General features: G+C 71.6%; 102 protein-coding genes, 1 rRNA gene and 1 riboswitch (1 of these 104 running past the window's edge). Of the genes, 86 read left to right on the top strand and 17 right to left on the bottom strand.

Annotated features, from left to right (window positions below; translation table 11 throughout):
• The 5 genes from secD to ACAX67_RS14820 all read left to right on the top strand — a co-directional run.
• On the top strand, positions 1 to 200 hold the 3' portion of the coding sequence (gene secD / locus ACAX67_RS14840) for a protein translocase subunit SecD (RefSeq protein WP_370704647.1). It extends 1555 nt beyond the left edge of the window; only the last 200 of its 1755 coding nucleotides appear in the window; its start codon lies beyond the left edge, outside the window; the stop codon is at positions 198 to 200.
• Positions 200 to 1441 (top strand): protein translocase subunit SecF, encoded by a 1242-nt coding sequence (gene secF, locus ACAX67_RS14835; protein WP_370704646.1) that lies wholly within the window; start codon positions 200 to 202, stop codon positions 1439 to 1441. Before secD ends, secF begins: the two co-directional genes overlap by 1 nt.
• A gap of 7 nt (positions 1442 to 1448) precedes the next feature.
• Positions 1449 to 2012, top strand: coding sequence for an adenine phosphoribosyltransferase (locus tag ACAX67_RS14830; protein ID WP_370704645.1), 564 nt, complete (start codon positions 1449 to 1451; stop codon positions 2010 to 2012).
• A 29-nt stretch (positions 2013 to 2041) separates the two neighbouring features.
• Positions 2042 to 4387: a RelA/SpoT family protein gene (locus ACAX67_RS14825; protein ID WP_370704644.1), complete on the top strand. Its 2346-nt coding sequence runs from the start codon at positions 2042 to 2044 to the stop codon at positions 4385 to 4387.
• Between the two features lie 172 nt (positions 4388 to 4559).
• Positions 4560 to 5519 carry a type IV toxin-antitoxin system AbiEi family antitoxin domain-containing protein gene (locus ACAX67_RS14820; RefSeq protein ID WP_370704643.1) on the top strand — a complete coding sequence of 320 codons (960 nt, stop codon included), beginning with the start codon at positions 4560 to 4562 and terminating at the stop codon, positions 5517 to 5519.
• Positions 5520 to 5634: 115 nt separating this feature from the next.
• Here ACAX67_RS14820 and ACAX67_RS14815 read toward each other — a convergent pair whose 3' ends face one another.
• Positions 5635 to 6861 (bottom strand): DUF349 domain-containing protein, encoded by a 1227-nt coding sequence (locus tag ACAX67_RS14815; protein WP_370704642.1) that lies wholly within the window; start codon positions 6859 to 6861, stop codon positions 5635 to 5637.
• A 46-nt stretch (positions 6862 to 6907) separates the two neighbouring features.
• On the opposite strand from ACAX67_RS14815, the gene ACAX67_RS14810 reads away from it, so the two are divergent.
• From ACAX67_RS14810 to ACAX67_RS14695, 24 genes are all read left to right on the top strand, one after another.
• Positions 6908 to 7630 (top strand): MBL fold metallo-hydrolase, encoded by a 723-nt coding sequence (locus ACAX67_RS14810; RefSeq protein ID WP_370704641.1) that lies wholly within the window; start codon positions 6908 to 6910, stop codon positions 7628 to 7630.
• A gap of 1 nt (position 7631) precedes the next feature.
• Positions 7632 to 8957 carry a histidine--tRNA ligase gene (hisS, locus tag ACAX67_RS14805; RefSeq protein ID WP_370704640.1) on the top strand — a complete coding sequence of 442 codons (1326 nt, stop codon included), beginning with the start codon at positions 7632 to 7634 and terminating at the stop codon, positions 8955 to 8957.
• Complete coding sequence (gene aspS / locus ACAX67_RS14800) at positions 8954 to 10726, top strand: aspartate--tRNA ligase (protein WP_370704639.1); 1773 nt, start codon at positions 8954 to 8956, stop codon at positions 10724 to 10726. The genes hisS and aspS overlap by 4 nt, the downstream gene beginning before the upstream one ends.
• A 170-nt stretch (positions 10727 to 10896) precedes the next feature.
• Positions 10897 to 11904 (top strand): ABC transporter permease, encoded by a 1008-nt coding sequence (locus tag ACAX67_RS14795; protein ID WP_370704638.1) that lies wholly within the window; start codon positions 10897 to 10899, stop codon positions 11902 to 11904.
• Between the two features lie 64 nt (positions 11905 to 11968).
• Positions 11969 to 13753 (top strand): ABC transporter substrate-binding protein, encoded by a 1785-nt coding sequence (locus ACAX67_RS14790; RefSeq protein WP_370704637.1) that lies wholly within the window; start codon positions 11969 to 11971, stop codon positions 13751 to 13753.
• A 133-nt stretch (positions 13754 to 13886) separates the two neighbouring features.
• The gene (locus ACAX67_RS14785) at positions 13887 to 14894 is read left to right on the top strand and encodes an ABC transporter permease (RefSeq protein ID WP_370704636.1); all 1008 of its coding nucleotides are present in this window, start codon (positions 13887 to 13889) and stop codon (positions 14892 to 14894) included.
• Positions 14891 to 15967 (top strand): ABC transporter ATP-binding protein, encoded by a 1077-nt coding sequence (locus ACAX67_RS14780; RefSeq protein WP_370704635.1) that lies wholly within the window; start codon positions 14891 to 14893, stop codon positions 15965 to 15967. The genes ACAX67_RS14785 and ACAX67_RS14780 overlap by 4 nt, the downstream gene beginning before the upstream one ends.
• Positions 15964 to 17271, top strand: coding sequence for an ABC transporter ATP-binding protein (locus ACAX67_RS14775; protein ID WP_370704634.1), 1308 nt, complete (start codon positions 15964 to 15966; stop codon positions 17269 to 17271). The genes ACAX67_RS14780 and ACAX67_RS14775 overlap by 4 nt, the downstream gene beginning before the upstream one ends.
• Before the next feature lie 31 nt (positions 17272 to 17302).
• Entirely contained in the window at positions 17303 to 18670 is a 1368-nt protein-coding gene (locus ACAX67_RS14770) for a replication-associated recombination protein A (RefSeq protein WP_370704633.1), read from the top strand.
• 24 nt (positions 18671 to 18694) lie between these two features.
• Positions 18695 to 19264 (top strand): hypothetical protein, encoded by a 570-nt coding sequence (locus tag ACAX67_RS14765; protein WP_370704632.1) that lies wholly within the window; start codon positions 18695 to 18697, stop codon positions 19262 to 19264.
• A 10-nt stretch (positions 19265 to 19274) separates the two neighbouring features.
• On the top strand, positions 19275 to 19571 hold the full coding sequence (locus ACAX67_RS14760; protein ID WP_370704631.1) for a DUF6167 family protein: 297 nt from the start codon (positions 19275 to 19277) through the stop codon (positions 19569 to 19571).
• Between the two features lie 23 nt (positions 19572 to 19594).
• A complete protein-coding gene (alaS, locus tag ACAX67_RS14755; protein WP_370705088.1) occupies positions 19595 to 22291 on the top strand; it encodes an alanine--tRNA ligase in 2697 nt (898 codons plus the stop codon).
• Positions 22288 to 22782, top strand: coding sequence for a Holliday junction resolvase RuvX (ruvX, locus tag ACAX67_RS14750; RefSeq protein ID WP_370704630.1), 495 nt, complete (start codon positions 22288 to 22290; stop codon positions 22780 to 22782). The genes alaS and ruvX overlap by 4 nt, the downstream gene beginning before the upstream one ends.
• Complete coding sequence (mltG, locus tag ACAX67_RS14745; protein WP_370704629.1) at positions 22775 to 23941, top strand: endolytic transglycosylase MltG; 1167 nt, start codon at positions 22775 to 22777, stop codon at positions 23939 to 23941. Before ruvX ends, mltG begins: the two co-directional genes overlap by 8 nt.
• A gap of 16 nt (positions 23942 to 23957) precedes the next feature.
• On the top strand, positions 23958 to 24767 hold the full coding sequence (locus tag ACAX67_RS14740) for a shikimate dehydrogenase (protein WP_370704628.1): 810 nt from the start codon (positions 23958 to 23960) through the stop codon (positions 24765 to 24767).
• On the top strand, positions 24764 to 25495 hold the full coding sequence (locus tag ACAX67_RS14735) for a prepilin peptidase (RefSeq protein ID WP_370704627.1): 732 nt from the start codon (positions 24764 to 24766) through the stop codon (positions 25493 to 25495). The genes ACAX67_RS14740 and ACAX67_RS14735 overlap by 4 nt, the downstream gene beginning before the upstream one ends.
• Before the next feature lie 56 nt (positions 25496 to 25551).
• On the top strand, positions 25552 to 26730 hold the full coding sequence (gene aroC / locus ACAX67_RS14730) for a chorismate synthase (protein WP_370704626.1): 1179 nt from the start codon (positions 25552 to 25554) through the stop codon (positions 26728 to 26730).
• Positions 26727 to 27290, top strand: coding sequence for a shikimate kinase (locus ACAX67_RS14725; RefSeq protein ID WP_370704625.1), 564 nt, complete (start codon positions 26727 to 26729; stop codon positions 27288 to 27290). Before aroC ends, ACAX67_RS14725 begins: the two co-directional genes overlap by 4 nt.
• Entirely contained in the window at positions 27287 to 28396 is a 1110-nt protein-coding gene (gene aroB, locus ACAX67_RS14720; protein ID WP_370704624.1) for a 3-dehydroquinate synthase, read from the top strand. Before ACAX67_RS14725 ends, aroB begins: the two co-directional genes overlap by 4 nt.
• Positions 28393 to 28833 carry a type II 3-dehydroquinate dehydratase gene (locus tag ACAX67_RS14715; protein ID WP_370704623.1) on the top strand — a complete coding sequence of 147 codons (441 nt, stop codon included), beginning with the start codon at positions 28393 to 28395 and terminating at the stop codon, positions 28831 to 28833. The genes aroB and ACAX67_RS14715 overlap by 4 nt, the downstream gene beginning before the upstream one ends.
• Before the next feature lie 86 nt (positions 28834 to 28919).
• Positions 28920 to 29486, top strand: coding sequence for an elongation factor P (gene efp, locus ACAX67_RS14710; protein WP_370704622.1), 567 nt, complete (start codon positions 28920 to 28922; stop codon positions 29484 to 29486).
• Positions 29486 to 29899, top strand: a complete 414-nt coding sequence (gene nusB, locus ACAX67_RS14705; protein ID WP_370704621.1) for a transcription antitermination factor NusB — start codon at positions 29486 to 29488, stop codon at positions 29897 to 29899. Before efp ends, nusB begins: the two co-directional genes overlap by 1 nt.
• Positions 29900 to 29946: 47 nt before the next feature.
• Entirely contained in the window at positions 29947 to 31320 is a 1374-nt protein-coding gene (locus tag ACAX67_RS14700; RefSeq protein ID WP_370704620.1) for a dihydrolipoyl dehydrogenase family protein, read from the top strand.
• A gap of 270 nt (positions 31321 to 31590) precedes the next feature.
• A complete protein-coding gene (locus ACAX67_RS14695; RefSeq protein ID WP_370704619.1) occupies positions 31591 to 32436 on the top strand; it encodes a MinD/ParA family ATP-binding protein in 846 nt (281 codons plus the stop codon).
• 10 nt (positions 32437 to 32446) lie between these two features.
• Here the strand turns inward: ACAX67_RS14695 and ACAX67_RS14690 are convergent, their stop codons facing one another.
• A complete protein-coding gene (locus ACAX67_RS14690; protein ID WP_370704618.1) occupies positions 32447 to 33859 on the bottom strand; it encodes an FAD-binding oxidoreductase in 1413 nt (470 codons plus the stop codon).
• Positions 33859 to 34848 carry a cation diffusion facilitator family transporter gene (locus tag ACAX67_RS14685; protein ID WP_370704617.1) on the bottom strand — a complete coding sequence of 330 codons (990 nt, stop codon included), beginning with the start codon at positions 34846 to 34848 and terminating at the stop codon, positions 33859 to 33861. The genes ACAX67_RS14690 and ACAX67_RS14685 overlap by 1 nt, the downstream gene beginning before the upstream one ends.
• A 101-nt stretch (positions 34849 to 34949) precedes the next feature.
• Here ACAX67_RS14685 and ACAX67_RS14680 point away from each other — a divergent pair, with 101 nt between their 5' ends.
• From ACAX67_RS14680 to ACAX67_RS14670, 3 genes are read left to right on the top strand one after another with little or no spacing between them, the layout of a single operon-like run.
• Positions 34950 to 37226, top strand: a complete 2277-nt coding sequence (locus tag ACAX67_RS14680) for an FdhF/YdeP family oxidoreductase (RefSeq protein WP_370704616.1) — start codon at positions 34950 to 34952, stop codon at positions 37224 to 37226.
• The gene (fdhD, locus tag ACAX67_RS14675) at positions 37214 to 38050 is read left to right on the top strand and encodes a formate dehydrogenase accessory sulfurtransferase FdhD (RefSeq protein WP_370704615.1); all 837 of its coding nucleotides are present in this window, start codon (positions 37214 to 37216) and stop codon (positions 38048 to 38050) included. Before ACAX67_RS14680 ends, fdhD begins: the two co-directional genes overlap by 13 nt.
• Positions 38041 to 38676: a DUF1345 domain-containing protein gene (locus tag ACAX67_RS14670; RefSeq protein WP_370704614.1), complete on the top strand. Its 636-nt coding sequence runs from the start codon at positions 38041 to 38043 to the stop codon at positions 38674 to 38676. The genes fdhD and ACAX67_RS14670 overlap by 10 nt, the downstream gene beginning before the upstream one ends.
• Before the next feature lie 6 nt (positions 38677 to 38682).
• Here ACAX67_RS14670 and ACAX67_RS14665 read toward each other — a convergent pair whose 3' ends face one another.
• Genes ACAX67_RS14665 through ACAX67_RS14640 form a run of 6 tightly spaced genes read right to left on the bottom strand, consistent with a single transcriptional unit; the run spans position 38683 to position 50987 of the window.
• Complete coding sequence (locus ACAX67_RS14665) at positions 38683 to 40992, bottom strand: Calx-beta domain-containing protein (protein WP_370704613.1); 2310 nt, start codon at positions 40990 to 40992, stop codon at positions 38683 to 38685.
• 24 nt (positions 40993 to 41016) lie between these two features.
• Positions 41017 to 43314: a Calx-beta domain-containing protein gene (locus ACAX67_RS14660; protein ID WP_370704612.1), complete on the bottom strand. Its 2298-nt coding sequence runs from the start codon at positions 43312 to 43314 to the stop codon at positions 41017 to 41019.
• 5 nt (positions 43315 to 43319) lie between these two features.
• Positions 43320 to 45635 (bottom strand): Calx-beta domain-containing protein, encoded by a 2316-nt coding sequence (locus tag ACAX67_RS14655; RefSeq protein WP_370704611.1) that lies wholly within the window; start codon positions 45633 to 45635, stop codon positions 43320 to 43322.
• Between the two features lie 25 nt (positions 45636 to 45660).
• Positions 45661 to 47964, bottom strand: a complete 2304-nt coding sequence (locus ACAX67_RS14650; protein ID WP_370704610.1) for a Calx-beta domain-containing protein — start codon at positions 47962 to 47964, stop codon at positions 45661 to 45663.
• Between the two features lie 29 nt (positions 47965 to 47993).
• Positions 47994 to 48173: a hypothetical protein gene (locus ACAX67_RS14645; RefSeq protein ID WP_370704609.1), complete on the bottom strand. Its 180-nt coding sequence runs from the start codon at positions 48171 to 48173 to the stop codon at positions 47994 to 47996.
• 60 nt (positions 48174 to 48233) lie between these two features.
• On the bottom strand, positions 48234 to 50987 hold the full coding sequence (locus ACAX67_RS14640; protein ID WP_370704608.1) for a helix-turn-helix transcriptional regulator: 2754 nt from the start codon (positions 50985 to 50987) through the stop codon (positions 48234 to 48236).
• A 182-nt stretch (positions 50988 to 51169) separates the two neighbouring features.
• Between ACAX67_RS14640 and ACAX67_RS14635 the strand changes: the two genes are divergently transcribed.
• Complete coding sequence (locus tag ACAX67_RS14635; protein WP_370704607.1) at positions 51170 to 51340, top strand: CsbD family protein; 171 nt, start codon at positions 51170 to 51172, stop codon at positions 51338 to 51340.
• Between the two features lie 51 nt (positions 51341 to 51391).
• On the opposite strand, the gene ACAX67_RS14630 is transcribed toward ACAX67_RS14635, so the two are convergent.
• Positions 51392 to 52408: an AraC family transcriptional regulator gene (locus ACAX67_RS14630; RefSeq protein WP_370704606.1), complete on the bottom strand. Its 1017-nt coding sequence runs from the start codon at positions 52406 to 52408 to the stop codon at positions 51392 to 51394.
• A gap of 117 nt (positions 52409 to 52525) precedes the next feature.
• On the opposite strand from ACAX67_RS14630, the gene ACAX67_RS14625 reads away from it, so the two are divergent.
• The 29 genes from ACAX67_RS14625 (at position 52526) to ACAX67_RS14485 (ending at position 82023) form a co-directional block, all read left to right on the top strand.
• Positions 52526 to 53482, top strand: a complete 957-nt coding sequence (locus ACAX67_RS14625; RefSeq protein WP_370704605.1) for an alpha/beta hydrolase — start codon at positions 52526 to 52528, stop codon at positions 53480 to 53482.
• Between the two features lie 107 nt (positions 53483 to 53589).
• Positions 53590 to 54180, top strand: a complete 591-nt coding sequence (pyrR, locus tag ACAX67_RS14620) for a bifunctional pyr operon transcriptional regulator/uracil phosphoribosyltransferase PyrR (protein WP_370704604.1) — start codon at positions 53590 to 53592, stop codon at positions 54178 to 54180.
• Entirely contained in the window at positions 54177 to 55127 is a 951-nt protein-coding gene (locus tag ACAX67_RS14615) for an aspartate carbamoyltransferase catalytic subunit (protein WP_370704603.1), read from the top strand. The genes pyrR and ACAX67_RS14615 overlap by 4 nt, the downstream gene beginning before the upstream one ends.
• Positions 55124 to 56419: a dihydroorotase gene (locus tag ACAX67_RS14610; protein WP_370704602.1), complete on the top strand. Its 1296-nt coding sequence runs from the start codon at positions 55124 to 55126 to the stop codon at positions 56417 to 56419. Before ACAX67_RS14615 ends, ACAX67_RS14610 begins: the two co-directional genes overlap by 4 nt.
• Complete coding sequence (gene carA, locus ACAX67_RS14605; RefSeq protein WP_370704601.1) at positions 56419 to 57630, top strand: glutamine-hydrolyzing carbamoyl-phosphate synthase small subunit; 1212 nt, start codon at positions 56419 to 56421, stop codon at positions 57628 to 57630. Before ACAX67_RS14610 ends, carA begins: the two co-directional genes overlap by 1 nt.
• Positions 57631 to 57633: 3 nt before the next feature.
• Positions 57634 to 60954, top strand: a complete 3321-nt coding sequence (gene carB / locus ACAX67_RS14600) for a carbamoyl-phosphate synthase large subunit (protein ID WP_370704600.1) — start codon at positions 57634 to 57636, stop codon at positions 60952 to 60954.
• Positions 60951 to 61991 carry a quinone-dependent dihydroorotate dehydrogenase gene (locus ACAX67_RS14595; RefSeq protein ID WP_527891026.1) on the top strand — a complete coding sequence of 347 codons (1041 nt, stop codon included), beginning with the start codon at positions 60951 to 60953 and terminating at the stop codon, positions 61989 to 61991. The genes carB and ACAX67_RS14595 overlap by 4 nt, the downstream gene beginning before the upstream one ends.
• On the top strand, positions 61988 to 62842 hold the full coding sequence (pyrF, locus tag ACAX67_RS14590; protein WP_370704599.1) for an orotidine-5'-phosphate decarboxylase: 855 nt from the start codon (positions 61988 to 61990) through the stop codon (positions 62840 to 62842). The genes ACAX67_RS14595 and pyrF overlap by 4 nt, the downstream gene beginning before the upstream one ends.
• A complete protein-coding gene (locus ACAX67_RS14585; protein WP_370704598.1) occupies positions 62839 to 63327 on the top strand; it encodes a hypothetical protein in 489 nt (162 codons plus the stop codon). Before pyrF ends, ACAX67_RS14585 begins: the two co-directional genes overlap by 4 nt.
• Before the next feature lie 130 nt (positions 63328 to 63457).
• A complete protein-coding gene (mihF, locus tag ACAX67_RS14580; RefSeq protein ID WP_370704597.1) occupies positions 63458 to 63778 on the top strand; it encodes an integration host factor, actinobacterial type in 321 nt (106 codons plus the stop codon).
• On the top strand, positions 63771 to 64355 hold the full coding sequence (gmk, locus tag ACAX67_RS14575) for a guanylate kinase (RefSeq protein WP_370704596.1): 585 nt from the start codon (positions 63771 to 63773) through the stop codon (positions 64353 to 64355). The genes mihF and gmk overlap by 8 nt, the downstream gene beginning before the upstream one ends.
• A gap of 10 nt (positions 64356 to 64365) precedes the next feature.
• Positions 64366 to 64698: a DNA-directed RNA polymerase subunit omega gene (gene rpoZ / locus ACAX67_RS14570; RefSeq protein WP_370704595.1), complete on the top strand. Its 333-nt coding sequence runs from the start codon at positions 64366 to 64368 to the stop codon at positions 64696 to 64698.
• 48 nt (positions 64699 to 64746) lie between these two features.
• Positions 64747 to 65955 carry a bifunctional phosphopantothenoylcysteine decarboxylase/phosphopantothenate--cysteine ligase CoaBC gene (coaBC, locus tag ACAX67_RS14565; protein WP_370704594.1) on the top strand — a complete coding sequence of 403 codons (1209 nt, stop codon included), beginning with the start codon at positions 64747 to 64749 and terminating at the stop codon, positions 65953 to 65955.
• Between the two features lie 109 nt (positions 65956 to 66064).
• Complete coding sequence (gene metK, locus ACAX67_RS14560) at positions 66065 to 67264, top strand: methionine adenosyltransferase (RefSeq protein ID WP_370704593.1); 1200 nt, start codon at positions 66065 to 66067, stop codon at positions 67262 to 67264.
• A 79-nt stretch (positions 67265 to 67343) separates the two neighbouring features.
• Positions 67344 to 69368, top strand: a complete 2025-nt coding sequence (locus ACAX67_RS14555) for a primosomal protein N' (RefSeq protein ID WP_370704592.1) — start codon at positions 67344 to 67346, stop codon at positions 69366 to 69368.
• A gap of 92 nt (positions 69369 to 69460) precedes the next feature.
• On the top strand, positions 69461 to 70006 hold the full coding sequence (gene def / locus ACAX67_RS14550) for a peptide deformylase (RefSeq protein ID WP_370704591.1): 546 nt from the start codon (positions 69461 to 69463) through the stop codon (positions 70004 to 70006).
• Positions 70003 to 70929, top strand: coding sequence for a methionyl-tRNA formyltransferase (gene fmt, locus ACAX67_RS14545; protein ID WP_370704590.1), 927 nt, complete (start codon positions 70003 to 70005; stop codon positions 70927 to 70929). The genes def and fmt overlap by 4 nt, the downstream gene beginning before the upstream one ends.
• A 4-nt stretch (positions 70930 to 70933) precedes the next feature.
• The gene (locus tag ACAX67_RS14540; RefSeq protein WP_370704589.1) at positions 70934 to 72358 is read left to right on the top strand and encodes an RsmB/NOP family class I SAM-dependent RNA methyltransferase; all 1425 of its coding nucleotides are present in this window, start codon (positions 70934 to 70936) and stop codon (positions 72356 to 72358) included.
• A 23-nt stretch (positions 72359 to 72381) separates the two neighbouring features.
• Complete coding sequence (locus ACAX67_RS14535) at positions 72382 to 73401, top strand: LLM class flavin-dependent oxidoreductase (RefSeq protein WP_370704588.1); 1020 nt, start codon at positions 72382 to 72384, stop codon at positions 73399 to 73401.
• A 14-nt stretch (positions 73402 to 73415) separates the two neighbouring features.
• A complete protein-coding gene (gene ligD, locus ACAX67_RS14530) occupies positions 73416 to 74393 on the top strand; it encodes a non-homologous end-joining DNA ligase (protein ID WP_370704587.1) in 978 nt (325 codons plus the stop codon).
• 30 nt (positions 74394 to 74423) lie between these two features.
• Positions 74424 to 76013, top strand: coding sequence for a RecQ family ATP-dependent DNA helicase (locus tag ACAX67_RS14525; protein WP_370704586.1), 1590 nt, complete (start codon positions 74424 to 74426; stop codon positions 76011 to 76013).
• An 11-nt stretch (positions 76014 to 76024) separates the two neighbouring features.
• Complete coding sequence (gene rpe / locus ACAX67_RS14520; protein WP_370704585.1) at positions 76025 to 76687, top strand: ribulose-phosphate 3-epimerase; 663 nt, start codon at positions 76025 to 76027, stop codon at positions 76685 to 76687.
• Between the two features lie 160 nt (positions 76688 to 76847).
• Positions 76848 to 77020, top strand: a riboswitch (FMN riboswitch).
• 118 nt (positions 77021 to 77138) lie between these two features.
• The gene (gene ribD, locus ACAX67_RS14515) at positions 77139 to 78149 is read left to right on the top strand and encodes a bifunctional diaminohydroxyphosphoribosylaminopyrimidine deaminase/5-amino-6-(5-phosphoribosylamino)uracil reductase RibD (RefSeq protein ID WP_370705086.1); all 1011 of its coding nucleotides are present in this window, start codon (positions 77139 to 77141) and stop codon (positions 78147 to 78149) included.
• Positions 78149 to 78736 carry a riboflavin synthase gene (locus tag ACAX67_RS14510; RefSeq protein ID WP_370704584.1) on the top strand — a complete coding sequence of 196 codons (588 nt, stop codon included), beginning with the start codon at positions 78149 to 78151 and terminating at the stop codon, positions 78734 to 78736. The genes ribD and ACAX67_RS14510 overlap by 1 nt, the downstream gene beginning before the upstream one ends.
• Positions 78729 to 79964 (top strand): bifunctional 3,4-dihydroxy-2-butanone-4-phosphate synthase/GTP cyclohydrolase II, encoded by a 1236-nt coding sequence (locus ACAX67_RS14505; RefSeq protein WP_370704583.1) that lies wholly within the window; start codon positions 78729 to 78731, stop codon positions 79962 to 79964. Before ACAX67_RS14510 ends, ACAX67_RS14505 begins: the two co-directional genes overlap by 8 nt.
• Position 79965: 1 nt before the next feature.
• Entirely contained in the window at positions 79966 to 80451 is a 486-nt protein-coding gene (gene ribH / locus ACAX67_RS14500) for a 6,7-dimethyl-8-ribityllumazine synthase (RefSeq protein WP_370704582.1), read from the top strand.
• Positions 80452 to 80462: 11 nt separating this feature from the next.
• Positions 80463 to 80726 carry a phosphoribosyl-ATP diphosphatase gene (locus ACAX67_RS14495; RefSeq protein WP_370704581.1) on the top strand — a complete coding sequence of 88 codons (264 nt, stop codon included), beginning with the start codon at positions 80463 to 80465 and terminating at the stop codon, positions 80724 to 80726.
• A gap of 8 nt (positions 80727 to 80734) precedes the next feature.
• Positions 80735 to 81592, top strand: a complete 858-nt coding sequence (gene hisG, locus ACAX67_RS14490; RefSeq protein WP_370704580.1) for an ATP phosphoribosyltransferase — start codon at positions 80735 to 80737, stop codon at positions 81590 to 81592.
• Positions 81589 to 82023 carry a PH domain-containing protein gene (locus ACAX67_RS14485; protein WP_370704579.1) on the top strand — a complete coding sequence of 145 codons (435 nt, stop codon included), beginning with the start codon at positions 81589 to 81591 and terminating at the stop codon, positions 82021 to 82023. Before hisG ends, ACAX67_RS14485 begins: the two co-directional genes overlap by 4 nt.
• Here ACAX67_RS14485 and ACAX67_RS14480 read toward each other — a convergent pair.
• From ACAX67_RS14480 to ACAX67_RS14470, 3 genes are read right to left on the bottom strand one after another with little or no spacing between them, the layout of a single operon-like run.
• On the bottom strand, positions 81997 to 84612 hold the full coding sequence (locus ACAX67_RS14480) for an ATP-binding protein (RefSeq protein ID WP_370704578.1): 2616 nt from the start codon (positions 84610 to 84612) through the stop codon (positions 81997 to 81999). The two genes, ACAX67_RS14485 and ACAX67_RS14480, sit on opposite strands and share 27 nt — an antisense overlap.
• Positions 84613 to 84652: 40 nt before the next feature.
• On the bottom strand, positions 84653 to 85255 hold the full coding sequence (locus ACAX67_RS14475; protein WP_370704577.1) for a nucleoside/nucleotide kinase family protein: 603 nt from the start codon (positions 85253 to 85255) through the stop codon (positions 84653 to 84655).
• On the bottom strand, positions 85239 to 86456 hold the full coding sequence (locus ACAX67_RS14470) for an amino acid deaminase/aldolase (RefSeq protein WP_370704576.1): 1218 nt from the start codon (positions 86454 to 86456) through the stop codon (positions 85239 to 85241). The genes ACAX67_RS14475 and ACAX67_RS14470 overlap by 17 nt, the downstream gene beginning before the upstream one ends.
• Positions 86457 to 86523: 67 nt before the next feature.
• On the opposite strand from ACAX67_RS14470, the gene ACAX67_RS14465 reads away from it, so the two are divergent.
• From ACAX67_RS14465 to ACAX67_RS14415, 11 genes are all read left to right on the top strand, one after another.
• Positions 86524 to 87078 carry an SseB family protein gene (locus ACAX67_RS14465; protein ID WP_370704575.1) on the top strand — a complete coding sequence of 185 codons (555 nt, stop codon included), beginning with the start codon at positions 86524 to 86526 and terminating at the stop codon, positions 87076 to 87078.
• A 19-nt stretch (positions 87079 to 87097) separates the two neighbouring features.
• Positions 87098 to 88042, top strand: a complete 945-nt coding sequence (locus ACAX67_RS14460; protein ID WP_370704574.1) for an SHOCT domain-containing protein — start codon at positions 87098 to 87100, stop codon at positions 88040 to 88042.
• A 332-nt stretch (positions 88043 to 88374) separates the two neighbouring features.
• On the top strand, positions 88375 to 89001 hold the full coding sequence (gene infC / locus ACAX67_RS14455; protein ID WP_370704573.1) for a translation initiation factor IF-3: 627 nt from the start codon (positions 88375 to 88377) through the stop codon (positions 88999 to 89001).
• A gap of 31 nt (positions 89002 to 89032) precedes the next feature.
• Positions 89033 to 89227 (top strand): 50S ribosomal protein L35, encoded by a 195-nt coding sequence (gene rpmI, locus ACAX67_RS14450; RefSeq protein WP_118928002.1) that lies wholly within the window; start codon positions 89033 to 89035, stop codon positions 89225 to 89227.
• A gap of 41 nt (positions 89228 to 89268) precedes the next feature.
• Positions 89269 to 89652: a 50S ribosomal protein L20 gene (gene rplT, locus ACAX67_RS14445; protein ID WP_370704572.1), complete on the top strand. Its 384-nt coding sequence runs from the start codon at positions 89269 to 89271 to the stop codon at positions 89650 to 89652.
• A 10-nt stretch (positions 89653 to 89662) separates the two neighbouring features.
• Entirely contained in the window at positions 89663 to 90475 is an 813-nt protein-coding gene (locus tag ACAX67_RS14440) for a TrmH family RNA methyltransferase (protein ID WP_370704571.1), read from the top strand.
• 35 nt (positions 90476 to 90510) lie between these two features.
• Positions 90511 to 92019, top strand: a complete 1509-nt coding sequence (locus tag ACAX67_RS14435) for an MFS transporter (RefSeq protein ID WP_370704570.1) — start codon at positions 90511 to 90513, stop codon at positions 92017 to 92019.
• 9 nt (positions 92020 to 92028) lie between these two features.
• Positions 92029 to 93045 carry a sensor histidine kinase gene (locus tag ACAX67_RS14430; protein WP_370704569.1) on the top strand — a complete coding sequence of 339 codons (1017 nt, stop codon included), beginning with the start codon at positions 92029 to 92031 and terminating at the stop codon, positions 93043 to 93045.
• 42 nt (positions 93046 to 93087) lie between these two features.
• The gene (gene pheS, locus ACAX67_RS14425; protein ID WP_370704568.1) at positions 93088 to 94185 is read left to right on the top strand and encodes a phenylalanine--tRNA ligase subunit alpha; all 1098 of its coding nucleotides are present in this window, start codon (positions 93088 to 93090) and stop codon (positions 94183 to 94185) included.
• Positions 94186 to 96672 carry a phenylalanine--tRNA ligase subunit beta gene (pheT, locus tag ACAX67_RS14420; RefSeq protein WP_370704567.1) on the top strand — a complete coding sequence of 829 codons (2487 nt, stop codon included), beginning with the start codon at positions 94186 to 94188 and terminating at the stop codon, positions 96670 to 96672. It begins immediately after the preceding gene.
• A gap of 10 nt (positions 96673 to 96682) precedes the next feature.
• The gene (locus ACAX67_RS14415; RefSeq protein WP_370704566.1) at positions 96683 to 99622 is read left to right on the top strand and encodes an ATP-binding protein; all 2940 of its coding nucleotides are present in this window, start codon (positions 96683 to 96685) and stop codon (positions 99620 to 99622) included.
• On the opposite strand, the gene ACAX67_RS14410 is transcribed toward ACAX67_RS14415, so the two are convergent.
• Entirely contained in the window at positions 99619 to 100446 is an 828-nt protein-coding gene (locus ACAX67_RS14410; RefSeq protein ID WP_370704565.1) for an ABC transporter permease, read from the bottom strand. The genes ACAX67_RS14415 and ACAX67_RS14410 overlap by 4 nt on opposite strands.
• Entirely contained in the window at positions 100443 to 101441 is a 999-nt protein-coding gene (locus tag ACAX67_RS14405) for an efflux ABC transporter ATPase subunit, DrrA-related (protein WP_370704564.1), read from the bottom strand. The genes ACAX67_RS14410 and ACAX67_RS14405 overlap by 4 nt, the downstream gene beginning before the upstream one ends.
• Positions 101442 to 101578: 137 nt before the next feature.
• Here ACAX67_RS14405 and ACAX67_RS14400 point away from each other — a divergent pair, with 137 nt between their 5' ends.
• On the top strand, positions 101579 to 103219 hold the full coding sequence (locus ACAX67_RS14400; RefSeq protein ID WP_370704563.1) for a TolB-like translocation protein: 1641 nt from the start codon (positions 101579 to 101581) through the stop codon (positions 103217 to 103219).
• Here the strand turns inward: ACAX67_RS14400 and ACAX67_RS14395 are convergent.
• Positions 103216 to 103770, bottom strand: coding sequence for an LOG family protein (locus ACAX67_RS14395; protein ID WP_370704562.1), 555 nt, complete (start codon positions 103768 to 103770; stop codon positions 103216 to 103218). The two genes, ACAX67_RS14400 and ACAX67_RS14395, sit on opposite strands and share 4 nt — an antisense overlap.
• Before the next feature lie 28 nt (positions 103771 to 103798).
• Complete coding sequence (locus ACAX67_RS14390; protein WP_370704561.1) at positions 103799 to 104599, bottom strand: maleylpyruvate isomerase family mycothiol-dependent enzyme; 801 nt, start codon at positions 104597 to 104599, stop codon at positions 103799 to 103801.
• A gap of 83 nt (positions 104600 to 104682) precedes the next feature.
• Between ACAX67_RS14390 and argC the strand changes: the two genes are divergently transcribed.
• The 12 genes from argC to ACAX67_RS14330 form a co-directional block, all read left to right on the top strand.
• Positions 104683 to 105720, top strand: coding sequence for an N-acetyl-gamma-glutamyl-phosphate reductase (gene argC, locus ACAX67_RS14385; RefSeq protein ID WP_370704560.1), 1038 nt, complete (start codon positions 104683 to 104685; stop codon positions 105718 to 105720).
• On the top strand, positions 105717 to 106133 hold the full coding sequence (locus ACAX67_RS14380) for an ACT domain-containing protein (protein ID WP_370704559.1): 417 nt from the start codon (positions 105717 to 105719) through the stop codon (positions 106131 to 106133). Before argC ends, ACAX67_RS14380 begins: the two co-directional genes overlap by 4 nt.
• 26 nt (positions 106134 to 106159) lie before the next feature.
• Positions 106160 to 107311, top strand: coding sequence for a bifunctional glutamate N-acetyltransferase/amino-acid acetyltransferase ArgJ (argJ, locus tag ACAX67_RS14375; protein WP_370704558.1), 1152 nt, complete (start codon positions 106160 to 106162; stop codon positions 107309 to 107311).
• Positions 107308 to 108252, top strand: coding sequence for an acetylglutamate kinase (gene argB, locus ACAX67_RS14370; protein WP_370704557.1), 945 nt, complete (start codon positions 107308 to 107310; stop codon positions 108250 to 108252). The genes argJ and argB overlap by 4 nt, the downstream gene beginning before the upstream one ends.
• The gene (locus ACAX67_RS14365; RefSeq protein WP_370704556.1) at positions 108249 to 109445 is read left to right on the top strand and encodes an acetylornithine transaminase; all 1197 of its coding nucleotides are present in this window, start codon (positions 108249 to 108251) and stop codon (positions 109443 to 109445) included. The genes argB and ACAX67_RS14365 overlap by 4 nt, the downstream gene beginning before the upstream one ends.
• Complete coding sequence (argF, locus tag ACAX67_RS14360) at positions 109442 to 110335, top strand: ornithine carbamoyltransferase (RefSeq protein WP_370705085.1); 894 nt, start codon at positions 109442 to 109444, stop codon at positions 110333 to 110335. Before ACAX67_RS14365 ends, argF begins: the two co-directional genes overlap by 4 nt.
• A complete protein-coding gene (locus tag ACAX67_RS14355; RefSeq protein WP_370704555.1) occupies positions 110332 to 110850 on the top strand; it encodes an arginine repressor in 519 nt (172 codons plus the stop codon). Before argF ends, ACAX67_RS14355 begins: the two co-directional genes overlap by 4 nt.
• Positions 110847 to 112286, top strand: coding sequence for an argininosuccinate synthase (gene argG, locus ACAX67_RS14350; protein ID WP_370704554.1), 1440 nt, complete (start codon positions 110847 to 110849; stop codon positions 112284 to 112286). Before ACAX67_RS14355 ends, argG begins: the two co-directional genes overlap by 4 nt.
• The gene (locus ACAX67_RS14345; RefSeq protein WP_370704553.1) at positions 112286 to 112771 is read left to right on the top strand and encodes an NUDIX hydrolase; all 486 of its coding nucleotides are present in this window, start codon (positions 112286 to 112288) and stop codon (positions 112769 to 112771) included. Before argG ends, ACAX67_RS14345 begins: the two co-directional genes overlap by 1 nt.
• A complete protein-coding gene (gene argH / locus ACAX67_RS14340; protein ID WP_370704552.1) occupies positions 112768 to 114219 on the top strand; it encodes an argininosuccinate lyase in 1452 nt (483 codons plus the stop codon). The genes ACAX67_RS14345 and argH overlap by 4 nt, the downstream gene beginning before the upstream one ends.
• Positions 114203 to 114787 (top strand): DNA-3-methyladenine glycosylase, encoded by a 585-nt coding sequence (locus ACAX67_RS14335; protein ID WP_370704551.1) that lies wholly within the window; start codon positions 114203 to 114205, stop codon positions 114785 to 114787. Before argH ends, ACAX67_RS14335 begins: the two co-directional genes overlap by 17 nt.
• Positions 114788 to 115241: 454 nt before the next feature.
• Positions 115242 to 115343, top strand: a 16S ribosomal RNA gene (locus ACAX67_RS14330); the annotation flags it as partial.

The raw sequence follows: 115343 nt of genomic DNA, 5'->3' as shown, positions 1-115343 counted from the left end.
TGAAGGGCTTCGGTTTCGCCCTCGGTCTCTCGACGCTGGTCGACCTCGCCGTGCTGTTCTGGTTCACCAAGCCCCTGGTGTCGTGGACCGCGCAGTTCAAGGCATTCAACTCCGGTCACAAGCTGTCGGGCCTCAGCCCCGAGACGCTGGGCATGGACAAGCCGAAGCCGAAGGTCCGCACGGCTGGAGGGAACGCCTGATGGGCAAGATGTCGCGGCTCGGCAACGAGCTCTACAACGGTCACAAGTCGATCGACTTCGTCGGCAGGCGCTGGCTCTGGTACGGCGTGACCGCCGTCCTGGTCGGTCTCGCGATCACGTTCGTCATCGTCAAGCCGCTCAACTTCGGCGTGGAGTTCAAGGGCGGCACGGAGCTGAAGGTCGCGGTCCACGACACCGTGAGCCAGTCCGACGCCGACGACCTGCGGACCGCGATCGCCGATGCGAACATCAGCCACGCGGAGAACCCGTCGGTGACGACCGCGGGCAGCGACTCGCTCGTGGTCACGACCGAGTCCCTGTCGGGCGACGCCGAGGACCAGACCCGGGCGATCATCGGCGAGCAGTACCCCGACATCGACCTGGTCAAGGACGTCTCGGTGCAGGACGTCGGCCCGAGCTGGGGCCGCGAGGTGGCCAAGCGCGCGCTGATCGGCGTCGGGGTGTTCCTCGTGCTGGTCGTGCTCTTCATCTGGGCCTACTTCCGCGAGTGGAAGATGTCGGTGGCGGCGCTGGTGGCCCTGTTCCACGACGTGGCGCTGACGATCGGCATCTACGCCCTGTCGGGCTTCCAGGTGACGCCGGCGGCGGTGACCGGTCTGCTCGCGATCCTCGGCTTCTCGCTCTACGACACAGTGGTGGTCTTCGACAAGATCAAGGAGAACACCACCAAGCTGCGCAAGGCGTCCCAGTCCTACTCCGACGCCGCCAACCTGGCCGTCAACCAGACCCTGGTCCGGTCGATCAACACCAGCATCGTGGCGCTGATCCCGATCGGCGCGATCCTGTGGGTGAGCGCGAGCCAGCTGGGTGCCAGCTCGCTGCAGGACCTGGCGCTGGCGCAGTTCGTCGGCATGGGCGCGGGCGTCTACTCCTCGGTGATGCTCGCCCCGCGGGTCGTCGTCCACCTGAAGTCGCGCGAGTCCTCCGTGCTGGAGCAGGAGAAGCGGGCCAAGGCGCGGCAGCGGGCCATGGCGGACCGCTACGCGTCGGTGCCGGCCTTCACCGACAACATGCCGGTCACCGACGAGCCGCGCGACGACCGGCCGAGCCGACCCGAGCGAGGGACGGCCGAAGACGCCGGCAACGTGGCCCAGTCGTCGGACGACGCGATGGGCAAGGGGCGGATCGCACCGACCCAGACCCGGCCGATCTCCCAGAGCAGCAGCTCCGGCAGGCAGCAGCCGAGCCGGCAGGCGCGGTCCAAGCGCGGGAAGAAGTAGGCACCACGTGGCGGACGGGCTGACGGCGGCGCAGACCGCTGCGGCGCAGGCGCTCGCCGGCCTGGTCCGCGACGTGCCCGACTTCCCCTCGGCTGGGGTCCTCTTCAAGGACATCACGCCGGTGCTGGCCGACCCGGCCGCCTTCCGTGCCGTGGTCGCCGGTCTCGCCGAGGCCGGCCGGGGCGACGACGGGCGCCCCGTCGTCGACAAGGTGATCGGCATGGAGGCCCGCGGGTTCATCCTGGCCGCGCCCGTGGCCCTGGAGCTGGGCGTGGGGTTCGTCCCGGTGCGCAAGGCCGGCAAGCTGCCGGGGGAGACGCACGCCGTCGCCTACGCACTGGAGTACGGCGAGGCCGTGCTGGAGATCCACTGCGACGCGATCGCCCCCGGCGAGCGGGTGCTGGTGATCGACGACGTCCTGGCCACGGGCGGCACCGCCCGCGCGACCGCAGACCTGGTCGCGTCCTGCGGAGGATCGGTCTCCGCGATGGCGTTCCTGATGGAGCTGTCGTTCCTCCCGGGCCGCGCAACCGTCGGCGACGTGCCGATGATCGCCTTGTCGGTGGTCTGACGACCTCGACGGGTGAATAGACTTTCGTCATGAGTGAGGAACGGGCGGGCGAGAGGCCGGTTCCCTCGCGCGCGCCCGAGGTGCCGACCGCACCGAGCGACATCGGCGGTGGAGGTCGCGGCATGCGGGCCCGCCTCGCCCGGATGGGGAGTCGTACGCCGACCTCCAACCCGGTCCTCGAGTCGCTCTTCCGCGCCGTGCGTGCCAACCACCCGAAGGCCGACCTGGCCCTGCTCGAGCGCGCCTACGTCACCGCCGAGCGTCTGCACGGCACCCAGATGCGCAAGAGCGGCGACCCCTACATCACCCACCCGCTGGCCGTGACCACGATCCTCGCCGGCATCGGGATGACGGAGCCCACGCTCGTGGCCGCGCTCCTGCACGACACGGTCGAGGACACGCCGTACACGCTGGAGGAGTGCCGGCGCGACTTCGGCGACGAGGTCGCGCGACTGGTCGACGGCGTGACGAAGCTCGACAAGGTCGTCTACGGCGACTCGGCCCAGGCCGAGACGATCCGCAAGATGATCGTCGCGATGTCGCGCGACATCCGGGTGCTCGTCATCAAGCTCGCCGACCGGCTGCACAACATGCGCACGCTGCGCTACGTGCCGCAGAAGAGCCAGGAACGCACCGCGCGCGAGACGCTCGACATCTACGCGCCGCTTGCCCACCGGCTCGGCATGAACACCATCAAGTGGGAGCTGGAGGACCTCGCGTTCGCCACGCTCCACCCCAAGATCTACGACGAGATCGTGCGGATGGTGGCCGAGCGCGCACCGTCGCGCGACCAGTTCCTCGCCGAGGTGATCAGCCAGGTCGAGAAGGACCTGCGCGACGCCAAGATCAAGGCGACGGTGACCGGTCGGCCGAAGCACTACTACTCGATCTACCAGAAGATGATCGTCGGCGGCCGCGACTTCTCCGACATCTACGACCTGGTCGGCATCCGGATCCTCGTCGAGGAGGACCGCGACTGCTACGGAGTCCTCGGCGTGCTGCACTCCCGCTGGAACCCGGTGCTCGGGCGGTTCAAGGACTACGTCGCGATGCCCAAGTTCAACATGTACCAGTCGCTCCACACCACGGTCATCGGTCCCCAGGGCAAGCCGGTCGAGATGCAGATCCGCACGTTCGGGATGCACCGTCGCGCCGAGTACGGCGTCGCGGCGCACTGGAAGTACAAGGAGGACGGCCGCGCCGGCACCGACACCCCGTCGAAGGAGCGCGGCGGGCCCGGGATGTCGGGCGACGACATGAGCTGGGTGCGGCAGCTGCTCGACTGGCAGAGCGAGGTCGAGGACCCCGGCGAGTTCCTCGAGTCGCTCCGGTTCGAGATCAACCAGACGGAGACCTACGTCTTCACCCCCCGTGGCGACGTCATCGCGCTGCCATCGGGCTCGACGCCGGTCGACTTCGCCTACGCGGTCCACACCGAGGTCGGGCACCACACCATCGGCTCCCGGGTCAACGGCCGACTCGTGCCGTTGGAGTCCACCCTCGAGAACGGCGACGTGGTCGAGGTGTTCACCTCCAAGTCGCCGACCGCCGCCCCGTCGCGCGACTGGCTGAACTTCGTGAAGTCGCAGCGCGCCCGCTCCAAGATCAAGCAGTGGTTCACCAAGGAGCGCCGCGAGGAGGCGATCGAGCACGGCAAGGACGAGATCGCCAAGCTGATGCGCAAGGAGGGCCTGCCGCTCAAGCGGCTGCTCACCCACGAGTCGCTCAACCTCGTCGCCGAGCACTTCCGCCTCGCCGACGTCTCCGCGCTCTACGCAGCCGTCGGCGAGGGCAACCTGGGTGCCCAGGCCGTCGTACGCCGGGTCATCGAGATGCACGGCGGCGACGAGGGCGCCCAGGAGGACCTCGCCGAGGCCGTGACCATCACCGGCCGACGCAGCCGCCCGCGCAGGCTCGCGCCGGGCACCGACGCCGGCGTCGTCGTGAAGGGCGCGCCCGACGTCTGGGTCAAGCTCGCCAAGTGCTGCACCCCCGTGCCCCCCGACACGATCCTCGGCTTCGTCACCAAGGGCGGGGGAGTCTCCGTGCACCGCAAGGACTGCACCAACGCCGCCGACCTGCTCGGTCAGCCCGAGAAGGTCCTCGAGGTCGAATGGGCCCCGACCGGACAGACGACGTTCCTCGTCAACATCCAGGTCGAGGCCCTCGACCGCTCACGCCTGCTGTCCGACATCACCATGGTGCTCTCCGACGCCCACGTGAACATCCTGTCGGCCAACCTCACCACCACCCGCGACCGCGTCGCCAAGACGCGCTTCACGTTCGAGATGGCCGACGCCAAGCACCTCGACACCGTCCTCAAGAGTGTGCGCAGCATCCCCGGCGTCTTCGACGCCTACCGCGTCACCCAATAGGCGCTGCACCTGCTGGGGAATCCCCGGTCGACCGGGGGTTCCTGCACTTGTCGGGGTTTGCAAACCCCGTTCGGTGCCAGAAACCATCCCCAGGTTGATCTGAGCGGACCGCCGCCCACAGCTTGATGACGACACCGTTGGTACGACGGGTGTGCGCCGCGAAGGTCTTCGCATGTACCTCGACGCGGACGACCCCATGCTCGCCCCGATCAGCCTGAGGCGGGAGCTCGTCGCGGCCGGCGAGTCGGACCACAGCTTGGCGCGCGCACTGCGATCCGGGGCGTTGGAACGTCCACGGCGGGGCGCTTACACCGACGGCCCCGCCTGGAGGTCGATGACCGACGAGCAGCGGTACGCCGTACGGTGCCGAGCCGCCTATCGACAGGCGTCAGCGGAGGTCTGCCTCAGCCATGCGTCCGCCCTGCCGCTCCTCGGTGCGCCCGTGTGGGACGTCGATCTGACCGACGTTCACCTGACGCGCCTCGACGGCCGGACCGGCCGACGAGAGGCCGGCATCAACCAGCATCGAGGCGCCGTCGGGGAGGGCGACATTCTCTCCGAGCATGACTACCGGATCAGCTCGCCGCTGCGGGCGGCGCTCGAGATCACGACGATGGCCAGCGTCGAGAGCAGCCTCGTCGCCGTCAACTTCTTCCTGCACCGGCGCGATTTCACGCCGAGTCAGCTTCGCGACAGCTACGTGAAGTTCGAGCGCTGGCCAGGATCGCTGAAGTCAGACCTCGTTGTGCGCCTGGCTGATCCTCGGATCGAGTCGCCAGGCGAGAGCCGGACGGCCTACTTCTTGTGGCGGTTCAGCTTCCAGTCGTTCGAGCCGCAGTACGAGATCTCCGACAGGGGCGAGCTGATCGCGCTCCTCGACTTCGCCCTTCCCGACCACAAGATCTGGATCGAGTTCGACGGGCGGGTCAAGTACCAGAAGTACCTGAAGGCTGGCGAGGATGCGACGACCGTCGTACTCCGTGAAAAGCGCCGAGAGGAACGGGTCGCCGAGATCACGAGGTGGAGGTGCCTGCGGGTCACCTGGGCCGACCTGGCGCACCCGGAACGACTTGCGGCGCGGCTCAGGAAGCTCATCGACTCGATGAGTGCCCGCGTGATCTCCGTGCGCTAGATCCCATGGGCAACATCAGTCACTCAGCACCGGGAAATCTGCTACTTGTCGGCCTTTGCAAACCCCGACAAGTGCAGGAATCCCCGGTCGACCGGGGATTCCCCAGAGCCCCGCCTCAGCGGTAGTCAGCGCTGGCGCGCTTGGCCATCTCCAGGAACCCCCGGCGGCCCTCGAGGTTCTCCTCGAGCTCGCGGATCCTCTTGTCGTCGCCGGCCGCGCGGGCCTTCTCGAGCTTGGCCTCGAGGTCGGCGATGGCTGTCTCGAGCTTGCTGACCATGTCGTCGGCGCGGGCCGACTTCTCGGGGTCGGTGCGCTTCCACTGCTCGTCCTCGACCTTGCGGATCTCCTGCTCGACAGCGCGCATGCGGCCCTCGAGCTCCTTGATCCGGTCACGGGGGACCTTGCCGGCCTCGTCCCAGCGGTCGGCGAGGTCGCGGAAGGCGGCCTTGGCGGCGGTGAGGTCGGTGACGGGCAGCAGGGCCTCGGCCTCGACGATCAGCTGCTCCTTGACCACTGCATTGGCGGCGAACTCGGCGTCGAGTGCGGCGTTGGCCTCGTCACGAGCGGTGAAGAAGATGTCCTGCGCGCCGCGGAAGCGCTTCCAGAGCTCGTCGTCGACGCCCTTCGGGGCCGAGCCGGCGGCCTTCCACTGCCGCATCATGTCGCGGTAGCGGCCGGCGGTCGGGCCCCAGTCGGTCGAGGTCGCGAGCGCCTCGGCCTCCTTGGCGAGCCGTTCCTTGACGATCCGCGCGGCCTCGCCCTTCTCGTCCATCTCGGCGAAGTGCACCTTGCGGGCCTTGGTGTAGGTCGACCGCGCGGAGGAGAAGCGCTTCCACAGCGCGTCGTCGGCCGCCTTCTCGATGCGCGGCAGCTTCTTCCACTGCTCGAGGAGGTCGCGCAGCTTGTTGGCGCCGTGCTTCCAGTCGGTGCCGTGGGCGATCGCCTCGGCTGCCGCGGCCAGCTTCTCCTTCTCCTCGCGCGCCTCGGTGGACCGCTTGGCCTTCTCCGTACGGCGGGCCTCCCGCTGTGCGGCGAGGACGGGACCGAGCTCGTCGAGCCGAGCGCCCAGCTGTGCCAGGTCGCCGACGGCGTGGGCGTCGCTCACCTGCTCGCGGAGCGTCTTGATGGCGTGGGCCGCCTCGTCGGGGGAGAGGACCCCCGACAACACCCGCTTGTGGAGCAGGTCGACCGTCACCGCGAGCGCTTCGTAGCGCCGCGTGTAGAACTCCATCGCCTCCTCGGGAGTGGCATCCGGCATCTGTCCGACCGACCGTTCGCCGTCGGCGGTCTTCACGTAGACAGTGCCGTCATCGGCGACCCTGCCCCACTCGCTCGCAGTCACAATGGGCAATGCTAAAGGAGATGACCTCGGCCGATAGGGTGGGTCGGTGCTGATCGCCGGCTTCCCCGCAGGACCGTGGGGCACCAATTGCTACGTCGCAGCCACTTCCGCGGGCTCCGAGTGCGTGGTGATCGACCCCGGCAAGGACGCCGCTCCCGGCGTCGCCGAGGTGATCCGCGAGCACCGGTTGAAGCCGGTCGCCGTGCTGCTGACCCACGGTCACATCGACCACATGTGGAGCGTCGCGCCGGTCGCCGGCACCTACGACGCCACCGCCTGGATCCACCCGGACGACCGCCACCTCCTCGCCGACCCGCTCGCCGGCATCTCGCGCGAGTCGGCGGCGATGCTGCTCGGCATGCCGGAGGGCGAGTACGAGTTCGCCGAGCCCGACGACGTGCGCGAGCTGGCCGACGGTGCCGACCTCGAGCTGGCCGGCCTGCGGCTGGTCGTCGACCACACCCCGGGGCACACCGCCGGGTCGGTCACCTTCCGGACGCCGTACGACGACCACGCCGACGTCAGCGAGGTGATGTTCTCGGGCGACCTGCTCTTCGAGGGGTCGATCGGGCGCACCGACCTGCCCGGCGGCGACCACCCGACGATGCTGCGGAGCCTCGCCACCAAGGTGCTGACGCTGCCCGACGACGTCGCGGTGCTCCCCGGCCACGGCGGCCAGACGTCCATCGGCCGCGAACGCGCGACCAACCCCTTCCTGCTGGAGCTCCAAGACGAGGGCATCGCGGGACGAGTCACCCGAGGTCTGTGAAGTGTCGAAACCCGCACCGTTGAGCGGTTTCCCCGAGTTCCTGCCCGCCCAGAGGGTCGTCGAGCAGTACGTCGTGGCGATGCTTGCCGAGACGTTCGAGCTGCACGGCTTCGCCAACGTGGAGACCCGCTCGGTCGAGCCGATCGACCAGCTGCTGCGCAAGGGCGACACCTCCAAGGAGGTCTACCTCCTCAAGCGGCTCCACGACGAGACCGGCGATGCCGGGATGGGCCTGCACTTCGACCTCACGGTGCCGTTCGCGCGCTACGTCCTCGAGCACGCCGGCAAGCTGGACTTCCCGTTCCGGCGCTACCAGATCCAGAAGGTGTGGCGGGGCGAGCGGCCCCAGGAGGGCCGGTTCCGCGAGTTCCTCCAGGCCGACATCGACATCGTCGGGCGCGACGAGCTCGCGTTCCACCACGACGTCGAGGTGACCCGGGTGATGCTGCAGGCGCTCGCCCGCCTGACCTTCCTGCCGGGCTTCCGGCTCCAGGTCAACAACCGCAAGCTGATCCAGGGCTTCTACCTCGGTCTCGGCGCGAGCGACGTCGACGAGGTCATGCGACTGGTCGACAAGCTCGACAAGCTCTCGCCCGAGCGGGTCGCGAAGTCGCTCGTCGCGGACGCGGGGCTGAGCGAGGCACAGGCCGAGCAGTGCCTGGCGCTCGCGACGATCCGCACGCCCGACGACTCCTTCGTGGAGCAGGTGCGCGCCCTGGGCGTCGAGCACCCGCTGCTCGAGGAGGGCCTCGACGAGCTGGCCCGGGTCCTGCGCGGCACCGCCGGCCTCGCGACGGCGAAGGTGCGCATCGAGGCTGACCTGTCGATCGCGCGCGGTCTCGACTACTACACCGGCACGGTCTTCGAGACCCGCCTCGACGGCTACGAGTCGCTCGGCTCCATCTGCTCGGGAGGCCGTTACGACGCCCTCGCGACCGACGGACGTACGACGTACCCCGGCGTCGGCATCTCCCTCGGCGTCAGCCGTGTGCTGGTGCCGCTCGTGCAGCGGGGTCTCGTGACCGGCGACCGTTCGGTGCCGAGCGCGGTGCTGGTCGCCGTCACCGACGAGGAGTCCCGCGGACAGGCCGACGAGATCGCGACCGCGCTCCGGGCGCGGGGCATCGCGTGCGAGGTCGCGCCGTCCGCGGCGAAGTTCGGCAAGCAGATCCGCCACGCCGAGCGGCGCGGCATCCCGTACGTCTGGTTCGGCACCGAGGTGAAGGACATCCGCTCCGGAAACCAGGTCGCCGCAGATCCGGCGACCTGGGAGCCTCCTGTCGAGGACCTCCGACCCACCATCATCACCAAGGAGATTGAAAAGTGATCCGCACCCACGACGCCGGCGCTCTGCGTGCCGAGCACGTCGGCCAGACCGTGACCCTCGCCGGCTGGGTGGCCAGCCGGCGCGACCACGGCGGGGTCACCTTCATCGATCTCCGCGAGTCCAGCGGTGTGGTGCAGGTGGTGATCCGCGACGACGAGATCGCCCACCGGCTGCGCAGCGAGTATTGCCTCAAGGTCACCGGCGAGGTGGTGGCCCGTGAGGGGCACAACGTCAACCCCAACCTCCCGACAGGCGAGGTCGAGGTCGTCGCCGCCGACGTCGAGGTGCTGAGCGCCGCTGCCCCGCTGCCGTTCCCCATCGACGACCACGTCGACGTGGGGGAGGAGATCCGGCTCAAGCACCGCTACCTCGACCTTCGTCGCACGGCGCCGGGTGCCGCCCTGCGGCTGCGCAGCAAGGTGAACCGCGCTGCCCGCGAGGTGCTCGAGGCCCACGACTTCGTGGAGATCGAGACGCCGACGCTGACCCGCAGCACCCCCGAGGGCGCCCGTGACTTCGTCGTGCCGGCCCGCCTCCGGCCGGGCAGCTGGTACGCCCTTCCGCAGAGCCCGCAGCTGTTCAAGCAGCTGCTGATGGTCGCGGGTATGGAGCGCTACTTCCAGATCGCGCGCTGCTACCGCGACGAGGACTTCCGTGCCGACCGCCAGCCGGAGTTCACCCAGCTCGACGTCGAGATGAGCTTTGTCGAGCAGGACGACGTCATCGCGCTGTCGGAGGAGATCCTCGCGGCGCTGTGGAAGCTCATCGGCTACGACATCCCGCGGCCGATCCCGCGCATCACCTTCGCCGACGCGATGGCGCGCTACGGCTCGGACAAGCCCGACCTGCGGATGGGCCAGGAGCTGGTGGAGTGCACCGACTACTTCAAGGACACGCCGTTCCGCGTGTTCCAGGCGCCGTACGTCGGCGCGGTGGTCATGCCGGGTGGCGCGAGCCAGCCGCGCAAGCAGCTCGACGCCTGGCAGGAGTGGGCCAAGCAGCGCGGTGCGCGCGGACTCGCCTACGTGCTGGTCCAGGAGGACGGTGAGCTCGGCGGTCCGGTGGCCAAGAACCTCTCCGAGGAGGAGAAGGCCGGCCTGGCCGCCCACGTGGGCGCCCGGCCGGGGGACTGCGTGTTCTTCGCCGCGGGTGCGGTGAGGTCCAGCCGCGCCCTGCTCGGTGCCGCGCGCCTGGAGATCGGCCGCCGCGGCGGTCTCATCGACGAGAGCGCCTGGAGCTTCGTGTGGGTCGTGGACGCGCCGCTCCTGGAGGCCGCGTCGGAGGCGACGGCCGCCGGTGACGTAGCCGTGGGCTCGGGGGAGTGGACGGCCGTGCACCACGCCTTCACCAGCCCCCAGGAGCCCGAGACGTTCGACCAGGACCCCGGCAACGCGCTGGCGTGGGCCTACGACATCGTCTGCAACGGCAACGAGATCGGCGGCGGATCGATCCGTATCCATCGCGAGGACGTGCAGAAGCGGGTCTTCGCGCTGATGGGCATCCACGAGGCGGAGGCGGAGGAGAAGTTCGGATTCCTCCTCGAGGCCTTCAAGTACGGCGCACCCCCGCACGGCGGCATCGCGTTCGGCTGGGACCGCATCTGCGCGCTGCTCGCCGGCACGGACTCGATCCGCGAGGTCATCGCGTTCCCGAAGTCCGGCGGCGGGTTCGACCCCCTCACCGCCGCGCCTGCGCCGATCACCCCGGAGCAGCGCAAGGAGGCCGGGGTGGACGCCGTTCCGGAGAAGGATGTCCCGGCAGAGGCCTGACCTCCCGGCAAAGCAGCGCGCAGACCTGGCTTCGACCGGACGGGGCAACGAGACCAGATCGTTACCCCACGGTGATCCCCAACACGGTCGGGCTCGCCTAGAGTCTCCGACGGCGCCGCATCGGGCGGTGCTGCCGGGCGGACACCCGGCAGGCGCGTGCGGAGGGTTGGATGACACTGCCGGCGGCGGACTTCGCGGTCCAAGGCGAGAGCTCGGCACCCCCTGTCGAGGCGGCACGTAGGTCCATCGCCGGGCGGTCCCCGACCCGGATCGCCTTCGACCGGCTGCGCCGCGATCCGATCGCGGTCATCTGCTTCCTGGTCGTCGTGCTGTTCGCGTGCATCGCGGTCTTCGCACCGTGGATCAAGGACATGTTCGGCGTCTCGACCGACACCGTGCTGGCGAGCACCCGGATCGACCTCGCCACCGGTCTGCCGAAGATCGGCCCGCCCGACCACGGCTTCACCATGGACCACCCGTTCGGGGTGGCCCCGCGGTCCGGCACCGACAACCTCGCCGTGTGGATCGAGGGGTGTCAGACCTCGCTCTACCTGGCGACGGTCGCAACGGTCCTCTCCACGATCATCGGCGTCACGCTCGGTCTCGTCGCCGGTTTCGTCGGTGGCGTGGTCGACGCGATCATCTCGTTCTTCATCGACCTGTTCCTCTCCTTCCCCTTCCTGCTCGGTGCGCTGGCGGTGGCCCCGATCATCAGTGAGCGCTACGGGACCGACCTCGAGAAGCTGAGGACCGTCAGCTTCTACTCGCTCGTGGGGATCCTCGTCGTGTTCGGGTGGATGGGCGTCGCCCGCTTGGTGCGCGGCGAGGTGCTGTCCCTGCGGGAGCGCGAGTTCATCAAGGCGGCCCGCGTCATCGGCGTTCCCACCGGACGGATCCTGATCCGCGAGGTGCTGCCCAACCTGATGGCTCCCATCGTGGTCTCGATCTCCCTGAGCCTTCCCGCCTTCGTGGCAGCCGAGGCCGGCCTGTCCTACCTCGGCATCGGCGTGTTCGGACGTGAGTCGTGGGGGCAGACGATCAACGGTGCCACGAACTTCTGGGAGATCTACCCGCTGTTCCTGCTCGAGCCGGTGCTCGGCATCGCCATCCTCGTCGTCGCGCTCAACCTGCTCGGCGACGCCATCCGCGACGCGTTCGACCCCAAGACCCGACGCTGAGCGATCAAGAATGTCGGTCGTGCGGGAGCGCCGCGGCGACCACAACCAAGGAAAGGCTGGACACATGATTCGGAAGAAGGCCCTGGTTGCCGGCGTGAGCGCCGCAACCCTGGCGCTCACCCTCGCCGCATGCGGCGGAGGCGACGACGACAAGGGCGGCAAGGGGGGCTTCGAGGAGACCACCCAGTCCGCCGGAAAGAACCCCGATGCGCAGGGCCCTGCCCCCGACCCGGCCGGCTTCAAGACCGGAGGTGAGGTCACGGTGCTCGCGCCGGACCCCGACGACGGTCCGACCAGCCTCGACCCCGCGGGCCTCTGGTCCGTCACCGACAACGCGATCGCTCAGGACCTCCTGTTCCGTTCGCTGACGACGTGGCAGCAGAACCCGGAGACCGGCGAGTACACGCTGGTGCCCGACCTCGCGACCGACCTCGGCACGCCCAACGACGACTTCACCGAGTGGACCTTCACGCTGAAGGACGGCATCAAGTGGGAGAACGGCGAGCCCGTCACCGCTGAAGAGGTCAAGTTCGGCATGGAGCGCTCCTTCGACGCCGACACGTTCGCCACCGGCCCCGGCGCCGCCTACTCGAAGCCCTACTTCGAGGGCGGTGACAAGTACGACGGTCCCTACGCCAAGGGCGCGAAGGACTTCCCGGCGATCTCGGTCGACGGCAACAAGCTCACCCTGAAGATGAGCACGCCGTTCTCGGAGATGGACTACTACGGCATCTTCCCGGCCATGGGCCCGGTGCCGCTCGACGCCCCGGCCGCCGACTACGGCCTCAAGCCGCTGTCGACCGGTCCCTACAAGATCGAGAAGTACGTCCCCAACCAGGAGCTCATCCTGGTCCCGAACGACCAGTGGGACCCGTCGACCGACCCGGCCCGCCACCAGTACGTCGACAAGTACACCTTCGAGTTCGGTGGCGACAACGCCGTCGCCGACAAGACGGCGCTCAGCGACGCTGGTGCGACCACGATCTCGACCGCGATGCTGTCGAACGACTACACCAAGGCCATCCAGGACGGTCAGGATGACCAGGTCCTCGTCGGCCCGCAGCCCTGCACCTCGTTCGTGATGCCGAACTACGACAAGGTCAAGGAGCTCGAGGTCCGCCAGGCCCTCGCCTTCGCCTACCCGTACGAGGACGTCTGGTCCGCAGCCGGCTACCTGCCGGGTGTCACCCGCGCCAACGGCGTGACCGACCCCGACCTCGGCTTCGGTCTCCTGCCCCCGGGCATGGCTGGCCGCAAGGCGTGGAACCCGGAGATCGACGGCGAGACCATCCAGTACGACCCGGAGCACGCCAAGGAGCTGTTGGCCAAGGCGGGTTACAAGCCCGGCGAGTACGAGGTCTCCTTCGTCTACGACGCCACCTCGCAGGAGGGCAAGGACTCCGCGAAGCAGCGCGAGCTCGGCTACGAGAAGTCCGGCTTCAAGGTGAAGGCCTACCCCTACACCGCGGGCAGCCTCTACGACGTCTGGACCGACCCGGACAACGCCCTCTACAAGAAGATCAACCTCCTCGGTACCGCCTGGTGCCAGGACTGGCCCTCGCCGGCGACCTTCGTGCCGCCGATCCTCGAGACCGGTCAGCCCTACAACACCGGCAACTTCTCCGAGAAGTCGGTCGACGACGAGATGGACCGCATCCGGACGCTTCCCGTCGACGAGCAGGCCGACGCGTGGGGTGAGCTGGAGAACAAGGTGATGACCGACTACATGCCGGTGATCAACGCTGGGTTCTACCAGGGCACCTTCGCCTTCGGTTCCTCCATCGGTGGCTTCAACAACGACACCACCGTGGGCGGTGCCCCTGACTACCGCACCATCTTCGTCAAGTGACCTGTCCCTGACAGTCACCTGATGGAGGCGCGGTAGCGCAACGAATCACCCGGCCGGGCGGGGTCCTCGACCCCGCCCGGTCTGGTAAGTCGGCACAGCACAGTCGGCAGAGTCCTGGAGAGGCCTGAAAACCATGTTCGCCTTCCTCGTGAAGAGGATCCTCGCGGGGAGCATGATCATCATCCTGGTGTCGATGATGGTCTACACGCTCTTCTTCTACGGCCCCCAGCACCCGGGCCTCGAGCTCTGCCGCCGTGACAACCACGGCCGGTGCGGACCGACGTCGCCGAAGCTCTACGAGTACGAGGACAAGCTCGGCTACCACAACCCGATCTACTCCGAGTACGGCGTGTGGGCCAAGGGTCTCGTCGCCGGACGGACGATCCCGATCGGCAGCACCGACTACGACTGCCCGGCCCCGTGCCTGGGCCTGTCCTATCGCGACCGGACGCTGGTCACCGACCAGTTCAAGGAGAAGTTCCCGGTCACCCTGAGCCTGGCCGTGGGCGCCTCGGTCCTCTACCTCGTCATCGGCGTGGGCGTCGGCGTCCTCGCGGCACGAAAACGCGGGACGGTCGCCGACAAGATGTTGGTCTCGTCGACCCTCGTCTTCAGCTCGATCCCGTACTACCTCGTCGCGCTGATCAGCATGTTGGTGCTGACGATCAGTACGAACGCATTTCCAAAAGTGACGTACGAGTCACCGTTCGACAGTCCGATCGGCTGGGTCAAGGGCCTCTTGCTCGTGTGGCTCGTGCTCGGCCTCTTCGGGTCCACCTCCTACACCCGATACTCCCGCGGCTCGATGGTCGAGGCACTGGGCGAGGACTACGTGCGCACAGCGAAGGCGAAGGGACTGCCGGCGCGGACGATCGTGATCAAGCACGCCCTGCGCTCGGCCCTGGTGCCCGTCGTCACGATCTTCGGCATCGACGTCGCCTTCCTGCTCTCCGGCACCGTGTTCACCGAGAAGATCTTCCAGCTCGAGGGCATCGGCAAGTGGGGCGTCGAGGCCACCTACATCAAGGACCTGCCCGTCGTCCAGGCGACCTCGCTGATGCTCGCCGTCTGCGTCGTGGTGGGCAACATCCTGGTCGACATCGTCTACAGCTTCCTGGACCCGAGAGTGAGGCTTTCGTGAGTGACGAGCGCGCCGAGAGCGCTGAGCCGTTCCTGGTCGTCGACGACCTGACCGTCCGGTTCCCGACCGCCGACGGGCTCGTCCAGGCCGTCACCGGCCTGAGCTACACGGTCGAGCTGGGCAAGACGCTCGGCATCGTCGGTGAGTCCGGCTCGGGCAAGTCGGTGTCGAGCATGGCCGTGCTCGGCCTCCACGACGCCCGCTCGGCCCAGATCGAGGGCTCGATCCGCGTCGGCGGCACCGAGGTCGTCGGGCTGGGCGAGTCGAAGATGCGCGCCCTGCGGGGCAACCAGGTCGCGATGATCTTCCAGGACGCCCTCGCTGCGCTGCACCCCTTCTACAAGGTCGGCAAGCAGCTGGGTGAGGCCTACCTGGTCCACCACCCGCAGGCGACCAAGCGCGAGGCGCGGAGGCGCGCGATCGAGATGCTCGACCGGGTGGGCATCCCGCAGCCCGACCGGCGCGTGGACCAGTTCCCGCACCAGTACTCCGGAGGCATGCGGCAGCGAGCGATGATCGCCATGGGGCTGATCAACGACCCGTCGCTGCTCATCGCGGACGAGCCCACCACGGCGCTCGACGTGACGGTCCAGGCGCAGATCCTCGACCTGCTGCAGGACCTCCAGCGCGAGTTCAACTCCGCGATCATCATCATCACCCACGACCTCGGCGTCGTCGCCGAGATGGCCGACGACGTGCTGGTGATGTACGGCGGCCGCGCGGTCGAGTACGGCGCCTGCCGCGAGATCCTCGTGCACCCCGAGATGCCGTACACGTGGGGTCTGCTCTCGAGCGTGCCCGACGTGACGGCCGACACGGACGCGCGGATGATCCCGATCCCCGGCAACCCGCCGAGCCTGCTCGACCCGCCGACCGGGTGTCCCTTCCACCCGCGCTGCGTCCACCGGTCCAAGGTGCCCGGCGACCTGTGCAGCACCACCCTGCCCGAGCTGCTGCCGGGTGCGCACGGCGCTCACCACGTGAAGCGCTGCCACCTGGCCGACCCCGACGAGATCTACGCCACCGAGGTGCTGCCGGAGATCGCGCCCGACCTTGTTGAGGAGACCCGATGACCTCCGAGTCCGAGTCCGAGCAGGACGCAACGTCGGGCGTCTCCGACACGAGGCCCGACGTCTCCGGTGTCGGCACGGACACCGGCGCCGTGATGACGGAGGACGGCGTACCGGACCTCGCCCAGCTCGTGGGCACCGCGCACGCCGCCGCTGAGCTCGACGTCCACGCCGAGCCGATCCTGACCGTCGAGAACCTCCGGATGTACTTCCCGATCAAGACGCCGCTGATGCGTCGCACGGTCGGTCACGTCCAGGCTGTCGACGGGGTGTCGTTCGTCGTGCCCAGGGGCGGGTCCCTCGGGCTCGTGGGCGAGTCCGGTTGCGGCAAGTCCACCACCGGCCAGCTGATCACCCGGCTCTACAAGCCGACCGGCGGCACGATGATGTTCGAGGGGCACGACCTCGCCCAGATCAGCGACAGGGAGATGAAGCCCTACCGCCGCGAGGTCCAGATGATCTTCCAGGACCCCTACAGCTCGCTCAACCCGCGGCACACGGTCGGCTCGATCGTCGGCAGCCCCCTGCGCGTGCACAACGTGGTGCCGAAGAACAAGGTGCTGAGCCGGGTCCAGGAGCTGCTCGAGGTGGTCGGGCTCAACCCCGAGCACTACAACCGCTACCCCAACGAGTTCTCGGGCGGCCAGCGTCAGCGCATCGGCATCGCCCGGGCGCTCGCCCTGCAGCCGAAGCTGATGGTGGCCGACGAGCCGGTCTCCGCGCTCGACGTGTCGATCCAGGCGCAGGTGATCAACCTGCTCCAGGACATCCAGAAGGAATTCGACGTCGCGTTCCTCTTCATCGCCCACGACCTCGCGGTCGTCCGGCACTTCTGCCCCGAGGTCGCGGTGATGTACCTCGGCAAGATCGTCGAGGTCGGCGACCGGGAGAGCATCTACGCCAACGCCCACCACCCCTACACGCAGGCCCTGCTGTCCGCGGTGCCCGACGTCCGGCAGGCGGTGACGGGTGAGCGACGTGACCGGATCCGGCTGACCGGTGAGGTGCCCAGCCCGATCGACCCGCCGTCCGGATGCCGGTTCCGCACCCGCTGCCCGATCGCCCAGGAGATCTGCGCCAAGCACGAGCCGCCGCTCCTGCAGATCGGCAAGCGGCACAAGGTGGCGTGCCACTTCCCGGGTCGCCTCGGCGAGCACCCGCGCGAGCCGCTGACGGCTCGGCTGCTCGGCGTCGACTCCGTCGGTCAGCCGGACCCGGGTGCGAGCCCGGTCACCGACCTGGTAGAGCAGCCCGGCTACTCCGACACCTGGTTCGACCTCGACGCCAAGACGATCGGGCGGGCATAGGGGTTCGTTGCCCACCGGTGACAATGGGGGCGTGCCCGACGACGCCCTCTTCGACGCCCCCGGCGCCGGCCCGACCTCCGGGACCGGTGGGTCGCTGAGCGACGCCGCCCACGCGGCGGCGCCGCTCGCCGTACGCATGCGGCCGCGGGACCTGGACGAGCTCGTCGGCCAGCCGCAGCTGCGCGCGGCCGGATCGCCGTTGCGCCAGCTCGTCGAGGGCGACCAGTCGCTCTCCCTGCTGCTGTGGGGCCCGCCGGGGACCGGCAAGACCACCATCGCCTCGATCATCAGCCAGCAGACCGGCCGCAGGTTCGTCGAGGTGTCGGCGGTGTCGGCCGGCGTGAAGGAGGTGCGGGCGGCGATCGACGCCGCGCGGCGCGAGCTCGTCGCGACCGGGAAGGAGACCGTCCTCTTCGTCGACGAGGTGCACCGGTTCAGCAAGGCCCAGCAGGACGCCCTGCTGCCCGGCGTGGAGAACCGGTGGGTCACCCTGGTGGCGGCGACGACCGAGAACCCGTCGTTCAGCGTGATCTCACCGCTGCTCTCGCGCAGCCTGCTGCTCCGGCTCGAGTCGTTGACCGATGCCGACATCCAGGAGGTGCTCGAGCGTGCCGTGGAGGACGAGCGCGGCCTCGGCGGCCGCTACCGGCTCGATGACGAGGCGCGCGACCACATCGTGCGGCTCGCGGGCGGCGATGCCCGACGCTCGCTGACCTACCTGGAGGCCGCCGCCGGCGCGGCCGGGCTGCAGGGGGGTGACGCGATCACCGTCGAGCGCGCCGAGACGGCCGCCGACCAGGCCGCCGTCCGCTACGACCGTGACGGTGACCAGCACTACGACGTGGTGAGCGCGTTCATCAAGTCGGTCCGCGGCTCCGACGCGGACGCCGCGCTGCACTACCTGGCCCGGATGCTCGAGGCGGGGGAGGACCCGCGGTTCATCGCCCGACGCCTGATGATCCTGGCCAGCGAGGACATCGGGCTCGCCGACCCGATGGCGTTGCCGACGGCTGTGGCGGCTGCGCAGACCGTGCAGCTCATCGGCATGCCGGAGGCCCAGCTCACCCTGGCGCACGCCACGGTCGCCCTGGCGGTCGCGCCCAAGTCCAACGCCGTCACGACGGCGATCGGCGCCGCGATCGCCGACGTCCGCGCCGGGAAGATCGGTGCCGTACCGCCGCACCTGCGCGACGCGCACTACGCGGGAGCGAAGAAGCTGGGCCACGGCACCTCCTACGTCTACTCGCACGACCAGCCGTTCGGCGTGGCCGAGCAGCAGTACGCCCCCGACGTCGTCCTCGACGCCGAGTACTACCGACCGACCGAGCTCGGGGCCGAGGCCGCGGTCAAGCAGCGCTGGGAGCGGGTCCGGCGCATCATCCGCGGTCAGCGCGGCTGAGCGGGCCGGATAGGCTTTCGTCCCATGACGAGCGCGTTGGTGGTCCCCGGTTGGCTGGCGGTCCTCGCCGTCCTCGTCATCGTGGGCCTCGTCGCGGCGCTCGGCCGGCTCGCGGGCGAGCTGCGCCGCACTCGCGAACAGGGCGAGGAGGTGCTCTCCAACGCCGCGGCCGACGTCGACGCGCTCCGCGAGGAGCTCGACGCGCTGCAGGTCAGCCTGGCCGCGGAGGCCGCCGAGCTGGAGGAGGCGCGGCGCACGTTGCGGCTCTCCGACCTCACGATCGTCGACGACACGGACTACGTGATCACCGAGCTCGGCCAGCGCCGGGCGCCGGGACCGCTCGCGCTGGTGCCGACGGTGCCGGGCGCGCCGATCGTCGACGCGATGCTCCGCGAGAGCCTGATCAGGACCGCTTCGCTCGCGGCCGGGCTGCGGCGCGCGCTGGCTCCCGAGGTCCGCAACCGCATCCGCTTCGAGATGAAGCGCGATGTCAAGCGCTCGCGCAAGCAGCGCAAGATCGACCTGCGCCAGGCCCGCCGGGACTGGCAGGCCCGCCAGCGCACGGCCATCGGGTCCTCGGAAGCGAGCCGATGAGGGCGGCGCCGTGAGGCGCGGCTTCTGGTTCGCCGCCGGGGCCGCCGCCGGGGTCTACGGCATGGTGAAGGCGCGGCGCGTCGCCGAGGTGTTCACCGTCGACGGTCTCCGTGACCGCGCGCACGCGGCAGGGCTCGGGGCTCGGATGCTGCGCGCCGAGTTCGAGCACGGCAGGACCGTCACCGAGAACGACCTGCGCGAGCGTTATGCGCTCGCGGCGGAGCAGCAGCGCGAGCTAACCTCCGGCACCCGCCCCGCGATCGAGGGCAGCGACCCCAACACCGGCAACGAGAGAGGCGACGACTGATGGACGGCGGCACGAGCGGCGGTCTGAGCACAGCGGACATCCGCGCTCGCTTCCTGGCGCACTTCGAGGCCGCCGGGCACACCGCGGTCCCGTCGGCGTCGCTCCTCCTCGACGACCCCAACCTGCTCTTCGTCAACGCGGGGATGGTGCCGTTCAAGCCCTACTTCCTCGGGCAGGAGACGCCGCCGTACGACCGCGCGACCAGCGTGCAGAAGTGCATCCGCACCCCCGACATCGAGGACGTCGGCAAGACGACGCGGCACGGCACGTTCTTCGAGATGTGCGGCAACTTCTCCTTCGGCGACTACTTCAAGGAAGGCGCCATCGAGCTGGCCTGGGACCTGGTGACCAAGTCGGTCGCCGACGGCGGGTTCGGCCTCGAGGAGAGCCGCCTGTGGCCGTCGATCCTCCACGGCGACGACGAGGCGCTCGCGCTCTGGATGAAGGTCACCGGCCTCCCGTCCGAGCGCATCGTGAAGCTCGGCCGGCGCGAGAACTACTGGTCGATGGGCGTGCCCGGCCCCGGCGGACCGTGCTCGGAGATCCTCTACGACCGCGGCCCCGCCTATGGCCCGGACGGCGAGTTCGCGACGACCGAGCGGCTCGCGATGCCGACCGAGCTCGAGGACCGCTACCTCGAGATCTGGAACCTGGTCTTCATGCAGGACGAGCTCTCCGCCGTCCGGAGCAAGGAGGACTTCGACATCTCGGGTTCCCTGCCGAAGAAGAACATCGACACCGGCATGGGCCTGGAGCGCGTGGCCTTCCTGCTCCAGGGCAAGGAGAACATGTACGAGATCGACGTCATGTTCCCCGTCATCGAGAAGGCCGAGGCGCTGACGGGCAAGAAGTACGGCGCGGACGCCGGTGACGACGTCCGGTTCCGGGTGATCGCCGACCACATCCGTTCCTCGATGATGCTCATCAACGATGGCGTCACCCCGGGCAACGAGGGCCGCGGCTACGTGCTGCGGCGCCTCGCGCGCCGGGTGGTGCGGTCCATGCGCCTCCTCGGGTACGACGACCCGTGCCTGCCGGAGCTGTTGCCGGTCAGCCGCGACCGGATGGGGGAGACCTACACCGACCTGCACGCCAACTGGGAGCGCATCTCCACGGTGGCCTACGCCGAGGAGGACGCCTTCCGCGCGACCCTCAGGTCCGGCACGACCATCTTCGACGTGGCGGCCGGTGAGGTGCGCAGCGCGGGCGGCACCGTCTTCTCGGGCGACAAGGCGTTCCAGCTCCACGACACCTACGGCTTCCCGATCGACCTGACGCTCGAGATGGCGGCCGAGAAGGGCCTGCAGGTCGACGAGGAGGGCTTCCGCCGCCTCATGACCGAGCAGCGCGAGCGGGCCAAGGCCGACGCCAAGTCGAAGAAGGGCTCGCACCGCAACACCGACTCCTACCGTGCGATCGCCGACGGGCTGGGTCGGTCGGTGGAGTTCACCGGCTACGACACGGTCGTCGACGAGGGCACCGTGCGCGGCATGGTCTCCGACGGTGCGGTCGTGTCGTCCGCGCAGGAGGGCGACGAGGTCGAGCTGGTCCTCGACCGCACGCCGTTCTACGCCGAGGGCGGCGGCCAGCTGGCCGACCAGGGCGTGATCGAGCTGGCCAACGGCGCCGTGCTCGAGGTGCGCGACGTGCAGTCTCCGATCACGGGCCTCGTGGTGCACAAGGTCAAGGTGCTCTCCGGCGAGGTCGCCGCGGGTGTGGCGGGCCAGGCTCGGGTCGACACCGGCCGGCGGCTCGCCATCTCGCGCTCGCACACAGCGACGCACATGGTGCACAAGGCGTTCCGGGAGGCGCTCGGCGAGACCGCCACGCAGGCGGGCTCGGAGAACTCCCCGGGACGCTTCCGGTTCGACTTCTCCGCCACCGGCGCGGTGCCCACCTCGGTGATGGCCGACGTCGAGGCGCGGGTCAACGCGGTGGTGCTCGACGACCTGGCGGTGCAGGCCGAGGTGATGAGCCAGAAGGAGGCCGTCGCCTCCGGGGCGATGGCGCTCTTCGGCGAGAAGTACGGCGACAAGGTGCGCGTCGTGTCGGTCGGCGACTGGGCGCGCGAGCTGTGCGGCGGCACGCACGCGCAGAGCTCCGGCCGGCTCGGCGTGATCAAGCTGCTGGGGGAGTCGTCGATCGGGTCCGGCGTGCGCCGGGTCGAGGCGCTCGTCGGCACCGACGCCTACCAGTTCCTGGCGCGCGAGCACGTGCTCGTCGCGCAGCTGGCCGAGACGCTGAAGGCGAGGCCCGAGGACCTGCCCGAGCGGGTCAACGACCTGGTCGAGAAGCTGCGGTCGGCGGAGAAGGAGATCGAGCGGATCCGCCTCGGCCAGCTGCTGGCGGGCGGGGCCGCGCTCGCGGCCGGCGCGACCGACGTGGGCGGCGTGAAGGTCGTCGCCCACGCGGTGGAGGGCGCCGCGGGCGGTGACGTGCGCACCCTCGCGCTCGACGTGCGCGGACGTCTGCCGAGCGACGCTCCCGGCGTGGCCGTCGTCATCGGGACCGCGGACGGCAAGGTGTCGGTGGTCGCGGCGGTCAACCCGGCGGCCAACGAGCGAGGCATCTCGGCCAACGGGCTGGTGCGCGCGGTCGCCCCCTTCGTGGACGGCCGGGGCGGGGGCAAGGACGACGTCGCCCAGGGCGGTGGCACCGACGCGTCGCGCCTCGACGAAGCCCTCGCGGCGGTGACCGCGACCGTGGCCAGCGCCACGTGAGGCGGGGCGTCCGCCTCGGAGTGGATCCGGGCGACGCCCGGATCGGGGTTGCGCGCTGCGATCCCTCGGGCGTGCTCGCCACCCCCGTCGAGACCGTGCGCCGCGGCAAGGGCGACCTGCGGCGGCTACGGCAGCTGGTGGCCGCCGAGGAGGCCGTCGAGGTGGTGATGGGACTGCCCCGCTCGCTCTCGGGCGGGGAGGGGCCGGCGGCGGAGAAGACCCGCGCGTTCGCGCGGGCGCTCGCCGAGCGGATCGCTCCGGTGCCGGTGCGGCTGGTCGACGAGCGGCTGACCACCGTGACGGCGGAGGCTATGCTCCGCGATCAACGCAAGGGACAGCAGCGGCGCGCCGTGGTCGACCAGGTCGCGGCCGTCGTGATCCTGCAGCACGCTCTGGACTCGGAGCGGGCGACAGGCAACGCGCCGGGCGAGGTGGTGGCGCTCGGGAGCGCTGCTGAGGCCGGGACCGACGTCGAGGAGACCCATGAGTGACCCGTACGTCCAGGCCGACGAGCCCGAGGAGCACGACGCACCCCCGGCCCCGCCGCGTGACCGCAGGCGCAAGCGTCGGTTCTCCGGCTGCCTTCCCATGCTCGTGTTCGTCGCCGTCCTGGCGGCGCTGATCTTCGCGCTCTTCAAGGTGGTCGACCCGCTCGCCGAGGTCAAGGGCTGGTTCGCCGACCCCAAGGACTTCGACGGACCCGGCACGGGTCACGTCTGCTTCGAGGTGAAGGAGGGCGACAACATCGGCAGCGTCGGCGGCCGGCTGGTCGATGAGGGCGTCGTGGGCTCGGACGAGGCCTTCTCCGATGCCGCCGAGGCGGCCGACGCGGGGGTCTTCCCCGGCACGTTCCCCCTGCAGAGGGAGATGAAGGCGAGCGACGCGGTGGAGGTGCTCGCCGACCCGGGCAACTCGGGCTGCCTCAGCAAGCTGACGTTCCTCCCCGGCAAGACGGTCAAGGAGATCGTCGCGCTGCTCGCGAAGAACACCGACTTCAGCAGAGCCGCCTACGAGAAGGCGCTGCGCGACCCCGACGCGCTCGGTCTTCCCGCCGAGGCGGCCGGCAACGCCGAGGGCTACCTGGCGCCGGGCTCCTACGAGGTGGGGCGCAACGCGACTCCCCGCAGCATCCTCCGCGCGATGGTGACGCGGTGGAGCGAGGAGGCGAAGGACCTCGACCTCGAGGGACGTGCCTCGGACCTCGGCTACACCGTCCACGAGATGATGACGATCGCCAGCCTGGTCGAGGCCGAGGGCAGCACCTTGAGCGACGAGGACAAGGCGCGCATCGCGCGGGTGATCTACAACCGGCTCGAGAACCCGACGGCCGAGACCGCCGGATTCCTCCAGATCGACTCCACCATCGCCTACGCCCTCGGTCGCAACCCCGGCGTCGCGCTCACCGAGGATCAGCTGCAGATCGACTCGCCGTACAACACCCGGGAGCACAAGGGCCTGCCGCCGGGGCCGATCGACGCTCCCAGCTCGGCGTCGTTGAATGCCGCGTTGAACCCGGCCGAAGGGGATTGGCTCTACTGGGTCACGGTCAACCTGCGGACGGGCAAGACGAAGTTCGCCCTCGATCACGACGAGTTCCTGCAGTACAAGGCGGAGTACACCGCGTACTGCGACACCTCCGACGCCTGCTGAGCTAGGGAGGTCAGCCGTGAGATGCGCCGTCCTGGGCGACCCCATCGCCCACTCGCTGTCGCCGGTGCTGCACCGCGCGGGCTACGTGGCAGTGGGTCTCGACTGGTCGTACGACGCCGTCCAGGTGCGGTCGGGCGACCTGGCCGGCTTCGTGGACGGGCTCGGCGGGCCGGAGGGCGGGTGGCGCGGCCTCTCGGTGACGGCGCCGCTCAAGCGCGAGGCGCTGGCCAGGGCCGACGTCGTCAGCGCGCGGGCGGAGCTGGTCGGGTCCGCCAACACCCTCCTGCTGACCGGGCAGCAGGTGCACGCGGACAACACGGACCTGCCGGGTGCGGTCGCGGCCGTGCGCGAGCGCTACGACGGCACGATCCGGCACGCCACGATCCTCGGCGGCGGCGCGACCGCCGCTGCGACCGGCCTGGCGATGGTCGACCTCGGCGCAAGCACGGTGCTCGTCGCCGTACGACGCCCGGAGCGCGCCCGCGAGGCGGCGGAGCGGATCGCCGCGCACCCCTCGGGCCCCCGTGTCGACGTCGTCGGCCTCGACGACGCGAGTGACGACACCGACGCGATCGTCTCGACGATCCCCGTGTCGGCGCAGACCGAGCGTCTCGCGGCGGCCTGCGCCGGCGTCCCCCTGATGTTCGACGTGGTCTACGACCCGTGGCCGACGCCGCTGTCGGCGGTCGGCTCGGTCGTCGTCTCTGGCCTGGACCTGCTGGTCCACCAGGCGGCCCTCCAATTCACCGCCTTCACCGGCCTGGCCGCCCCGCTCGCCGAGATGCGGGCTGCCGGGGAAGCCGCGCTGCGGGAGCGGGTGTCGTGAACGAGCACCTCGCAGCGGCACTGGTCGGGTTGCTGGCCTGCGGCGCGGGCGGGGCCCTGACGCCGTACCTCATCCGGCTCCTGCCCGAGCCACCGCCGGACCCGGAGCCCGAGGAGGGCGCCGAGCTGACGGCCGCGCAGAAGGCCCGACGGGAGGAGGGCCCCAAGGACCTGTACGCCGACCTCGGTCGGCGCCCCCGCCTCACCCTGGTCGCCGCCGCCTCCTCGGCCGTCGCGGGTGCCGGCGCGGGAGCCGCGCTCGGCTGGAGCTGGCTCCTCCCGCTCGTGCTCGCGCTGGTGCCGATCGGCGCCCTGCTCGCGATCGTCGACCACCGCACCCGGCTGCTGCCGTCGATCGTGGTGCTGCCCGCCACGCTGGTGGCGCTGGCGTACGGCGGCGCGCACTGGGCGATCGAGGGGGACCGTGAGGACTTCGTCCGTGGCGTGCTCTGCCTCCTCGTCGTGCGCACGATCTTCTGGGTCCTGTGGTTCGTCCGGCAGGCCGGCATGGGGTTCGGCGACGTCCGGCTGTCGGCACTGCTCGGCTGCGTGCTCGGCTACCTCGGTGTGTCGTCGGTGCTCGTGGGCCTCTACGCCGCGTTCCTGCTCTTCGCGGTGCCCGGCGTCGTGGTCGCGATCGTCAAGCGAGACCGATCGATCCTGAAGCGCGCCTACCCGTTCGGGCCGTTCCTGCTGGTCGGCGCCTGGCTCGGTGTGCTCGTCGCCTGATCTCGCGGAACCGGTGGGAAGCCTGGGGTGAGGAGCCCGTCTGGGAGGATGGGGCCATGTTGCGCTGGCTGACCGCGGGGGAGTCCCACGGGCCCTCCCTGGTCGCGATCCTCGAGGGCCTGCCGGCCCACGTCGAGGTGACGACCGACGACATCTCCGACTCACTCGCCCGGCGGCGGCTCGGCTACGGACGGGGCGCCCGGATGAAGTTCGAGGCCGACGAGGTGCGCGTGGTCGGCGGCGTGCGTCACGGCCGCACGCAGGGTGGTCCGGTCGCGATCGAGGTCGGCAACACGGAGTGGCCCAAGTGGGAGACCGTGATGGCTGCCGACCCGGTCGACGCCGCCGTGCTGGAGAAGCAGGCGCGCAACGCGCCGCTGACCCGGCCGCGCCCGGGCCATGCCGACCTGGCCGGCATGCAGAAGTACGACTTCGAGGACGCGCGCCCGATTCTGGAGCGGGCCTCGGCGCGGGAGACCGCGGCGCGGGTCGCGCTCGGCCGGGTCGCCAGCAACTTCGTGGAGCAGGCCGTCGGCGCGCGCATCGTCTCGCACGTGATCGAGCTCGGTGGCGTCCGGGCCCCCGCGGGCCTGTGGCCGGCGCCCGACGACGTCACGCGGCTCGACGACGACCCGGTGCGCTGCCTCGACCCCGACACCTCGAAGCTGATGGTCGAGCGGATCGACCAGGCCCACAAGGACGGAGACACCCTCGGCGGCGTCGTCGAGGTCGTCGTCCACGGGCTGCCGCCGGGCCTCGGCTCGCACGTGCACTGGGACCGCCGCCTCGACTCGCGGCTCGCCGGCGCCCTGATGGGCATCCAGGCGATCAAGGGCGTCGAGGTCGGCGACGGCTTCGAGCTCGCCGCCACCCCGGGCTCCCTCGCGCACGACGAGATCGTGCCCACCGAGGACGGGCTGCGCCGCGTCTCCGGACGCTCCGGCGGTACCGAGGGCGGCATGAGCACCGGTGAGGTGCTGCGGGTCCGTGCCGCGATGAAGCCGATCGCGACCGTGCCGCGGGCGCTCCGCACCGTCGACGTCGCCACCGGCGAGGAGACCGTCGCCCACCACCAGCGCTCCGACGTCTGCGCGGTGCCCGCCGCGGGCATCGTCGCCGAGGCCATGGTGGCGCTGGTCATCGCCGACGCGGTCGTCGAGAAGTTCGGCGGCGACTCCGTGCAGGAGACGCGGCGCAACGCTCAGGGCTACCTGGACTCGCTGAGGTACCGGTGAGCCGACCGGTCGCCGTCCTCGTCGGCACCATGGGCGCGGGCAAGACCACGGCCGGTCGGCTGCTCGCCGAGGCGCTCGGGGTCGGCTTCCTCGACAGCGACCACGCGGTCGAGGCGCACGCCGGGAAGTCGGTGCAGGACATCTTCGTGGACGACGGGGAGGCCGCCTTCCGGACCCTCGAGCGCGAGGCGGTGGCCGCCGCGCTGGAGAGCCACGACGGCGTGCTCGCCCTCGGCGGTGGAGCGGTCCTTGACGCGTCGACCCGGGCGCTGCTCGCCGACCAGCAGGTCGTCTTCCTGCGCGTCGGTCTTGCCGACGCCGTCAAGCGGGTCGGTCTGGGCGCCGGCCGGCCGCTGCTCCTCGGCAACGTGCGCTCCCGGGTGAAGCAGCTCCTCGACGAGCGCACCCCGGTCTACGAGGGCCTGGCGCGGATCTCGGTCGACACCGACGGGCGGACTCCGCAGGATGTGGTGGCCGAGGTCGTGGGTGCGTTGGGGCGTCTCGACACGTCCTCGCCCAGGGGCTCGGACTACTCGACGAGCGGGGAGGAGGAGCGGTGAGCGGGGTGGGCGAGTCCGTGCTGCACGTCGGCGGCGCGTCGCCCTACGACGTCGTGGTGGGTCGCGGGATCGCCGACCGGCTCCCGGGCGTCCTCGGCGACGACGTGCAGCGGGTCGCCTTCCTGCACGCCGCCGAGCTCACCGAGCTGGCGGAGCCGGTGCTGACCGTGCTCCGTGAGCGCTACGACGTGCTCGCGCTCGGACTGCCGTCGGGCGAGGAGACCAAGGCCGCGGAGGTCGCCTTCCAGTGCTGGGAGGCGCTCGGCGACGCCGGCTTCACGCGCTCCGACGCCGTGGTGACCTTCGGCGGCGGTGCCACGACCGACCTGGGCGGCTTCGTGGCCGCCACCTGGCTGCGTGGGGTGCGCGTGGTGCACGTGCCCACGACGCTGCTCGCCATGGTCGATGCCGCCGTCGGCGGCAAGACCGGCATCAACACCGGGGCGGGCAAGAACCTGGTCGGCTCCTTCCACGAGCCGGCCGGCGTGCTGGTCGACCTCGACACCCTCCTGACGCTGCCACGCGAAGAGCTCGTGGCCGGGATGGGCGAGGTCGTCAAGTGCGGCTTCATCGCCGACCCGGTGATCCTCGACCTGGTCGAGAGCGACCCGGTCGCCGCGACCGACCCGCACGGCGCCGTGCTCCCCGAGCTGGTGGAACGCGCGATCCGAGTGAAGATCGACGTCGTCGTCGCCGACCTCAAGGAGACCGGGGGCGCGAGTGGGCACCCGGGGCGCGAGGTGCTCAACTACGGTCACACGATGGCGCACGCGATCGAGCGGGCCGAGCACTACCGGGTCCGGCACGGCGAGGCGGTCGCGATCGGGTGCTGCTACGTCGCCGAGCTCGCCCGCCTGACCGGGCACCTCGACGACGCGACCGCGGACCGGCACGCGGCGGCCTTCGGAGCCGTGGGGCTGCCGACGTCGTACTCCGGCGCCGGGTTCGACGACCTGCACGCCGCGATGCGGGTCGACAAGAAGGCGCGGGGCAACACCCTGCGCTTCATCGTGCTCGACCACATCGCGCGGCCCGTCGTGCTCGCGGGGCCGTCCGAGGAGCACCTGCGGGCGGCGTACGACGTGATGGCGGGTGGTGCGCGATGAGGCCCGTCCTCGTGCTCAACGGGCCCAACCTGGGCCGTCTCGGGCGGCGCCAGCCGGAGATCTACGGGCACACCACCCACGCCGACCTGGCCGACCTGTGCCGCGACTGGGGCCGGGAGCTGGGGCTCGACGTCGACGTGCGGCAGACCAACCACGAGGGCGAGCTCCTCGACTGGCTCAACCAGGCGGCCGACGACGCCACACCGGTCGTGCTCAACGCGGCGGCGTGGACGCACTACTCCTACGCGCTCTGGGACGCGTGCGCCCAGCTGAGCGCCGCGATGGTCGAGGTGCACATCTCCGACCCCGAGCAGCGTCCCGAGGTCTTCCGCCACCACTCGGTGGTCACCCCCCATGCCGCGAAGGTCATCTCGGGGCAGGGGATCGGGGGCTACCGGCTGGCTCTCGAATTCATTGCCGCGCACACCGCCGACTAGACTGCGACGCTGGCTCGCGGCACCCGCGCGCCCCGCCCCGCGAGTGGGCACGTACCCCTGACATCTGCATCGAAGAAGGCTGACGCATGGCAACGACGAACGACCTGAAGAACGGCATGGTGCTGAACCTCGAGGGCCAGCTCTGGCAGGTGGTCGAGTTCCAGCACGTGAAGCCCGGCAAGGGCCCCGCGTTCGTCCGCACGAAGCTCAAGCACGTCGAGTCGGGCAAGAACGTCGACAAGACGTTCAACGCCGGCACCAAGGTCGAGACCGCCACGGTCGACCGCCGCTCGTTCCAGTACCTCTACAACGACGGCACCAACTTCGTCTTCATGGACGTCCAGGACTACGACCAGGTCGAGGTCGCCCCGGAGATCGTCGGCACCGCCGCCGGCTTCCTCCTGGAGAACCAGGAGGTCGTCATCGCGACCAACGAGGGTCGCGTCCTCTTCATCGAGATGCCGGCCTCGGTCGAGCTGCTCGTCTCCTACACCGAGCCGGGCGTGGTCGGCGACTCCGCCACCGGTCGCACCAAGCCCGCCACGCTCGAGACCGGCGCCGAGATCCAGGTGCCGCTCTTCATCGAGCAGGGCGAGAAGATCAAGGTCGACACCCGCGAGGGCGGTTCCTACCTCAGCCGCGTGAAGTCCTGATGGCAGGAGGTGCACGGACCAAGGCCCGCAAGCGAGCCCTGGACCTGCTCTTCGCAGCGGACCTCCGCAGCGAGTCGGCGGTCGACACCCTCGAGCGCGCGGTCGAGGAGGGTGCCGGACCGACCAACGCCTACACCGACACGCTGGTGCGCGGTGTCGTCGAGCACCTGGCCCGCATCGACGAGGTGCTGAGCACCTACGCCCAGGGCTGGACGCTCGAGCGGATGCCCGCCGTCGACCGCAACGTGCTGCGCCTCGGCGCCTTCGAGCTGCTCTACGTCGACGACGTGCCCGACGCGGTCGCCGTGAGCGAGGCGATGGGCCTGGTCCGCGAGCTGTCGACCGACGAGTCGCCGGCCTTCGTCAACGGCGTCCTCGGCGCGATCCTCCGCAGCAAGCCGACCCTGGTCTGAGTCCGTCGCGCGGGACCGCGCACCCCAGGGCCGCCTAAGGTGTGTCCATGAGCGAGAGCATCGACGTCGCCGTCATCGGTCTCGGGCCCGGAGGGGAGAGCGTCGCCGCGCAGCTCGCGCAGGCCGGCCTGTCCGTGCTCGGCGTGGAGAAGCACCTGGTCGGCGGCGAGTGCCCCTACTACGGGTGCATCCCCTCGAAGATGATGATCCGCGCGGCCGACGCGCTGCAGGAGGCCCGTCGGGTGCCCGAGCTGGGCGGCTCGGCCGAGGTCGTGCCCGACTGGGGGCCGGTCGCGAAGCGGATCTCCGACGAGGCCACCGACGCCTGGGACGACAAGGTGGCCGTCGACCGCCTCGTCGACAACGGCGGGCGCTTCGTGCGGGGCCACGGCCGCCTGGCCGGCCCCGGCCGGATCACGGTCGAGACCGCCGACGGCACCCAGGACTTCGACGTACGGCGAGGCGTGGTGCTCAACGTCGGCACGGCCCCCGCGGTGCCGCCCATCGACGGCCTGGCCGAGACCCCCTACTGGACCAACCGCGACATCGTGCAGGTCACCGAGCTCCCCGCGTCGCTCGTGGTCATCGGCGGCGGTGCCATCGGGTGCGAGCTCGCCCAGGCGTTCTCCCGGTTCGGGGTCGGCGTGACGATCCTCGAGGGTGCGCCGCGCATCCTCGGGCCCGAGGAGCCCGAGGCGAGCAAGGTCGTCGCCGACGCCTTGGAGGCGGAGGGAGTCACCGTCCGGCAGGGCGTGAAGATCGAGCGGGTCGACCACGACGGCTCCGGCTTCACCGTCACCCTGGGCGGTGGGGAGCAAGTAACCGGCGCCGCGCTGCTGGTGGCGGCCGGCCGTCGTACGAACCTCTCCGACCTGGGGCTCGACACCGTGGGCCTGGACCCGTCCGCGCGGTTCGTCGACACCGACGAGCAGATGCGTGCGGCCGACGGGGTGTGGGCGATCGGTGACATCACCGGCAAGGGCCAGTTCACGCACGTCTCGATGTACCAGGCCGAGGTCGCCGTCCGATCCGTGCTCGGGAAGGACGGACCCTGGGCCGACTACACCGCGGTGAGCCGTGCGACGTTCACCGACCCCGAGGTCGGCTCGGTCGGGCTCACCGAGGCCCAGGCACGCGACGCCGGCCTGCGGGTGGCCACCGGCACCTACGATCTGCCCTCCTCGAGCCGCGGATGGATCCACAAGGTCGGCAACCACGGGCTGATCAAGGTGGTGGCCGACGCGGACCGCGGGGTCCTGGTCGGGGCGACCACGATCGGGCCGAGCGGTGGCGAGATGATCGGGCTGCTCGCGACGGCCGTGCACGCCGCGGTGCCGGTCGCGAAGCTGCGGACCATGCACTACGCCTACCCGACCTTCCACCGGGCGATCGAGAACGCGATCAACGAACTGGACCTGTGACGCGCCGTCCGCCTTGTTCGGGTTAGGGTCAGCGACGTCAGTGCTGCCCATTCTCGGGAGGTAGTAGTGAGTCATCCGTCCGTGCCACCACCGCTCGGCCCGCCGCCCACGGCGCCACCGCCGCAACACCGCGACGAGCCACCGCCGCAACACCGCGACGAGCCACCGGCTCCACCTCGCTTCCTGAGCGCCACCGACTTCCTCGACCGGCGCGTGGGGGAGCGCAAGCTGGGACCCGCGACCTGGGGTTGGCGAGGCGCGGTCTCGCGGATGAGCGGCGGCCTCGTGCGACCGCGGATGGGCGCCGCCGAGCTCTCCTTCCACCAGGACCGCCAGGCGGTCCAGAAGGACTTCCCGGGACCGCGGACGATCGCCTTCGTCAACCCGAAGGGCGGGGCCGCCAAGACGACCGGCGTGCTGGCCGCGGGCTACACCTTCGGCACCGTGCGCGGTGGCGGCGTGGTCGCCTGGGACAACAACGAGACGCGCGGCACGCTCGGGATCCGCGGGCAGCGCGGCGACCACCGCAACACCACGCGGGAGCTGCTCGAGGACCTCGGTCGGTTCAGCGACGTCTACCAGGCGCGGATCGGTGACCTGGGCGCCTTCGTGCGCGCCCAGGGCGACGCCCACTTCGACGTGCTGGCCAGCGACGAGCGCGCCGACGTGACCGGCATCATCCACGCCTCCGACTTCGGTGACGTGCACGCCCTGCTGCAGCGCTTCTACCGGGTCGTCCTCGTCGACACGGGCAACAACATGCGGGCCGAGAACTGGCTCGCGGCCGCCGAGGCCGCCGATCTCCTCGTGGTGACGAGCACCGTGCGCGAGGACACCGGCTACTCGGGGCTGTGGATGCTCGACGCGCTGCAGGACGCCGGCCACGCCGACCTGAAGCGCAGGACGATCACCGTCTTGTCGGACCCGAGCCCGAAGGTCGACCGCGGCCTCGCCGAGGACCTGGTGAGCGTCTACGAGCAGCGCACCCGGTCGGTGCACCGGGTGCCGTACGACGCCGCGCTCGTCTCGGGCTCGGTGGTGCCCTACGGGAAGCTGTCGGAGGCGACCCGGCGGTCGTGGCTCAGCGCGTGCGCGGCGATGGCGCAGGCGCTGTAGCCGGCGCCGGTCAGGGGCGACCGCCGGCGCGGGGTTGCAGCACCGCGCCGGGGTTGAGGATGCCGTCGGGGTCGAGGGCGTCCTTGACCCGCCAGGTCAGGGCGATCACGTCGTCGCCGAGCTGGGCGGGCAGGGCGCCCCGCTTGGCGCGTCCGACGCCGTGCTCGCCGGTGATCGTGCCGCCGAGCCGGATGGCGAGGGCCATCACCTCGTCGAAGGCCTTGCGGGCGCCTGCGACGGATGCCGCGTCGGCGGCGTCGTAGACGACGATCGGGTGGGTGTTGCCGTCGCCGGCGTGCGCCACGAGGGCGATCTCGACGCCGCAGCCGTCGGCGATCCCCGCGATGCCGTCGACGAGGTCGGGCAGGACGGGCACCGGCACCCCGACGTCCTCGAAGAGCACGCTCCCGCGCTGCTCGAGGGCGTGGAAGGCGTTGCGGCGACCGGCCACGAAGAGGGCGGCCTCCTCGGCATCGGTCGTCGTGAAGGACTCGGTGGCTCCCGCCGCCGTGCAGCACTCCTCGATCACCGCGATCTCGGCGCTGCACGCCTGGCCCGGGGCGTCGGACTGGGCGATGAGCAACGCGCCCGTCGACCGGTCCAGGCCGTGGGAGCGCCAGTCCTCCACGGCGTTGATCGTGGTGTTGTCCATCAGCTCGAGCATCGACGCGCGCACCCGGTTGCGGATCGCCACGACCGCCTCCGACGCGGCCGTCATCGTCGCGAAGCTGCTGACCAGGGTCGCGCCGGCCACCTGCCCGGGGATCAGCCGCAGCACGGCGCGGGTGATCACCCCGAGCGTGCCCTCGCTGCCGACGAACAGCTTCATCAGCGACAGGCCAGCGACATCCTTGATCTGCTTGCCGCCCAGGCGCACCAGGCTGCCGTCGGCCAGCACGACGTCCATGCCGAGCACGTAGTCGGTCGTGACGCCGTACTTCACGCAGCACAGGCCGCCGGCGTTGGTCGCCAGGTTGCCGCCGATGGAGCAGATCTCGAAGGACGACGGGTCGGGTGGGTACCACAGACCGTGCTCGGCCGCCGCGCGCTTCACGTCGACGTTGAGCGCGCCGGGCTCGACGATCGCCACCTGCGACGCCGGGTCGATCTCGATCGCGCGCATCGCGTCGAGCGAGATGGTGATGCCCCCGTCCACTGCCGAGGAACCGCCGGACAGTCCCGTGCCCGCACCACGGGGCACCACCGGGACGCGGTGGGCGGCCGCCCACCGCACGGCGGCCTGGACCTGGTCGGCGGTCTGGGCCCGCACGACCGCGACCGGAGTGCCGGCGGAGCCGTCGCGCGCGAAGTCCTCGCGATACTTCTCGACCTCCGTCGCGCCCGTCACCACCACGCCGTCGGGCAGTGCGCCGACCAGCTCAGCGACTGCGACGGCCCGGTCGGGGGCTGGTCCTGGCTCCATCAGCTCATCTTGTACCAGCGCGGCAGCTCTTGGGGGCGAAGCGACGTCGGGTCGTCGGGCCGCGTGAGCGTGAGCACCGCGCGCTCGATCTCGGGACGCTCGTTGAGAGCGTCCTCGAGCTGGTTGAGGCGGGCGGCCACGTCGGACTCGGCGTCGTCGCCGACGAGGTCGACCGCGGCGACCAGGAAGATCCGGTCCGCGCCGACCCACTCCATGTGCAGGCCGCTCACCCGTTCGATCTCGGGGTGCTCGAGGAGCGCGGTGAGCGCCCGGTTGCGGGCGAGCGGGGTGACGGACTCACCGGTGAGGAAGTCCATGTTGCGGCTGATCAGGAAGAGCGCGACGGCGCCGAGCAGCACGCCGACGGCGATCGAGCCCATCGCGTCCCAGGCGGGGTCGCCGGTGGCCTGGTGCAGGAAGATCCCGAGCGCGGCGATCACGATCCCGACCAGGGCGGCGAGGTCCTCCGCGAAGACCGCACGCAACAGCGGGTTGGAGGTCAGCTGGATGTAGCGCAGCGGGTGGATGCGCCGTGCGGACGCCCCGGCCCGGGTCTGGCGCAGGGCCTGCACGAAGGACACACCCTCGAGGACGAAGGCCACGCCGAGGACGACGTAGGCCCAGGTGTACGAGGTCTCCGCCTCGCCCTCGGAGAGCGCCTGGATCCCGTGCCAGACGGAGACGGCAGCGCCGACGCTGAAGAGGCCGAACGCCGCGAACATCGACCACACGTAGCCGGTCCGGCCGTAGCCGAGGGGCCGCTCGGCGTCCGGAGGTCTCGCCGACCGGCGCTCGCCGACGAGCAGGAACACCTCGTTGCCGGTGTCGGCCCAGGAGTGGGCGGCCTCCGCCGTCATCGACGCCGAACCGGTGACGACGGCGGCGACGGTCTTGGCCAGTGCGATCAGGAGGTTGGCGGCGAACGCGATCGCGACGGTGAGCAGGCTCTCGCCGCCGTTGGACCGGGTGCTGGGCTCCGAGGTGGCCACGTCCCGACCCTAGGTCATCGACACCAACCACCTCGTTGCGAGACTGTCGGGAGGGGTACTGCCCGCAGCACGACGAGGGCGAGAGCCGGAGGAGAGCGCACATGGCCGAGATCGAGGACCCGACGGACGACCTCTCCGTCTCGCCTCCGAAGAGCTGGGCCGCCGGCGTGCCGGCCGTCGCGCACGCGATGCAGTACTCCCTGTCGCAGACGAGCCCACGGCGTACGGCCCTCACGCTGCTCAACCTCAACCAGGTCGACGGCATCGACTGCCCTGGTTGCGCATGGCCCGAGCCGCACAAGCGGCACAAGAACGAGTACTGCGAGAACGGCGCCAAGCACGTCAACGACGAGGCGACGACGAGGCGGGTGACGCGCGAGTTCTTCGCGGAGCACCCGGTCGCCGAGCTCGACCGGCAGACCGACCACTGGCTCAACCAGCAGGGCCGGTTGACCGAGCCGATGGTCAAGCGGCCCGGCGGCACCCACTACGAGCCGATCGACTGGGACGACGCGATCGGGCTGATCGCCGACGAGCTCAACGGGCTGGACTCGCCGGACGAGGCGATGTTCTACACGTCGGGACGGCTCAACAACGAGGGCGCCTTCCTCCTGCAGCTGTTCGCCCGGCTCTACGGCACCAACAACCTCCCGGACTGCTCGAACATGTGCCACGAGTCCAGCGGATCGGCGCTCGGGACGACGCTCGGGATCGGCAAGGGATCGGTCTCGCTCGACGACATCCACGAGGCCGACCTGGTGCTGGTCGTCGGGCAGAACCCGGGCACCAACCACCCGCGGATGCTCACGGCGCTCGAGCAGACCAAGCACAACGGCGGCTCCGTCGTCGCGGTCAACCCGCTGCCGGAGGCCGGGCTGAAGCGGTTCAAGAACCCCCAGCGGCCGAGCGGCGTCGTCGGCCGCGGCACGACGATCGCGGACCAGTTCCTGCAGATCAGGCTCGGCGGCGACCTCGCGCTCTTCCAGGCGCTCAACCGGCTGTTGCTCGAGGCCGAGGACGAGTCGCCCGGCACAGTGCTCGACCAGGAGTTCATCGCGCGCGACACGACCGGGTTCGAGGAGTTCGCCGCGCACGTGCGGACGACGGAGTGGGACGACGTGCTCCGCGCGACCGGGCTGACCCGCGCCGAGATCGAGGAGCTGCACGAGCGGATCGTCGCCAGCGACAAGATCATCGTGTGCTGGGCGATGGGCCTGACCCAGCACCGTCACGGCGTGCCGACGATCCGCGAGATCGTCAACCTGCTGCTGCTCAAGGGCAGCATCGGGAAGCCGGGTGCCGGGGTGTGCCCCGTCCGCGGTCACAGCAACGTGCAGGGCGACCGCACGATGGGCATCTGGGAGCAGGTGCCGCCGTGGATCGATGCCCTCGGGGAGGAGTTCGGCTTCACGCCCCCGACCGAGGACGGCTACGACTCCGTGCGCGGGGTCCGCGCGATGCGTGACGGGAAGGCGAAGGTCTTCATGGGCGTCGCCGGCAACTTCGTCCGAGCCATGTCCGACAGTGCGGTGACCGAGGAGGCCCTGCGGAGGTGCCGGTTGACGGTCCAGGTCTCCACGAAGCTCAACCGGTCCCACACCGTGGTCGGCGAGACGGCGCTGATCCTCCCGACCCTGGGGCGCAGCGACCGGGACGTGCAGGAGACCGGGGAGCAGTTCGTCACCGTGGAGGACTCGATGAGCGAGGTGCACTCCTCGCGCGGCAAGCTGGCCCCTGCCTCGAAGCACCTGCTCAGCGAGGTCGCGATCATCTGCCGGCTCGCCCGGCGCACCCTGGGCGAGGGCGGGTCGGTCCCGTGGGAGGACTTCGAGCGCGACTACAACCTCATCCGCGACCGCATCGCGCGCGTCGTGCCGGACTTCGAGGACTTCAACGAGCGGGTGGCGCGACCTGGAGGCTTCCGGCTGCCCAGCCCGGTCAACAGCGGCGTCTACAAGACGCCCAGCGGCAAGGCGGTCTTCAGCTGCAACGACTTCGCGATGATCGAGGCGCCGCCCGGCCACCTGGTGCTGCAGTCGATCCGTTCGCACGACCAGTGGAACACCGTCCCCTATGCGCTGAACGACCGCTACCGCGGCATCCACGACTCCCGACAGGTCGTGTTCGTCAATCCCGAGGACCTTCTCGAGCTCGGCCTCGACGACCAGACGCTCGTCGATGTCGTCAGTGTGGGCGACGACGGCACCGAGCGTCGGCTCGAGAAGGTCCGCACGGTGTCCTACCCGACCGCCCGGGGCTCCGCGGCCGCCTACTACCCGGAGGCCAACGTGCTGGTCGCGCTGGACTCCGTCGCCGACGCGAGCAACACGCCGACGTACAAGGGGATCGTCGTACGGCTGGAGCCATGGGCAGAGTGACCGCACGCCGTCCCGTCGTACGGATCCGGGACGGCGAGGTCAGCAGGCGGCCCGACACGCTGGCGGCGGAGGAGCCGATGGAGATCCGGCTCGACGGCCGGCCGCTCACGGTGACGATGCGGACCCCGGGCGACGACTTCGACCTCGCGGTGGGCTTCCTGGTCAGCGAGGGGGTCGTGCACGCGGCCGGCGACGTGGTCACCGCCCGCTACTGCGCGGGTGCGACGGCCGAGGGGATCAACACCTACAACGTGGTCGACATCGGTCTCGCGCCCGAGGTGCCCCGTCCCGACGCCTCGCTCGAGCGGAGCTTCTACACGACCTCTTCCTGCGGCGTGTGCGGCAAGGCGAGCCTCGACGCCGTGCGTACGGCGTCGGCCTGGTCGGTCGCCGACGACCCCGTCCGCCTGTCACCCGCGGTGCTGGCGGCGCTGCCGGACCGGTTGCGCGCCGCGCAGGACGTCTTCGACCGCACCGGCGGCCTGCACGCCGCCGGGCTCTTCTCCGCCGACGGCGAGCTGCTCTGCCTGCGCGAGGACGTGGGTCGCCACAACGCCGTCGACAAGGTGCTCGGCCACGCCGCCCGTGAGGGCCAGCTGCCGTTGCGGGGCAAGGTGCTGATGGTCAGCGGGCGGGCCTCGTTCGAGCTCGTGCAGAAGGCGGTGATGGCCGGCATCCCCATGCTGGCCGCGGTGTCGGCGCCGTCGTCGCTGGCGGTCGAGCTGGCCGAGGAGAGCGGGCTGACCCTCGTCGGGTTCCTCCGGGGCGACACGATGAACGTCTACGCCGGCGTCGAGCGGCTGGACACCCGGCCGTGCCCGTGAGCATCAAGGCCCGGCTGCTGATCGCGCTCGCGGTCGGCGCGGCCGCCGGCGTTGCCGGCGGAGTGCTGTGGTGGGCGCAGCTCGGCGTGCTCGTCGGGATCGCGACCGCGGCGACGACGGCGGTGACGACCGGCTGGCTCGCGCTCTGGCCGCTCGACGCCGCACAGACCCGGGCCAACGTCGGACGGGAGGACTTCCGCCCGCTCGTCGACGAGCTCGTCGTCGTCACCGCCGCCCTGGGCGGGCTCGGCGGCACGGTCGCACTGCTCGTCAGCCACCGCGACGACGGCCGGGTCGCCTCGGCGGCGGTGGCGCTGCTCGCTGTCTTCATGAGCTGGGCCGAGCTGCACCTGATGTACGCCTCGCGCTACGCGCACGTCTACTACACCGCGCCCGTGGGCGGGATCGACTTCAACGCCGAGCCGGGGGAGCCGGCCGAGCCGGCGTTCCGCGACTTCTTCTACTTCAGCTACAACCTCGGCATGACCTACCAGGTCTCGGACACCGCGGTCACCGGTCCGAAGCTGCGGTCGATCGTCCTGCGCCACTGCCTGCTGTCCTACGCCTTCGGTGCCGCCATCCTCGCCACCACGATCAACCTGGTCGCGGGCGTGCTGACCGGTTGAGGTGCCTCAGTCGTTGCTGGTGATGGTGAGCCGGTACGTGCGCTGGCCACCGATGGTCGCGCCGACGGGAGCGGCGAAGGTGAGCACCGCGGTCTCGTTGGATTCGACGGTCAGGTCGTCGACGACCTCGACGGTGAACGTGACCGAGGTGCGGCCGGCCGGGATGGTCAGCTTGGTCGCCGAGAAGTAGTCGGCGCCCGCGGTCGCGGTGCCGGTGCGGGTGAGGTCGACGGTGACCTGCTGGCCTGACTCCTCGGACAGCTCGGCCGTGACGTGCACCAGTGCTCCGGGCTCGCCGGCCGTGCTACTGGTGGTCGTGAAGTTGATGCGCGGCGGCGGGTCGTTGTCGGCGATGCTCGCGTTGGCGAGCGTGCGGCGGCCGAGGACGGCGCCGGTCGGGTTGGAGAGCCGGAGCTTCAGCTGCTCGGTCTTCTCGTCGATCGAGTCGGGAAGGATCGGCACGGCGAAGCTGAGGTCGGTGTCCGCGTCGGTCCAGGTGAGCGTGTCCGCGACCCCGCTGTAGTCGCTGCCCTCGGTGGCGGTGCCGCCGACGGTCTCGTACTGCACGCTCGAGGTGCCGCAGCCCGAGCCGTGGCGGGTGACCAGGACCGACAGGGTGCCTGCCTCGAGGGTCGGGTAGGACGGGTTGGCGAGCTCGATCGAGCAGCGCACCGCAGTCCGCTCCGTCTCGGTGTCGTTGCTGGTGTCGGGGTCGAGCTGTTGCTCGTACACCCGGGCGCGATGCAGCATCGGTCCCGCTTGCTTGGGCGCGTCGTAGGTGAGCGACAGCGGTGGGGCGACTTCGCCGGCCATGAGTGGATCGCCGTACCGGCACCGCACCAGGGACTCGAACGCGGTGCAGTCCCAGCCTCTGCCGGTACCAGTGACGAAGTCGGCGCCGTCGGGGATCGTGCTCACCACGTAGGCTCCGGTCGCCAGGCCCACCGCCTGGTCGATCGCCGGCACACCGACGTCGAGGGACGGCTCCTCCTGGTTCGCGACGAGGATGCGATACGTCACCGGGGCTCCGACCGCGACCAGGTCGGCGTCGTCGGACTGGGTCACGGCGAGGTCGACACCGTTGGCACTGCGGAACCGGCGCGCGAAGACGCCGTACGAGTCTCCGTCCTGCGCGTCGCTCGTCCAGGCGATCACGTAGTCGCCGTCGGCGTCCATGGCGATGGTCGGTTGCCGCTGCATGAGCGATGTCGTGGTGTTGACCCGTGACTCGCCTCCCTGCGCGGAACCCGCCGGGTTGTAGCGGCGGGAGTAGATGCCGGTGTCATTCCCGTCCGGGCTGTGCCAGGTGATCACGTAGCCGCCGTCGGCCGCCATCGCGACCTCCGCCAAGGACTGGTCGTACATGGTCGTGGTGTTGACGTGGACCTCGGCACCGACGGGCACCCCGCTCGCGTTGAAACGCTGGGCCCAGATCCCTTGGGACGCTCCCGGGGTCTCGGTTCCGGTCCAGGCGACCACGTAGTCCCCGTCTGCCGCCATCGCGGCCCGAGCCCAGAACTGCGCTCCTGCGGTCGTGGTGTTGACCGGGGTCTCGAAGCCGTCGGTGGTTCCGTCTGCGAGGTATCGCTGGGAGTAGATGCCGGCGGCGTCGCCGTCCTGGCCGTCGCTGGTCCAGGTGATCACGTAGTCGCCTCCGGCTGAAGCTGCGACGCTCGGTTCGTCCTGGGAACCGGCCGTCGTGCTGTTGACCCTGGTCTCGACTCCCTGAGGAGTGCCGTCGGCGCGATAGCGCTGCGCGTAGACGCCACTCTGCGAGCCGTCCTGGGTGGAGCTCGCCCACGCGATGACGTAGTCACCGGATGCGTCCATCGCGACGCTCCCGGAGTCCTGGGAGCCGGTCGTGGTGGTGTTGACCCTCGTCTCGACCCCCTGAGGCGTGCCGCTGGCGCTGAACCGCTGGGCATAGACGCCCGAGAATTCGCCGTCCTGGCCGACGCTCCGCCAGACGACGACGAAGTCACCGTCGGCGTCCATCGCGACCCTGGCGCCGTACTGGGTGTCGTTGGAGAACGTGTTGACGTGGATCTCGCCCCCACGCGGGCTCCCGTCGGCGCCGTACCGCTGGGCGTAGATGCCGTTGATCCCGCCGGCTCCGTGGCCCGACCACGCCACGACGAAGTCACCGACCGCGTCCATGGCCACGGCGGGGCGCTCCTGCACGCCTGCGGTAGCGGTGTTGACCCGGATCTCCGGGCCTGCAGGAGGACCGGCGGTTGCCGGGGTCGCGCTCCCCAGCAAGGTCAGCAGGGGGAGGGCGAGGACCGTGGCGACAGCGGCGGCGAGCCGTGGCTTCATCGTGGTGCTCCTGTGCTTGGCGGGCTATTCGTCGCTGGTGATGTAGACCTGGAAGGTGGCGAGGGAGCCGGGAGTGACGGCGACCGGCTTGGCGAGGGTGAGGAAGGCTCGCTCGTCGCTCTCGACGACGTCGTCGTCGGCGACCTCGATGGTGAAGGTGACCTCGCGCTGGCCGGCGGGGATGCTGACCCGGGTCGGGGCGAAGTAGTCGTCCCCGACCGTGGCGGTGCCGGAGGGGTCGAGCGTGACGGTCACCAGCCGGCCGGAGACCTCCGAGAGGCGCAGGGTCGCGTCGATGAGGGCGCCGGGCTCGCCGCCCGAGCCGTCGGTCGTCGTGAAGTTGATCCGGGGCGGGTCGTCGTCGTCGGCGATGGTCGTGACCCCGACCCGTTGCTGGCCGAGCAGGGCGCCGTCGGGCTCGCTGAGGCGGACGCGGAAGGTCTCGTCCTTCTCGTCGAGGGTGTCGTCGGTGATCGGGACCTGGACCACCTTGGTGGTGTCGCCCGTCCCGAAGAGGACGACCCCGCCGGTGTCGTCGTAGTCGGTGCCCGGGACGGCCGTGCCGGCGACGGTGTCGATGGCGATGCTCGACGGCCCGCAGCCCGTGCCGGTCCGCTGGACCTGGACCATGGCCGTGTCGCCCTCGGCGACGGAGAGCCCGGCCTGGGCGAGCTGGACGACGCACTCGACGTCGGTCGCGACGGTCGTGGAGTTGTTGGACGCGACCGGGTCGAGCTGGTTCTCGTCGACCCGGGCGGTGTGGAAGACGGTGTCGGCGCCGGCCGGCATCATGTAGGTCACCGCGAGGCGCGAGGAGACCTCCCCGGCGGGGAGCGCGCCAACGAGGCGGCAGGTGACCTTCGCCGTTGCCGGCGTGCACGTCCAACCGTCACCCGACCCGGAGACGTACGTCGCGCCCCGCGGGATCGTGCTCACCACGGAGACGCCCGTCGCCGCCCCGATGCCCGCATCGATGGCCGTGACTCCCGTCTCGGTCGACGGGTCCTCGACGTTCGTCACTCGGGCGCGGAAGGTCACCTGGCCCAGCACGGGCGCCGGGTCGACATCGTCGACCTGATCGACGCCCAGGTCCACCGCGTTGAGCGTTCGGAAGCGTCGCGCGAAGACATCGGAGTCGCTCGAGTACTGCGCTGCGGTCTCCCATGCCACGACGGCGTCCCCGTCCGCGTCCAGAGCGACCGCCGGACGGTACTGGTTGTCCGTGGCGACCTGGTTGACGCGAAACTCTGCGCCCTGCGGCGTCCCCGTCGAGGTGAAGCGGCGACCGTACACGTCGTCCCCGTCTCCGGCTGCTTCGGTCGACCAGGTGACGAGGTAGTCGCCGGAGGCGTCCATCGCGAGACGGGCGTCCACCTGGTTGCCGGCAGTGGCACCACCGAGCGGGGTCCCACTGTCCTGGGCGATGCCGGACGCGTTGAAGCGCCGGACGTATACATCGACCAGCGTGTAGTCCGGTTGGTCGATCCACGCGATCGCGTATCGGCCGACCGCATCCATGGCGACGGCTCCCAGCCGGACCAGGTCGTCACCGGAGTTGACCAGGGTCTTGAGGCCCTGGGGCGCTCCGGCAGCGTTGTAGCGCTGGGCGAAGATCGCTGCCGTGTATTGCGTGTAGGACTCCCAGGCGACGACGAAGGAGCCGGCGGCACTCATCGAGACGTCGGAGTCCTTGTGCGTGCCGGACGACGGCGTCGCCGTACTGACGACGGTCGCCCCCGACCCCACCCCGGCCGCGGTGTACCGCCGGGCATAGATCGCGTCCCCATTGCCATCGTTCAGGTTGCTGGTCCAGCTGACGACGTAGTTGCCGGCAGCATCCATCGCCACCGTGGAGAAGTGCTGGTCGCCGGCGGTGCTCGGGTTCACCCGTACCTCTCCGCTCGCCCCCCGGCCTATCGGGAACCTGCGGGCGTAGACGCCGTCGCCGCTGCCGTCCTGTCCCGCGCTGGTCCAGGTCACGACGTAGTCGCCCGCAGGGTCCATCGCCACGTCGGGGAAGGACCTGTCCCCGATCGTCGTGTTGACGCGGAGCTCGGCTCCGCGCGGGGAGCCGTCCGCGTAGTACCGCTGGGCGTAGATCGCCGTGCCACCGTCCGGCCCCGCGCCCACCCAGACCACCACCGACTCCCCGACGGCGTTCGACGCGACCGCGGGGTCGTCCTGGCCCCCAGCCGTGGTGGTGTTGACCCGGAACTCCGAGGAGGCGGGCGGTCCCGCCTCCGACGGGGCGGTGGTCGCCACGAGCGTGAGGAGGGAGAGGGCGAGCGCCATCGTGACGGTGGCGGCGAGGCGTGGCTTCATGGCGGTCACTCGTTGCTGGTGATGGTGAGCTGGTAGGTCTTGAGCGAGCCGAGCACCACGTTGGTCGGAGCCGCCAGGGTGAGCTTGGCGATCTCCTCGACCTCGGGCACGGCATCGTCGGTCACCTCGATGGTGAAGTCGGCGCTGCGTTGGCCGGCGGGGATGTCGACCTTCGTCGGCGCGTAGTAGTCGGCGCCCGAGGTCGCCGTACCGCTCCTCGTCAGGCTGACCGTCACCGCCTGTCCCGAGACCGCCGACAGCCGCAGGGTGACGTCGACCAGCGCGCTCGGTTCGGCCCCGGTGCCGCTGGCGGTCGTGAAGTTGATCCGCGGGGCGGCGTCGTCGTCGGTGATCGTGACGACCTCGACCGACGGCCGGCCGAGCAGACCGCCTGTGGGGTCGCTGAGACGGACGCGGAGCTGCTCGTTCGACTCGTCGATCGCGTCAGCGCGGATCGGGACCTCGAACTGCCGGAAGACGTCCGTGGGGTCGAACAGCAGCTCTCCGCCGGTCTCGTCGAAGTCGGCGCCGGCGACCGCCGTGCCGTCCACGGTCTCGAGGGACACGCCGCCCGCGCCGCAGTCGGAACCGGTGCGGTCGACCTCGAGCGTGGCAGCGCCTGCCTCCGGCGTCAGGATGCCGGCCTGCGAGAGCTGGAAGGTGCACTGGACGTCGGTCGTCGCGGTCTCGCCGTTGTTGGCGGCGTCGGTGTCGAGCTGGTCCTCGTAGACCCGGGCCTGGTGCTGGATCGTGCCCGCCGCCTCGCCCAGGGTGTAGGTCAACGCCAGCCGCGGGGCGGTCCGGCCAGCGGCGAGGACACCCGCGAGGCGGCACGTCACCGTCGTGGCCGCAGGCGTGCACGTCCACCCCACGCCCGAGGAGGAGGCGTACGTCGCCCCGTCCGGGACCTGGCTGATCACGTGGACGCCCGTCGCTTCGCCGACGGCGGCGTCGATTGCCGCCACGCCGGTGTCGGTGGAGGCGTCCTCGAGGTTCGTCACCCGGATGCGGTAGGTGACCTGCCCGAGGACGGGCCTCGGGCCGGTGCCGTCGACCTGGTCGAGCTGCAGGTCGACCGGGTCGGGACCCCGGAAGCGGCGACCGTAGACGCCGCGGAGGCTGCCGTCCTGGCCGTCGCTCGCCCACGCCACGAAGGCGTCCCCGTCGGCGTCCAGCGCTGCGGCCGGGTTCGCCTGGTCACCGTGCGTGGTCGCGTTCGCCCGCGTCTCGCCGGCGATGGACGCGCCCGCAGCCGTGAAGCGGCGGAAGAAGATGCCGTCGCCGCTCCCGTCCTGCGGGACGCTCGTCCACCCGACGAGGTAGTCGCCGGAGGCGTCCATGGCGACGGTCGGCGCATATTGGCTGCCGGTGATCGTCGAGCTGATCCGGGTCTCCGAGCCGACGGGAGAGCCGCCTGCGTTGAACCGCTGGCCGTAGATCCCGTCGGAGTCGCCGTCCTGGCTGTAGCTGTCCCAGACGACGACGTGGTCGCCGCCCGGGGCCATCGCGACCGCGGGGTTGACCTGGTAGAGCCCGCCGCCGGAGCTCACCTTGGTCTCGTTCGCCTGGGCGACCCCCGTGGCGTCGTAACGTCGGGCCCAGACTCCGAGGCTGGCGTCGGATCCTTTTCCGGTCCAGGCGATCGCGTAGTTGCCGGCGGCGTCCATCGCGACGTCGGCGTCCTCCTGGTTCCCGGAGGTGGTCTGGTTGACCAGGGTGGCCGAGCCCAGCGCCGTGCCGGACGCGTTGTAGCGACGCGCGTAGACGCCTGTCAGGTTGCCGTCCTGTCCATCGCTCGTGAACGTCACCACGAAGTCGCCCGCTGCGTCCATCGCCACCTTCGGCGACGTCTGGGCGCCCGCGGTCGTGGAGTTCACCCGGAACTCGCCACCGATCGGGGTCCCGTCGGCGGCGAAGCGCCTCGCGTAGATGCCGGTGCCGCTCCCGTCCTGGCCGTCGCTGGTCCAGGTGACGACGTAGTCACCACTCGCATCCATCGCGACGTCGGGCTCGCTCTGGTCGCCCGCCGTCGTGACGTTGACCTGGGTCTCGCTGCCCAGGGCGGTGCCGTCAGCGCCGTAGCGCTGCGCGTAGACACCCGCGATGCTGCCGTCCTGGAGCTCGCTGCGCCACACGGCGACGGTGTTGCCGGCCGGATCGGACGCCACCGAGACCGCGGACTGGTCGAGCGACGTGGAGGTGCTGACGTGGACCTCGGACGACGCTGGCGGTCCGGCGTGCGCCGGAGGCGCGCTCGCCACGACCATCAGCAGGGGCGGGGCGAGGACCGTCGTGACGACGGCGGTGAGGCGTGACTTCATGGTGAGCTCCTGAGCCGGACGGTGGTCACTCGTCGCTGGTGATGGTCAGCTGGTAGGTCTTGAGAGAGCCGAGGACCACGTCGCTCGGCGCGGCGAGGGTGAGCACGGCGGTCTCGTCGACCTCCGCGGTGGCGTCGTCGGCGACCTCGATGGTGAGGTCGGCGCTGCGCTGGCCGGCGGGGATCGTCAGCTTCGTGGGCGCGAAGTAGTCGGCTCCTGAGGTCGCCGTGCCACCGCGGGTGAGGCTGACCGTGATCGGCACGCCCGACACCGCCGACAGTCGCACGCTGACGTCGACGAGCGCGCCGGGCTCCGCGCCCGCCCCGCTGGTGGTAACGAAGTTGATGCGTGGAGGCGCGTCGTCGTCCACGATCGTCGTGGTCGCGAGAGCCGGGTGGGTGAGCATCAGGTCGAGGGGGTCGTGCAGGCGGACCTGGAAGTCCTCGCTCAGGCGCTCGTCCAACGCGTCGGGGTAGATCGGGATCTCCAGCTGGCGCGTCGCGTCCCCGTCGCTGAACGCGAGCTCGCCCCCCTTGCCCTGGAAGTCGGTGCCGGGTGTCGCCGATCCGGCGACGGTGTCCCACTCGACGCTGGACGCACCGCAGCCCGATCCGGTCCGGTCCACCTGCAGGAGCACGGAGCCGGTCTCGTTGGTCGGGACGCTCGCCTGGGTGAAGTGGACGGTGCACATGGCCGTGGTCGCCTCGGTCTCGCCGTTGTTGACCGGTACGGCGTCGAGCTGGTCCTCGTAGACGCGTGCCTGGTGCACGAGCGGGCCTGCGGCGGACGGGACGTTGTAGGTGAGGGCGAGCCATGACGACTCGGCGTCGGCTGCCAGAGGTCCCCCGTAGCGGCACTTCACCGTGGTTGCACCGGGCGTGCAGGTCCAGCCCGCACCCGAGGCGGAGGCGAAGGTCGCGCCGTCGGGGATCGTGCTGACGACGTACACACCGGTCGCGGCGCCGATCGCGGCGTCGATCTCAGCGATGCCCGTGCCCGTGCTCGCGTCATTGAGGTTGGTGACTCGCGCGCGGTAGGTGACCGTGCCCAGCACCGGCACCGGGTCGGCCGTGTCGACCTGGTGGAGCTGGAGGTCCACGGAGTCGTGCCCGCGGAAGCGCCGGGCGATGATGCCGCGACCGTCGCCGTCCTGGCCGCTGCCGTCCCAAGCGATCAGCGCGTCGCCGTCCGCGTCCAGCCCCACCTGCGCCAGCCACTGGGAGCTCGTCGTCGTCAGGTTGGCTCGGGTCTCGCGCCCCACGCGGACGCCGTCCGCGGTGTAGCGCTGCGTGAACACACCCGAGAGATCTGCGTCGTCACTCGTCCAGGTCACGACGTAGTCGCCGTCGGCGTCCATGGCGACGCTCGATCCGGTCTGGTCGCCGCTGGTGGCAGTGTTGACCAGGACCTCAGGGCCCTGACGCGAGCTGATCCCGGTGAAGCGCTGCGCATAGACCCCGCTGGGGTCGTCCTCGCCGATATCCCCGTCGTATCCGGTCCACGTCACGACGAAGTCGCCACCTGCATCCATGGCCACGCTGGGTTCGTACTCGGAGCCGATGTTGGTCAGGTCGCCTACGAACTCGTTCGTCAGAGGTGCCCCGGTCCGCGTGTAACGACGCAGGTAGACCGAGTTGGCCCCGCCGCTGGCGTGGGTCCAGGCGATCACGTAGGCCCCGTTGGCGTCCATCGCGACTTCGGGCTCGTACTGGCTGCCTGCCGTGGTGATGTTGACGAGGGTCTCCCCGCCGAGCGCAGCGCCGGTGGCGGAATAGCGGCGCGCGTAGACGTCGGCGGTGTACAGGTCGGGGCCGCTGAGCCAGGTGACGACGAAATCCCCGGTGGCATCGATCGCGACGCTCGAGTCGCCTTGGTCGCCGGCCGTCGTCGCGTTGATCCGCACCTCGCTGCCCGGTGTCCTGCTCCCCGAGAAGAACCGTCGGGCGTAGACGCCCAGGCCGCTGCCGTCCTGGCCGATGCTGGTCCACGAGACGACGAAGTCTCCAGAGGCGTCGATCGCGACGTCAGGATCGAACTGGTCCCCGACGGTCGTCAGGTTGACGCGGAACTCCGCGCCGTCCGGGGCCCCGGTAGCGGTGAGCTTCTGGGCGTAGATGCCCCCGAGGTCGCCGTCCTGACCGCTGCTCGACCAGACCACCACCGCGTTGCCCTCGGGGTCAGTGGCGACGCTCGGGCCGATCTGATCGCCTGTGGTGAAGGTGTTCACCCGGAACTCCGCGGACGCCGGCGGTCCGGCCGAGGCGGGAGCGGTGGTCGCGCCGATCGCCAGGATCGGAGCGGCGACGAGGGCGGCGACGAGGGTGGTCATGGCGCGCATGAAAGAGGCTCCCGAGGGGTTCAGGCGGTGAGGGCGGTTTCGAGGGCCTTGAGGAGGTCGAGCGTCCCGGAGAACGCGATCTCCTCGGCCTGGTCGGTTCGGTGGAGCGTGCCTTCGAGACGACCGTCGGGGGTGCGGACGAGGCGGACGGCGAGGTCGACGGCCTCGGCGGACAGGGCCGGCGACGTGGCGTGCTCCATGACCGGCACGCTGGCACGCGGAAGGTCGCCGTGTCCCCGATGACGACCCTAGGATCGACCCTAGGTTTTGCTCGGGGCGCCGACTGTGGGCGCCGCCGTGGTGTGGCCCTCGAGCCGGGCCGCGATCTGCTGACGGGAGCTGATCCCGAGCTTCGCGAAGACCCCCCGGAGGTGGAACTCGACCGTCTTCACGGTGACGTAGAGCTCCTCTGCCGTCTCGCGATTGCTCCTGCCGGTGGCCACGAGCCGCGCCACCACGAGCTCGGTCGGCGTGAGCCCGTAGTCGCCTTCGTCCCGCCGGACGTCGCGGGCGACGCCGCAGAGCTCCAGCTCACGCTCGCAGGCCTCGACGTACGGCCTGGCCCGGAGCGGGGCGAACGTCTGACGGGCCCTCTGCAGCACCGGGACCGCACTGCCGACATCCCCCGCACGGCGCAGCCGGCGGCCGTCGGTGAGCGCGAGATGGCCCACGTCGAACGGCAGCTCGAGCCGGTCAGCAGCCTTCCAAGCGTCGGCGAAGTGCGCCGCTGCCGCGTCGTGGTCGCCGCGAGCACTCGCGAGGGCGCCGTGCAGCCGTGCGAGCGCCACGTCCGCCGACCGCAGACCGTCGGGGATGACGCCCGCGAACTCATCGAGCCTGCGCTCGGCCTCGTCGAGACGGCCGAGGCCGATGAGCGCCTCGACCTCCCACGGCCGCCAGTCGTAGATGCCCGGGCGGCCGGAGGCCTCGATCTGGCCGACCGATCGCACGAGCACGGTGGCGTCGACGACACCAGCCGGGTCGTTGCGCGCGGCGGCCAGGAGGACCCCGGCGAGGGTGGCCACGGCGGCGTGCCCGGCAACGCGGGTCTGCTCGGCGATGCCGCGCGAGATCGTCACGTGGTGCTGCGCCACCTCCCACTCACCACGGCTCGCCGGCACCAGGGCCGCGTAGCCGTGCACGAACGGGTAGTCGAGCTCCCTGTCGGCGGAGTGCGCCAGCGAGACCGCGAGCTCGGTGTGCACGACCGCGTCGTCCCACGCGCCGAAGCGGAACTCGGCCTCACCGAGGTAGCCGAGGCTCTGGCCCAGGAAGCGCAAGGGGACCCCGGCGAGGCGGCGCGCAGCGGCCAGGTTCAGGTCGGCCTGCGCCGCGCGCAGCTCCCCGCTCCACATGCGGACGACGCCGCGCATGACGAGGGCGTCGCTCGCCTGGTCCGGAAGGTCCTCGGCACTGTCGGGGATGATCGCCAGCCGGGTCTGGGCCTCGCTCGCGCGGCCCAGCAACGAGAGTGCGACCGCTCCCATCACGATGCCCACACCCGCGAAGTCGATGCTGAGGTCCTGCGCCGCAGCAACTGCGCGGTCCGCCCACACCAGCCCGTCGGACGCCCGGCACGCGATGAGGGTCAGGAGAGCAAGGTCAGCTGCCGCCGCGGCGCCGACCAGCGGCTCGATCGCCGGGTCGTGCGTGGCCCAAGCGTGCTGGAGGAGCTGCTCGGCGGCGGCGTCGCCCCGCAGCACTGCCAGGTGGCCGAGCAGGCCGGCGGCCCTCGCGCCGCGGTCCAGGGTCAGCACGACGGACTCGAACGGGGTCGCGGGCCCGACCTCCCCTGGGGCCAGCGACGCCTCGAAGGCGTCGAGGAGGCGGCGCTCCCGGTCGCGCACGTCGGCGCTCAACGCCGCCGCTTGGGCGAGCCACGTCGCCGACTGCGCCCAGCGTCCCTCCGTGGCCGCGGTCCCCGCAGATTCCTCGAGCTCCGCGGCCAGCCGGTCGTCGGTGCCCGCCGCGGCCGCGACCCGGTGGTCGAGGGCCGCCGTGCCGCCGAGGACGTCGGAGGCGCGCTGGTGAAGGTGCGAGCGGCGGGTGGGCGGGAGGTCGTCGTACACCGCGCGGCGCGTCAGCGGGTGGACGAACGCGACCTCGCGGCCGAGCGCGCTCATGCGTTCGCGCAGGAGGCCGGCGGCCTGGGCCTCCTCGACGGCGAGGGTCACGTCGGCCACTTCGGTGAGCGCGGCGACGGTGGTCAGGGACGACCGCAGGCCGAGCACCGACAGCGACTCGGCGAGCGCGCGCGCGTCGCTGGAGAGGACGCTGATCTTGGCGGCGATCACGCCCGCGAGCGCGCGCGGTGCGCGGACGCCCCGACGGTGGGCGCGCCGCAGGTCGTCGGGCGTGAGCTCCTCGAAGAGCGCGCGGCAGTAGAGCGGGTTGCCCGCGGTGTGCTCGAGCAGCGACTCGGCAGCCTCCCTCCCGAGCCCGGGAACACCCATCGAGACAGCGAGCTCCTCCAAGTCGCCGGGACCGAAGCCGCCCAGGCCGACCGTGGTGACGCGGTCGTCGCCCGCGACGAAGCGTGACCAACCGTCACCGAGCCTGGCCAGCCCACCCGGGCGGAGGGTGATCACGAAGAGCACGCGGTCCGCGCGCAGCCGGCGTAGGGCGAAGAGCACGGCGTCCGCCGATTCCTGGTCCGCCCAGTGGAGGTCCTCGACGAGTACGACGACGGGGCGACCCTCCGCGCCCTGGGCGGCGCCGAGGGTCCCGACGAGGGCGGCGCCGGCGGCGAGCGAGCCCGACGGGACCGCGCCCTCGGGCAGGAGGTCGCCTGCGAGCTGGGTGAGGAGACCGTAGGGGAGCAGCTGCTCGGCCTCGTCGGCTCCCGCGCGCAGGACGTGGGCTGGTTCGAGGTCCGCCGCGAAGCGACCGAGCAGCGTGGACTTGCCGATGCCCGCCTCGCCCTCAATGACCACGACCCGCGGCTCGCCCGCGCGGGCGCGGCGCAGCTCGTCGGCGAGCGACGCCAGCTCACTGACCCTGCCCACGAACGCCATCGAGTACCTCCGCGCGTGGTGTCTCCGGCCGGGAGTTCGCAGGCTAGTGGCGCGCGATGCGTGCTGACGACGGAAGCGGACGAATCTAGCCGATCGAATGAGCGTCAGATCGCCCCGGATCGACGTCGTGAAGGCGGGTATCGAGAGATCGTCAGCACATTGCCGAGCAACGAGGAGACGTCATGGGCAACGACGACAAGCTCAAGAACGCCGCCGACGACAAGGTCGGTAAGGCCAAGGAGACACTGGGCAAGGCGACTGGTGACGACGACCTCGAGGGTGAGGGCAAGGTCGACCAGACCAAGGCCAACCTGAAGCAGGCCGGCGAGAAGGTGAAGGACGCCTTCAAGTAACCGACCGTATGAGTGACGAGAGGCCCGGGCGGCGAATCCCCGGGTCTCTCGTCATTTGTCGGTCCGGAAGGCTCCTGGTGTGGTCGACGTCCACTTCTGGAAGGCCCGGGTGAAGCTGCTGGCGTCGGCGTAGCCCAGCCTCGCGGAGATCTGGGCCACCGAGAGCCTCGTGGTGTTGAGCAGCCGCATCGCCTCCGCGCGCCGGGTCGCCTCGACGAGCTCGCGGTAGGACGTGCCGTGCTCGTGCAGCTTGCGCTTGAAGGTGCGCCCGGACAGGTGCAGCCGCTCGGCGACGGTCTCGAGGTCGGGGACCTCGTCGCGCGACTCGCGGAGAGCGGCCCGGACCTGGGCGACCAGGTCGTGCCCCAGCCCGAGCTGCTCGAGCTCGAGGCGGCACTGCTCCTCGACCATGGTCGCCGTCACCCGGTTGGCGGTCGCGACCGGGAGGTCGAGGTCGCTGGCGGGGAAGCGCACCTGGTTGGCGCCCATGGCGAACCGGGCCACCGGCAGCCGGTCGGCGAAGCGCGCGTAGTAGTCGGGTTCGGTGCCGTCGAACCACAGCTCCAGCTCCTGGAGGCGGCGGCGCTCGTTGACCACCGGGGCCATCCGCGAGACCCCGACGAGGAACAGGTCGAGCAGGACCTGTCGCACGCGACCCACCGGCGCGGTGACCTCGACCTCGATCACGCCGCGGTCGTCGTCCACGGAGAGCGCCATGCTGACCATCGGCAGCCGGGCCGGCATGTACCGCTCGCCCAGCGCGATCGCCTGGCGCACGGTGGCCGAGCTGATGAGGCCGTAGCCCATGATCCCGTGGGAGGTCGGGCTGCTGTGGAGTCCGAGCTCGTAGCCGAAAGCCGGCTCCCCGGTCATCTCCACGGCGAGGTGGAGGAGTGCTCCGGCCTGCCAGGCGGTCAGCCGGGCGCCCGGGTCGTCGAGCAGCGCGACGGGGACGCCGGCGGCGTCGAGGAGGTCCTCGCCCGCGACGTCGTGGGTGGCCGCCACGTCGAGGATCAGCTGGGCGTACCCCACGGGGACGGCCGGCCTGTCGAACTCGGCCAGCTTCACCCGGGTAGGTGTACCACCTGGTGGCCCAAGGTGCGGGTCAGTTCGGCCCGTGAGGTCATGGACCGCCCCACCGCACCCGCCGAGGATGGGCACCACGCCTGCCCGGGAGGAGACCCGATGACCACCCACCCTGCCCCTAGCCGCCGCACGCTCCTCAAGCTCGCCGGGGGAGCAGCCGCCCTCTCGGCCGTCCCGCTCGGTCTCGGCGCCGCACCCGCGCGGGCGGTCGGCAACGGGTTCGGCCTGACGATCACCGACCACGCCACCTTCGGGCGGATGGAGTACTACCGCTTCGCGACCGGCAACATCTCCTGGCAGCCCGGCGTCAACGTGCTGCTCCCGAGCGACTACTACACCTCGGGCAAGCGCTACCCGGTGATGTACCTGCTGCACGGCGGCGCCCAGGACTTCCGCAAGTTCGACATGGAGGACGACATCCAGGGCCTCACCGCCGGCCGCAACCTCATCGTCGTCATGCCCGACGGCGGCACCGCCGGGTGGTACTGCAACCCGGTGTCGTCGTACGCCGGACCGCACAACTGGGAGTCCTTCCACATCAACCAGCTGATCCCGTGGGTCGACGCCAACTTCCGGACCTACGCCGAGTACGACGGGCGGGCGGTCTCCGGCTTCTCGATGGGCGGCTTCGGCGCGTTGAAGTACGCCGCGAAGTACTACGGCCACTTCGCCTCGGTCAGCGCCCACTCCGGTCCGGCCAGCCTGCGCCGCGACGGCGGTCTCGTCGTGCACTGGGCCAACACGAGCGCACAGTGGACCGACCTCGCGGGCGGCACCGTCTACGGCGAGCCGTTCTGGGACCAGGGCCGGGTCACCGCCGACAACCCCGTCGAGCGGCTCGAGAGCTACCGCAACAAACGGATCTTCCTGGTCTGCGGGCTCGACGAGGACGTCAACGAGACGCCGGTCCGCAACGGGCAGCGCGAATTCCGGGGCCTGCTGGCCCAGCGCGGGATCCCGCACGAGTGGCACGAGCTCCCGGGCGCCCACTTCGTGCGCCGCGAGATGCTGCAGGCCGACGTCGACGGGGTGATCGCCCGACTGAAGAAGGCCTGAACACGCCGACCCGGCTTCAGCTCGGAGCCGGGTCGGCGGTAGGGTGGCAACGTTCGACATCCTTTAACGAGCCGTCCCGTGAGGCGGAGAAGGAGGTTCGGTCAGCCTTGTCTGCCCAGCAGACCCCGAGGACGCACCAGGGGTCACCCGGCCGCACCGTTCTGGACGCCCGTGACATCGCCCGGGCTCTCACGCGGATCTCCCACGAGATCCTCGAGCGCAACAAGGGCGCGGGCGACCTCGTGCTCCTCGGCATCCCGCGGCGCGGCGTCCCGCTCGCGCGCCGGATCGCCGACCGCATGTCCCAGGTCGAGGAGTACGACGTCCCCGTCGGCTCGCTCGACATCACGATGTACCGCGACGACCTGCGCATGAAGCCGGCCCGCGCGCTGCTGCCGACCGAGATCCCGCCGGGCGGGATCGACGGCAAGGTCGTGGTGCTCGTCGACGACGTGCTCTACTCCGGCCGCACCATCCGTGCGGCGCTCGACGCGCTCAACGACGTCGGCCGCCCCCGTGCCGTGCAGCTCGCCGTGCTCGTGGACCGCGGCCACCGCGAGCTCCCGATCAGGGCCGACTTCGTGGGCAAGAACCTGCCGACCTCGCTCGCCGAGCGGGTGAGCGTGCGGCTCGCGGACCTGGAGGAGGACGGCATCGACGCCGTCTCCATCGAGCCGAAGGGGGAGGTGGCGGAGTGAAGCGGCACCTCCTGAGCGCGGCGGACCTGAGCCGCGACGACGCCGAGCTGGTCCTGGAGACCGCGGCGGAGCTGCGTTCGCTGGCCGACCGGCCGATCAAGAAGCTGCCCGCCCTGCGCGGACGCACGGTGGTGAACCTCTTCTTCGAGGACTCCACCCGCACCCGGATCTCCTTCGAGGCCGCGGCCAAGCGGCTCTCGGCCGACGTCATCAACTTCGCCGCCAAGGGATCGAGCCTCAGCAAGGGGGAGAGCCTCAAGGACACCGCGCTCACCCTCGAGGCGATGGGCGCCGACGCGGTGGTCATCCGTCACAGCGCGAGCGGCGCCCCGCACCGGCTGGCCAACTCCGGCTGGGTGCGCTCCAGCGTCGTCAACGCCGGGGACGGCACCCACGAGCACCCCACGCAGGCGTTGCTCGACGCGTTCACCCTGTGGCGCCACCTCGGCGAGGAGCGGAAGGGTGGCCTGGAGGGCCGCCGGGTCGCGATCGTCGGCGACGTGCTGCACAGCCGGGTCGCCCGCTCCAACGCGCTCCTGCTGAAGACCCTGGGCGCCGACGTGACCCTCGTCGGCCCGCCCACCCTGCTGCCGGTGGGCGTGGAGTCGTGGGGGGTCGAGACGTCGTACGACCTCGATGCGGTGATCCCGAAGGTCGACGCGGTGATGATGCTGCGGGTCCAGCGCGAGCGGATGCTGGGCGGCTTCTTCCCGACGCCGCGGGAGTACTCGCGGCGCTACGGCCTCGACGGCCGCCGGATGGCGACCCTCCAGGACCACACGATCGTCATGCACCCCGGTCCGATGGTGCGCGGCATGGAGATCACCGCCGACGTCGCCGACTCCGCCCGGTCGGTGATCGTCGAGCAGGTGACCAACGGTGTCGCCGTCCGCATGGCCGTCCTCTACCTCCTGCTCGGGGGATCCGAAAGCGAGAACAACGAGTGAGCTACCTGATCAAGAACGCGCGGATCCTCGGTGGCGAGCCCACCGACCTCCTGATCGAGGACGGCAAGGTGGCGGCCATCGGCGCCGGCCTCGCTGGGGAGGGCGCAGAGGTGGTCGAGGCCGACGGGCTGATCGCGCTGCCGGGCCTGGTGGACCTGCACACCCACCTGCGGGAGCCGGGCCGCGAGGACGCCGAGACGGTCGACACCGGCACCCGCGCCGCCGCGCTCGGCGGCTTCACCGCGGTGCACGCGATGGCCAACACCAACCCCGTGGCCGACACCGCGGGCGTGGTCGAGCAGGTCTGGCGGCTCGGGCGCGAGGCCGGCCACTGCGACGTCTACCCCATCGGTGCTGTCACCGTGGGCCTGCAGGGCGAGCAGCTCGCCGAGCTGGGCGCGATGGCCGACTCGGCCGCCCGGGTGCGGGTCTTCTCCGACGACGGCCACTGCGTGAGCGACCCGCTGCTGATGCGACGGGCCCTGGAGTACGTCAAGGCCTTCGACGGCGTCGTCGCGCAGCACGCGCAGGACCCGCGGCTGACCGAGGACGCCCAGATGAACGAGAGCGAGCTGTCCGGCCGGCTCGGCCTGGCCGGCTGGCCCGCGGTCGCCGAGGAGGCGATCATCGCCCGCGACTGCCTGCTGACCGCCCATGTCGGCTCGCGGTTGCACGTCTGCCACGTCTCCACGGCCGGTTCGGTCGAGATCGTGCGCGACGCCAAGCGCAAGGGCTGGAACGTCACGGCGGAGGCCTGCCCGCACCACCTGATCCTCACCGACGAGCTCGCGGCCACCTACGACCCGATCTACAAGGTCAACCCGCCGCTGCGCTCGGCGAGCGACGTCGAGGCGCTGCGCGCCGGGCTGGCCGACGGGACGATCGACATCGTCGCCACCGACCACGCCCCGCACCCGCACGAGGACAAGGACTGCGAGTGGGCCGCCGCGGCGTTCGGCATGCTCGGCCTGGAGACCGCGCTGTCGATCGTGCAGCACACGATGGTCGACCCCGGCCTGATCGACTGGGCCGACGTCGCCGAGCGGATGTCCTACGCCCCGGCGCGGATCGGCCGGGTGGCCGACCACGGGCAGCCGATCGAGGTCGGCGGACCGGCCAACATCGTGCTCTACGACCCGGCCGCTACCAGAACGATCGTGGCCTCGGAGTCCGCGTCTCTCTCCCGGAACACCCCGTACGCCGGGATGGACCTGCCTGGGAGGATCGAGGCGACGTTCCTGCGCGGACGTCCGACGGTTCTCGACGGGAAGCTCTGGGAAGGCGACGCCTGATGGCCATTCTTGTTCTCGAGGACGGGCGCACGTTCCGTGGCGAGACCTACGGCGCCGAGGGCGAGACGTTCGGCGAGGCGGTCTTCAACACCGGGATGACCGGCTACCAGGAGACCCTCACGGACCCCTCCTACCACCGCCAGGTCGTCGTGATGACGGCCCCGCACATCGGCAACACCGGCATCAACGACGAGGACCCGGAGTCGAGCCGCATCTGGGTGGCCGGCTACGTCGTCCGCGACCCCGCCCGCCGGGCGAGCAGCTGGCGCTCCCGTCGCTCGCTCGACGACGAGCTGCGCACGCAGGGCGTGGTGGGCATCAGCGGCATCGACACCCGCGCCCTGACGCGGCACCTGCGCGACCGCGGCGCCATGCGCTGCGGCATATCCACGCACGAGACCGACCCCGAGGCGCTGCTGGCCCGGGTGCTCGAGCAGCCCCTGATGGTGGGCGCCGACCTGGCCGGCGAGGTCAGCGTCGAGAAGAGGTACGTCGTCCCGGCCCGCAACGTGCCGACCGGCGAGAAGCCCTTGGTGGTCGCCGCGCTCGACCTCGGCATCAAGGGCATGACGCCCGCCCTGATGGCCGAGCGCGGGATCGAGGTCCACGTGCTGCCCGCCTCGGCGAGCATCGAGGAGGTGCGCGCGGTGGAGCCCGACGGCGTGTTCTTCTCCAACGGTCCCGGTGACCCCGCGACCGCCGACGTCTCGACATTGCAGGACGTGCTCGCCGACGGCACGCCCTACTTCGGGATCTGCTTCGGCAACCAGCTCTTCGGGCGCGCGCTCGGCTTCGGCACCTACAAGCTCACCTACGGGCACCGTGGGATCAATCAGCCGGTGATGGACCGCACGACCGGCAAGGTCGAGGTCACCGCCCACAACCACGGGTTCGCGGTGGACGCGCCGCTGGACGAGGCGACCGAGACGCCGTACGGCAGCGCCACGGTCAGCCACGTCTGCCTCAACGACGACGTCGTCGAGGGCCTCGAGCTGCGCGACGCGGAGGGCAGGTTGAAGGCGTTCTCGGTGCAGTACCACCCCGAGGCCGCCGCCGGGCCGCACGATGCCGCCTACCTGTTCGACCGCTTCGTCGACCTCATGGGGTCTCGTGACGCTCGCGGAGCGAGCTCCTCGACCGACGGGCACACGGAGGTCGAGGAGGTCGCGCAGCGACCGTCTCGAGACCCCGCGAGCCGAAAGGACTCCTGAAACATGCCGAAGCGCGACGACATCAAGTCGGTCCTGGTCATCGGCTCCGGGCCGATCATCATCGGCCAGGCCTGCGAGTTCGACTACTCCGGCACCCAGGCGTGCCGGGTGCTTAAGGCCGAGGGGCTGCGGGTGGTGCTGGTCAACAGCAACCCGGCCACGATCATGACCGACCCCGAGTTCGCCGACGCGACCTACGTCGAGCCGATCACCCCGGAGTTCGTCGAGAAGGTGATCGCGCGCGAGCGCCCCGACGCCGTGCTGCCGACCCTCGGGGGCCAGACCGCCCTCAACGCAGCGATCGCGCTGCACGAGAACGGCGTGCTGGAGAAGTACGGCGTCGAGATGATCGGCGCGAGCTTCGACGCGATCCACCGCGGTGAGAACCGCGAGCTGTTCAACGCGATCGTCGAGAAGGTCGGCGGGGAGGTGGCCAAGAGCTTCGTGTGCCACTCGCTCGACGACTGCGAGAAGGCCGCGTCCGAGCTGGGCTTCCCGGTCGTCGTACGCCCCTCGTTCACCATGGGCGGCACCGGCTCCGGCATCGCCTACGACGCCGACGACCTGACCCGGATCGCGGGCGCCGGCCTCGACGCGTCGCCGACCACCGAGGTGCTGATCGAGGAGTCGATCATCGGGTGGAAGGAGTACGAGCTGGAGGTGATGCGCGACAAGGCCGACAACGTCGTCATCATCTGCTCGATCGAGAACTTCGACCCGATGGGTGTGCACACCGGTGACTCGATCACCGTGGCGCCGGCGATGACGCTGACCGACCGCGAGTACCAGCACCTCCGCGACCTGGCGATCGACATCATCCGCGAGGTCGGCGTCGACACCGGCGGCTGCAACATCCAGTACGCCGTCAACCCGCGCGACGGCCGCGTGATCGTCATCGAGATGAACCCGCGGGTGTCGCGGTCGAGCGCGCTGGCGTCCAAGGCGACCGGCTTCCCGATCGCGAAGATCGCGGCCAAGGTGGCGATCGGCTACACGCTCGACGAGATCCCCAACGACATCACGGCCCGGCCCGACGGGCAGAGCACACCCGCGAGCTTCGAGCCCAGCCTCGACTACGTCGTGGTGAAGGTGCCGCGCTTCGCCTTCGAGAAGTTCCCCGGCGCCGACCCGAGGCTGACCACGCACATGAAGTCGGTCGGCGAGGCGATGGCGATCGGCCGCAACTTCACCGAGGCGCTGCAGAAGGCGCTGCGCTCGCTGGAGGACAAGAAGGCCCCGTTCGACTGGCACAAGGAGCTCGTCGACCTGGACAAGGCCGCGCTCCTCCAGGAGATCGAGATGCCCCACGACGGGCGTCTGAAGAAGGTGATGGACGCGATCCGCGCCGGAGCCACGCCCGAGGAGGTCTTCGAGGCGACCGGCATCGACCCGTGGTTCGTCGACCAGCTGATGCTGATCAACGAGACCGCCCAGGAGCTCATCGAGGCCGACGAGCTGACGCCGGCGCTGCTGCGCAACGCCAAGCGCCACGGCTTCTCCGACCTGCAGATCGGCAAGATCCGCGGCATGACGCCCGACGTCGTCCGCGGCGTGCGCCATGCGCTCGGCATCCGGCCGGTCTACAAGACCGTCGACACCTGTGCGGCCGAGTTCGCGGCCAGGACGCCCTACCACTACTCCTCCTACGACGAGGAGACCGAGGTCGCGCCGCGGGAGAGGCCCGCGGTCATCATCCTCGGGAGCGGGCCCAACCGGATCGGCCAGGGCATCGAGTTCGACTACTCGTGCGTGCACGCCAGCCTCGCGCTGAGCGAGGCCGGCTACGAGACCGTGATGGTCAACTGCAACCCGGAGACGGTCTCGACCGACTACGACACCTCCGACCGCCTGTACTTCGAGCCGCTGACGCTCGAGGACGTGCTCGAGATCGTGCACGCCGAGGAGACGGCCGGGCCCGTCGCGGGCGTGATCTGTCAGCTCGGCGGCCAGACGCCGCTCGGCCTCGCGCAAGGCCTCAAGGACAACGGCGTCACGATTGTCGGCACCAGCCCCGAGGCGATCCACCTCGCCGAGGAGCGGGGCGCGTTCGGACGGGTGCTCGCGGAGGCGAAGCTGATCGCCCCCCAGCACGGCCTGGCGACCTCGTTCGAGGAGGCGCGCGAGGTCGCGGAGCGGATCGGCTACCCGGTGCTCGTGCGACCGTCGTACGTCCTCGGCGGCCGGGGCATGGAGATCGTCTACGACGAGGCCTCGCTGGCCAGCTACATCTCCCGCGCCACCGAGGTCACGCCCGAGCACCCGGTGCTGGTCGACCGGTTCATCGACGACGCCGTCGAGATCGACGTCGACGCGCTCTTCGACGGCGAGGACCTCTTCCTCGGCGGCGTGATGGAGCACATCGAGGAGGCCGGCATCCACTCCGGCGACTCCTCCTGCGCGCTGCCGCCGATCACCCTCGGCGACGCGGAGATCCAGCGGATCCGCGAGGCGACCCTGGCGATCGCGAAGGGCGTCGGCGTCCGGGGCCTGATCAACATCCAGTTCGCGCTCGGCTCCGACGTGCTCTACGTGCTCGAGGCCAACCCGCGCGCCAGCCGCACCGTGCCGTTCGTCTCGAAGGCGACCGGCACGCCACTGGCCAAGGCGTGCGCCCGCGTGATGATGGGCGCCACGATCGGCGAGCTGCGGGCCGACGGCGTGCTGCCGGCCGAGGGTGACGGAGGCACGTTGCCGCCCGACCAGCCGATCGCGGTGAAGGAGGCGGTGATGCCGTTCAACCGGTTCCGCACGCCCGACGGCCGCCAGGTCGACACGGTGCTCGGACCGGAGATGAAGTCGACCGGCGAGGTGATGGGCCTCGACGCCGACTTCGGCACCGCCTTCGCCAAGGCGCAGGCCGGGGCGTTCGGCTCGCTCCCGACGAGCGGCAAGGTCTTCGTGAGCATGGCCAACCGCGACAAGCGGCACATGATCTTCCCGATCAAGGTGCTGGCCGACCACGGCTTCGAGATCCTCGCCACCAAGGGCACCGCCGAGGTGCTGCGCCGCAACGGCGTGGAGACCACCGTGGTGCGCAAGCACTTCGAGGGAGAGGGCCCGGCGGGGGAGAAGACGACGGTCCAGCTCATCCTCGACGGCGAGATCGACCTGGTCATCAATACGCCCCACGGCGCCACCAGCGGCGGATCGGCGCGGCTCGACGGCTACGAGATCCGTACGGCGGCGGTGCGGGCCAACATCCCGTGCATCACGACCGTGCAGGGGCTCGGGGCAGCGGTGCACGGCATCGAGGCGATGCACCGCGGCGACATCGGCGTGAAGCCCCTGCAGGAGTGGACGGCGCAGCAGAGGCCCGCTCGGTGACCTTGTACGACGCCGTCTACAAGCACGGCCTGTCGCGGATCGACGCCGAGGTCGCCCACCACCGGACCTTCGACGCGCTGCGCGCGGCCGGTCCGGCGCTGCGGCACGGTCCTCGGCCCAAGGGCCGAGCGGTGCACGCGATGGGCCTGACCTTCCCCAACCCGCTGGGGCTCGCTGCCGGCTTCGACAAGACGGCGCAGGCCTTCGAGGAGCTGGGCGCCTTCGGCTTCGGGCACGTCGAGGTCGGCACGGTCACCGCGCTGGCGCAGCCGGGCAACCCCAGGCCGCGGCTGGTCCGGCTGCCCGACGACCGCGCGGTGGTCAACCGGATGGGCTTCAACAACGACGGAGCGGCCGCCGTCGCCCAGCGGCTCGCCAAGCGGGAGCGCCGGCGCCGGGGTCCGCTGCTCGGCATCAACATCGGCAAGTCGAAGGTGGTCCCCGACGACGACCAGGCCGCGGTCGAGGCGGACTACGAGACCTCGACCCGCCTGCTGGCGCCGTACGCCGACTACCTGGTCGTCAACGTCAGCTCGCCCAACACGCCCGGGCTGCGCAACCTGCAGGCGGTCGAGAAGCTCGCGCCGTTGCTCGCCCACGTGCGCGACGTCGCGGACCGGGCGGCCGCCGACGCGGGCCGCGACCGGGTGCCCCTGCTGGTGAAGATCGCGCCCGACCTCGCCGACGACGACGTGCTGGAGGTGGCCGACCTCGCCGTCGCGCAGGACCTCTCCGGGATCATCGCGACCAACACCACGATCAGCCGGACGGGCCTGCGCTCGGATGCGTCGGTCGTCGAGGCGGCCGGTGCCGGGGGCCTGTCCGGCGCTCCGCTGCGCCGACGCTCCACCGAGGTGGTCCGCCTGCTGCGCGGGCGCGTGGGGGACCGGCTCACGTTGATCGGGGTGGGCGGCATCTCGACCGCCGAGGACGCGCAGGAGCGGCTCGATGCGGGAGCCGACCTGGTCCAGGCCTACACGGGCCTCATCTACGGTGGCCCGATGTGGCCGCGCCGGATCCTGAAAGGCCTGGAATGACCCTTCCCTTCGGTGAGCGCTTCGCTGCCGCGATCGCTGAGCGCGGCCAGTTCTGCGTCGGCATCGACCCTCATGCCGGCCTGCTGCACGAGTGGGGCCTCGACGACTCGGTCGAGGGACTGGAGAGGTTCGCGCTCACCGCGGTGGAGGCCGTGGCGCCGTACTGCTCGGTGGTCAAGCCGCAGTCGGCCTTCTACGAGCGGTTCGGCAGTCGCGGCATCGCGGTGCTCGAGCGGGTGATCGCGGAGTCGCGCGCCGCCGGCGCGCTGGTGCTGCTCGACGTCAAGCGCGGCGACATCGGGTCGACCTCGCAGGCGTACGCCGAGGCCTACCTCGACCCGCTGTCGCCGCTCGCGTCGGACGCGATCACGATCAGCCCCTACCTGGGCTTCGGCTCGCTGCTGCCATTCGTGGAGGTGGCCCGGGCCAACGGCGCCGGGCTCTTCGTGCTCGCCGCGACCTCCAACAAGGAGGGGCCCGAGGTGCAGGAGGCGGTGACCAGCGACGAGTTCGGTGGCCGCACGGTCGGCTCGGCGATGCTCGACCACCTGCGCGAGCTCAACCACGGCGCGAAGCCGGTGGGTTCGTTCGGTGCGGTCGTCGGTGCGACCATCGACACTCCGCCGACTTCTGGGGAGGGCTACGACTTCGCCATCAACGGGCCGATCCTGGCGCCCGGCTACGGCGAGCAGGGCGGGACCGCGGCCGACATCGTCCGCATCTTCGGCGCCTCGGCGCACCACGTGGTCGCCAGCTCCTCGCGGGGTGTGCTCCGGCTCGGCCCTGACGGACCGGCCATGCGCGACGCGATCCAGCGGGCCAACGACGAGCTGCGGAGCCTGCTCGGGTGAGGGGCCGTGCTGCGCTGAGGTGCGCCGTCGCCGCCCTGACGGCGTCGACGGTGCTCTCGCTCGCGGCGTGCGGCAGCGACGACGACGACCCCTACGCGATCCCGGACCGGTTCCAGGACTACTGCGACACGGTGAAGTCCCTGCAGGCACCGATCGGCGACGCGCTGTCGGCGGGCGGGGACACGACCGGCCTCATCAAGGCCCTGCCCAGCTTCCGCTCGCTCGCCGACAAGGCCCCGGGCGACATCGCCGACGACTGGAAGATCGTGGTCGCGCGGATCGAGGACCTGGTCGACGCGCTCGAGGCCGCGGGTCTCGACCCGCAGACCTACCAGCGTCGGCACCCTCCGAAGGGGTTGGCGAAGGAGCAGCGCGACGCGATCGACGCTGCCGCGGTGGCACTCGTCTCGGCGACGACCACCGAGGCGATGAGCAGCGTGCAGCAACAGGCGCGCGATGTGTGCAAGACGCCACTGGCCCTGTGAGTCCCGACGTACGGCCCCGCATTGCCGCACCGCGCGCGACCTGACTAGGGTGGCGGCTTGGCGGCCGCCCCCGCCGCCCAGCTCGACGATTCCGGCTGCGCTCGACCGTTCGACCGAAGGATCCGTGTACGTGGCACTGCCTCCTCTCACCCCCGAACAGCGCAAGGCAGCGCTGGCCAAGGCTGCCGCCGCCCGCCGCGAGCGGGCCGAGGTCAAGAACCGGCTGAAGAACTCCGGCGCCTCGATCGCCGACGTCCTGGCAGAGGGGCAGACCAACGAGGTCGTCGGCAAGATGAAGGTCATCGACCTGCTCCAGGCCGTCCCCGGCCTCGGGAAGGTCCGTGCCACCCAGCTGATGGAGCGGCTCGGGATCGCGGAGTCCCGCCGCGTCCGCGGCCTCGGCGCCAAGCAGGTCGCCGCCCTCGAGCGCGAGTTCGCGCCGGGTGACTGACGCCGCAGCCCGGCCCAGCCGCCTCGTGGTCCTCGCCGGGCCGACGGCGGTCGGGAAGGGGACGGTGGCGGCCGCGGTCCGTGAGGACCACCCCGACGTGTGGATCTCGGTGTCGGCCACGACCCGGGCGCCGCGACCGGGCGAGACCGACGGCGTCCACTACCTCTTCGTCGACGACGCGGAGTTCGACCGGCTCGTCGAGGACGACCAGCTCCTGGAGTGGGCGGTCGTGCACGGCCGGCACCGCTACGGCACGCCCCGCGGACCGGTGGAGGAGGCGCTGGCGGCCGGACGACCCGCGATGCTCGAGATCGACCTGCAGGGTGCGCGCCAGGTGCGTCGGACGATGCCCGAGGCTCTCTTCGTCTTCCTCAAGCCGCCCTCCTGGGAGGAGCTCGTACGCCGACTGGTCGGTCGCGGCACCGAGAGCGACGAGGAGCGGGAGCGCCGGCTGGCGACAGCAGTGGAGGAGCTCGCGGCGGAGACGGAGTTCGACGTCACCATCGTCAACCACGAAGTTCACGATGCAGCGGCGGAGTTGGTAGGCTTACTTGGTTGCCCATCCACTGGATCGTGAGGCCTTTTACGTGTCTGCCCCGAACATCGACGCCGTTGGCGTGACCAACCCGCCGATCGACGACCTGCTCAGCAAGACCGACAGCAAGTACAAGCTGGTCCTCTACAGCGCCAAGCGCGCCCGGCAGATCAACGCCTACTACTCCCAGCTCGGCGAGGGCCTGCTCGAGTACGTCGGCCCGCTCGTCGACACCCACGTCCAGGAGAAGCCGCTGTCGATCGCGCTCCGCGAGATCAACGAGGACCTGCTGACCTGCGAGGACATCGACCCGGCCGAGCTCGCCGCCGAGGAGGCTGCCGCGTCGGCCGCCACCGACGCCGCGATCGCCGACGCCACCGAGTGATCTGAGCCTGTCGTGACCCCGGGCAGCCGGCCGCGCGTGGTGCTCGGAGTGTCCGGCGGTATCGCTGCCTACAAGGCCTGCGAGCTGCTCCGCCGGTTCACCGAGTCCGGCCACGACGTGACCGTCGTGCCGACCGCCGCCGCGCTGGAGTTCGTCGGCGCCCCCACCTGGGCCGCGCTCTCCGGCAAGCCGGTCGCGACGGACGTGTGGGCCGGCGTCCACGAGGTGCCCCACGTCCGGATCGGCCAGTCCGCCGACCTCGTCGTGGTGGCACCGGCGACCGCCGACCTGCTCGCCAAGGCGGCCCACGGGCTCGCCGACGACCTGCTCACCAACACGCTCCTGACCGCGCGGTGCCCGGTCGTGATGGCGCCGGCCATGCACACCGAGATGTGGGAGCACCCGGCGACGTCGGCCAACGTCGCGACCCTGCGCTCCCGCGGCGTCCTCGTCGTCGAGCCCGCGGAGGGCCGGCTCACGGGCGCCGACACCGGCAAGGGCCGGCTCCCCGACCCCGAGGAGATCTTCGAGCTCTGCCGCGACGTGCTCGAGCGGGCCGCGACCGGCTCCACGACCGGCGCGCTCGACCTCGCCGGCCGCCACGTGGTCGTCTCGGCCGGCGGCACCCGGGAGCGGCTCGACCCGGTGCGCTTCCTGGGCAACCGGTCCTCGGGCCGCCAGGGCTACGCCCTCGCCCGGGCGGCCGCTGCTCGTGGCGCGGAGGTCACCCTCGTCGCCGCCAACGTCACCCTCCCCGACCCCGCCGGCGTCAAGGTCGTGCGGGTCGAGTCGACGGCCGAGCTGCGCGACGCCGTACTCACTGCTGCCGCAGGTGCCGACGCGGTCGTGATGGCCGCGGCGCCGGCCGACTTCCGGCCGGTGCACCGTTCGGACACCAAGATCAAGAAGTCCGACGACGGCTCCGCGCCGGTGATCTCGCTGGAGCAGAACCCCGACATCCTCAAGGAGCTCTCCTCGCACCGGCCCTCCCCGGGCACCGTCGTGGTGGGTTTCGCGGCCGAGACGGGCGACGCCAGCGGGTCCGTGCTCGAGCTCGCTCGCGCCAAGCTCGCCCGCAAGGGCTGCGACCTGCTCGTGGTCAACGACGTGAGCGGTGGCGCGGTTTTCGGTGCTGAGGACAACGAGGCGGTTATCCTGGCCGCCGATGGCACCGCGGTCGACTGTCCGCGGGGGAGCAAAGGCGCTCTCGCCCACGTGATCTGGGACCAGGTGGCCACCCGCCTGGCCCCTGCGTGAGACTGCCGCGCATCACCTGCCGGTCCTCGTATCGTTGGACCGGCGATCGGCTCTGATAGCCCCCTGCAAGACGCCCGATGCGATCGACAGCTTTGAATGGAGAAACAACGTGGCTGGACGCCTCTTCACCTCTGAGTCCGTGACTGAGGGGCACCCCGACAAGATCGCTGACCAGATCAGCGACACCGTGCTCGACTACCTGCTCGAGCACGACCCGAAGAGCCGGGTCGCGGTCGAGACGCTTCTGACCACGGGTCTCGTCGTGGTCGCCGGTGAGGTGACCACGTCGGCCTACGCCCCCGTGGCGCAGCTGGTGCGGCAGAAGGTCCTCGAGATCGGCTACGACTCCTCGGAGAAGGGCTTCGACGGCAACTCCTGCGGCGTGCAGGTGGCCATCGGTGCGCAGTCGGCCGACATCGCGCAGGGCGTCGACGACGCCTTCGAGGAGCGCGTGGGCGGCTCGGGCGACGAGCTCGACCGCCAGGGCGCCGGCGACCAGGGCCTGATGTTCGGCTACGCCTGCGACGACACCCCGGAGCTCTTCCCGCTGCCGATCAAGATCGCGCAGACGCTGGCCGAGAGGCTCACCGAGGTGCGCAAGAACGGCACGCTGGCCTACCTCCGCCCCGACGGCAAGACCCAGGTCACCATCGAGTACGACGAGGACGACCGTCCCGTCCGCATCGACGCGGTCGTCGTGTCCTCGCAGCACGCCGAGGACGTCAGCCAGGACCAGCTGCAGAAGGACATCGAGGTCAACGTCATCGAGCCGGTGCTCGAGCAGTTCAAGGCGCAGGTCCCCTCCGACGGCTACAAGCTCTACATCAACCCGACCGGGCGCTTCGTCGTCGGCGGGCCGATGGGCGACGCCGGCCTGACCGGTCGCAAGATCATCGTCGACACTTACGGCGGCATGGCCCGCCACGGTGGTGGCGCCTTCTCGGGCAAGGACCCGTCGAAGGTCGACCGCTCCGCCGCCTACGCGATGCGCTGGGTCGCCAAGAACGTCGTCGCCGCGGGTCTGGCCCGTCGCTGCGAGGCGCAGGTCGCCTACGCGATCGGCAAGGCCGCTCCGGTGGGTGTCTTCATCGAGACCTTCGGCACCGGTGTGATCCCGGACGAGAAGATCCAGGAGGCCGTGCTCGAGGTCTTCGACCTCCGCCCGGCCGCGATCCTCCGCGACCTCGACCTGCTCCGGCCGATCTACGCCAAGACGGCCGCCTACGGCCACTTCGGTCGGGAGCTGCCGGAGTTCACCTGGGAGAAGACCGACCGCGCCGACGCCCTCAAGGCTGCCGCCGGCATCTGACCGACCACCAGCGCCGCGGTCGTCCACGACGGACGGCCGCGGCGCTGTTTGCGTCCGGCGTGACTGGTAGACAACGGCTGTGACCGTCGAGGAGCAGGACGCCGCCCTTCCGGGGCTGGCGCGCGCCGCGGCGCGTTCGTCCGGCGCGGCGGCCCGGGCGCGGCGGGCGAAGCAGGCGGCACCGGTGGAGGCGGCGGCGGAGCTGCCGGTCGCGCGGGTCGTGGTCGACCTGCCCCTGGCCCACCTCGACCGCATGTTCGACTACCTCGTGCCGGCGACGATGGCGGAGCAGGCGCTGCCGGGCGTGCGGGTGAAGGTGCGCTTCGCGGGCCAGGACGTCGACGGGTTCGTCGTCGAGCGGGTCGCGGACAGCGGGCACGACGGCAGGCTGGCGCCGCTGCGCCGCGTCGTGAGCGCGGAGCGCGTCCTCTCGCCCGCTGTCGCCGAGCTGTGCCGGCGGGTCGCGGAGCGTTACGCGGGCGTCAGCTCCGACGTACGCCGCCTGGCCGTCCCGCCGCGGCACGCGACCGTCGAGAAGCAGCCCTCGGCGCCGGCGACGGCGATGGCCCCGGTGGCTGGGGGAGAGGAGGCGTGGGCGGCCTATCCGACGGCGCCCGCCTTCCTGGGCCACCTCCGCTCGGGCGGTGCGCCACGAGCCGTCTGGAGCGTCGCGCCGGGCGAGGACTGGCCGCTCCTGCTCGCCCACCTCGCCGGTGCCGCGGCCGGCGCCGGCCGGGGCACCCTGATCTGCGTGCCCGACCACCGTGACGTCGCGCGGGTCGATGCGGCGCTCACCGCCCTGCTCGGCGAGGACCAGCACGTCACGCTCCAGGCAGATGCCGGTCCGGGACCGCGCTACCGGGCGTTCCTGGAGGTCAGCCGGGGCACCCGCCGCATCGTCGTCGGCACGCGGTCGGCGGCGTTCGCGCCGGTGCACGACCTCGGCCTCGTGGTGATCTGGGACGACGGCGACGACCTGCACGCGGAGCCGCGGGCGCCGTACCCCCACACCCGTGAGGTGCTCCTCGAACGAGCGGAGGTGGAGGGGTGCGCCGCGATGGTGGCGGGCTTCTCCCGCAGCGTCGAGGTCGACCAGCTGCTCCGCACGGGGTGGGCCCGTGAGATCGCGGCCCCGCGGACGACCGTGCGTCAGCGTGCCCTCGTCGCCGTGGCCGGTGTGGAGAGCCACCGCGACCCCTTCGCGGCCGCAGCGCGGGTGCCGAAGGAGGCGCACGACGCGGTCCGGTGGGGCCTCGAGCGCGGACCCGTGCTCGTGCAGACGCCCCGGGCCGGCTACGTGCTGCGGCTGGCCTGCGACCGGTGCCGCACCCCGGCTCGCTGCGAGCGGTGCGCCGGACCGCTGCAGCTGACCGGGCCGACGTCGCCGCCCCGCTGCCGCTGGTGCGCGACCGAGGCGCCGGCGTGGGCCTGCGTCGAGTGCGGTGGGCGGGGACTGCGGGCGCCGGTGGTCGGCGACGCGCGCACCGCCGACGAGCTGGGCAGGGCGTTCGCGCCCGTCCCGGTGGTGACGTCGAGCGGCGACCGCATCCGCGCGGAGGTCGATGGCGAGCGGCGCATCGTGGTGGCCACGCCGGGTGCCGAGCCCGTGGCGCAGGATGGCTATGCGGTCGTCGTGCTGCTCGACGCGTGGCTGCTGCTCGCGCGCGACAGCATGCGTGCGGCGGAGGAGGCGCTGCGGCGCTGGTCCAACGCCGTCGGTCTGCTCCGCGCAGGCGGCCGAGCCCTGGTGATCGGCGACCCCGGCACCCCGGCGCTGCAGGCGCTGGTGCGGTGGGACCAGCCCGGCTTCGCCGCACGCGAGGCCGACGAGCGCCGTGACGCCCACCTCCCGCCGGCGACGCGGGTGGCCACCCTCGTTGGCGATCCCGGCGCCCTCGACGACGCCCTCACGCTGCTCGCGCTCCCCGAGCACGCCCAGGTGCTGGGGCCGCTCTCGGTCGACGCGGAGACCGAGCGTGCCGTCGTGCGGGTGCCGCGAGCGGAGGGCGCCGCGATGACCGCGGCCCTGGGCGAGCTGCAACGCATCCGGTCCGCGCGCAAGCTCGACCCCGTGCGCCTCCAGGTCGACCCCTTGGAGATCTGACCGACCGCGCGAGCGCGTCGCAGTCCTCGCAGGCATCCTGAGAGCCCCGCGGCGGCGTTCGGGTCCGCGGCCGGCACCACTAGACTCCCGTGGTGGCCATCCGACCCATCCGACTCTTCGGCGATCCCGTGCTCCGGAGCAAGGCGATCGAGGTCGTCGACTTCGACGTCGAGCTCCGCCAGCTCGTCACCGACCTCACCGACACCATGCTCGACGCGCCCGGCGCGGGACTGGCGGCACCGCAGATCGGGGTGGGGCTGCGCGTCTTCACCTGGTACGTCGACGGCGAGGTCGGACACCTGGTCAACCCGTCGCTCGACCTCTCCGCGGACACGCAGGACGGTCCCGAGGGGTGCCTCTCGCTGCCCGAGCTGACCTATGACTGCCTCCGGGCGTTGTCGGTGGTGGCGACCGGCTTCAACATGCACGGCGACCCGGTGCGGATCGAGGGCTCGGACCTGCTGGCCCGGGCCATCCAGCACGAGACCGACCACCTCGACGGCGTGCTCTTCATCGACCGGCTCGACGAGGCGGCACGCAAGGCGGCGATGAGGGAGATCCGCGAGTCGGAGTGGTTCGGCCTCGAGCAGCCGACGGTCAAGGTCTCCCCCCACGCCACGGGCGGCTTCGGACGATGAGGGTCGTCTTCGCGGGCACCCCCGACGTCGCGGTGCCCGCGCTCGACGCCATCGCGGCGTCGCCGCACGAGCTCGTCGGGGTGGTGACGCGTCCCGACGCGCCGTCGGGCCGCGGCCGCAGGCTCACCGAGAGCCCGGTGGCGGTGCGGGCCGCCGAGCTGGGGGTGCCGGTGCTCAAGCCCGACCACCCCCGTGACCCCGGCTTCCAGTCGGCGCTGCGCGACCTCGCGCCCGACTGCTGCCCGGTCGTCGCCTACGGTGCGCTGATCCCGCAGAGCGCCCTCGACATCCCGACCCACGGCTGGGTCAACCTGCACTTCTCGCTGCTGCCCGCATGGCGCGGCGCCGCGCCGGTGCAGCACTCGATCTGGGCAGGTGACGAGATCACGGGCGCGACGACCTTTCGCATCGTGCAGGCGCTCGACGCCGGCCCGACGTTCGGCGTGATGACCGAGGCCGTCCGCCCCACCGACACCGCGGGGGACCTCCTCGGCCGTCTGGCCGAGGGCGGCGCAGGACTGCTGGTCGCCACGCTCGACGGCATCGCCGACGGGTCCCTGGAGGCGCGCGAGCAGCCGGCCGAGGGCGTCAGCCTGGCACCGAAGATCACCGTCGACGACGCGCGCATCGACTGGTCGCAGACCGCGGTCGCGATCGACCGCAGGATCCGCGCCTGCACCCCTGGCCCGGGCGCGTGGTCGACCTACGAGGGGGAGCGGGTCAAGCTCGGCCCGGTCACGCCCATCGGCAACGGCCCTGACCTGGCGCCCGGCGTCCTCGGCGTCGGGAAGAACGAGGTGCTGGTGGGCACCGGCTCGGTGCCGGTGCGCCTCGGCGAGGTGAAGGCCTTCGGCAAGAAGCAGATGCCGGCCGCGGACTGGGCCCGTGGGGCACGGCTGGCCGACGGCGCGACGCTCGTCTGATCGCATGCCGGCACCCCGCAGTCCTCGCAGCTCCCGCCGACCGCAGGGTGGTCGGCCGTCGGGTCGTCCCGCCGACCCGGCCCGCGCCGCCGCGCTCGAGGTGCTCCGCGTGGTCCGCACGGAGGACGCCTACACCAACCTGGTCCTCCCTGCGGTCATCGCGCGTGCCCGGCTCGACCCGCGCGACGCCGGTCTCGCGACCGAGCTCGCAGCAGGCACCATCCGCCGCCAAGGCACCTACGACGCGATCCTGGCGGGCTGCATCGACCGGCCGCTGCGCAAGGTCGAGCTGGCGGTCCGCGACGTGCTCCGGCTGGGCTGCCACCAGCTGCTCGCGATGCGCGTGCCCGCGCACGCGGCGATCTCCAGCTCCGTCGACCTGGCTCGCGCCGAGGTCGGCCAGGGCGCTGCCGGCTTCGTCAACGCGGTGCTGCGCAAGGTCTCGCAGCGCGACCTCGACGCGTGGGTCACCGAGGTCGCCCCGGATCCCGCCGGCTCGCGCGACGACCGGATGGACCACCTCGCGATCAAGCACAGCCACCCGCGGTGGGTGGTCGACCTGCTCGACCTCGCCGCCCCGGGGGACGACCTGGACGCGCTGCTCGCGGCCGACAACGTCGCGCCCCGGGTGACCCTGGTGGCACGCCCCGGTCGGGCTGCCGTCGCGGAGCTGCCTGGGTCCCCGACGCCGTACTCGCCCTTCGGGGTGGTCCTCGACGGCGGCGACCCGGCGCGGGTCCCGGCGGTCGCCGAGGGACGCGCGGGTGTCCAGGACGAGGGGTCACAGCTGGTCGCGATCGCGCTGGCCGCTGCACCGCTCGAGGGGCGCGACGAACGCTGGGTGGACCTCTGCGCCGGGCCCGGGGGGAAGGCCGCGCTGCTGGCCGCGTTGGCGGCGGAGCGGGGCGCCGGCGTACTGGCTGTGGAGCAGCACCTCCACCGCGCCGCTCTGGTGCGACGCGCGGTGACCGGTCCGGACGGGACAACCCCCGGCGTGACAGGTGTCGTCACCGCCGACGGCACCCGTCCCCCGATAGCAGCAGGTACGGCGGACCGGGTGCTCGTCGACGCACCGTGCACCGGGCTCGGCGCGTTGCGCCGGCGTCCGGAGGCGCGCTGGCGGCGCAGCCCCGACGACCTGCTGACGTTGGTGCTGCTCCAGCGGCGGCTGCTCTCGAGTGCGCTCGACCTGGTGCGTCCCGGGGGAGTGGTGCTCTACGCGACCTGCTCGCCGGTGCGGGCCGAGACGGCCGAGGTGGTCGGGGCTACGGTCACCTCCCGCGACGACGTCGTGCTGCAGGACGTCCGGCCGTTGCTGCCCGGAGTGAGCGGGGCCGACGGCCCGCTGGAGGGGACCGCCCAGCTGTGGCCGCACCGGCACGGGACGGATGCGATGTTCCTGGCGCTGCTCCGCCGCGGGAATGCCTGAACTGGTTGAACGTTGCACCAGTCGTGAAGAAGATCGGTTTCCTGTCCTTCGGCCACTGGTCGCCCGCTCCCTCGTCGCAGGCGAGGACGGCGGCCGACGTGCTGCAGCAGTCGATCGAGCTCGCCGTCGCCGCCGAGGAGCTCGGTGCCGACGGCGCCTACTTCCGGGTGCACCACTTCGCCCGCCAGCTGGCAAGTCCGTTCCCGTTGCTCGCGGCCGTCGGTGCGCGCACGAACCGCATCGAGATCGGCACCGGGGTGATCGACATGCGCTACGAGAACCCGCTCTACATGGCCGAGGACGCAGGGGCGGCCGACCTGATCTCGGGCGGCCGGCTGCAGCTCGGCATCAGCCGCGGCTCACCGGAGCAGGTCGTCGACGGCTGGCGCTACTTCGGCTTCGCGCCCGGTGACGGCGAGACCGAGGCCGACATGGCGCGGCGGCACACCGAGGTGTTGCTGGAGGTGCTCAAGGGCGAGGGCTTCGCCGAGCCCAGCCCGCAGCCGATGTTCGCCAACCCTCCCGGTCTGCTGCGCATCGAACCGCACTCCGAGGGTCTGCGGGACCGGATCTGGTGGGGCGCCGCGTCCGACGCGACAGCCCGGTGGACCGGTGAGATGGGCATGAACCTGATGAGCTCCACCCTCAAGGCCGACGAGTCGGGCGAGCCCTTCCACGTGCAGCAGCGCAAGCAGATCGAGGCGTTCCGCGAGGCGTGGCGCGCGGCCGGCCACGACCGCGAGCCGCGGGTGTCGGTGAGCCGCAGCATCTTCGCGCTGACCAACGACCTGGACCGTGCCTACTTCGGTGCGGAGCGGCAGTCGTCGGACCAGGTCGGCCACATCGACAACATGCGCGCGGTCTTCGGACGCTCGTACGCCGCGGAGCCCGACGTGCTGATCGAGCAGCTGCGGGAGGACGAGGCGATCCAGGCGGCCGACACGCTGCTCCTCACCGTGCCCAACCAGCTCGGCGTCGACTACAACGCGCACGTGCTCGAGTCGATCCTCACCCACGTCGCGCCCGAGCTGGGGTGGCGCTGATCTAGGCTCGCGGCATGACGAGCCCGGCGGTGGAGATCGAGGTCGACGACCGGGTCGTCCGGGTCAGCAACCCGGATCGCGTCTACTTCCCCGACGTCGGCGCGACCAAGCTCGACGTCGTTGAGTACTACCTCGCCGTCGGTCCCGGCATCGTCAACGCGCTGTGGGAGCGGCCGTGCATGCTGCACCGGTTCCCCAAGGGGCTGGCCGGCGACAAGGTGCACCAGAAGCGCCTTCCCGCGGGCGCCCCGCCGTGGGTCGAGACGGTGCAGCTGTTCTTCCCGCGCTGGAAGCGCACCGCCGACGAGCTCTGCGTGACCGAGCTGGGCTCGGTGATCTGGGCCGTGCAGATGTCGACCGTCGAGTTCCACCCGTGGAACAGTCGCCGCGGCCAGACCGAGCAGCCCGACGAGTGGCGGATCGACCTCGACCCGGGGCCGGCCTCCACCTACGACGACGTCCGCAAGGTCGCGCACGTCGCCCACGAGGTGCTCGACGAGCTCGGTGCGGTCGGCTACCCCAAGACGAGCGGCAGCAAGGGTCTGCACGTCTACGTCAGGGTCCGGCCCGACGGCGACCACAAGGTCGTACGGCGGGGCGCGCTGGCCTTCGCCCGTGAGGTCGAGCGACGCGCCCCCGACCTGGTCACCACGACGTGGTGGAAGAAGGACCGCGACCCCGCGCACGTCTTCGTCGACTACAACCAGAACGCGCGCGACCACACGATCGCCGCGGCCTACTCCCTGCGCGGCCTGCCCGATGCGCGGGTGTCGACGCCGATCCGGTGGGACGAGGTCGACGACGCCGATCCGCGCGACTTCACCATCCGCACCGTGCCCGCCCGGTTCGCCGAGATCGGCGACCTGCACGCCGACATCGACGACCACGTCTTCGACATCGCTCCGCTGCTGGAGTGGGCGGACCGGGACGACGCCCGAGGCCTCGATGACCAGGGCAGGGGTGACGAAGGCGACCCGGACACCGCTGACTGACGGAGCAGCCCTGCGGGTAATGGGTCGCGGGTGACCACCTCCCGCAAGATCCGCGACGTCGCCCGCCGCAGCTTCGGCCACGACTCGCTCCTGCCGGGCCAGGCCGAGGCGACGGGAGCGCTCGTCGACGGCCAGGACGTGCTCCTCGTCTCCCCGACGGGCGCGGGGAAGTCGCTCGTCTACCAGGTCGCCGGCGTGCTCCGCGAGGGCTGCACGGTGGTCGTCTCGCCGCTCCTCGCGCTGCAGCAGGACCAGGCGGAGAGCATCGAGGCCGCCCCGGGAGGGTTGCGCGCTGCCCGGCTCAGCTCCGCGGAGTCCGAGCAGCAGCGCCGGGACGTGCTGGCCGCCGCGGCTGCGGGCGACCTCGACTTCTTGTTCCTGGCACCCGAGCAGCTGGCCAACGACGAGGTCCGCGGTGCGCTGGCGGCGATGGGGCCGGGCCTGGTGGCGGTCGACGAGGCACACTGCGTCTCCGTGTGGGGGCACGACTTCCGTCCCGACTACTTCCGGCTCGGTGACCTGATCGCCGACCTCGGTGCTCCGCGCGTCGTCGCGATGACCGCCACGGCCGCCCCGCCGGTCCGGGAGTCGATCGTGGAGCGGTTGGCGATGCGGTCGCCGCGGACGGTCGTGACGGGCTTCGCGCGCCCGAACCTGCGCCTCGACGTGCTCCGGGTCGTCACCGAGGACGACCAGCGTGCCGTCGTACGGGAGGTGGCGGGGGAGGCGGACGGCGCAGGGATCGTCTACTGCCGCACCCGGCGGGCCGCGGAGGAGTACGCCGCCCTGCTCGAGGAGGCCGGGCGTCGTACGGCCGTCTACCACGCGGGCCTGGGCCACCGTCGCCGCGACGAGACCTTCGAGGCGTTCATGGCGGACCGGGTCGACACGGTCGTGGCGACCTCGGCCTTCGGCATGGGCATCGACAAGCCCGACATCCGGTTCGTCGTGCACGCACAGGTGCCCGAGTCGCCGGACACCTACTACCAGGAGGTCGGCCGAGCGGGCCGCGACGGCGAGCCTGCGGTGGGCACGCTGGTCTACCGGCCGGAGGACCTGTCCCTCGGCCGGTTCTTCTCCCCGGCGGTGCCGAAGGAGACCGACGTACGGCGGGTGCTCGCCGCCGCCCGGCGCGGCGATCGCGATCCGCGCGCTGTCGCGGAGCGGGCGGGCGTGGGCCGGCAGAAGGCCGGCCGCATCCTCAACCTGCTCGACCTGGTCGAGGGCGCCGGTGCAGCGACGTCGGCGAAGCGGCAGGTCGCCGGCGTGCTGAAGGTCGCCGAGGCGCACAAGCAGCTCGAGCGCTCGCGCGTGGACATGATGCGGGCCTACGCCGAGACCGACCGGTGCCGCGCGGAGTACCTCGTCGGCTACTTCGGCGAGCAGGTCGAGCGCTGCGGCGCCTGTGACAACTGCCGGGCCGGGGTGGCTCCCGAGCCGCACGACGGCGAGGCGGCCTACCCGGTGCAGGCCGCCGTCGAGCACGAGGAGTTCGGCCGCGGTGTCGTGACCGACGTCGAGGAGGACCGGCTCACCGTGCTCTTCGACGAGGTCGGCTACCGCACGCTCTCCCTCGAGGTGCTGGACGCCGAGGGGCTGCTGCGGCTCGCCGACCACTAGGCTGGTCGCCCGTGGGGCACATCCAGATCACACCGTCGATCCTCAACGCGGACTTCGCCCGGCTCGGCGAGGAGGTCGCCCGGATCCCCGGCGCGGACTGGATCCACGTCGACGTGATGGACAACCACTTCGTGCCCAACCTGACCTTCGGGCCGGCGATGGTCGAGGCGCTGGCACGGTCGACCGACACCCCGCTCGACGCCCACCTGATGATCGACGACGCCGACCGCAACGCGCCGGCGTACGTCGAGGCCGGCTGCGGGTCGGTGACCTTCCACGTCGAGGCGGCCAAGGCCCCGGTCCGGCTGGCGCGCGAGATCCGCGCCGCCGGCGCCCGTGCGTCGATGGCCCTCAAGCCGGCCACCCCGATCGAGCCCTACGAGGACCTGCTGCCCGAGCTCGACATGCTGTTGATCATGACCGTCGAGCCGGGCTTCGGAGGCCAGAAGTTCCTCGACCTCTGCCTGCCGAAGATCCGTCGCGCCCGCGCCCTGATGGACAAGCACGGCGTCGAGACCTGGCTCCAGGTCGACGGAGGTGTCTCGCTGGACACCATCGAGCGCTGCGCCGAGGCCGGCGCCGACGTCTTCGTCGCCGGCAGCGCCGTGTTCTCCGCCGACGACCCCGATGCCATGGTCGCCGCCCTCCGTGCCCGGGCCGCCGACGCCGGCTGACCCCACAGCCGGGAGATCCGCAGTCATGACGCGACTGCGGGTTTCCCCGCTCGTGGCTGTCGGCGAGGGCGATCGCACCCTCGGCGGATCCTGGGGTCCGTGGTGAGGGACACGTTGCGGGAATACCCGGACGCTGTGCGACCATTGGTGTCACAAGAGCTCGCGTGCTCTGGGGTCGGTGAAACTCCGAGCCGGCGGTGATGGGTCGATGCTTGATCGCTTCGTTCCTCAGTCCGCGACCCGATCGCAGCCAGCGATCGGTTGACCAGGTGCCCAAATCCGATTTGGTAGTCCTGGACCGACGGTCAAAGTCCGGATGGGAAGTGCACGCACGAGTGATGGACGTCGGTGGCGCTGCCACGGCGCCCTTCGCCCCTGAACCCCGGAGTCCGAGCAGAGGACGACCGAGAGGACAGGCGTGGCGGAGACCTTCGCCCAGGAGTACGACGCGATGCTGCGCGCGCTGCAGCTCGCGGCGACGCCCGGCGTGCCGCTGCGGCCCAACCCACGGGTGGGCTGCGTGCTGCTGGCACCGGACGGGACGGTCGTGGGGGAGGGCTACCACCACGGCGCGGGCACACCCCACGCGGAGATCGAGGCGCTGACGGCGGCCGGCGAGGCGGCCCGTGGCGCGACCGCCGTCGTCACTCTCGAGCCCTGCAACCACACGGGCCGCACGGGACCGTGCGCCGTGGCGCTGATCGAGGCCGGCGTGGCCAAGGTCGTCGTCGCGCAGCGCGACCCGAACCCCGTCGCCGGGGGTGGCCTCGAGGCGCTCGCCGCAGCCGGCATCGAGGTCGAGGACGGCCTGCTCCTGGCGGACGCCCGCGCCCTCAACCCGGTGTGGACCTTCGCGCACGAGCACGGCCGGCCGTTCGTCACCTGGAAGTACGCCGCCACGCTCGACGGGCGCATCGCGGCCGCGGACGGGACCTCGCGCTGGGTGTCCTCGCCACCCGCCCGCCGCGACACCCACGCGCTCCGGGCGGAGTGCGACACGGTGCTGGTCGGCACCAACACCGTGGCGGTCGACGATCCGCAGCTCACCGTGCGCGACGCGGACGACCAGCCGCTGCCCGACCAACCGCTGCGTGCGGTCATGGGGCAGCGCGACCTCGGCGAGGACCGCCGTGTGTTCGACGAGGCTGCCGAAACGGTGCAGCTCCGCACCCACGACCCGCTCGAGGCGCTGAAGACGCTCTACGCCGACCACGACCGCCACCACGTGTTCTTCGAGGGCGGACCGACCCTGGCCGCGGCCTTCCTGCGGGCCGGGGTGGTCGACGAGGTGGTCACCTACGTCGCACCGATGCTGCTCGGTGCGGGCAAGCCGGCGATCGGCCCGCTCCGGATCCGCACGATCAGCAAGGCCCTCCACCTCGAGATCACCGACGTCACGGTGGTCGGCGAGGGCGCGGAGGCCAACGTCCGCATCCGGATGCAACCCCCGAAGGGAGCCTGATGTTCACCGGGATCGTCGAGGAGCTCGGCACCGTCGCCGGGATCGAGGAGCAGAGCGACGCCGTACGCCTCACCGTCGAGGGGGCCGTCACCACCGACGCGGCGCTGGGCGACTCGATCGCCGTCAACGGCTGCTGCCTGACCGTCGCCACGCTCGGCGCGGACTCCTTCACCGCCGACGTCATGCAGATGACGCTCGACAAGACCTCGCTCGGAGCGCTGCGGGTCGGCCACCGGGTCAACCTCGAGCGCGCCTGCACCCCGCAGACCCGCCTCGGCGGGCACATCGTGCAGGGCCACGTCGACACGACCGGCACGATCGTGCGCCGCGAGCCCGGCGAGCACTGGGAGCTCGTCGAGATCGAGCTGCCCGAGCACATCCGGCGCTACGTCGTGCTGCACGGCTCGATCACCGTCGACGGGATCTCACTCACGGTGGCCGAGCTCCACGACGAGACCTTCGTCGTCTCCCTCATCCCCGAGACCCTCGCCCGCACCACGCTCGGCTTCAAGCAGCCCGGCGACCCGGTGAACCTCGAGGCGGACATCATCGCCAAGCACGTCGAAAGGCTGATTCGGAATGACTGACAAGGTGAGGCTGGACCCCGTCGAGCGCGCGATCGCCGACATCGCGGCCGGCAAGGCCGTCATCGTCGTGGACGACGAGGAGCGGGAGAACGAGGGCGACATCATCTTCGCCGCGTCGAAGGCCACCCCGGAGCTGATGGCGTTCACGATCCGCCACAGCAGCGGCGTGATCTGCGTGCCGATGCCGGGCGCGATGCTCGACCGACTCGAGATCCCCCTCATGACGCCGCACAACAAGGACAAGATGCGCACGGCGTACACGATCTCGGTCGACGCCCGGGACGGCGTCTCCACCGGTATCTCGGCGGCCGACCGCGCGCACACCGCGCGGGTGCTGGCCGACTCCGCGACCGAGCCGTGGGAGATCACCCGCCCCGGCCACGTCTTCCCCCTGCGCTACCGCGAGGGTGGGGTGCTCGTCCGCCGCGGCCACACCGAGGCCGCCGTCGACCTCGCCACCCTGGCCGGGCTCACGCCGGCGGGCGTCCTCGTCGAGGTCGTCAACGACGACGGGACCATGAAGCGGGCGCCCGAGCTGCGCGCGTTCGCCGACGAGCACGGGCTCGCGATGATCTCGATCGAGGAGCTGGTGAAGTACCGCCGGCGCACCGAGGTCCACGTCATCCGCGAGGCCGAGACCCGGCTGCCCACGAGCCACGGTGACTTCACCGCCTACGGCTACACGATCACCGTCGACGGCAGCGAGCACGTCGCCCTGGTCTACGGGGACGTGGCCGACCTCTCCGACGGCGAGCCCGTGCTGACGCGCGTGCACTCGGAGTGCCTCACCGGCGACGTCTTCGGCAGCAGCCGTTGCGACTGCGGTCCGCAGCTCAACGAGGCGATGGACCGCATCGTCGCGGAGGGACGCGGCGTCGTGGTCTACCTGCGCGGCCACGAGGGCCGCGGCATCGGCCTGGTCGCCAAGCTGCAGGCCTACCAGCTCCAGGACGGCGGCCGCGACACGGTCGACGCCAACCTCGACCTCGGCCTGCCGGCCGACGCGCGCCACTACGGCGCCGCCACCCAGATCCTGAAGGACCTCGGCGTCGGTGAGGTGCGCCTGCTCACCAACAACCCCGACAAGGTCAACAACCTCGAGGACTACGGCATCAAGGTCGCCGAGCGGGTCCCCCTCACGCCGCACCCCAACGACCACAACCTGGCCTACCTGCTGACCAAGCGCGACCGGATGGGCCACCACCTTCCCGACCTGGAGGTCAGCTGACATGGCAGGACACGGAGCACCGACCGCAGAGCCCACCGACTGCCACGACCTCCGGGTCGCCGTGGTCGCCGCGAGCTGGCACACCCAGGTGATGGACGGCCTCATCGCGGGCGCCGAGAAGGCGTTCGCCGACCACCGGGTCGAGGCGCCCGTCGTCGTCCGTGTGCCGGGCGCCTTCGAGCTGCCGGTGGTGGCGGCGGCGCTCGCCGCGCAGGGGTACGACGCCGTGGTCGCCCTCGGCGTCGTGATCCGAGGCGGCACGCCCCACTTCGACTACGTCTGCAACGCCGCGACCGACGGTCTGACCCGGGTGGCGCTCGACCACTCGGCCGCGATCGGCTTCGGGCTGCTGACGACCGACGACGAGCAGCAGGCACTCGACCGGGCCGGGTTGGAGGGCTCGCGGGAGGACAAGGGCTACGAGGCGGCCGCCGCGGCGCTGCTCACCGCGCAGACCCTGCGCAAGGTCAAGCGCCACACTCCCTAGACTGGTTGCCCGTGAAGACGTTCGACGAGCTCTGGGCCGAGCTGAGCCACAAGGCACAGACCCGTCCCGCCGGTTCCGGCACGGTCGCGGCGCTGGACGCCGGGGTGCACCAGATCGGCAAGAAGCTGGTCGAGGAGGCCGCCGAGTCGTGGATGGCGGCGGAGCACGAGGGCAAGGACCGGGCGGCCGAGGAGATCAGCCAGCTGATCTACCACACCCAGGTCCTGATGCTCGCCCTCGGCCTCGAGCCCTCCGACGTCTACGCCCACCTCTGAGAGTCACCATGACCCGCCTCAAGATCGCGATCCCCAACAAGGGCGCGCTGTCCGCCGCAGCGACCGACATCCTCAAGGAGTCGGGCTACAAGCAGCGCTCGGACTCCAAGGAGCTGCGCCTCCTCGACACCGAGAACGACGTCGAGTTCTTCTACCTCCGGCCGCGCGACATCGCCCTCTACGTCGGCGAGGGCACCCTCGACGTCGGCATCACCGGTCGCGACCTGCTGCTCGACTCGGGCGCCAAGGCCGAGGAGGTGATGACGCTGGGCTTCGGCCGGAGCACCTTCCGCTTCGCCGGGCCGCAGGGCGCCATCGACCCCGCCGCTGACCTGTCCGTGCTGGCGGGCAAGCGGATCGCCACCTCCTACACCGGGATCGTGCAGGGCTTCCTCGACCGGCGCGGGATCGAGGCACACGTGGTGCGGCTCGACGGTGCCGTGGAGACGAGCATCCAGCTCGGCGTGGCCGACGTGATCGCCGACGTCGTCGAGACAGGGAGCACCCTGCGCCAGGCCGGGCTGGCCGTGTTCGGCGAGGCGATCCTGGAGTCCGAGGCGGTGCTGATCACGCGTGCGGGCAACGGGTCGCCGGCGTTCGAGGTCTTCAAGCGTCGTGTCGACGGCGTCCTCGTGGCGCGCAGCTACGTGATGATGGACTACGACATCGAGGCGTCGAAGGTGACCGACGCCGTCGCGCTGACCCCCGGTCTCGAGGGGCCGACCGTTTCCCCGCTCCACCGCGAGGGCTGGGTCGCCGTGCGGGCGATGGTGCCGCGAGCCGGTGCGCAGCGGCTGATGGACGAGCTCTACGACCTCGGCGCCCGGGCCATCCTGCTGACCGACATCCACGCCTGCCGCCTGTGAGCCTGCCCGACCTGCCGAAGACCTACCGCCCGCTCGGGCCGCGGGTGGTGGCCCCGATCTTCGCGGTGGTCCTCGCCGGCGCGTTCGGGATGCTGTGGTTCACGTTCCCGCAGGAGACCAAGGACGCGGTCAGCCCGCTCCAGCGGGCCACGGTCGTGTTCTTCATCGGCGTCGGGGTCGTGCTCCTCAACGGGCTCGCACGGTCGCGGATCACCGCGTCCGCCGACGGTCTGACCGTCGTCAACGGCTACCGCAAGCACGAGCTCGCCTGGGCCCAGGTGGTGCGGATCCAGATGTCGCCGGGCGCACCGTGGCCGACGCTCGACCTCGACGACGGCAGCACCCTGTCGGCGATGGGGATCCACGGCTCCGACGGCGCTCGCGCCCGGGCCGACGTCGTCGAGCTACGCGCGATCCTCGACGCCCACTGACGCGCGGGCGGTCATCTCGAGCGCGCGATCGACCAGGTCGTCGTACGCCAGGGTCGCGCCGTGGGCCCGTGCCTCCGCGAGCGCGTCCGGGCTCAGTCGCTGCTCGGAGGCGGTGAAGGCGAGCGTGTACTCCGGCAGGACGTCGCCGTGCTCCGCGCCCGTCCGAGCCTGGTAGACGGCGTCGATCGCGGCACGCAGCTGGACCGACGCGACGTCGTCGTGCAGCTCGGCGAGCAGCCACGCGACGGCCTTCACGTGGTCGAGGGTGAGGTAGAGCTGCTGGCGCGGGACGTCGCGCAGCGCCTCCGCGCAGCGCACCAGTGCCAGCTCGGTCTCGCCGCCGAGCCCGGCCAGGATGGCCTCGTTGTAGCCGTGCCCGACCGCGTAGGTCCCGGTGCCGACGCCCCACCGCTCGAGGACGCGCTGCCGGCGCGCGAGGCTCGCGGGCTCGAGCTCGAAGATCGCCGCCGCGCGACGCTCCCACTCCTCGCGCCAGCGCCGGTCGGCGATCGCCTCGACGAGCGGCGCGAGCGCGTCCATCCGTTCGAGCGCCGCACCGATCCGGTCGTCGGCCTCCATCGCACCCGCCGCCCGGCTCCCCGCGATGACCGCCTCGCGCACGTCGCCGTGCGCCGCGTAGCCGCGGGCCGCGCGCTCGAAGGTCGCGACCTCGGCCTCGGTGTCGGAGGACCAGCGCATCCCGTGGCAGAGGCCGTCCGCGAACGCGAGCGCGGCGTCGTCGTAGTCCTGCGGGTCGCCCTCGTGCACCAGCCGAGGTACGTCGTCGGCGACCACCGCGAGCTGCCCCAGCTTGGCGAGGCCGGGAGCCGTCAGCCCCACGACGTGGCGATAGGCGTCCGGGGCGTGCGCCTTCGTCCACGCGAGCGCCTGGAGCACCTCCGGCAGGAGGTCGGCGACGTTGGCGAGCATCCGGCGGTAGTCGACGTGCACCTGGAGGGCCACCTCGCGCATCTCCTGGCCCACGACCTCGGCGTGGCGTCGGCGGCGCCGGGCCTGGTCGGGTGAGGCCGCCAGCAGCTCGGCCGCGTGCCGTCGTACGCGCTCGGGCATCGCGAACCGGCCGTCGCCCTGCACCAGGACCAACGAGGCGTCGATGAGGCGGCTGAGCACGCCCCACACGGCGATCTCGTCGAGCTCACCGGCGAAGAGCCCCTCGGCCTGCTCGATCGACCATGCCTCGGCGAAGGAGGCGAGCGCGGCGAAGGCGTCCTGCTCCTGCGGTGTCAGCAGCGACAGCGTCCAGTCGAGGGCGGCGCGCAGCGACCTCTGCCGGCTCGGCAGGTCGCGGTCGTCGCTCGCGAGCGCGTCCACGTTGCGCTCGAGCGCGTCGACCAGGCGGCGGATGCCGAACACCCGGATCCGCGCCGATGCCAGCTCGAGGGCGAGCGGGACCCCGTCGAGGAGCACGCAGAGGCGCTCGACGAGCTCCTCGTCCGCGGTCCCGAGGGAGTACGACGCGTCGCGCGCCCGGGCCCGTTCGACCAGCATCTCGGTGGCGGGGGAGCGTCCGGACCGGTCGCTCGCGGGCGCGTCGGTCGCGAGCGGCTCCAGCCGCCACACCGTCTCCTCGACCAGCCCGAGCGGCACCTGGGAGGTCGCCAGCACGACGATGCCCGGGCAGCGCCGGAGCATCTCGGCCACCATGGCGGCCGCGCGGTCGACCAGGTGCTCGCAGTTGTCGAGGACGACCACCATCCGGCGTTGGCGCAGGTGCTCCAGCACGGCGATGTCGGCCTCGCCGCCACGCGCGGCGCCGACCGCGTCGGCGATCGCACCGGCCGCGTGCTCCGCGTCGGTCGCGGCAAGGGCGACGAACGCGACGCCGTCCGGGAAGCGCTCGACGAGGCGCTCACCGAGGGCCACCGCGACGCGGGTCTTCCCGATGCCGCCCGGGCCGATGAGCGTGACCAGCCGCCGGCCGTCCCGCAGCAGTCGGTCGAGGTCGTCGAGCACGCCGTCGCGGCCGTAGAGCGGCAGGGTGATCGAGGGCAGGTTGTCGTGGTAGGTCGACAGGGTCCGCGGCGGCGGGAACCGTGCGGGGCCGCCGTCCGGGACGAGCACCTGGAAGAGCTCTCGCGGGGTCGGGAAGTCCTTGAGGCCGTGGTGGCCCAGGCTGGTCGCCTCGCCGGGCGCGAGCGTCGCCCGCATGGCGGCGCTCACGATGACCTGCCCGCCGTGGGCGGCCGAGCACACGCGCGCCGCGAAGTGGACGTCCTCGCCCCAGTAGTCGTGACCACGGACCTTGGGCTCCCCGAGGTGCACCCCGATCCGCACCCGCGGCTGCTCATCACCCGGCCACGGGTGGCCGCACAGCCGTCGCTGGATCTCGCGCGCGGCGCGCACGGCCCCGCCAGGATCCGGGAAGGCGGCCCCGAAGGCGTCGCCCTCGTTGGAGAACTCGTGCCCGCCGCACTCCGCGAACACCTCGCGCACGATCCGGTCGTGGTCGTCCAGCACGTCGCCGTACACGTCACCGAGGCGGTTGAGGAGCGCGGTCGAACCCTCGATGTCGGTGAAGAGAAGAGCCACCCGCCCGGTCGGGAGCGCTACGGAGGGAGCCGCGCTCACGAACGCAGGTTAGTGGCGGCGAACCGGCGGCGACAGGAGGTCAGCCACGGTTCATCCGTTCGGCTGATCGGCCGCCCGTGCCGTCCACGACGAGATCGGCGCGCTCGGCGGTGCGCTGACCCGCGAAGTGGGCGTCCTCCTGGCGCATCCAGCCGTCCCACTGCGGCGCGATCGTGTCGCCGTCGCGACGGAGCCCGCGCTCCCTGCGCAGCGCCCGGGGAGCGGTGACCCAGACCAGCACGGTGATCATGGTGGACAGCTCGGCGACGCCGGACCCGACGCCCTCGAGCACGAGCAGCGGCGGCGGCTCGACGTCGACGGTCTCGGCGAACCGGCCCTGCAGCCAGTCGTAGCGCCGGTAGAAGCCGGGCCGGCCCATGGCGAGCGGCCGCACCAGGGTGCTGAGCTGGCGCGAGACCGACCCGAGCCCGGTCCAGCCGTCGTAGAGGTCGTCCATGTGCACGACGTGCGCCGTGGGCTCCCGCGCGACGATCATCTCGGCGAGGGTGGTCTTGCCCGACCCGGCCGGCCCGTCGATCGAGATCAGGCGGGTCTCGCCGAGGGTCGGCGGCCGGGACGCCGCGAGCTCGAGGACCAGCCGGGCCGTCTCCGCGGGAGAGCCCGGCTCAGAAGACGAGGCCATGCCCGCGGTAGGTCGGCACGCTGTCGACGAAGCGCTCGCCGCTCAGCAGGTGCACGCGGGCGGTGTGCTCGAACGGCTCGCCCGCCTTGGCATGGCGGAACCAGACCAGGTCGCCGACGCGCAGCAGCGCCGCCGGGTGGCCGGTCAGCGGGGTCTGCACCTCGCCGGCGCCCTCGAGGCCGGTCAGGTGCAGGCCCGCCGGGGCCCACGGGGTGGGTAGCCGGTCGGCACCGGCGGCCCCGCTGGCGACCAGGCCGCCGCCGTGCACGGTCGCGACGTCGGGGGAGGGGCGCCGAGTCACCTGGAGGCCGAAGAAGGCCGCGGGGCGCGGGTCGAAGGACTGGTAGTGGTCGAAGAGGGTCGGCGCCAGGAGGCCCGAGCCCGCCGTCACCTCGGTCACGACCGGATCGGCCGCCGACGACTCGAGCGACCCGGACCCACCCGCGTTCCAGAGCTCGAGGTCGGTGACGTCGCGCAACGCGTCGGCGATCTCGGAGCGACGCGCACGGAGCTGGGCCACCGAGGCGTCCTTGAGCCGCCGTACGACCAACGAGCGCGCGCGCTGCCGGGGGACCGCGTCGGGGACGCCGGCCACCTGGCCCTCGTAGGTCATCACGCCGGCCAGGTGGAAGCCGGGCCGCTCGACCACGGCACGCGCGAGCCGTACGACGTCGGCGGTGTCGTAGAGCGGGGAGCGCTTCGGGCCGACGTGGCGACCGCCCACCAGCAGCCCGGCGTCGACGTCGATCGCGACCCGGACAGGGACGGCGGTCGACGCGCGCAGGGCGTCGACCGCGTCGAGGTGGACGGTGTCGTCGATCATCAGGGTGATCCGCGACGCCGCGCGCGGCGACGCGACGAGGGCCGCGAGGGCGACGGCGTCGACGGTCGGGTAGGCCACCAGGATGTCGTCGCTGACGTCCTGACCCTCCAGCCACAGTGCCTCGGCCAGCGTGTAGGCGTGGATGCCCCGGAAGCCTTCGTGCGACAGCGCACGTCGCACCAGCGCGGGGACCCGGACCGACTTCGACGCGACCCGCACCGGCTTGCCCGCGGCGCGCTTCACCAGGTCGGCGGCGTTGGCGTCGAAGGCGTCGACGTCGACCACGAAGACCGGTGCCTGCACCGGCTCTCCCATCGCCCGGACGGCCGCGTCGAGGCGCGCCGCGAGGCGGTTCCGAGAGATCGAGTCGGGCGACACCGCGACATCGTGTCACGCAACCCCTGCCGATGCGGGTGCGCGACGCGCCCGGTGGGACGATGGGTCCGTGGCCGAGGAGCACCCCCAGCAGCGCCTGATCCAGGGGTCGCCGTACGTCGACGACGACGGTGCGGCCGACCCGGTCCTCGTCACCGCCCTCCGTCAGTACGGCGCCGGCGCGTGCAGCTACCCGGAGGTGCTGGCCGCCCTGGCCGGCGCCCGGCTTCTGGTGCCGGTGGTCGCGCTCCTCGGCGAGGTCGAGGTCGACGACGCCGGGCTCGCGCACGACAAGACCAGCGACATGGCGACGGTCCTGCTCACGGCCCCCGACGGGCGGCGTGCACTGCTCGCCTTCTCGGGGACCGACACCCTGCGCGCCTGGGACCCCGAGGCGCGGCCCGTCCCCGTGGCGGCCCACCTCGCGGCCGCGACCGCCGTCCAGGAGGGCGCCGACGCCCTCGTGGTCGACGTCTCCAGCGGGCACCGGCTCACGGTGGGCGGCGCCGACCTCCCGCGGCTCGCGGCCGGCTGGCGTCCGGTGCGGGTCGCCGACGGCGGCTGGGCATGGCTCGGCAGCGACGACGCGGCCGGCTCCCCGGAGGGGACTGGCACCGGCGGGTGAAGCGCGGGACCATCCGGGGGTGGACCTCACCCGGATGCGGCTGCTGCTGGTGGCCTGGTGGTGCGCTGCCGTCCTCCCCGGTCTGTCGCTGTCGGTGTTCTTCACCGACGCGGTCGAGTCCGGGGACGGCTTCGTCGTCCCCGTCTGGATCCTCGGGTTCATCGCCCAGCTGCTCCTCTTCATGGTCGTCTCGCGCGAGCTCAAGGGCGTGGGGACGACGGTCGTGCTCTGGTTCGTCGTGTCCTTGCTGCCCTTCGCGATCGACTGGGGTCTCGGCATCGGCTGGGCGGCGGAGATCGCCTTCGTCCTCCTCGCCGTCGTCGTGGCGCTCTTCGTCGCCTACCGGCTGACCACGAGCTCGTTGCTGCAGCGCGACGGCATCCGTGCGACCGCCGTCGTCCTGGAGGTCAAGAAGCCGCTGATGAACGTGGTCGTCAACGACGTCTACATCAAGCGGAGGCTGCGGGTGCGGGTCAAGCGCGACGACCAGGCGCCCTCCTACGAGGCGACCTACTCCTCGCTGTGGGAGATGGGGACGGTGCCCGAGCCGGGCGACACCTTCCGCGTGGTCGTCGACGCCCGGAGGCCACAGCACCTGGACGCGCTCGACGAACGGACCGCACCGGACCCCCGACCGGACGGGAGCCGGTCGACGCACCGGTCCGCCGAGCCCGGACCTGCGCCGAGCGGCTCACGGCGCACCAGCTGGCGCTTCACCTCGTGGGGCTCGCCCGGCGCGAGCCCGGCGCGCCGTGCCGCACGGGTGCCGGCCGCTCCGACGTCGTACCCGCCCTACGACCCCCCGCCGGTCGCGCCCGACGTGGCGGCCTCCGCACGCCCCGGCGTCGTCGCCGCGCTGCAGCAGCTCGCCGACCTGCACGAGAAGGGACAGCTCACCGACGACGAGTTCGCCCAGGCCAAGCGCGAGCTCCTCGGCGGCGGCGATTCTGCGCCGGCGGAATGATTCCGGTAACATCTGACGTTGACCGATCCGCCACCTGCAGCGCTGGGGTGGCAGATCCACAAGCGGAGATCAGGCAACACATCTTCTCCCACCCGCACCGACCGCACCAGAAGCACCCCAGGTCGTCGGGTCCGGTCCCTGAGACCAGGTCGTGCGCGTGAGCGTGCGGTGATGGTGTCGCGACTGGCTTCCGCTTGCTAGCGGGAGCCGTTCTTGCTTTTCAGGACTGATCCCGAAGAGCGACGACAGCGACTGACACCAACGACACTGGAGGACACATCAGCACCGAGCTTCGTATCAACGAGCGGATCCGGGTACCCGAGGTCCGACTCGTGGGACCCAACGGCGAGACCGTCGGGATCGTCCCGACCGACCAGGCACTGAAGCTGGCCCAGGAGGCCGACCTGGATCTCGTCGAGATCGCTCCGATGGGCAAGCCGCCCGTCTGCAAGCTCATGGACTACGGGAAGTTCAAGTACGAGAACGCCCAGAAGGCCCGTGAGGCGCGACGGAACCAGACCAACGTCATCATCAAGGAGATGAAGCTCCGGCCGAAGATCGACCAGCACGACTACGAGACCAAGAAGGGTCACGTCGTGCGGTTCCTCAAGGCAGGCGACAAGGTCAAGATCACGATCATGTTCCGCGGTCGCGAGCAGCACCGCCCCGAGCTGGGCTTCCGGCTCCTGCAGAAGCTGGCCGAGGACGTCGCGGAGCTGGGCTTCGTGGAGTCGTCGCCGAAGCAGGACGGTCGCAACATGATCATGGTGCTGGGTCCGAACAAGAAGAAGGCCGAGGCGAAGGCGGAGGTCAAGGCCGCCAAGGACGAGCTCGCCGCCGAGCGCGCCGCCGACAAGGCCGCCGAGCACGCCGAGCGCGTCGCCCACCAGCCGGCCACGCCGGACCAGAAGAAGCCCAAGCGCGCCAACGAGGCCCTCGATCCCGACATCGACCTGTAGAGCCCGTAGAGAAACGAACGAGAGCGAAGAGATGCCGAAGAACAAGACGCACTCCGGTGCCAGCAAGCGGTTCAAGGTGACCGGCAGCGGCAAGATCCTGCGGGAGAAGGCCGGCAAGCGCCACAACCTGGAGAAGAAGCCGTCCAAGGTGACCCGCCGCATGACCGGCACCGTCGAGGTCGCCAAGAACGACGTCCCGCGCGCGAAGAAGATGCTCGGTCTCTGACCGGCGCCTCGCACCCGAGCATTCGAAACAAGGAGTAGAAGATGGCACGCGTCAAGCGCGCAGTGAACGCGCAGAAGAAGCGCCGGACCACCCTCGAGCGCGCCAGCGGTTACCGCGGCCAGCGCTCGCGCCTGTACCGCAAGGCGAAGGAGCAGGTCACCCACTCGCTGGTCTACAGCTACAACGACCGGAAGAAGAACAAGGGCAACTTCCGTCGCCTGTGGATCCAGCGGATCAACGCCGCGGCTCGCGCCGAGGGCATGACCTACAACCGCTTCATCCAGGGCCTCAACCTGGCCGGCATCGAGGTCGACCGCAAGATCCTCGCCGACCTGGCCGTCAACGACCCGGCCGCGTTCAAGGCAATCGTCGAGCAGGCGCGCGCCGCGCTGCCCGAGGACGTCAACGCCCCGGTCTCGGCCTGATCCACCACCCGTGACCCCCCTCACCGCGGGCAACGCCCGCGTGAAGGACGCACGGAAGTTGAGCCGCCGCTCGGTCCGCACCGAGCGGCGGCTCTTCCTTGCTGACGGCCCGAAGGCCGTCGAGGGGGCCCTCGAGGTCCCCGGCCGCGTGGTCGAGGTCTTCGCGACGTCCCACGCTGCCGAGCAGTACGCCGACCTGCTGGCCGGCGCCGAGGTGACCCTCGTCGAGCACCGCGCGCTGGCGTCGCTGTCCGATGCGGTCACCCCCGCCGGCATCGTCGCGGTCTGCGAGATGTTCGACGAGCCGCTCGGTGCGATCGTCCCGAGCCTCGTCGGCGGCGCTCCTCGCACCTCGACCAGCGGCAGGGTCGTCGCGGTCTGCGCGGACGTCCGCGACCCCGGCAACGCCGGCACGATCATCCGCACCGCCGACGCCGTAGGGGCCGACGCCGTGGTGCTCGCGGGCGACTCGGTCGACCCCTACAACCCGAAGACGGTCCGCGCCAGCGTGGGCAGCCTCTTCCACGTCCCCTTCGCGATCGAGCGCGATCCGGCGGCCGCCGTACACGCTGCACGCGGAGCGGGCCTGACCGTCCTGGCCGCCGACGGCGGGGGAGACGTCGACCTGTTCGACGCCGACGAGCTCCTCGCCGGTCCGACCGCGTGGCTGTTCGGCAACGAGGCGTGGGGCCTGCCTCCCGAGCTCTCCGCGCTGGCCGACCACCGGGTGCGGATCCCGATCCACGGGCGGGCCGAGAGCCTCAACCTGGCGACCGCCGCTGCCCTGTGCCTCTATGCCAGTGCGAGGGTCCACCGGAGGTAGGACCGGGTGTCGGTGGCAACTGGTTGGCTCGTCCCATGACCGGCCAAGAAGCGGCTCCCGCCTCCGACCCGCGCCGCTGGAAGGCGCTGGGCGTCCTGGGACTCATCCAGTTCATGCTCATCCTCGACGTCACGGTGGTGAACGTCGCGCTCCCCGACATCCAGACCGACCTCGACTTCACCGAGGCCGGGCTCGCGTGGGTCGTCAACGGCTACGTGCTGATGGCCGGGGGCCTGCTGCTGCTCGGCGGGCGGCTCGCCGACATGCTCGGGCGCAAGCGCGTCTTCCTCGTCGGCGTGCTCGTGTTCGGGCTCGCGTCGGCGGCGTGCGGCGCGGCGGCCAACGCGGAGATGCTCGTCTCCGCCCGCTTCGTCCAGGGCATCGGGGAGGCGCTCGCGGCCCCGGCGTCGCTCGGGCTGATCGCCGTGATGTTCCCCGACCCGCAGGAGCGCATCAAGGCGCTCGGCCTCTGGGGCGGCATCGCGGGCCTCGGCGGCACGAGCGGCACGGTGATCTCGGGCTTCCTGACCGACCTCGCCGACTGGCGCTGGATCTTCTACATCAACCTGCCGGTAGCCGCGTTCGCCCTGGCGGTCGTGCCGGCGCTCGTGAGGGAGAGCCGGATGGAGCGGCGCTCCCACCGTCCCGACGTGGCCGGCGCGCTGACCGGGACGGCCGGGCTCATCGGCATCGTCTACGGCCTGCTCGAGGCCGCCGAGCACGACTGGATCTCCCGGCAGGTGCTGCTCCCGCTGATCGGCGGCGTCCTGCTGATCGGGGTCATGGTCCTCGTCGAGTCCCGCTCGAAGGACCCGCTCATCCCGCTGTCGTTCTTCCGCAACCGCACCCGGGTCGTGACCAACTTCGTCACGCTGTTCTTCTCCGCGGGCTTCTTCTCCTACTTCTTCCTGCTCACCCTCTTCGAGCAGCAGGTGCTCGACTACTCGCCCATCCAGAGCGGGTTGTCCTACCTGCCGCTCGGCATCACGATCGGCATCGGGATCGGCCTCGGCACGGCGCTGATGCCGCGTCTCGGTGTGAAACGGATCCTCGGCACCGGGTTCCTCCTGCTCGCGCTCGGGCTCGCACTGACGAGCACGCTGTCGACCGACTCGTCCTACGTCAGCGGCATCCTGCCGGGCATGCTGCTGCTGGCCTTCGGCTCGGGCATCAGCTTTCCCGCCTTCGGCAACGCCTCCCTGCACGAGGTGACGGGCCAGGACTCCTCACTCGCGTCGGGCGTCCAGCAGGCGGTGCAGCAGGTAGGTGGGGCCCTCGGCCTGGCGACCATCGTGACGATCGCCCTGCGGCACGCCGACGACAAGATCAGCTCCCTGGCCCGGAGCGGCACCGTGATCACCGACGCCGTGACGCGCGACGCGCTGACCGAGGGGTTCGCGATCGGGTGGCGGGTGGCGGTCGGGCTGCTGGTGGTCGGGGCCGTCCTCGTCATCTGGCTGTTGGAGCACGTGCTGGCCGTCCCGCGCAACCCGCTGGTCGAGGAGGTCGCCGTCGAGGCGGGGGAGACCCCCGAGCCCGTCTAGGCTCGGCCCATGCCCGATGCTCTCGACGCCCTGCCCGACGGTGTGGTCGTGGCAGGGAGCGACGGCCGGGTGCAGAGAACCAACGTGGTCGCCCGGCGCATGCTCGGGTGGACCGACGACCCGGCCGGGCGCCCGCTGGAGGACGTGCTGCGCCTCAGCGACCACGACGGCGGCACGTGGGTGGCCTGCAACACGCCGTACGCCGGCCTGACCATCCGCACCGGCGTGCCGGAGCAGGAGTGGCTGCTGCCCGACGGCTCGGAGGTGCTCGTCACCGCCCGCCTGCACCGGGAGGGGCACGGTCCGGTCGAGACGGTCGCGGTGAGCCTGCGCGCCGGTCGCGGCCGGGCGCGGCTCGACCGCGAGCGCAGCGACCTGGTGGCGACCGTCGCGCACGAGCTGCGCTCCCCGCTGACCGGCGTCCGCGGCTTCGTCCATGCGCTGCTGAACCGCTGGGACAAGCTCAACGACGAGCAGAAGAAGCTGATGCTCACCACGGTCGCCTCCGACGCCGACCGGCTGAGCCGGCTCATCGCCGAGCTGCTCGACGTGGCCAGGATCGACACCGGCCGCCTGCAGGTGCACCCGCGGCCGTGCGACCTCGCCATGCTCACCGAACGCGTGGTGGCCTCCGTGCAGCACGCGACGTCGCGTCGGGTCTCGCTCGACGCGCCCCGACGGCCCCAGGTCATGGCCGACCCCGACAAGGTGACGCAGGTGCTGACCAACCTGGTCGAGAACGCCGTTCGGCACGGCGAGGGCGACGTCGAGGTGAGCGTGACCCTCGACCCGGTCGACCCCGGCTACGCCTCCGTCCGGGTGACCGACGAGGGGCGCGGCATCCCGCTCGAGCTGCGGCGGACGGTCTTCACGAAGTTCTGGACGGCGAGCTCCGGTGGCGGGTCGGGCCTCGGGCTCTACATCGTCAACGGCCTGGTGCGGGCCCACGGCGGCACCGTCACGATCGAGGACCGCCCGGGCGGTGGGGCGGCGGTCACGGTCACCTGGCCGGTCCACACCGCATAACCGGTTCGCGGGGGCGGACCCGCGCTTCCTAGACTGACGCCCGTGTCCGGACCCAACACCGACTACGACCCCGTGGAGGTCGCCGCCGTGCAACCCGAGGAGGTCGACGCGGCCCGTGAGGCGGCGCTCGCCGCGATCGCGGCAGCCACCGACCTGGAGGACCTGAAGCGGGTCCGGACCGAGCACGCCGGCGACCGCTCGCCGCTCGCCCTCGCCAACCGCGAGATCGGTGCGTTGCCGCCGCAGGCCCGCAAGGAGGCCGGTCAGCGCGTCGGGCAGGCGCGCGGCGCGGTCAACCAGGCGCTCGCCGCCCGCCAGGAGGTGCTCGAGGCCGAGCACGAGGCCCGGATCCTCGTCGAGGAGACGGTCGACGTCACGCTCCCGACCGACCGGGTGCCGGCGGGTGCCCGCCACCCGATCACGACCGGTTCGGAGCTGATCGCCGACATCTTCGTCGCGATGGGCTGGGAGGTCGCCGAGGGCCCCGTGATCGAGGCCGAGTGGCTCAACTTCGACGCCCTCAACCTGGGTGCCGACCACCCGGCCCGCACGATGCAGGACACCTTCTGGACCGCGCCCGAGGGCAGCGGGGTCGTGCTGCGCACGCAGACCTCGCCGGTCCAGGCGCGCACGATGCTCACCCAGGAGCCGCCGATCTACGTCGTCGCGCCCGGCCGGGTGTTCCGCACCGACGAGTACGACGCGACCCACAGCCCGATGTTCCACCAGGTCGAGGGACTGGCGGTCGACGAGGGCATCTCGATGGCGCACCTCAAGGGCACCCTCGACCACTTCGCGACCCAGATGTTCGGCGACGGGGTGACGACGCGGTTCCGGCCGTCGTACTTCCCGTTCACCGAGCCGTCCGCCGAGGTCGACCTGCGCTGCTTCGTCTGCAAGGGGGTCGACAGCGCGAGCTGCCGCACCTGCAAGGGGGAGGGGTGGATCGAGTGGGGCGGCTGCGGCGTGGTCAACCCGCGCGTGCTCACCGCCTGCGGTGTCGACCCGGAGCGCTACACCGGGTTCGCGTTCGGCATGGGCATCGACCGCACCCTGATGTTCCGGCACGGACTGTCCGACCTGCGCGCGCTCTTCGAGGGCGACGTCCGCTTCACCACCGCTTTCGGAACGGATCTCTAGATGAAGGCCCCGCTCTCCTGGATCAAGGAGTACGTCGACCTGCCGGCCGACGTCACGACCGAGCAGCTCACGGACCGGCTGACCGACCTCGGGCTGAAGCTCGAGGCGATCCACAGCGCCGGGGACGCGATCACCGGCCCGCTCGTGGTCGGCCGCGTGCTGACGATGGAGCCCGAGCCGCAGAAGAACGGCAAGACGATCAACTGGTGCACGGTCGACGTCGGTGGTGCGAACGGCACCGGTGAGCCGCAGGGCATCGTCTGCGGGGCGCACAACTTCGCCCCCGGCGACCTTGTCGTCGTGATCCTGCCGGGTGGCGTGCTGCCGGGAGACTTCGAGATCTCCGCGCGCAAGACCTACGGGCACATCTCCGCAGGCATGATCTGCTCGGTTCGCGAGCTCGGCATCGGCGACGACCACGACGGCATCCTGGTGCTGCCGGAGGGCGCCGGGGAGCCCGGCGACGACGCGTTCGCAGTGCTCGGCCTCGACGAGGAGGTCATCGAGTTCGAGATCAACCCCGACCGCGCCTACGGGCTCTCGCTGCGCGGCATCGCCCGCGAGGCGGCGCTCGCCTTCGACGCGCCGTTCCGCGACCCCGCGCTGCGGGAGACGCCCGCCGCCGACGGCACGGGATACGAGGTCGTCGTCGACGACCCGGCCGGGTGTCCGGTGTTCGTCGCACGCACGGTCACCGGCTTCGACCCCGCGGCACCGACCCCCGCGTGGCTCGCGGAGCGGATCACCCACGCCGGCATGCGCCCGATCTCGCTGGCCGTCGACGTCACCAACTACGTGATGCTCGAGACGGGTCGCCCGATCCACGGCTACGACCTCGACAGGCTGCAAGGCCCGATCCGGGTGCGGCGCGCGGCCGACGGTGAGCGCATGACCACCCTCGACGGCGCGCAGCGCACGCTGTCGGCCGAGGACCTCGTCGTGACCGACGACTCGGGGATCATCGGCCTCGGCGGCGTGATGGGCGGGGAGACGACCGAGATGTCCGCCTCCACCACCAACGTGCTGGTGGAGGCTGCGCACTGGGACGCCGTCTCGATGTTCCGCACGGGGAAGCGCCACAAGATCAGCTCCGAGGCGGGCAAGCGCAACGAGCGCGGCGTCGACCCGACGATCTGCGAGGCGGCGGCCGACCGCGTGGTCGAGCTGCTGGTGCAGCTCGGCGGCGGTGTCGCGGGCGAGGGCGTCACCGTGGTCGGCACACCGCCGACGTCGCCGTCGGTCCGGATGGGGTACGACCTTCCGGCGCGGGTCAGCGGCATCGAGATCGACTCCGCGACCGTCGTCGACCACCTGCAGGCGATCGGGGCCACCGTGGACACCGACGCCGACGGCGTGAGCGTCACCCCGCCGCCGTGGCGCCCCGACATCACCGACCCGTTCGACCTGGTCGAGGAGGTCGTCCGGATCGTCGGCTACGACCACGTGCCGTCGGTGCTCCCGCGCGAGGCGGCCGGGCGCGGACTGACCCGCAACCAGCAGCTGCGGCGGCGCATCGGCCGCACCCTGGCCGGCGTCGGCTGCGTCGAGGTCGTCTGCTTCCCCTTCGTGGGCGGTGCGACCTTCGACAGCCTGGGACTGCCCGACGACGACGCCCGCCGCCGTACCGTCGCGCTGGCCAATCCGCTCTCTGCGGAGGAGCCCGCCTACACGACCACGCTGCTGCCGGGCGTGCTCAAGGCCGCCGGGCGCAACCTCGGCCGCGGCGCTCCCGGCGTCGCCCTCTTCGAGACGGCAACGGTCGCCCACGCCGTCGACCGCGGTCCGGCGCCGATCTACGGCGTCGACCGCCGTCCCGACCCGGCGGAGCTCGACAAGCTCTTCGAGGCCCTGCCGCTGCAGCCGCTGCACCTCGCGGTGGTGCTCGCCGGCGAGCGCGAGCGCGGCGGCTGGTGGGGTGCCGGCCGCGACGCCGGCTGGTCCGACGCGATCGAGGTCGTGCGGCGACTGGCCGCCGAGCTCGGCGTGGAGATCACCACCCACCAGACGCAGCTCATGCCCTGGCACCCCGGTCGGTGCGCGTCGTTCGCGGTCGGAGCCGACGGGCCGGCTCTCGGCCACGCCGGCGAGCTGCACCCGCAGGTGTGTGCCCGCTTCGGGCTGCCCGCCCGCAGCGCCGCCGTGGAGATCGACCTCGACGTGCTGATGGCGCACGCGGTCCCGGTCACGCCCGGCCCCTCGATCTCGGCGCTGCCGGTGGCCAAGGAGGACGTCGCGCTCGTCGTCGCGGCCGACGTCCCGTCCGCGACGGTCGAGGCCGCGTTGCGCGAGGGCGCGGGCGAGCTGCTGGAGTCGGTGCGGCTCTTCGACGTCTACACGGGCGAGCAGATCGGGGAGGGACAGAAGTCGCTGGCGTTCGCCCTGCGGTTCCGGGCCCCGGACCGCACGCTCACCGAGGCCGAGACCAGCGCCGCGCGCGACGCGGCGGTGGCCAGGGCCGCCGAGGTTGCCGGAGCGGTGCAACGCTGATGGCGCGCCGGTGCTGCTGACCGTCCTCGACGAGGTCACCTGGGACGGCAGGCCGGTCCCGGGAGAGCGGACGCACGCACTGCTCCGCGCGCTGGTCGACGCCGCCGGTCGACCGGTCTCCGACGGGCGTCTGGTCGAGGAGGTCTGGGGCCTCGACGACGTCCCGGCCAACCCCGCCAAGGCGCTGCAGGTCGTGGTCTCGCGGGCCCGGTCGGCGACGAGCGCCGGGGCGATCGTGCGGACGGCCGGCGGCTACCGCCTCGACCTGCCGCCGCACGAGGTGGACGCCTGGGCCGTGCGGCCGCTCGGCCTGCGCCTCGCGGCCGAGGGCCGGTACGACGACGCGCTGCCCTTGCTTCGCCGCGCAGAGCCCGACGACGAGGTCGTCGCCGCGCTGCTGCGGGCGGAGGCGGCGGTGCACGGCGTGCCGACCGCACTCGAGCGCTACGAGCGCTACCGCGAGGAGCTCGGCGAACGGCTCGGCGTCGACCCGAGCCCCGAGCTGCGGGCGCTCCACCTCGAGCTGCTCGCCCGCGACCGCCCGGTGCGCTCGGGCATCCGGCACTACGCGTCCAGCCTGGTGGGGAGGACGGACGACGTACGGGCCCTGCGCGCAGCGCTGGACCGGCACCGCGTCGTGTCGATCCTCGGGCCCGGCGGCCTCGGCAAGACCCGGCTCGCGCAGATGCTGGCGGCCGAGGCCGACCAACCCGTCGTGCACGTGGTCGAGCTGGTCGGTGTCGCCGACCCGGCCGACGTCGTCGGCGAGGTCGGCTCCGTGCTCGGCGTGCGCGACTCGGTGACCAGCCGCAAGGTGCTGAGCGCTGCGCAGCTGCGCGACGTCCGCACCCGGATCGCGCAGAACCTCGACGTCGCGCCGACGCTGCTCGTCCTCGACAACTGCGAGCACGTCGTGGAGGCGGTGGCCGACCTGGTCGCGTTCCTCGTCGCGAGCGTGCCGACGCTACGGGTGCTCACCACGACCCGGGCGCCCCTGGAGATCGCCGCGGAGCAGGTGTTCCCGCTCGGCCGGCTCGACGCCGCCGACGGGGCCCGCCTGCTCCGCGAGCGGGCCGACGCGGCCCGGCCCGGTGTCGTCCTGCCCGCCGACGCGGTGGCCTCGATCGTCACCCGGCTCGACGGGCTGCCCCTGGCGATCGAGCTGGCTGCGGTGAAGGTGCGGGCGATGAGCGTCGAGGACATCGACCGTCGCCTCGAGGACCGGTTCGCGCTGCTGCAGGGTGGCGACCGCACCGCCCCCGACCGGCACCAGACCCTGCTCGCGGTCATCGAGTGGTCGTGGGTGCTGCTCGAGCCCGCCGACCAGCGCGCGCTGCGCCGGCTCTCGGTCTTCCACGACGGGTTCTCCGCGGATGCCGCGCTCTCCATGCTGGGTGGCGACGCCCTGGGCTCGCTGGAGCGGCTCGTGACACAGTCGCTGCTCACCGTGGTCGACACCCCCGGGGGCGTCCGCTACCGGATGCTCGAGACCGTCCGCGAGTTCGGGCGCGTGAAGCTGGCCGAGGCCGGCGAGGAGCGCGAGACCCAGCGCGGCCACCGGGAGTGGGCCGTCGAGCTCGCGCAGCACCACGGCAGCCGCCTGTTCAGCCCGGAGCAGTACGACGCCGTGGACGCGATGGAGGCCGAGGAGAACAACCTCGCCGACGCGCTCCGGCAGGCGCTCGCCGAACCTGACCCGTCCGCGGTCGTCGCGATCTTCTCCGGGCTCGGCAGCTACTGGTCGATCCGCGGCGACCACGCCCGGGTCGTGCTCCTCGCCGAGGCGATCGTCGACGTGCTCCGCGACTGGACCCCGCCCCCGGACCGGCTCGACGACGCGCGGGCGACCCTCGCCATGACCCTGATCAACTCGACGATCGCCTCGCTGGACAGCGCGGGCGAGCTGCACCGGATGCTCGTCGCGCTCGGGCCCGACGCGGCGTCGCCCTCGCTGCGCGCCATGCTCACCGTGGTCATCACCGTGGTCCCGGGGGCGGACCGGGCCGCAGCGGAGCGCCTGCTCGACGACCCCGACCCGCGCGTCCGGGCGATCGCGCTGCAGTGGATGAGCCACGAGTGCGAGAACTCGGGTGATCCGGAGGGCGCGATCGAGCACGCCGAGCGGGGCCTCCTCCTCGTCGACGAGGAGCTGGGCCCGTGGACCGTGGCGATCAGCCACACCCAGCTGGCCGGCCTCTACGCCCAGTTCGGCCACGCGGGGGAGACGGCCGCCCACCTGCGCCGGGCGCTCCCGGTGCTGTGGCGGCTCGGCGCCGAGGACGACGCGCTCCAGGGGGAGTCGCTGCTCGCGATGGTCGCGGTGCGCGACGGCGACCTGGCCGAGGCCGACCGCATCATCGAGCGCCTGCAGTCCCACTCCCGCCGTACGGTCGGCTTCGGCACCGCCGGCACCGTGCTCTCCGCCCAGGCCGAGCTGGCTCTGGCCAGGGGCGACCTCGAGACCGGGCTCGGGCTCGCGCGTGCCGCCGCCGACGAGCTGATCGCGATGCGCTTCCCGGGCGTGCCCACCTCCGACCTGGCCCCCTGGGTGATCTTCGGCGAGGCGATCGCCGTGGTGACCCATGCGCGGTTCGGCGGTGGGGAGCCCGGCGCCGCCTACCACGACCGGCTCGCGGCGAAGGCGACCAAGGTGATCGAGTCCGGCGGGGGCGGCCTGGACTACCCGGTCCTCGGCACGCTGCTCTTCGCGCTCGGCACCTGGGGCCTCCACCAGCACTCGGTGCCGGCGGAGGACGCCGTGCACCTGGTGGTGCTCGCCGAGCGGTTCGCCTACAACCGGTTCAACCCGTCGACGTCGTGGGAGGCGGCCGTCTCGGCGGCCGAGGAGATCGCGCCCGGCGTGCTGGCCCGCTTCCAGGAGGAGTACGGCGCACGCCGCGGCCCGGACCTCCTCGAGGAGGCCCGGGCGCTCCTGGCCCGGCTCTACTAGACCTTCTTCGAGTAGGACCGCACGGCGAGCGGCGCGAAGATCGCGACGACCGCGAGGCAGCCGAGCAGGGCCCACCCGACCTCCGCGGTGAACGCGCCGTCGTTCATCAGGTCGCGCACCGCGGTGACCACGTGGGAGACCGGGTTGATCTTCACGAAGGCGTGCAGCCAACCGGGGAGCGTGTCCTCCGGCACGAACGCGTTGGACAGGAAGGTCAGCGGGAACATGATCAGCATCGCCGTGCCCTGGACGGCCTGGGCGGTGCGCATGACCGTGCCGAGCCAGGTGAAGATCCAGGCCAGCGACCAGGCGGCGAAGATCGTCAGCGCCCAGGCGGCGAGGGTGCCGAAGAAGCCACCACCCGGGCGGTAGCCCATGGCCAGCCCCACCAGGATGGTCAGGGTCGAGGCGATGACGTAGCGGATGACGTCGGCCAGCGCGGGACCGGCCAGCGGTGAGATCCGGGCGATCGGCAGGGACCGGAACCGGTCGAAGACGCCCTTGTCCATGTCCTCGCGCAGCTGGGTGCCCATCGCCATGCAGGTCGTGATCGCGGTCTGGGCGAGGATGCCCGGGATGATGATCGGCATGTAGTCCGCGACGCTGCCGGAGATGGCGCCGCCGAAGATGTAGGTGAACATCGCCGTGAAGAGCAGCGGCTGCAGCGTCACGTCGAAGAACTGCTCCGGGTTGCGGAACATCTTCTTCACCGACCGCCACGCCATCGCGGTGATCTGCTGGTAGGTCTCGGCGAGGCTCGGCCGGCTGCTGAGCTGCCGGTCGGTCGCCGTCACGGTCTCGGGGAGCAGGGTCTGGGTGCTCATGCGACCTCCTCGGTCTCGTTGTCGTCGGAGTGGTGACCGGTGATCGCGAGGAAGACCTCGTCGAGCGTCGGTTGCTGGACCGCGGCGGTGCTGATGGAGATCGCGGACTCCCGCAGCGCGATGAGTACGTCGGCGGCCCGGTTGGCGTCCGCGAGCGCGATGTTGAGCCCGCCGCTCTCCGGGGTGAGGACGGGCGCCTCCCCGAGCACGCGCTCGACGACGGTGGCTGCCCGGGCGGTGTCCTCGCGGTCCTCCAAACGGAGCTGCAGCGTGGAGTTGCCGACGCTCGACTTCAGCTCGTCGGCGGTGCCCTCGGCCACCTTCCGGCCGCGGTCGATGACGGCGATCCGGTCGGCGAGCTGGTCGGCCTCGTCGAGGTACTGGGTGGTGAGCAGGATCGTGGAGCCCTGCGCGACCAGCTCACGGATGGTGTCCCACATCTGGCCGCGGGTGCGCGGGTCGAGGCCGGTGGTCGGCTCGTCGAGGAAGATCAGCGGGGGACGGGCGATGAGCGACGCGGCCAGGTCGAGGCGGCGCCGCATGCCGCCGGAGAAGTTGGAGATCCTCCGGTCGGCGGCCTCGGTGAGCCCGAAGCGGTCCAGCAGGTCGCCGCTGGTCGCCTTCGCCCGCGCCTTCGGCAGGCCCAGGAGGCGGCCGAAGAGGTAGAGGTTCTCCGCGGCGGTGAGGTTCTCGTCGACCGAGGCGTACTGCCCGGTCACGCCGACGAGCTGACGGACCTGGTGGGGCGACGACGCGACGTCGACGCCGAAGATCCGGGCACTGCCGCCGTCGATGGGGAGCAGGGTGGCGAGCATCGAGAGCATCGTGGTCTTGCCCGCGCCGTTGGGGCCGAGCACGCCGAAGACCTCGCCGCGCGCGACCTGCAGGTCGATGCCGTCCACGGCGCGGAAGTCGCCGAACCGCTTGACCAGGCCGGTGGCGTCCACCGCGAGGTCGCCGGCGGGTCCGGAGGGTGGGGTGGGAGTGGTGTCCATGCGATGACTGTCCACCCGAGCGGTTTCACCGCGCCTTCACGCAACCTACGGCGACCTTCACGCGTGGTCTGTGCGTGAAGGTGCGCACGACCCGCCGACCGATGACGACGCTTCCCGGGCCTGACAGGATGTGCGCCATGGCGCTCCACGACTCCCTGCGCGAGCTGGTCTCGGTGCGCGGCGCCGGGGTCGTTGAGGAGGCCGACGAGCTCCGCGGTGCCCTCGACGACTTCCTCGCCGAGGACGAGGCCACGCTCGGGGAGCTGAACCTGCTCGTCGACGCGGTCCGCCTCGGGGCGCTGCGCCGGGTGCTCGACGTGCTCGCGCACGGCGCCGAGCCGCAGGCCGCCGTACGCGAGGCGGGTGCGGCGCTCGCCCGCGACCGCGGCACCGACGACCCCAGCCGCTCGTGCTGGGCGATCGCCGCGCTGGCGTTCGCCGTCGGGAAGGCCGACGACTCGCTGGTGCGGATGTTCCGCGCCGACGCGGGCACGGTGCCCGCGGCCACGCCGCCCTCGGCGCCGCACGGACCGGTCCCCCCGCCGGTGGTCAGTGGCGGCAGCGGCACGGTCGACCGGCCACAGACCCGGTCACTCACGCCCGAGCCGTTCGCGCCGCCCCCGCCGCCGCCCCCGCCGACGACCGCCGTCGACGTGCGGTCGCAGGGCCAGCCGCTGGGCCAGCCGGAGGGCCAGCCCCAGCCGGCGTACGGCGCTCCCGCTCCCGAGCGGCGCTCGAGCCGCGCCGGGACCTTCCTGCTCGTCCTCCTCGTGGCACTCATCCTCGGCGGCCTGGTCGCGGCCGGGGTGATCCTGCTCGGCAACGGCGACAAGGGCGGCGACTCCACGGCCTCCGACGGAGCGAGCGGTCACGCCAAGAACTCGGGTGGACCGGCCGACCTCCCCCCGCTGGTCTCCGACGACGAGATGCTGGTGCCCTACAAGGTGGGGGAGACCACGACCGTCTACCGCTTCGACGTGATCGATGGTGGCTTCCAGCAGCTGACGTCCGGCCCCAACGACGTGCTGCCGACCCTCTCTCCCGACCGACGGACGATGACCTACGACGAGGGGCCGCCGCCGCTGGTCCTCCAGCGCTTCGATCTCGAGTCGTCCTCGGTCGAGCCGTTCTTCTCCGACGCCGGGCCCTGCGACCACGCGCTCCGCCCGGGCTGGAGCCTCGACGGCACCCAGGTGGCCGTCGTGTGCACCGGCATGGACAACAAGCCCGAGGGCATCTACCTGGCTCCCGCCGACGGGACGGGGCAGCCCCAGCTGGTCGTCGACGACTCGCTGGTGCGGGGTTCGCCGACCTGGGTCTCCGGCACGACCTTCATCTACGGCCGTCAGGACAACGCCTCGAAGGACGCCCCGCTGACCTTCTGGAAGGTCGACCTGACCGATGGCCGGCCCGAGCGGCTCGACCTCGGCCTCGAGGGCCTCCAGATCACGCACGCCGACTACTCGCCGGATGCCGACAAGGTCCTCTTCCTGGTGAGCGCGCCTGGGGGCCAGGAGATCGGCGACGTGTGGACGATGGACCCGGACGGATCGCACAAGACCCAGGTCGCCGAGGGTGACTACGCCCACCCCGTGTGGTCGCCGGACGGCCACGCGATCGGGGTCACCCAGTTCTCCACCCTGCCGAGCGGGGAGGATCCCGGCTCGTCCGCACTGGCCTACATCCCGCTCGACGACTCGGGTGTCGGCAAGGCCCCGGTGGTCGTCGCCGACCCGCCGCCGGGCGACGTCGGGATCCCGGTCTGGGCCTCCCGCTAGCCCGCCTGCGCGTCCAGACCTTCGAGCGCCGCGTCGAGCTCCGGTGCGACGACGAGGTCGTCGACGGTGGACCGGCTCATGAAGCCGGCGTCGGCGAGCCGGTCGAGGGTGGCGACGAGCGGGTCCCAGAAGCCGCCGGTGTTGAGCAGCCCCACGGGCTTGGCGTGCAGCGCGAGGGTCTGCCAGGTCCAGACCTCGAACAGCTCCTCCAGCGTGCCCAGGCCGCCCGGTAGCGCCAGGAACGCGTCGGCGCGCTCGGCCATCATCGCCTTGCGCTGGTGCATGGTCTCGACCACGTGCATCTGCACGCCCGGCTCGTGCAGCCGGCCCCACTCGCGCTCGACCATGAACCGCGGGATCACGCCGTAGACCCGGCCGCCGCCGTCGAGCACTCCTTGGGACAGCCGGCCCATCAGTCCGCCGCCGCCACCGCCGTAGACCAGCTCGATGCCGCGCTCGGCGAGACGGCTGCCGACGGCGTACGCCTCCTCGCCGAAGCGCGGGTCGGTGCCGTCGCGGGAGCCGAGGAAGATTCCGAGTCGCTGGATCACGGACCAGACCGTAGCCGGGTGGCCGCCGTCAGTTGATCGGCTGGTCGAGCACCGCCCGCGCGTGGTCGTACGCCGACCGGTCACCCGTGACCGAGATGCCGGCGTCGTCGCGGCGGTGCCACAGCCAGGCGTCGATGTCGCCGGCGGTGCCGGTGACGACCGCGTCGGCGGCCCCGCCCGGATCGGGCACCAGGTGCATGTCGGGCTCGTCCGAGATCTCCTCGCCGGCCGGCGAGGTGCCGGAGAAGGTGCCGAGCTGGGTCCACAGCGACGTGCCCGCGTCGGTGAGGCGGAACTCGAGGTAGCGGGGGACCGGGTCGAACCGGCCCCACGGCGGAAGGCCGCCGTACATCACGTCGAGGGTCTCCGCGACGCCGTCGGCTGCGAGGGCGGGCTCGAGGGGGGTGACGTCGCCGGCGGCGAGCTCGGCGTCGATGCGGTGGATCAGCGCCTCGTGCGCCTGGCGCCGGTAGATGAAGGCGACCGTGTGGTCGCTCGACCACGTCCAGGCGGCCTCGGCGGGGTCGGCCGACGCCAGCGCCGTCATGAAGGCGGCATGGTGCTCGTCGAAGGCGTCGAGGAGGGCCTGGTGGCCGTCCGGGCGGGGCAGCTCGACGTAGCCCATCTCGTCGGGCGACTGCGGACGGTTGCTCAGCATCGCGGCCCACCAGTGCTGCACGTTGCCGAGGTGGCCGAGCAGGTCGCCCGCCGACCAGTCGGGGCACGAGGGCACCCGGGCGTCGGTGTCGCAGTCGGCAAGCACCTCACGGAACCGCGCCGACTCGCGCCGGATGGCCGTGAGATAGTCGGCAGCGGAGAGCCTCGTCATGACGGCGAACCTACGCCCCGCCCCCGACACGCTCCCGCCGACCGAACCCGGTTGCGAGGATTCATGCAGGCCGCTGTATATTCATGCACATGGACAAGGTCAGGGTCGCCGTTGCCGGCGCCAGCGGCTACGCGGGCGGAGAGGTGCTGCGCCTGCTGCTCGCGCACCCGCACGTCGAGATCGGCGCGCTGACCGCCGGCAGCAACGCCGGCGAGACGCTCGGATCGCTCCAGCCGCACCTGACCCCCCTGGCCCACCGGGTGCTCGAGGAGACCAGCCTCGCGACCCTCGCCGGTCACGACGTCGTGTTCCTCGCGCTGCCGCACGGCCAGTCCGGCCCCCTGGCGGCCGAGCTCGGCGACGACGTGGTGGTCATCGACTGCGGCGCCGACTTCCGACTCGCCACGGCGTCGGACTGGGAGCGGTTCTACGGCAGTCCGCACGCCGGCACGTGGCCCTACGGCCTCCCCGAGCTCCCCGGGCAGCGCGATCACCTGGTCGGGGCCAAGCGGGTCGCCGTGCCGGGGTGCTACCCGACGATCTCGACCCTGACGCTCGCCCCAGCCATCGCCGCCGGCCTGGTGGAGCCCGACGTCGTCGTGGTCGCCGCCTCCGGCGCGAGCGGTGCCGGCAAGGCGGCCAAGGCCCACCTGCTCGGCAGCGAGGTGATGGGCAACGTCTCGGCGTACGGCGTCGGGGGAGTCCACCGGCACACGCCGGAGATCACCCAGAACCTCGGGCTGCTGACCGACGGCGCGGTGAAGGTGAGCTTCACGCCGCTGCTCGTGCCGATGCCGCGTGGCATCCTCGCGACCTGCTCGGCACCGCTCGCCGCGCCGCTGACGGCCGCGGAGGCCTACGACGTCTACGCGAAGGCCTACGCCGACGAGCCGTTCGTGCACCTCCTGCCGGCGGGGCAGTGGCCGCAGACCAAGTCGGTCGTCGGCTCCAACGCCGTCCACCTCCAGGTCACCGTCGACGAGGCCGCCGGCCGGCTGGTCGCCGTCGGTGCGGTCGACAACCTCGCCAAGGGCACCGGCGGCGCAGCCGTGCAGTGCCTCAACCTCGCCCTCGGCTTCGACGAGACGACGGGCCTGTCAGCAGTGGGAGTGGCGCCATGAGCTACCGGCTCGCACGTTTCCCCGAGAGCATCGCGGTGGTGCGTCTCGGTCCGGGGGCGGAGATCCCCGCATGGGCGGAGTCGTCCTCCGTCTTCTCGATCACCGCCACCGCGACCGAGACATCGGTGGTCTGCGCGGCGCGCAGCGTGCCGAAGAAGGCCCGCCACCAGGCGCCGTTCACCGCCTTCTCCGTCGTGCCCGAGCAGGGCTCCGCGGACTTCGACCTCTCGGCCGGTGTCACCGGTGTGCTGGCCGCGCTGCTGGCGCCGCTGGCCGAGGCGGGCGTGAGCGTCTTCGTCCTCTCGACCTTCGACACCGACTGGATCCTCGTGCCGAAGGGTGACGCCGACAAGGCGGAGGAGGCGTGGCGACGATCGGGGCACGACGTCGCCCCCGCCGTACCCGTCGTCTGACCCTCGTCCCCGAAGGAACCCACCCCATGTCCGTGACCACCCCTGCCGGCTTCGTCGCCGCCGGCGTCCACTGCGGCCTGAAGTCCAACGGCAACCCCGATCTCGCGCTGGTCGTCAACCAGGGCCCGCACTTCGACTCCGCCTCCGTGTTCACCGCCAACCGCTGCAAGGCGAACCCCGTGCTCTGGAGCGAGCAGGCCGTCAAGGACGGCGTCGTGAAGGCGGTCGTGCTCAACTCCGGCGGGGCCAACTGCTACACCGGCGCCGAGGGCTTCCGGACGACCCACGAGGTCGCCGAGCGGGTGGCCTCCCACCTGGGCATCGGCGCGATCGACGTGGTGGTCTGCTCGACCGGACTCATCGGGCTCCGCAACGACCGGCCGACCCTCCTCGCCGGCGTCGACGCCGCGCACGCCGCGCTCTCCACCGACGGCGGTGACGATGCCTCGCGCGCGATCATGACGACCGACTCGGTCAACAAGACGGTCGTCGTCGAGCGCGACGGTTGGTCGATCGGCGGCATGGCGAAGGGCGCGGGCATGCTCGCCCCGCAGCTGGCCACGATGCTCGTCGTCATCACCACCGACGCGGTCGTGCCGGCGGTCGAGCTCGACGCAGCGCTGCGGGCCGCTACCCGGGTCAGCTTCGACCGCCTCGACTCCGACGGCTGCATGTCCACCAACGACACCGTGACGGTGATGGCGAGCGGCGCGAGCGGCGTCACGCCCGACGCCGACGAGCTCACCGCGGCGCTCACCGAGGTCTGCACCTCGCTCGCGATGCAGCTGCTCGCCGATGCCGAGGGGGCCGACCACGAGATCGCGATCACGACGCTCCGCGCGGCGAGCGAGGACGACGCGGTCGAGGTTGGGCGCAGCGTCGCCCGGAGCAACCTCTTCAAGGCGGCCGTCTTCGGCAAGGACCCCAACTGGGGCAGGGTGCTGGCCTCCATCGGCACCACGGGCGCGGTGTTCGACCCGGCCGATCTCGACGTCGCGATGAACGACGTGTGGGTCTGCCGCACCTCGGGTCCGGGGGAGGACCCGGCGGCGATCGACCTCTCACCCCGCCAGGTGACCGTGACCATCGACCTCAAGTCCGGCGACGCGTCCGCGACCGTCTGGACCAACGACCTGACCCACGCCTACGTCCACGAGAACAGCGCCTACTCATCATGAGCGTCAGCATCGATTCCGAGCAGCACGAGCCCGGGCGGCCCGACCCCAAGAAGGCGGCCACCCTCGCCGCGGCCCTGCCGTGGCTGAAGGCCTACCACGGCAAGGTGATCGTGGTGAAGTACGGCGGCAACGCCATGACCGACCCCGACCTCAAGAAGGCCTTCGCCGAGGACATCGCGTTCCTGCGGTTCGCCGGCTTCAAGCCGGTCGTGGTCCACGGCGGCGGCCCGCAGATCTCCCAGATGCTCGACCGGCTCGGCATCAAGTCGGAGTTCCGCGGCGGCCTGCGCGTCACGACGCCCGAGGCCATGGACGTCGTCCGGATGGTCCTGGTCGGTCAGGTACAGCGGGAGCTCGTCGGGCTCATCAACGAGCACGGCCCGCTCGCGGTCGGGCTGTCCGGCGAGGACGCCGGGCTCTTCACCGCCGAGGCGACCAACACGGTCGTCGACGGCGAGGAGGTCGACCTCGGCCTCGTCGGCGAGGTGGCGCAGGTGCGGCCCGAGTCGGTGCTCGACCTCATCGAGGCCGGACGGATCCCCGTGGTCTCCAGCGTCGCCCCCGACATCGGCGGCGTCGTGCACAACGTCAACGCCGACTCCGCCGCGGCGGCGCTCGCCGTCGCCCTGGGCGCGGAGAAGCTGCTGGTGCTGACCGACGTCGAGGGTCTCTACCTCGACTGGCCCGACCCGGAGGAGGTCATCGGCGAGATCGGCCCCGAGGCGCTCGAGGAGATCCTGCCGACCCTGGCCAGCGGGATGATCCCGAAGATGGGCGCCTGCCTGCAGGCGGTGAAGGGCGGTGTCGAGCGGGCCACCGTCGTCGACGGGCGCCAGGCCCACGCCGTGCTGCTCGAGCTGTTCACCGACGAGGGCGTCGGCACCCAGGTGCTGCCCGGCGTCACGACCAAGACCCGGAAGGCTCGGGTGATCGAGTCATGAGCGTCACCACTGCATGGACCGAGCGCTACGCCGGCGCTCTCATGAACACGTTCGGCCCGCCCAAGCTCGTGCTGGTCCGGGGCGAGGGGGCGCACGTCTGGGACGCCGACGGCCGGGAGTACGTCGACCTGCTCGGCGGCATCGCGGTCAACGCCCTCGGCCACGCGCACCCCCGGCTGGTGGCGGCGGTGACCGCGCAGCTGCAGACCCTCGGCCACATCTCGAACTTCTTCGCCAGCGAGCCCCAGATCGAGCTCGCGGAACGGCTGCTGTCGCTCCTCGGCACCGATGGCCATGTGTTCTTCACCAACTCCGGCGCGGAGGCCAACGAGGCGGCCTTCAAGCTGACCAGGCGGACCGGTCGCACGAAGGTCGTCGTCACCGAGGGCGGTTTCCACGGCCGCACGATGGGTGCGCTCGCCCTGACCTCCAAGCTCGCCTACCGCGAGCCGTTCGAGCCACTGCCCGGCGACGTGGTCTTCGTGCCGTACGGCGACGTGGCGGCCCTCGAGGCCGCCGTCGACGACGCGACGGCCGCCGTGCTCGTCGAGCCGGTGCAGGGAGAGGCCGGCGTCGTCGTACCTCCGGCGGACTACCTGCCCGCCGCCCAGCGGATCGCGCACGATCACGGCGCTCTGCTGTGGCTCGACGAGATCCAGACGGGTGTCGGGCGCACCGGCACCTGGTTCGCCCACCAGAACCCGGCGCTGGTCGACGGCACCGTCGTGCCGGACGTCGTCACCCTCGCCAAGGGCCTGGCGGGCGGCATCCCGATCGGCGCCTGCATCGCGACCGGTGGCGCGGGCAAGCTCTTCGACCCCGGCAACCACGGCACCACGTTCGGCGGCAACCCGGTCGCGGCCGCGGCCGCGCTGGCGGTGCTCGACGTGGTCGGCGACGGGCTGCTCGAGCACACCGCAGCCGTCGGAGCGCGGCTCCGGGCCGGGCTGGCCGCCGACGACCGGGTGACCGAGGTCCGCGGCGAGGGCCTGCTCATCGGCCTCGACCTGGTGGAGCCGAAGTCGGCCGAGGTGGTCGCCGCCGCCCAGGACGCCGGCTACATCGTCAACGCACCGACCCCCGAGCGGATCCGGCTGGCGCCGCCGCTCGTCCTGACCGAGTCCGACGCCGACGCCTTCGTGGCGGCCTGGCCCGCCCTCCTGGACGCCGCCGGCGTCGGAGAGGACCACTGATGCGGCACTTCCTCCGCGACGACGACCTGACCGGGGCAGAGCAGGCCGAGGTGCTCGCGCTGGCGGCGAGGCTCAAGGCGGAGCCCTTCGCGCACCGGCCGTTCGCCGGACCGCACACCGTCGCGATGATCTTCGACAAGCCGACCCTGCGCACCCAGGCCTCGTTCGCCGCCGGCATCGCCGAGCTCGGCGGACACCCGCTGCTGGTCGAGGGCAAGCTCGCCGGGATCGGGCACCGCGAGTCCGTTGCCGACGTGGCGCGGGTGCTGGGCCGTCAGGCCGCGGCGATCGTGTGGCGCACCTACGAGCAGAGCCGGATCGACGAGATGGCGGCGTACGCCGGCGTGCCCGTCGTCAACGCGCTGACCGACGAGTTCCACCCCTGCCAGCTCCTGGCCGACCTCCTCACCGTGCAGGAGCACAAGGGCGCGCTCGCCGGGCTCAGGGTCGCCTTCGTCGGCGACGCCGCCTGCAACATGGGCAACTCCTGGGCCCTCGCGGGTGCGCTCGCCGGCATGGAGGTGGTCTTCGGCTGCCCCGAGGGCTACGCGCCGGCGTACGGCTCGGCGGAGGTCACCACCGACCCGGTCGCCGCCGTGCACGGCGCCGACGTCGTCGTCACCGACACCTGGGTGTCGATGGGCAAGGAGGAGGAGGCCGAGGCGCGGCGGGCGCTGTTCGCGCCGTACGCGGTCACTGCCGACCTCCTCGCGCACGCGAAGCCGGACGCCATCGTCCTGCACTGCCTGCCGGCCTACCGCGGCTCCGAGATCAGCGCCGAGGTGCTCGACGGCCCGCAGAGCGTGGTGTGGGACGAGGCCGAGAACCGCCGCCACGCCCAGAAGGCCGTCCTGACCTGGCTCCACGACCGACGAGGGGAGACCGCATGAGCGAGCACGCCCTCACCCCGCTGACCAAGAGCGCCCGGCAGCAGCTGATCACCGACCTGCTCGGCAGCGGCGAGGTCCGGTCCCAGACCGAGCTCGCCGAGCTGCTCGGCCACCGCGGCGTGCACGTCACCCAGGCGACGCTCAGCCGCGACCTGGTCGAGCTCGACGCGGTCAAGGTGCGGATGCCCACGGGCGGGCTGGTCTACGCCGTCCCGGCCGAGGGCGGCGACCGCACGCCCGTCCACGGCGAGAGCCAGGCCTCGTCGCACCGGCTCAGCCGGCTCTGTGCGGAGCTCCTCGTCAGCGCGGAGGCGAGCGCCAACCTGGTCGTCCTCCGCACCCCGCCGGGAGCGGCCCAGTTCCTGGCCAGCGCGATCGACAAGGTCGAGCTGCACGACGTGCTCGGGTGCATCGCCGGCGACGACACCGTCCTGGTGATCGGTCGCGATCCCTCCGGGGGCGACGCCCTCGCCCACAAGTTCACCGCCCTCGCAGAAAGAAGCGCAGTCGAATGAGCAAGGTCCTCACCAGCCTCCCCAAGGGCGAGCGCGTCGGCATCGCCTTCTCCGGAGGTCTCGACACCTCCGTCGCGGTGGCCTGGATGCGTGACAAGGGAGCGATCCCGTGCACCTACACCGCCGACATCGGGCAGGCCGACGAGCCCGACATCTCCGGGGTGCCCCTGCGGGCCAAGGAGTACGGCGCCGAGATCGCCCGGGCGATCGACATCAAGCCCCAGCTCGTCGAGGAGGGTCTCGCCGCGCTGGCCTGCGGTGCGTTCCACATCCGGTCGGGTGCCAAGGCCTACTTCAACACCACACCGCTGGGTCGCGCCGTCACCGGCACCATGCTGGTGCGCGCGATGCAGTCCGACGAGGTCAACATCTGGGGCGACGGGTCGACCTACAAGGGCAACGACATCGAGCGGTTCTACCGCTACGGCCTGATGGCCAACCCCGAGCTGCGGATCTACAAGCCGTGGCTCGACGCGGACTTCGTCCACGAGCTCGGCGGGCGCCACGAGATGAGCGAGTGGCTGGTCGCGCACGGCCTGCCCTACCGGGACTCGACCGAGAAGGCCTACTCCACCGACGCCAACATCTGGGGCGCCACCCACGAGGCGAAGACGCTCGAGCACCTCGACGTCTCCCTGGAGACCGTCGAGCCGATCATGGGCGTGAAGTTCTGGGACCCCTCGGTCGAGATCGCGACGGAGGACGTCTCGGTGACCTTCGAGGCGGGCCGCCCGGTGGCGATCAACGGCCGGCAGTACGACGGCGCCGCCGGTGCCGTGGCCCTCGTCCTGGAGGCCAACGCGATCGGCGGACGGCACGGGCTCGGCATGTCCGACCAGATCGAGAACCGGATCATCGAGGCCAAGTCGCGCGGCATCTACGAGGCGCCGGGCATGGCCCTGCTGTTCATCGCCTACGAACGGCTGCTCAACGCGATCCACAACGAGGACACGCTCGCCAACTACCACCTGGAGGGCCGCAAGCTCGGCCGGCTGCTCTACGAGGGCCGCTGGCTCGACCCCCAGGCGCTGATGCTGCGCGAGTCCATCCAGCGCTGGATCGCCTCCCTGGTCACGGGCACGGTCACCGTGCGGCTGCGGCGTGGCGACGACTACACGATCCTCGACACCCAGGGACCGGCGTTCTCCTACCACCCGGAGAAGCTGTCGATGGAGCGCGTCGCCAACGCCGCGTTCGGCCCGACCGACCGGATCGGCCAGCTGACCATGCGCAACCTCGACATCGCCGACTCGCGCGCCAAGCTCGAGCTCTACGCGGGCCAGCCCCTCGACCAGGGCACCGTCCTGGTCGAGAACGGCACGCTCTTCGGGGAGCTGCCGGCGGGCGGGTTCGACCAGATCGCCTCCAACCCCGCCGTCACCGGCGACGAGGAGGCGCTGCTCGAGGAGGCCGCCATGGAGCTGGGGGCCGACTGATGTCCGTGCCGGACGCCGGACCGATCCACCGGGTCGCCGTACGGCTGCTCCCGGTCTCGCCCGACGGGCGGGTGCTGCTCCTGCAGGGCCAGGATCCCGCCCGACCCGGTGACCTGCACTGGGTGAGCGTCGGGGGAGCGGTGGACCCGGGGGAGGACCACGAGCAGGCCGCCGTCCGTGAGCTGCACGAGGAGACCGGGATCGTCGGTGACGTCGCGGACCTCGTCGGACCGATCGGCACAGGAGTGCACCCGTTCTCCTGGGCAGGCACCGACTACGTGTCGCACTCGACCTTCTACGCGATCCCGGTCGCCGCGGACGTCGAGGTGCACTTCGGCGGGCTGGAGCCGGCCGAGGTGGGCAACATCCTGCAGGCGGCCTGGTGGACGCCCGACGACCTGCGCGCCGACGGGACCGCCGCGTCCGACGACATGCCCGACATGATGGAGACCGCGATCGACGCGGTCCTGGGAGGAGCCAGATGAGCGGCACGACCGGTGCGGGCAAGCTGTGGGGCGGCCGCTTCGAGGGCGGGCCGTCGCCCGAGCTCGAGGCCCTCTCGCGCTCGACCCACTTCGACTGGCGCCTGGCGCACTACGACATCGCCGGCTCCCACGCCCACGCCAAGGCGCTGGGCGCTGCGGGACTCCTCACCCCCGACGAGGAGACCGAGCTGCACCGCGGCCTCGACGTGCTGTCCGACGGCATCGCCGCTGGGACGGTGCTGCCGGACCCGTCCGACGAGGACGTGCACGGTGCCCTCGAGCGTCTCCTGATCGAGGAGGTCGGCCCGGACGTCGGCGGCAAGCTGCGCGCCGGCCGGTCGCGCAACGACCAGATCGCCACGCTCTTCCGGTGCTACCTGCTCGACCACTCGCTGACGGTCGCCGGCCTCGTGCTCGACCTGGTGGATGCGCTCGCGGGGCAGGCCGAGACCCATCTCGGACCGGGCATCGGCACCGTCATGCCCGGGCGCACCCACCTGCAGCACGCGCAGCCGGTGCTGCTGTCCCACCACCTGATGGCGCACGCCTGGGCCCTGCTGCGCGACGTCGACCGGATCGCCGACTGGCGGCGGCGCGTCGAGTCGGATTCGCCGTACGGCTCGGGCGCCCTCGCGGGGCAGAGCCTCGGCCTCGACCCCGAGCTCGTCGCGCGCGAGCTGGGCTTCACCGGGTCCTCGGCCAACTCCATCGACGGTACGGCGTCGCGCGACTTCGTCGCGGAGTTCGCGTTCGTCTGCGCGCAGACCGGCGTGGACATCAGCCGGATCGCCGAGGAGGTGATCCTCTGGGCGACCAAGGAATTCGGCTTCGTCAGGTTGCACGACTCCTGGTCGACCGGGTCGAGCATCATGCCGCAGAAGAAGAACCCCGACATCTCCGAGCTCGCGCGCGGCAAGGCCGGACGGCTGGTCGGCAACCTCACCGGCCTGCTGACCACGTTGAAGGCGCTCCCGCTCGCCTACAACCGGGACCTGCAGGAGGACAAGGAGCCGGTCTTCGACTCCGTCGACACCCTCGAGGTCCTGCTCCCCGCGTTCAGCGGCCAGGTGGCCACGTTGACCTTCGACGCGGCACGGCTGGCCGAGCTGGCGCCCCAGGGGTTCTCGCTCGCCACCGACATCGCGGAGTGGCTGGTGCGGGAAGGCGTCCCCTTCCGCATCGCCCACGAGATCGCCGGCGCCTGCGTGCGGGAGTGCGAGGGCCGCGGCATCGAGCTCCACGAGCTGAGCGACGAGGACTTCGCGGCGATCTCTCCCGCCCTCGGGCCCGGCGTCCGCTCCGTGCTCACCGTGGAGGGCTCGGTGTCCTCGCGGGCCGGTCGCGGCGGCACCGCCCCCGTGCGGGTGGCCGAGCAGCTCGCCGAGCTGCGCGACCGGGTGGCAGACGCCCGCGGCGACCTGGCGGGAGTGCGTGGCCGCGCTCGCTGACCTCCTCGACGCACCGGTCGAGGAGGTCGCGCCCCGCCTGCTCGGTGCCGTGGTGCGCCACGGTCCGGTCGCCGTCCGCCTGACCGAGGTCGAGGCGTACGACGGCCCCAACGACCCCGCCTCGCACTCCTACCGCGGTCGGACCGCTCGCAACGCGGTGATGTTCGGACCACCCGGGCACCTGTACTGCTACCTCAGCCACGGCATCCACGTGTGCGGCAACGTGAGCGCCGGCCCCGAGGGTCACGCGAGCGGGGTGCTGATGCGTGCTGGGGAGGTCGTCGACGGGATCGACGTCGCCCGGGCCGCTGCGCCGCTCCTGGCCGATCGCGACCTGGCTCGCGGTCCCGGCAGACTGGGCCGCACGCTCGGTCTCCGGCTGGACCTCAACGGCACCGACCTGGTCGACGGGGTCGTCACCGTGACGCCGGGAGAGCGGGTCGAGGCCGTCGCGAGCGGTCCACGCACCGGCGTCCGCAGGGCCGCCGAGCGTCCGTGGCGGTTCTGGATCGAGGGCGATCCGACCGTCTCGCCGTACCGCCGGCACCCGCTCGGAGAGGGCGTCTGAGCGCGCCGGAGCACCCCGGATCGCGTCGATGTGCCCCCCGATTTGGCAGGGGGGAGGTGGACCCTGCTAACTTCCTCCACGTCGCAGCACGCGGCTCCCAAACCGGGTCGAGAGACCAAAGGTCCCTGGTTCGTCGCGTGCCTGACACCGGGCCGCAGGACAGGGCCGGACAACCCCCGCACCACGCAAGTGAGGCGGAGTTGACGGGCCCAGGCCTCACCGGTAAAGTTTCACAGGTTGCCCCGGAGGCGACACGGAAGTGTCGCGCCGAGCGCGTGTGATGTTTGAGAACTCAACAGTGTGTCATGCAATTTATGTCGTTGTGCTTGTTTGTGCAGCGTCTGCATGTGGATCCCTTGTTTGGGGGTTTGTGTGTGGGTGTTGTGGGTTTTTGGCAAGTCAAATGATTCTGGCGATAGCTAGTTTGTTTGTACCTGCTGGGTTTTCAAGTTTTCTTATGGAGAGTTTGATCCTGGCTCAGGACGAACGCTGGCGGCGTGCTTAACACATGCAAGTCGAGCGGTAAGGCCCTTTCGGGGGTACACGAGCGGCGAAC

The sequence above is a fragment of the Nocardioides candidus genome (assembly GCF_041321175.1).
Taxonomy (GTDB): Bacteria; Actinomycetota; Actinomycetes; order Propionibacteriales; family Nocardioidaceae; genus Nocardioides.
The sequence above is the reverse complement of the archived record's forward strand: the minus strand, read 5'-3'. Positions and strand labels throughout refer to the sequence as shown.

Coding starts and splice junctions, on each gene's coding strand:
- ACAX67_RS14365 (WP_370704556.1), top strand. CDS start 108,249: ATGAGCGTCACCACTGCATGGACCGAGCGCTACGCCGGCGCTCTCATG.
- ACAX67_RS14665 (WP_370704613.1), bottom strand. CDS start 40,992: ATGAAGCCACGGCTCGCCGCCGCTGTCGCCACGGTCCTCGCCCTCCCC.
- fdhD (WP_370704615.1), top strand. CDS start 37,214: ATGGGCAGAGTGACCGCACGCCGTCCCGTCGTACGGATCCGGGACGGC.
- ACAX67_RS14475 (WP_370704577.1), bottom strand. CDS start 85,255: ATGGCCTCGTCTTCTGAGCCGGGCTCTCCCGCGGAGACGGCCCGGCTG.
- ACAX67_RS14640 (WP_370704608.1), bottom strand. CDS start 50,987: ATGGCGTTCGTGGGCAGGGTCAGTGAGCTGGCGTCGCTCGCCGACGAG.
- rplT (WP_370704572.1), top strand. CDS start 89,269: ATGGCACGCGTCAAGCGCGCAGTGAACGCGCAGAAGAAGCGCCGGACC.
- ACAX67_RS14655 (WP_370704611.1), bottom strand. CDS start 45,635: ATGAAGTCACGCCTCACCGCCGTCGTCACGACGGTCCTCGCCCCGCCC.
- ACAX67_RS14790 (WP_370704637.1), top strand. CDS start 11,969: ATGATTCGGAAGAAGGCCCTGGTTGCCGGCGTGAGCGCCGCAACCCTG.
- ribD (WP_370705086.1), top strand. CDS start 77,139: ATGCTGCGCGCGCTGCAGCTCGCGGCGACGCCCGGCGTGCCGCTGCGG.
- ACAX67_RS14700 (WP_370704620.1), top strand. CDS start 29,947: ATGAGCGAGAGCATCGACGTCGCCGTCATCGGTCTCGGGCCCGGAGGG.
- argJ (WP_370704558.1), top strand. CDS start 106,160: ATGTCCGTGACCACCCCTGCCGGCTTCGTCGCCGCCGGCGTCCACTGC.
- argB (WP_370704557.1), top strand. CDS start 107,308: ATGAGCGTCAGCATCGATTCCGAGCAGCACGAGCCCGGGCGGCCCGAC.
- ACAX67_RS14645 (WP_370704609.1), bottom strand. CDS start 48,173: ATGGAGCACGCCACGTCGCCGGCCCTGTCCGCCGAGGCCGTCGACCTC.
- efp (WP_370704622.1), top strand. CDS start 28,920: ATGGCAACGACGAACGACCTGAAGAACGGCATGGTGCTGAACCTCGAG.
- ACAX67_RS14635 (WP_370704607.1), top strand. CDS start 51,170: ATGGGCAACGACGACAAGCTCAAGAACGCCGCCGACGACAAGGTCGGT.
- ribH (WP_370704582.1), top strand. CDS start 79,966: ATGGCAGGACACGGAGCACCGACCGCAGAGCCCACCGACTGCCACGAC.
- ACAX67_RS14625 (WP_370704605.1), top strand. CDS start 52,526: ATGACCACCCACCCTGCCCCTAGCCGCCGCACGCTCCTCAAGCTCGCC.
- argC (WP_370704560.1), top strand. CDS start 104,683: ATGCACATGGACAAGGTCAGGGTCGCCGTTGCCGGCGCCAGCGGCTAC.
- ACAX67_RS14540 (WP_370704589.1), top strand. CDS start 70,934: ATGCCGGCACCCCGCAGTCCTCGCAGCTCCCGCCGACCGCAGGGTGGT.
- ACAX67_RS14660 (WP_370704612.1), bottom strand. CDS start 43,314: ATGAAGCCACGCCTCGCCGCCACCGTCACGATGGCGCTCGCCCTCTCC.
- aroC (WP_370704626.1), top strand. CDS start 25,552: ATGTTGCGCTGGCTGACCGCGGGGGAGTCCCACGGGCCCTCCCTGGTC.
- ACAX67_RS14695 (WP_370704619.1), top strand. CDS start 31,591: ATGAGCGGCGGCCTCGTGCGACCGCGGATGGGCGCCGCCGAGCTCTCC.
- ACAX67_RS14355 (WP_370704555.1), top strand. CDS start 110,332: ATGAGCGAGCACGCCCTCACCCCGCTGACCAAGAGCGCCCGGCAGCAG.
- hisG (WP_370704580.1), top strand. CDS start 80,735: ATGACCCGCCTCAAGATCGCGATCCCCAACAAGGGCGCGCTGTCCGCC.
- ACAX67_RS14690 (WP_370704618.1), bottom strand. CDS start 33,859: ATGGAGCCAGGACCAGCCCCCGACCGGGCCGTCGCAGTCGCTGAGCTG.
- ACAX67_RS14795 (WP_370704638.1), top strand. CDS start 10,897: ATGACACTGCCGGCGGCGGACTTCGCGGTCCAAGGCGAGAGCTCGGCA.
- ACAX67_RS14380 (WP_370704559.1), top strand. CDS start 105,717: ATGAGCTACCGGCTCGCACGTTTCCCCGAGAGCATCGCGGTGGTGCGT.
- ACAX67_RS14715 (WP_370704623.1), top strand. CDS start 28,393: ATGAGGCCCGTCCTCGTGCTCAACGGGCCCAACCTGGGCCGTCTCGGG.
- ACAX67_RS14345 (WP_370704553.1), top strand. CDS start 112,286: ATGTCCGTGCCGGACGCCGGACCGATCCACCGGGTCGCCGTACGGCTG.
- ACAX67_RS14430 (WP_370704569.1), top strand. CDS start 92,029: ATGCCCGATGCTCTCGACGCCCTGCCCGACGGTGTGGTCGTGGCAGGG.
- ACAX67_RS14820 (WP_370704643.1), top strand. CDS start 4,560: ATGTACCTCGACGCGGACGACCCCATGCTCGCCCCGATCAGCCTGAGG.
- ACAX67_RS14650 (WP_370704610.1), bottom strand. CDS start 47,964: ATGACCACCCTCGTCGCCGCCCTCGTCGCCGCTCCGATCCTGGCGATC.
- ligD (WP_370704587.1), top strand. CDS start 73,416: ATGACGAGCCCGGCGGTGGAGATCGAGGTCGACGACCGGGTCGTCCGG.
- ACAX67_RS14510 (WP_370704584.1), top strand. CDS start 78,149: ATGTTCACCGGGATCGTCGAGGAGCTCGGCACCGTCGCCGGGATCGAG.
- fmt (WP_370704590.1), top strand. CDS start 70,003: ATGAGGGTCGTCTTCGCGGGCACCCCCGACGTCGCGGTGCCCGCGCTC.
- ACAX67_RS14505 (WP_370704583.1), top strand. CDS start 78,729: ATGACTGACAAGGTGAGGCTGGACCCCGTCGAGCGCGCGATCGCCGAC.
- secF (WP_370704646.1), top strand. CDS start 200: ATGGGCAAGATGTCGCGGCTCGGCAACGAGCTCTACAACGGTCACAAG.
- mltG (WP_370704629.1), top strand. CDS start 22,775: ATGAGTGACCCGTACGTCCAGGCCGACGAGCCCGAGGAGCACGACGCA.
- argG (WP_370704554.1), top strand. CDS start 110,847: ATGAGCAAGGTCCTCACCAGCCTCCCCAAGGGCGAGCGCGTCGGCATC.
- ACAX67_RS14825 (WP_370704644.1), top strand. CDS start 2,042: ATGAGTGAGGAACGGGCGGGCGAGAGGCCGGTTCCCTCGCGCGCGCCC.
- ACAX67_RS14435 (WP_370704570.1), top strand. CDS start 90,511: ATGACCGGCCAAGAAGCGGCTCCCGCCTCCGACCCGCGCCGCTGGAAG.
- ACAX67_RS14775 (WP_370704634.1), top strand. CDS start 15,964: ATGACCTCCGAGTCCGAGTCCGAGCAGGACGCAACGTCGGGCGTCTCC.
- ACAX67_RS14390 (WP_370704561.1), bottom strand. CDS start 104,599: ATGACGAGGCTCTCCGCTGCCGACTATCTCACGGCCATCCGGCGCGAG.
- ACAX67_RS14405 (WP_370704564.1), bottom strand. CDS start 101,441: ATGGACACCACTCCCACCCCACCCTCCGGACCCGCCGGCGACCTCGCG.
- pyrF (WP_370704599.1), top strand. CDS start 61,988: ATGACCCTTCCCTTCGGTGAGCGCTTCGCTGCCGCGATCGCTGAGCGC.
- pheT (WP_370704567.1), top strand. CDS start 94,186: ATGAAGGCCCCGCTCTCCTGGATCAAGGAGTACGTCGACCTGCCGGCC.
- carB (WP_370704600.1), top strand. CDS start 57,634: ATGCCGAAGCGCGACGACATCAAGTCGGTCCTGGTCATCGGCTCCGGG.
- rpmI (WP_118928002.1), top strand. CDS start 89,033: ATGCCGAAGAACAAGACGCACTCCGGTGCCAGCAAGCGGTTCAAGGTG.
- carA (WP_370704601.1), top strand. CDS start 56,419: ATGGCCATTCTTGTTCTCGAGGACGGGCGCACGTTCCGTGGCGAGACC.
- nusB (WP_370704621.1), top strand. CDS start 29,486: ATGGCAGGAGGTGCACGGACCAAGGCCCGCAAGCGAGCCCTGGACCTG.
- ACAX67_RS14410 (WP_370704565.1), bottom strand. CDS start 100,446: ATGAGCACCCAGACCCTGCTCCCCGAGACCGTGACGGCGACCGACCGG.
- ACAX67_RS14785 (WP_370704636.1), top strand. CDS start 13,887: ATGTTCGCCTTCCTCGTGAAGAGGATCCTCGCGGGGAGCATGATCATC.
- argH (WP_370704552.1), top strand. CDS start 112,768: ATGAGCGGCACGACCGGTGCGGGCAAGCTGTGGGGCGGCCGCTTCGAG.
- ACAX67_RS14400 (WP_370704563.1), top strand. CDS start 101,579: ATGGCGCTCCACGACTCCCTGCGCGAGCTGGTCTCGGTGCGCGGCGCC.
- ACAX67_RS14680 (WP_370704616.1), top strand. CDS start 34,950: ATGGCCGAGATCGAGGACCCGACGGACGACCTCTCCGTCTCGCCTCCG.
- ACAX67_RS14765 (WP_370704632.1), top strand. CDS start 18,695: ATGACGAGCGCGTTGGTGGTCCCCGGTTGGCTGGCGGTCCTCGCCGTC.